Annotated in this window: 92 protein-coding genes, 2 tRNA genes, 1 rRNA gene and 3 pseudogenes (1 of these 98 running past the window's edge); 47 read left to right on the top strand and 51 right to left on the bottom strand. The window is 50.3% G+C overall.

Translation table 11 applies throughout. The features are described 5' to 3' along the window. The 8 genes from A6301_RS05285 to A6301_RS05320 all read left to right on the top strand — a co-directional run. Positions 1 to 1,136, top strand: partial view of a DUF726 domain-containing protein gene (locus A6301_RS05285; protein ID WP_205540098.1) — the 3' portion only. The gene continues 322 nt to the left of window position 1, outside the view; 1,136 of the gene's 1,458 nt are visible here — the last part of the coding sequence; its start codon lies off the left edge, out of view; its stop codon occupies positions 1,134 to 1,136. A 196-nt stretch (positions 1,137 to 1,332) separates the two neighbouring features. Then, positions 1,333 to 1,953, top strand: a complete 621-nt coding sequence (locus tag A6301_RS05290; RefSeq protein ID WP_234257275.1) for a LuxR C-terminal-related transcriptional regulator — start codon at positions 1,333 to 1,335, stop codon at positions 1,951 to 1,953. A gap of 122 nt (positions 1,954 to 2,075) precedes the next feature. Next, complete coding sequence (locus A6301_RS05295; RefSeq protein WP_205540100.1) at positions 2,076 to 3,035, top strand: ATP-binding protein; 960 nt, start codon at positions 2,076 to 2,078, stop codon at positions 3,033 to 3,035. An 18-nt stretch (positions 3,036 to 3,053) separates the two neighbouring features. Then, on the top strand, positions 3,054 to 4,325 hold the full coding sequence (locus A6301_RS05300; RefSeq protein ID WP_234257276.1) for a hypothetical protein: 1,272 nt from the start codon (positions 3,054 to 3,056) through the stop codon (positions 4,323 to 4,325). After that, on the top strand, positions 4,322 to 6,070 hold the full coding sequence (locus tag A6301_RS05305) for a hypothetical protein (RefSeq protein WP_234257277.1): 1,749 nt from the start codon (positions 4,322 to 4,324) through the stop codon (positions 6,068 to 6,070). Before A6301_RS05300 ends, A6301_RS05305 begins: the two co-directional genes overlap by 4 nt. Positions 6,071 to 6,081: 11 nt before the next feature. After that, positions 6,082 to 6,726 (top strand): OmpA family protein, encoded by a 645-nt coding sequence (locus A6301_RS05310; protein ID WP_107169132.1) that lies wholly within the window; start codon positions 6,082 to 6,084, stop codon positions 6,724 to 6,726. Between the two features lie 83 nt (positions 6,727 to 6,809). Beyond that, positions 6,810 to 7,568, top strand: coding sequence for a PD-(D/E)XK nuclease family protein (locus A6301_RS05315; protein ID WP_205540103.1), 759 nt, complete (start codon positions 6,810 to 6,812; stop codon positions 7,566 to 7,568). A gap of 14 nt (positions 7,569 to 7,582) precedes the next feature. After that, positions 7,583 to 8,224 (top strand): hypothetical protein, encoded by a 642-nt coding sequence (locus A6301_RS05320; protein WP_234257278.1) that lies wholly within the window; start codon positions 7,583 to 7,585, stop codon positions 8,222 to 8,224. 201 nt (positions 8,225 to 8,425) lie between these two features. Here A6301_RS05320 and A6301_RS05325 read toward each other — a convergent pair whose 3' ends face one another. From A6301_RS05325 to A6301_RS05340, 4 genes are read right to left on the bottom strand one after another with little or no spacing between them, the layout of a single operon-like run. Beyond that, positions 8,426 to 10,156, bottom strand: coding sequence for a LeoA/HP0731 family dynamin-like GTPase (locus A6301_RS05325; protein ID WP_107169129.1), 1,731 nt, complete (start codon positions 10,154 to 10,156; stop codon positions 8,426 to 8,428). Beyond that, the gene (locus A6301_RS05330; RefSeq protein ID WP_234257279.1) at positions 10,128 to 11,843 is read right to left on the bottom strand and encodes a DUF1269 domain-containing protein; all 1,716 of its coding nucleotides are present in this window, start codon (positions 11,841 to 11,843) and stop codon (positions 10,128 to 10,130) included. Before A6301_RS05330 ends, A6301_RS05325 begins: the two co-directional genes overlap by 29 nt. Positions 11,844 to 11,845: 2 nt before the next feature. Next, positions 11,846 to 12,508 (bottom strand): ATP-binding protein, encoded by a 663-nt coding sequence (locus A6301_RS05335; RefSeq protein WP_233671789.1) that lies wholly within the window; start codon positions 12,506 to 12,508, stop codon positions 11,846 to 11,848. 11 nt (positions 12,509 to 12,519) lie between these two features. Continuing rightward, positions 12,520 to 13,431: a YafY family protein gene (locus A6301_RS05340; protein ID WP_205540105.1), complete on the bottom strand. Its 912-nt coding sequence runs from the start codon at positions 13,429 to 13,431 to the stop codon at positions 12,520 to 12,522. Positions 13,432 to 14,139: 708 nt separating this feature from the next. On the opposite strand from A6301_RS05340, the gene A6301_RS05345 reads away from it, so the two are divergent. Continuing rightward, on the top strand, positions 14,140 to 15,459 hold the full coding sequence (locus A6301_RS05345; RefSeq protein ID WP_234257280.1) for a site-specific integrase: 1,320 nt from the start codon (positions 14,140 to 14,142) through the stop codon (positions 15,457 to 15,459). Between the two features lie 72 nt (positions 15,460 to 15,531). Here A6301_RS05345 and A6301_RS05350 read toward each other — a convergent pair whose 3' ends face one another. The 12 genes and pseudogenes from A6301_RS05350 to A6301_RS05405 form a co-directional block, all read right to left on the bottom strand. After that, positions 15,532 to 16,581, bottom strand: coding sequence for a macro domain-containing protein (locus A6301_RS05350; RefSeq protein ID WP_234257281.1), 1,050 nt, complete (start codon positions 16,579 to 16,581; stop codon positions 15,532 to 15,534). Positions 16,582 to 16,594: 13 nt separating this feature from the next. Then, the gene (locus tag A6301_RS05355) at positions 16,595 to 17,242 is read right to left on the bottom strand and encodes a DUF4433 domain-containing protein (RefSeq protein ID WP_233979879.1); all 648 of its coding nucleotides are present in this window, start codon (positions 17,240 to 17,242) and stop codon (positions 16,595 to 16,597) included. A gap of 104 nt (positions 17,243 to 17,346) precedes the next feature. After that, positions 17,347 to 18,180: a DUF4942 domain-containing protein gene (locus A6301_RS05360; protein ID WP_233979891.1), complete on the bottom strand. Its 834-nt coding sequence runs from the start codon at positions 18,178 to 18,180 to the stop codon at positions 17,347 to 17,349. 117 nt (positions 18,181 to 18,297) lie between these two features. Further along, the gene (locus tag A6301_RS05365) at positions 18,298 to 18,618 is read right to left on the bottom strand and encodes a TA system toxin CbtA family protein (RefSeq protein ID WP_233979878.1); all 321 of its coding nucleotides are present in this window, start codon (positions 18,616 to 18,618) and stop codon (positions 18,298 to 18,300) included. A 68-nt stretch (positions 18,619 to 18,686) separates the two neighbouring features. Further along, positions 18,687 to 19,022, bottom strand: a pseudogene (locus tag A6301_RS05370) (type IV toxin-antitoxin system YeeU family antitoxin). Between the two features lie 39 nt (positions 19,023 to 19,061). Further along, positions 19,062 to 19,535 carry a DNA repair protein RadC gene (gene radC / locus A6301_RS05375; protein ID WP_233979876.1) on the bottom strand — a complete coding sequence of 158 codons (474 nt, stop codon included), beginning with the start codon at positions 19,533 to 19,535 and terminating at the stop codon, positions 19,062 to 19,064. Between the two features lie 87 nt (positions 19,536 to 19,622). Beyond that, a complete protein-coding gene (locus A6301_RS05380; protein WP_039494636.1) occupies positions 19,623 to 19,856 on the bottom strand; it encodes a membrane protein in 234 nt (77 codons plus the stop codon). 16 nt (positions 19,857 to 19,872) lie between these two features. Beyond that, a complete protein-coding gene (locus A6301_RS05385; protein ID WP_233979874.1) occupies positions 19,873 to 20,346 on the bottom strand; it encodes a hypothetical protein in 474 nt (157 codons plus the stop codon). A 35-nt stretch (positions 20,347 to 20,381) separates the two neighbouring features. Beyond that, positions 20,382 to 20,954 (bottom strand): hypothetical protein, encoded by a 573-nt coding sequence (locus A6301_RS05390; RefSeq protein ID WP_233948122.1) that lies wholly within the window; start codon positions 20,952 to 20,954, stop codon positions 20,382 to 20,384. A gap of 178 nt (positions 20,955 to 21,132) precedes the next feature. Continuing rightward, positions 21,133 to 21,831, bottom strand: a complete 699-nt coding sequence (locus A6301_RS05395) for a DeoR family transcriptional regulator (protein WP_233979873.1) — start codon at positions 21,829 to 21,831, stop codon at positions 21,133 to 21,135. Between the two features lie 225 nt (positions 21,832 to 22,056). Continuing rightward, positions 22,057 to 22,878: a DUF932 domain-containing protein gene (locus A6301_RS05400; RefSeq protein ID WP_234257282.1), complete on the bottom strand. Its 822-nt coding sequence runs from the start codon at positions 22,876 to 22,878 to the stop codon at positions 22,057 to 22,059. 85 nt (positions 22,879 to 22,963) lie between these two features. Next, complete coding sequence (locus A6301_RS05405) at positions 22,964 to 23,827, bottom strand: GTPase family protein (protein WP_234257283.1); 864 nt, start codon at positions 23,825 to 23,827, stop codon at positions 22,964 to 22,966. Positions 23,828 to 24,294: 467 nt separating this feature from the next. Between A6301_RS05405 and A6301_RS05410 the strand changes: the two genes are divergently transcribed. The 6 genes from A6301_RS05410 to A6301_RS05435 all read left to right on the top strand — a co-directional run bounded on the left by A6301_RS05410 (position 24,295) and on the right by A6301_RS05435 (position 37,117). Beyond that, positions 24,295 to 25,200, top strand: coding sequence for a YafY family protein (locus A6301_RS05410; RefSeq protein WP_234257284.1), 906 nt, complete (start codon positions 24,295 to 24,297; stop codon positions 25,198 to 25,200). Further along, positions 25,200 to 28,478: a helicase-related protein gene (locus A6301_RS05415; RefSeq protein ID WP_234257285.1), complete on the top strand. Its 3,279-nt coding sequence runs from the start codon at positions 25,200 to 25,202 to the stop codon at positions 28,476 to 28,478. Before A6301_RS05410 ends, A6301_RS05415 begins: the two co-directional genes overlap by 1 nt. Then, the gene (locus tag A6301_RS05420; protein ID WP_234257286.1) at positions 28,475 to 29,176 is read left to right on the top strand and encodes a DUF4391 domain-containing protein; all 702 of its coding nucleotides are present in this window, start codon (positions 28,475 to 28,477) and stop codon (positions 29,174 to 29,176) included. Before A6301_RS05415 ends, A6301_RS05420 begins: the two co-directional genes overlap by 4 nt. Continuing rightward, positions 29,173 to 31,878: an ATP-binding domain-containing protein gene (locus tag A6301_RS05425; RefSeq protein ID WP_234257287.1), complete on the top strand. Its 2,706-nt coding sequence runs from the start codon at positions 29,173 to 29,175 to the stop codon at positions 31,876 to 31,878. Before A6301_RS05420 ends, A6301_RS05425 begins: the two co-directional genes overlap by 4 nt. 75 nt (positions 31,879 to 31,953) lie before the next feature. Next, on the top strand, positions 31,954 to 34,035 hold the full coding sequence (locus A6301_RS05430) for a site-specific DNA-methyltransferase (RefSeq protein ID WP_234257288.1): 2,082 nt from the start codon (positions 31,954 to 31,956) through the stop codon (positions 34,033 to 34,035). Positions 34,036 to 34,045: 10 nt separating this feature from the next. After that, the gene (locus A6301_RS05435) at positions 34,046 to 37,117 is read left to right on the top strand and encodes a type III restriction-modification system endonuclease (protein ID WP_234257289.1); all 3,072 of its coding nucleotides are present in this window, start codon (positions 34,046 to 34,048) and stop codon (positions 37,115 to 37,117) included. Positions 37,118 to 37,869: 752 nt separating this feature from the next. Here A6301_RS05435 and A6301_RS05440 read toward each other — a convergent pair. The 5 genes from A6301_RS05440 to A6301_RS05460 all read right to left on the bottom strand — a co-directional run bounded on the left by A6301_RS05440 (position 37,870) and on the right by A6301_RS05460 (position 42,106). Continuing rightward, positions 37,870 to 38,493 (bottom strand): inovirus Gp2 family protein, encoded by a 624-nt coding sequence (locus A6301_RS05440; protein WP_234257290.1) that lies wholly within the window; start codon positions 38,491 to 38,493, stop codon positions 37,870 to 37,872. A 228-nt stretch (positions 38,494 to 38,721) separates the two neighbouring features. Further along, positions 38,722 to 40,134: a YfjI family protein gene (locus tag A6301_RS05445; protein ID WP_234257291.1), complete on the bottom strand. Its 1,413-nt coding sequence runs from the start codon at positions 40,132 to 40,134 to the stop codon at positions 38,722 to 38,724. A gap of 103 nt (positions 40,135 to 40,237) precedes the next feature. After that, entirely contained in the window at positions 40,238 to 40,474 is a 237-nt protein-coding gene (locus A6301_RS05450; RefSeq protein WP_103808587.1) for an AlpA family transcriptional regulator, read from the bottom strand. Between the two features lie 121 nt (positions 40,475 to 40,595). Next, on the bottom strand, positions 40,596 to 41,630 hold the full coding sequence (locus tag A6301_RS05455) for a hypothetical protein (RefSeq protein WP_234257292.1): 1,035 nt from the start codon (positions 41,628 to 41,630) through the stop codon (positions 40,596 to 40,598). Positions 41,631 to 42,030: 400 nt separating this feature from the next. Continuing rightward, a tRNA-Thr gene (locus A6301_RS05460) sits at positions 42,031 to 42,106 on the bottom strand. 606 nt (positions 42,107 to 42,712) lie between these two features. Here A6301_RS05460 and A6301_RS05465 point away from each other — a divergent pair. Continuing rightward, the gene (locus tag A6301_RS05465) at positions 42,713 to 44,779 is read left to right on the top strand and encodes a multicopper oxidase family protein (protein ID WP_234257293.1); all 2,067 of its coding nucleotides are present in this window, start codon (positions 42,713 to 42,715) and stop codon (positions 44,777 to 44,779) included. 119 nt (positions 44,780 to 44,898) lie between these two features. Here A6301_RS05465 and proA read toward each other — a convergent pair whose 3' ends face one another. From proA to A6301_RS05485, 4 genes and pseudogenes are all read right to left on the bottom strand, one after another. Then, entirely contained in the window at positions 44,899 to 46,152 is a 1,254-nt protein-coding gene (gene proA / locus A6301_RS05470) for a glutamate-5-semialdehyde dehydrogenase (protein ID WP_234257294.1), read from the bottom strand. Positions 46,153 to 46,162: 10 nt separating this feature from the next. After that, positions 46,163 to 47,266, bottom strand: a complete 1,104-nt coding sequence (gene proB / locus A6301_RS05475; RefSeq protein ID WP_234257295.1) for a glutamate 5-kinase — start codon at positions 47,264 to 47,266, stop codon at positions 46,163 to 46,165. A 123-nt stretch (positions 47,267 to 47,389) separates the two neighbouring features. After that, positions 47,390 to 47,764 (bottom strand): sigma factor-binding protein Crl, encoded by a 375-nt coding sequence (gene crl, locus A6301_RS05480; protein WP_234257296.1) that lies wholly within the window; start codon positions 47,762 to 47,764, stop codon positions 47,390 to 47,392. Positions 47,765 to 48,060: 296 nt separating this feature from the next. Continuing rightward, positions 48,061 to 48,391, bottom strand: a pseudogene (locus A6301_RS05485) (IS630 family transposase); the annotation flags it as partial. 187 nt (positions 48,392 to 48,578) lie between these two features. On the opposite strand from A6301_RS05485, the gene A6301_RS05490 reads away from it, so the two are divergent. Both A6301_RS05490 and A6301_RS05495 read left to right on the top strand, forming a co-directional pair. After that, complete coding sequence (locus A6301_RS05490; RefSeq protein ID WP_234257297.1) at positions 48,579 to 49,112, top strand: hypothetical protein; 534 nt, start codon at positions 48,579 to 48,581, stop codon at positions 49,110 to 49,112. After that, a complete protein-coding gene (locus A6301_RS05495) occupies positions 49,078 to 49,776 on the top strand; it encodes a transglycosylase domain-containing protein (RefSeq protein ID WP_234257298.1) in 699 nt (232 codons plus the stop codon). Before A6301_RS05490 ends, A6301_RS05495 begins: the two co-directional genes overlap by 35 nt. Positions 49,777 to 49,996: 220 nt before the next feature. On the opposite strand, the pseudogene A6301_RS05500 reads toward A6301_RS05495, so the two are convergent. Next, a pseudogene (locus A6301_RS05500) lies at positions 49,997 to 50,151 on the bottom strand (IS3 family transposase); the annotation flags it as partial. A 214-nt stretch (positions 50,152 to 50,365) separates the two neighbouring features. On the opposite strand from A6301_RS05500, the gene A6301_RS05505 reads away from it, so the two are divergent. Continuing rightward, positions 50,366 to 50,707 carry a 5-carboxymethyl-2-hydroxymuconate Delta-isomerase gene (locus A6301_RS05505; RefSeq protein ID WP_234257299.1) on the top strand — a complete coding sequence of 114 codons (342 nt, stop codon included), beginning with the start codon at positions 50,366 to 50,368 and terminating at the stop codon, positions 50,705 to 50,707. 80 nt (positions 50,708 to 50,787) lie between these two features. On the opposite strand, the gene frsA is transcribed toward A6301_RS05505, so the two are convergent. Together frsA and gpt are read right to left on the bottom strand one after the other, a co-directional pair. After that, a complete protein-coding gene (frsA, locus tag A6301_RS05510) occupies positions 50,788 to 52,035 on the bottom strand; it encodes an esterase FrsA (protein WP_234257300.1) in 1,248 nt (415 codons plus the stop codon). Between the two features lie 209 nt (positions 52,036 to 52,244). Then, positions 52,245 to 52,703 (bottom strand): xanthine phosphoribosyltransferase, encoded by a 459-nt coding sequence (gene gpt, locus A6301_RS05515; RefSeq protein ID WP_005975741.1) that lies wholly within the window; start codon positions 52,701 to 52,703, stop codon positions 52,245 to 52,247. Positions 52,704 to 53,144: 441 nt separating this feature from the next. On the opposite strand from gpt, the gene pepD reads away from it, so the two are divergent. Continuing rightward, positions 53,145 to 54,605, top strand: coding sequence for a beta-Ala-His dipeptidase (gene pepD / locus A6301_RS05520; RefSeq protein WP_107170989.1), 1,461 nt, complete (start codon positions 53,145 to 53,147; stop codon positions 54,603 to 54,605). 63 nt (positions 54,606 to 54,668) lie between these two features. Here the strand turns inward: pepD and dinB are convergent, their stop codons facing one another. After that, positions 54,669 to 55,727 (bottom strand): DNA polymerase IV, encoded by a 1,059-nt coding sequence (dinB, locus tag A6301_RS05525; protein ID WP_234257301.1) that lies wholly within the window; start codon positions 55,725 to 55,727, stop codon positions 54,669 to 54,671. 73 nt (positions 55,728 to 55,800) lie between these two features. Beyond that, positions 55,801 to 56,601, bottom strand: coding sequence for a helix-turn-helix transcriptional regulator (locus A6301_RS05530; protein ID WP_205540108.1), 801 nt, complete (start codon positions 56,599 to 56,601; stop codon positions 55,801 to 55,803). Between the two features lie 214 nt (positions 56,602 to 56,815). Here A6301_RS05530 and A6301_RS05535 point away from each other — a divergent pair, with 214 nt between their 5' ends. Both A6301_RS05535 and dpaA read left to right on the top strand, forming a co-directional pair. Next, entirely contained in the window at positions 56,816 to 57,586 is a 771-nt protein-coding gene (locus A6301_RS05535) for a class I SAM-dependent methyltransferase (protein WP_234257302.1), read from the top strand. Positions 57,587 to 57,846: 260 nt separating this feature from the next. Continuing rightward, positions 57,847 to 58,581, top strand: a complete 735-nt coding sequence (gene dpaA / locus A6301_RS05540) for a peptidoglycan meso-diaminopimelic acid protein amidase (protein ID WP_005975731.1) — start codon at positions 57,847 to 57,849, stop codon at positions 58,579 to 58,581. Here dpaA and A6301_RS05545 read toward each other — a convergent pair. Further along, on the bottom strand, positions 58,552 to 59,319 hold the full coding sequence (locus A6301_RS05545; RefSeq protein WP_107170994.1) for a class II glutamine amidotransferase: 768 nt from the start codon (positions 59,317 to 59,319) through the stop codon (positions 58,552 to 58,554). The two genes, dpaA and A6301_RS05545, sit on opposite strands and share 30 nt — an antisense overlap. 50 nt (positions 59,320 to 59,369) lie before the next feature. Further along, entirely contained in the window at positions 59,370 to 59,951 is a 582-nt protein-coding gene (gene lpcA, locus A6301_RS05550) for a D-sedoheptulose 7-phosphate isomerase (protein WP_005975726.1), read from the bottom strand. Between the two features lie 348 nt (positions 59,952 to 60,299). Here lpcA and fadE point away from each other — a divergent pair, with 348 nt between their 5' ends. Beyond that, a complete protein-coding gene (gene fadE / locus A6301_RS05555) occupies positions 60,300 to 62,747 on the top strand; it encodes an acyl-CoA dehydrogenase FadE (RefSeq protein ID WP_234257303.1) in 2,448 nt (815 codons plus the stop codon). Positions 62,748 to 63,064: 317 nt separating this feature from the next. Next, positions 63,065 to 63,415: an HNH nuclease YajD gene (gene yajD, locus A6301_RS05560; RefSeq protein ID WP_010282592.1), complete on the top strand. Its 351-nt coding sequence runs from the start codon at positions 63,065 to 63,067 to the stop codon at positions 63,413 to 63,415. A gap of 73 nt (positions 63,416 to 63,488) precedes the next feature. Here the strand turns inward: yajD and mtnK are convergent, their stop codons facing one another. Beyond that, on the bottom strand, positions 63,489 to 64,691 hold the full coding sequence (mtnK, locus tag A6301_RS05565) for an S-methyl-5-thioribose kinase (RefSeq protein ID WP_234257304.1): 1,203 nt from the start codon (positions 64,689 to 64,691) through the stop codon (positions 63,489 to 63,491). 186 nt (positions 64,692 to 64,877) lie between these two features. On the opposite strand from mtnK, the gene mtnA reads away from it, so the two are divergent. Further along, positions 64,878 to 65,906 carry an S-methyl-5-thioribose-1-phosphate isomerase gene (gene mtnA / locus A6301_RS05570; RefSeq protein WP_215483405.1) on the top strand — a complete coding sequence of 343 codons (1,029 nt, stop codon included), beginning with the start codon at positions 64,878 to 64,880 and terminating at the stop codon, positions 65,904 to 65,906. A gap of 530 nt (positions 65,907 to 66,436) precedes the next feature. Further along, entirely contained in the window at positions 66,437 to 66,892 is a 456-nt protein-coding gene (locus A6301_RS05575) for a ribonuclease domain-containing protein (protein ID WP_215483403.1), read from the top strand. Between the two features lie 297 nt (positions 66,893 to 67,189). On the opposite strand, the gene A6301_RS05580 is transcribed toward A6301_RS05575, so the two are convergent. The 3 genes from A6301_RS05580 to A6301_RS05590 are packed head-to-tail and all read right to left on the bottom strand — an operon-like array spanning position 67,190 to position 69,035. Continuing rightward, complete coding sequence (locus tag A6301_RS05580; protein WP_234257305.1) at positions 67,190 to 67,735, bottom strand: acireductone dioxygenase; 546 nt, start codon at positions 67,733 to 67,735, stop codon at positions 67,190 to 67,192. After that, complete coding sequence (gene mtnC / locus A6301_RS05585) at positions 67,732 to 68,421, bottom strand: acireductone synthase (protein ID WP_234257306.1); 690 nt, start codon at positions 68,419 to 68,421, stop codon at positions 67,732 to 67,734. Before mtnC ends, A6301_RS05580 begins: the two co-directional genes overlap by 4 nt. Beyond that, positions 68,418 to 69,035 carry a methylthioribulose 1-phosphate dehydratase gene (locus A6301_RS05590; protein ID WP_014916420.1) on the bottom strand — a complete coding sequence of 206 codons (618 nt, stop codon included), beginning with the start codon at positions 69,033 to 69,035 and terminating at the stop codon, positions 68,418 to 68,420. The genes mtnC and A6301_RS05590 overlap by 4 nt, the downstream gene beginning before the upstream one ends. A gap of 188 nt (positions 69,036 to 69,223) precedes the next feature. Here A6301_RS05590 and A6301_RS05595 point away from each other — a divergent pair, with 188 nt between their 5' ends. Together A6301_RS05595 and A6301_RS05600 are read left to right on the top strand one after the other, a co-directional pair. After that, entirely contained in the window at positions 69,224 to 70,381 is a 1,158-nt protein-coding gene (locus A6301_RS05595) for a pyridoxal phosphate-dependent aminotransferase (protein WP_234257307.1), read from the top strand. Then, positions 70,369 to 71,136 (top strand): amidohydrolase, encoded by a 768-nt coding sequence (locus A6301_RS05600; RefSeq protein WP_234257308.1) that lies wholly within the window; start codon positions 70,369 to 70,371, stop codon positions 71,134 to 71,136. Before A6301_RS05595 ends, A6301_RS05600 begins: the two co-directional genes overlap by 13 nt. A gap of 15 nt (positions 71,137 to 71,151) precedes the next feature. Here A6301_RS05600 and hpxK read toward each other — a convergent pair whose 3' ends face one another. The 7 genes from hpxK to A6301_RS05635 all read right to left on the bottom strand — a co-directional run bounded on the left by hpxK (position 71,152) and on the right by A6301_RS05635 (position 77,988). Then, a complete protein-coding gene (hpxK, locus tag A6301_RS05605) occupies positions 71,152 to 72,414 on the bottom strand; it encodes an allantoate amidohydrolase (protein WP_234257309.1) in 1,263 nt (420 codons plus the stop codon). Next, positions 72,411 to 73,655, bottom strand: coding sequence for an alanine--glyoxylate aminotransferase family protein (locus tag A6301_RS05610; protein WP_107171004.1), 1,245 nt, complete (start codon positions 73,653 to 73,655; stop codon positions 72,411 to 72,413). The genes hpxK and A6301_RS05610 overlap by 4 nt, the downstream gene beginning before the upstream one ends. Before the next feature lie 49 nt (positions 73,656 to 73,704). Next, positions 73,705 to 74,448, bottom strand: coding sequence for an amino acid ABC transporter ATP-binding protein (locus A6301_RS05615; protein WP_107171005.1), 744 nt, complete (start codon positions 74,446 to 74,448; stop codon positions 73,705 to 73,707). Next, the gene (locus tag A6301_RS05620; protein WP_011094998.1) at positions 74,429 to 75,082 is read right to left on the bottom strand and encodes an amino acid ABC transporter permease; all 654 of its coding nucleotides are present in this window, start codon (positions 75,080 to 75,082) and stop codon (positions 74,429 to 74,431) included. Before A6301_RS05620 ends, A6301_RS05615 begins: the two co-directional genes overlap by 20 nt. Next, complete coding sequence (locus tag A6301_RS05625; RefSeq protein ID WP_107171006.1) at positions 75,079 to 75,747, bottom strand: amino acid ABC transporter permease; 669 nt, start codon at positions 75,745 to 75,747, stop codon at positions 75,079 to 75,081. The genes A6301_RS05620 and A6301_RS05625 overlap by 4 nt, the downstream gene beginning before the upstream one ends. Before the next feature lie 12 nt (positions 75,748 to 75,759). After that, positions 75,760 to 76,545 (bottom strand): transporter substrate-binding domain-containing protein, encoded by a 786-nt coding sequence (locus A6301_RS05630; protein WP_107171036.1) that lies wholly within the window; start codon positions 76,543 to 76,545, stop codon positions 75,760 to 75,762. Positions 76,546 to 77,148: 603 nt separating this feature from the next. Continuing rightward, on the bottom strand, positions 77,149 to 77,988 hold the full coding sequence (locus A6301_RS05635) for a MurR/RpiR family transcriptional regulator (RefSeq protein ID WP_234257310.1): 840 nt from the start codon (positions 77,986 to 77,988) through the stop codon (positions 77,149 to 77,151). Between the two features lie 196 nt (positions 77,989 to 78,184). On the opposite strand from A6301_RS05635, the gene A6301_RS05640 reads away from it, so the two are divergent. The 4 genes from A6301_RS05640 to hpxZ are packed head-to-tail and all read left to right on the top strand — an operon-like array spanning position 78,185 to position 81,780. Then, a complete protein-coding gene (locus A6301_RS05640) occupies positions 78,185 to 79,771 on the top strand; it encodes a gamma-glutamyltransferase family protein (protein ID WP_107171008.1) in 1,587 nt (528 codons plus the stop codon). A gap of 25 nt (positions 79,772 to 79,796) precedes the next feature. Then, on the top strand, positions 79,797 to 79,988 hold the full coding sequence (gene hpxX / locus A6301_RS05645) for an oxalurate catabolism protein HpxX (RefSeq protein WP_116166865.1): 192 nt from the start codon (positions 79,797 to 79,799) through the stop codon (positions 79,986 to 79,988). After that, entirely contained in the window at positions 79,985 to 81,382 is a 1,398-nt protein-coding gene (locus A6301_RS05650; RefSeq protein WP_234257311.1) for an AtzE family amidohydrolase, read from the top strand. The genes hpxX and A6301_RS05650 overlap by 4 nt, the downstream gene beginning before the upstream one ends. Positions 81,383 to 81,393: 11 nt before the next feature. Further along, the gene (hpxZ, locus tag A6301_RS05655) at positions 81,394 to 81,780 is read left to right on the top strand and encodes an oxalurate catabolism protein HpxZ (protein ID WP_234257312.1); all 387 of its coding nucleotides are present in this window, start codon (positions 81,394 to 81,396) and stop codon (positions 81,778 to 81,780) included. 38 nt (positions 81,781 to 81,818) lie between these two features. Here hpxZ and A6301_RS22395 read toward each other — a convergent pair whose 3' ends face one another. Beyond that, positions 81,819 to 81,941, bottom strand: coding sequence for a hypothetical protein (locus tag A6301_RS22395; protein ID WP_255764387.1), 123 nt, complete (start codon positions 81,939 to 81,941; stop codon positions 81,819 to 81,821). Further along, positions 81,928 to 82,512, bottom strand: a complete 585-nt coding sequence (locus A6301_RS05660; protein WP_234257313.1) for a hypothetical protein — start codon at positions 82,510 to 82,512, stop codon at positions 81,928 to 81,930. The genes A6301_RS22395 and A6301_RS05660 overlap by 14 nt, the downstream gene beginning before the upstream one ends. A gap of 656 nt (positions 82,513 to 83,168) precedes the next feature. On the opposite strand from A6301_RS05660, the gene proV reads away from it, so the two are divergent. The 3 genes from proV (at position 83,169) to proX (ending at position 86,903) form a co-directional block, all read left to right on the top strand. Continuing rightward, positions 83,169 to 84,371, top strand: a complete 1,203-nt coding sequence (gene proV, locus A6301_RS05665; RefSeq protein ID WP_107171013.1) for a glycine betaine/L-proline ABC transporter ATP-binding protein ProV — start codon at positions 83,169 to 83,171, stop codon at positions 84,369 to 84,371. Continuing rightward, positions 84,364 to 85,647: a glycine betaine/L-proline ABC transporter permease ProW gene (gene proW / locus A6301_RS05670; protein ID WP_234257314.1), complete on the top strand. Its 1,284-nt coding sequence runs from the start codon at positions 84,364 to 84,366 to the stop codon at positions 85,645 to 85,647. The genes proV and proW overlap by 8 nt, the downstream gene beginning before the upstream one ends. Positions 85,648 to 85,898: 251 nt before the next feature. Beyond that, positions 85,899 to 86,903, top strand: coding sequence for a glycine betaine/L-proline ABC transporter substrate-binding protein ProX (gene proX / locus A6301_RS05675; protein WP_234257318.1), 1,005 nt, complete (start codon positions 85,899 to 85,901; stop codon positions 86,901 to 86,903). 59 nt (positions 86,904 to 86,962) lie between these two features. Here the strand turns inward: proX and A6301_RS05680 are convergent, their stop codons facing one another. After that, entirely contained in the window at positions 86,963 to 88,123 is a 1,161-nt protein-coding gene (locus tag A6301_RS05680) for a lactonase family protein (RefSeq protein ID WP_107171016.1), read from the bottom strand. A gap of 160 nt (positions 88,124 to 88,283) precedes the next feature. Between A6301_RS05680 and A6301_RS05685 the strand changes: the two genes are divergently transcribed. The 7 genes from A6301_RS05685 (at position 88,284) to A6301_RS05715 (ending at position 95,836) form a co-directional block, all read left to right on the top strand. Next, complete coding sequence (locus A6301_RS05685; protein WP_215483389.1) at positions 88,284 to 89,504, top strand: MFS transporter; 1,221 nt, start codon at positions 88,284 to 88,286, stop codon at positions 89,502 to 89,504. A 185-nt stretch (positions 89,505 to 89,689) separates the two neighbouring features. Next, positions 89,690 to 90,421 (top strand): AzlC family ABC transporter permease, encoded by a 732-nt coding sequence (locus tag A6301_RS05690; protein WP_107171023.1) that lies wholly within the window; start codon positions 89,690 to 89,692, stop codon positions 90,419 to 90,421. Next, entirely contained in the window at positions 90,418 to 90,747 is a 330-nt protein-coding gene (gene ygaH / locus A6301_RS05695) for an L-valine transporter subunit YgaH (RefSeq protein ID WP_107171024.1), read from the top strand. Before A6301_RS05690 ends, ygaH begins: the two co-directional genes overlap by 4 nt. A gap of 189 nt (positions 90,748 to 90,936) precedes the next feature. Beyond that, complete coding sequence (gene mprA / locus A6301_RS05700; RefSeq protein WP_107171025.1) at positions 90,937 to 91,452, top strand: transcriptional repressor MprA; 516 nt, start codon at positions 90,937 to 90,939, stop codon at positions 91,450 to 91,452. Between the two features lie 266 nt (positions 91,453 to 91,718). Continuing rightward, positions 91,719 to 92,894 carry a multidrug efflux MFS transporter periplasmic adaptor subunit EmrA gene (gene emrA / locus A6301_RS05705; protein ID WP_205540134.1) on the top strand — a complete coding sequence of 392 codons (1,176 nt, stop codon included), beginning with the start codon at positions 91,719 to 91,721 and terminating at the stop codon, positions 92,892 to 92,894. A 17-nt stretch (positions 92,895 to 92,911) separates the two neighbouring features. Beyond that, complete coding sequence (gene emrB / locus A6301_RS05710; protein ID WP_107171027.1) at positions 92,912 to 94,447, top strand: multidrug efflux MFS transporter permease subunit EmrB; 1,536 nt, start codon at positions 92,912 to 92,914, stop codon at positions 94,445 to 94,447. Between the two features lie 204 nt (positions 94,448 to 94,651). After that, positions 94,652 to 95,836 carry a NupC/NupG family nucleoside CNT transporter gene (locus tag A6301_RS05715; protein ID WP_107171028.1) on the top strand — a complete coding sequence of 395 codons (1,185 nt, stop codon included), beginning with the start codon at positions 94,652 to 94,654 and terminating at the stop codon, positions 95,834 to 95,836. A gap of 183 nt (positions 95,837 to 96,019) precedes the next feature. On the opposite strand, the gene A6301_RS05720 is transcribed toward A6301_RS05715, so the two are convergent. Then, positions 96,020 to 96,469: a DUF3574 domain-containing protein gene (locus A6301_RS05720; RefSeq protein WP_215483388.1), complete on the bottom strand. Its 450-nt coding sequence runs from the start codon at positions 96,467 to 96,469 to the stop codon at positions 96,020 to 96,022. A 69-nt stretch (positions 96,470 to 96,538) separates the two neighbouring features. Next, on the bottom strand, positions 96,539 to 97,690 hold the full coding sequence (locus tag A6301_RS05725) for a tRNA/rRNA methyltransferase (RefSeq protein ID WP_107171030.1): 1,152 nt from the start codon (positions 97,688 to 97,690) through the stop codon (positions 96,539 to 96,541). Between the two features lie 249 nt (positions 97,691 to 97,939). Here A6301_RS05725 and trxC point away from each other — a divergent pair, with 249 nt between their 5' ends. The 5 genes from trxC (at position 97,940) to A6301_RS05750 (ending at position 103,966) form a co-directional block, all read left to right on the top strand. After that, positions 97,940 to 98,359: a thioredoxin TrxC gene (gene trxC, locus A6301_RS05730; protein WP_107171031.1), complete on the top strand. Its 420-nt coding sequence runs from the start codon at positions 97,940 to 97,942 to the stop codon at positions 98,357 to 98,359. Positions 98,360 to 98,613: 254 nt separating this feature from the next. Next, positions 98,614 to 99,348 carry a tRNA-uridine aminocarboxypropyltransferase gene (locus A6301_RS05735; RefSeq protein ID WP_107171032.1) on the top strand — a complete coding sequence of 245 codons (735 nt, stop codon included), beginning with the start codon at positions 98,614 to 98,616 and terminating at the stop codon, positions 99,346 to 99,348. A 32-nt stretch (positions 99,349 to 99,380) separates the two neighbouring features. Continuing rightward, the gene (locus A6301_RS05740; RefSeq protein WP_234257315.1) at positions 99,381 to 102,029 is read left to right on the top strand and encodes a bifunctional acetate--CoA ligase family protein/GNAT family N-acetyltransferase; all 2,649 of its coding nucleotides are present in this window, start codon (positions 99,381 to 99,383) and stop codon (positions 102,027 to 102,029) included. Between the two features lie 198 nt (positions 102,030 to 102,227). After that, a complete protein-coding gene (pssA, locus tag A6301_RS05745; RefSeq protein ID WP_205543194.1) occupies positions 102,228 to 103,583 on the top strand; it encodes a CDP-diacylglycerol--serine O-phosphatidyltransferase in 1,356 nt (451 codons plus the stop codon). A 59-nt stretch (positions 103,584 to 103,642) separates the two neighbouring features. Then, the gene (locus A6301_RS05750) at positions 103,643 to 103,966 is read left to right on the top strand and encodes a YfiM family lipoprotein (RefSeq protein ID WP_107171038.1); all 324 of its coding nucleotides are present in this window, start codon (positions 103,643 to 103,645) and stop codon (positions 103,964 to 103,966) included. Here the strand turns inward: A6301_RS05750 and A6301_RS05755 are convergent. The 3 genes from A6301_RS05755 to A6301_RS05765 all read right to left on the bottom strand — a co-directional run bounded on the left by A6301_RS05755 (position 103,963) and on the right by A6301_RS05765 (position 105,772). After that, positions 103,963 to 105,243, bottom strand: coding sequence for an MFS transporter (locus A6301_RS05755; RefSeq protein WP_234257316.1), 1,281 nt, complete (start codon positions 105,241 to 105,243; stop codon positions 103,963 to 103,965). The genes A6301_RS05750 and A6301_RS05755 overlap by 4 nt on opposite strands. A gap of 300 nt (positions 105,244 to 105,543) precedes the next feature. Continuing rightward, positions 105,544 to 105,659, bottom strand: a 5S ribosomal RNA gene (rrf, locus tag A6301_RS05760). A gap of 37 nt (positions 105,660 to 105,696) precedes the next feature. Continuing rightward, positions 105,697 to 105,772, bottom strand: a tRNA-Thr gene (locus tag A6301_RS05765). Positions 105,773 to 105,785: the final 13 nt, after the last annotated feature.

The raw sequence follows: 105,785 nt of genomic DNA on the forward strand, positions 1-105,785 counted from the left end.
AGTTTCTTTCAAAACTAAAGGTATTTATAAAAAAAGAAAAAACAACCTATAAAGAATTGAATTTTTATGGGCACTCGCTAGGTGCCAGAATGATCATTGAGACATTTCTTCAGCTCCCCAATGAATTTAAATCCCTCAATGTAAATAATGTTGTATTTATGGGAGGGGCACGTCCGCTTGAGACGAAAGAGTGTAAGGTAATATTGAATATTATATCCGGCTCTATTTTTAATATCCACTCTGACGGAGATAGAATATTACAGTTTATCAAACCTGACCTAGAAAAATGTATTGGCCGCCATCCTATTAAAGCACCCACCGATAGTATTGAGAGAGTAAAAAACCATGCCTTTCACTGGCTTGGCCACATGGACTATTGGGATAATCTGAATGGTATTATCAATTACTTGAATTTGGATCAGGCGAGTACGCACAGTCTCATTCCTTTGGGCCCACAGGGAAGTCAAGTTGTGAACCCTTTTGCTGTGCAGGATGTTGGATTGTACTTACCTCTGTGCCACGCAAATGGGCAGGAAAAAAAGATACTTGCAGAGCTCTTGTGCCAGAGGAAAAGCGTTTCAATACAAAAAAATGAAACCAATGCTGTAGCATTAACAAACGAGCTCCAACTGATGGGGGGAGATTCAGTTGCTAACAAAGCCAGGGGACATGGCGTTTGCTATCGAGAAATACTGGATGATGCTGCTGAAAAATTGGGCATTCCTCAACGTGAGAACCTTGGGTTCATTTCCTTAGAGGAAGCCATCTATGCAAAAATTGTATCTATTATTCGGGAAAAACTTGAAACGTCTTCTGAGAAAGAAAAAATAGATTATCTTAAGATTTTAGCTAAAACAGGAGAAATTCCTCAGGGTGCATTACATTATTCCGCTCTTTCGTTAAGTGCGCTATTGTCAATAGGCTCACTTATTGCGGGTCGCATCGCAGCGGGCTCTATTCCTATTGTTGGGCAATTTGTAGGGGCCGTGTCTTTATTAGGTTCTGGTGTGACATATTTTAGTGGCCCTGCATTTTCTGTAACCATCCCGTCCATCATGATAATTCATCAAATTCGGAAACGGGTTTCACAAGAAGTCGGTGAGGGTTTTTTGTTTAATGATGAGTCGAGAAAGTAGTAGTCATTAATTATTACGTCATCTAATGTGTCAACCCCCTTTTTCTGTTCATATGGCGACATAGATTGTCGCCACACTCTGTAAAATCATTACCAGACAAACCCAAAAGATGTAATGGTAAGGCCATCTTTTAGAGATAGTTTATCTGCGCATATTTTCTTAAAAACTCCAGACCATTATTTGTAAAGGTTGCGTTATGAATGTTGATATCTTTAGTCGCTGTGCGTTCACTCGTGGTGCATTTGAATGCCTTGGGAATCAGCTAAATACGAATGTTCACATTGCAGTTTTTGATGTTGGTTTATATATAAGTGATTATCAAGAATATTTTCATGAGGGAAAATACGCTCTTATTATCGTCTTAAATGCACGAAAGCACCCCCCTATTTCTGTATCGAGAAAAATTATTTTACTCTCCAAATCAACACCACTAAAGAAAATAATAAGAACAATTCGTTCATATTTATTGAAACGATGTGAATTTAGTCAAGTAGCATTAAATTCTCGCGAACGTTTATATTATAAATATTGGCTAGAGGGAAAAACTACGGCGGCAATCGCAATTACAATGAGCGAAAGCATTAAAACAGTAAGTAATATAAAACAAAGTATCTATCGAAAGTATGATACCAGCGACCTTTATACTTTTATGCTAATAATGAAAATCTCACAAATTAACAGCAATGTTGATTGTCACCATTACAAACTGTCTGATGGCATAGAAATAAAAAACCCTCCCCTAAAAAGGAGAAAAAACGCACAATTCAACAGTAGCGTAAACGCGACAATGCATGTCGATTTTTACTCAAGTGCTTAAGATTTTAGCCGATAACTCCTAAGTCAAATTGTTAGTAATAATTAGCCTGGAAATTTCAATACTAAATATTTAGCAGGCTAACTTTATTAAGTACTTCCTTTCTTTCCATGGATGAAAGACTCATGACAGCACAAAGTAACGCTCCCGCGCCCCCCAGAGCCCCCTTCTCCTCGCACGAGCGTGGAGAAGGTAATAAAGCAGGCTCAGGAATTGGGTTAATACAAAACCCGCGATTCACCCTCGATAAAGACGTCATCTTATCGCAATCCACACGTACTGCATTGGATGAATGTCTGGCTCGCCTCCGCTTTCATCAAACTATCTATCAGCAGTGGAATTTTTCCTGTGTCGATCCGATGGGAAGAACCGCCATTCTTAATTTTTATGGTCCTCCAGGAACGGGAAAAACCCTGTGCGCTGAAGCACTGGCAGGGCAACTTCGCATGCCTTTTATTGCACTAGGTATTGCTGAGCTGGAAAGTAAGTTTATGGGGGAAACGGCTAAGAATATTCAGGCATCGTTTGCCAAAGCAAAGGAAACTGGCGCGTTACTCTTTTTTGATGAAGCCGACACGCTACTTGGCAAACGACTCTCTTCCGTCACACAGGGTGTCGACAATGAGGTAAACGCGATGCGTTCCACCTTACTGATTGAGTTGGAACGCTTTGAAGGGATTGTCGTTTTTGCCACCAATTTTGCCCGAAATTATGATGAAGCCTTTCGCAGTCGCATCGGTTATCACGTTGAATTTACCTTGCCTGATCTGCCAGCGCGTCAGCAGCTCTGGAACAAATTTTTGGTTGCGGAAATCCCCTTATCTCAGACGAGAGAAACATTGGTAGAAGCTGCCAGCGAGCTTTCCGAAGGGCTTGCCGGTCGTGAAATTCGTACTTGTCTGCGCCTTGCTCTGCCTAAAGTGTTGCTGGAAGCCGAACAGGAGAGAATCACGCCGCAACTCAGTATCAATCACTTGCGCAGTGCCATCGAACAAGTTTTGGCTTCTCATCAGGTGATTGCCACGCATTCAGGACGTACAGTGAGTGAAGTCAGCACGGCAAAAAAATTATTAGGTATTCAATAAAAACAATAGGATATAAGTATGAGATGGCTTTCAAGTTGTGTGAGCTGGGTCAGTAATACAGTCAGCTCTGTGGCAAGCACGGTTGGGCGAGTGTGGGATGGGGTTAAAGAAACAGCAGCAAAAACCATTTCCTGGATGGCTGAAAAAGCGGAGACCTTTGTAGGAAATGTAAAAAGTGTCTGGGAAAAGGTAAAACCGTTTATCAGTAATGTGATCCGCCCTATCGTGCAAAACGCAGCAAAACTGGCTGCAAAGGTGTTACCACAATTCCCATGGATTGGCGGTGCATTGCAAGCTCTTGATAAAGCGCTTGGACTGTTAGTTGAATGGGACAAAAGTGAGTTGGCTAAACGCATTAGTAAAGCCATTGAATGGGCAATAAAAAAAGCCAAACAGCTTAAAGATTTGTTCCTCACTCAGGAAGAAATGAATGAAGCTCGTGAGCATGAAGAAGCGCTACGTGAAGCCCGCAGCCAAATGCGTGGTGAAGCAGCCAGTGCCGTTGATCTCGCTAGCCTGATAACCCTCTATGCTCAACTCTCTACAAAAATTAAGGATGTGTTAGAAAACATCCAGATTAATGATTTCGAGCATTACCTCCGGCTACGCGCATCGCAGAAGCTACTGAAAGATACGGAACAACATCTGACGCGAGCACAAGATATTAATGCGATAACCGATGACGATCTGTTCCTGATTGAAACCGGTAACGAATTGCTGAATCCCAATCCCCAGCTAAGCGATGAAGCAACACAGCGCCTTGATCGCGTGGTGATGACGCGTTTCGGTAAGAAACTCATTCCTTTTGTCTTTGAAGAAATGATCATGGCCTGGGGCTATAACCTGCAAGACATGGAAAATGAGTGGAAATCGTTAAATGACGATCTCTCCAAAGAGCAGGTATTACTGCGCCGTTTACAGATCGGTCAGCGCCTCAACGATCTTCAAGAAGAAGAGGTAGGGATGCTTAGTGAGCTTGAAGCTCGCTTACCTGAGCAACAAGCCAAGATGGAAGCAAAACGTAAACATACCAATGAAATGCGCAACTATGTTTTTGCCGCAGAAGGCTTTTTGCAAATGTTAGAAAAAGAACCAGAAGCATTTGAAGGTCAGGAGTATTTGATGGAAGACAGTAGTGCCGTCGGTATGGTGATCATTGAATGTGCGCAGTTTGGTAAACGTTGGGAAGAACTTGATAGTGAGCAACAAAGTTTGATTATCGATTTTGCCAATATTTTTGAAAAAGCCAGCCGTGAACGTGCCAGTAAGTTAGTTGAGGTGGCAGCATGACATTTCATGAATTTTTCGCTTTTCTCCTGCCAGAGTTCGACATCATTCAATTGCTTTTTGGCGGAGTGATGTTGTCTCTGGTTCTTTTAACTATCGTGCAGCTTTCACGCCAGGCTAACGTCCAGTTTTGGGAAAATAAATGGCAGGGTAACGTCTCCTCAGAATCTACAGATGCATTGGATGTTGAACATGGTTCAGTGAATGAGATCAGTGAAGTTGTCGCCAGCCCAGCCGAAAAAATGGCTGATATTATGCCTGGGATTTTGCTAATTCTAGGGCTGCTGGGAACATTCCTTGGTCTCGGCATTGCGCTGAATAAGGCATCGAACATATTGATCGATGCAAATTCCGCAGGGATGGATAGCGCCATGTCCAACCTAATGGGAATGATGGAAGGACTAGGGACAAAGTTCAAAACATCGACGTGGGGGATCAGCGCATTTTTGATATTAAAGACTTGGGTTGCCGTCAAAGGTTATGACGAGAAACGCCTACGCTGGTGTACACAGAAGATGAAAACAGCGTTTGAACTATCTCGGCAGAATAAACGTATCGAACATGAACAAGCTCAGCAACGACTGCTTAATACATTACAAGAAGGATTGGATTGCTCTCGGCGTGAAGGGGAAGCAACACGCCAATCGCTACAAACGCTGCACTCTGGGCTAGAGCCTTTATTAAAGATTCTCGTAGATCAAGGCCATGAAGCATCGTTACACGATAAGAGCCGTGAAAATCACCTGGCAAAACTCAGCGATGTGTTGCAGGCCACACAGCAACAGTTAATCACAAGCAGTCAGACTCAAGCGGAGCTAAATCAGCAGCAACTGGCTGAACTAGCGACGACGCGCGAATCGTTACAACGCTTTATTGATGCCAATAGCGATAACCTTACCGCCATACAGCAATCAGCAGAGAAAATGGCTCATGCTGCGCAGGAAATGGGCGATTCAGCCGGAGACCTACAGGGTGCAATTGGTGATTTCCGTTCAGGTATTACCGATATGTTAGGAACGGTGAAAAACGATTTGGGTTCTACCATTAATCAAATGGGTGAAAGCTTTAGTCAGAATATGGATTCAATATCCACCAGTATGGCAAATGCTACGGATGGTATTTCCCATGCAGTTTCCGATCTTTCACAAAACGTTGGCACCACAATGAGCGAAGTGCGCGTTTCTATCGATCAATCGATGAAAACGCAACGCGACGCCCAGCGTGAGTTCATGATCACCAGTGAAACATTGAACGAAAAAGTGATTGCCATGACGAAGCTGGTTGATGATCTGCGTGAGCAAATTGTTAATGGGCTTACTGCGGTATCCAGCAGCAATCGGCAGGTAGCAAGCCTGAATAACCGTTATGCAGGGATGACCGAGTCTGGCGAGAAAAACGTACTCGCAATCGAAGCACTGGTAAGCCAACTGCAAGCGATGCAGAAACATAGTCCTTTGCAGCCAAGTATGGACACCATCAATGCGAGTATCATTAAACTGGTACACAATATTGAATTATTACGTGATGAGACGCTGAGCAGCGCGGATGCCTCCACGGCTCTCTCTTCGCTGGATAACCGGCTGATCGATGCCCTCAAAGAGCTGAGCGTTATTCGTGAAACCCTCTCTTCACCTGAACGAGACCGCTTAACTCAGCAAATTGAACAAAGCCTGAAACCGCTGGCCGCTACGTTACAAAGCCTTGATCAAACGCTGGTGACATTAAATACGGTCAACGACGCCGCCTAAGGGAATAACTCATGAAAGATAAACCGAATGAGTGGGTCTCCATCTCAGACCTGATGTCGGGTGTGATGGCGGTAGTGATGTTGCTGCTAGTGATGTCGGTACTACAGAAAACCTGGTCAGATATCAAGCATAAGCAAGAAATGGAACAAGGGGCCAACGCACAGCGTGCGAAAGTCGGTGAGATGCTGGGCAATATCAAAGCGTCACTTAACGGTACTGCAAATGAAGGGCTGGTGGCACTGGATGTGAACTCACAAAAAATCACCTTGCGTGACGGTGTATTTAATCGAGGGAGTGCATGCATCGCAGCGCAGGCCAATCAGGCTTTTGCCACGATCGAAACACAGGTGGTGCAGTTTCTCAACGAGTTCAGCACCGGACAGGTATTTATTGAAGGGTATACCGATAACTTACCGGTCACACGTCCGGTGACGAACTTTGAGAGCTTTTGCACAGTGTATGACGACAACTTCACGTTGTCGGCGGCTCGTGCGAGGGAAGCGCGTAAGTTTATCGTGGGCGATCTTGCCCCAGCCATTGCGCGTCGGGTGATTGTCGCTGGATACGGCGATTCTCAGCCGATCCCTGGGGTCCCGCCAGAAGATGCACGTCAGCGTCGTATAGAAGTGCGTTTCGTATTACCAGAAAAATCATAATTCATGGCTTGATAGATAAGTCAGTGGGGATGGCTATCTGGTAAGTGGCGAATTTCACTTTTAAGAAATATAAGGTTGTTTGTATGGAAATAATAAATACCACATTGGTTGATTGGCTACCCGCCTTTTTTAAGCAATGGCCGAAAGGTATTGTGAATACAGGGAAAACGCCGGAAAACAAGATCAATATCGATCCAGACCAGTTAAAACACTTTTTCAGTAACCTGGCAGAACCGCTTAAGGCGGTACAGCATCGTTCACTCTCTTTTGACCCTTGGAATATAGCAGGGCTTAAACGAAACGAGGTTCGTAATTCTGCCGTACTCGCGTGGTTACTTAACCCAGAGGGAACACATGGTTTTGGTGCGCTACCATTAAATGCGTTGTTGAAATCGATACGAACATCAGAAAATACTATTTTTCCTTCAACGTTTGAACGTTATTGCTGGGTGGATGTTGAAACCATCCCCAACGGAGATAGTAGCAATCGTGTTGATATTGAAATAGATGCTGGCAATTTCTTTTTACTGATTGAGGTAAAAATCGATGCTTACGAGCAGGATCAACAAATAGCACGTTATTGCCAGGATGCGGAGAAACGGGCGGGTGGGCGTCCTTGGGGTGTTGTTTTCTTAACACCACATGGTGATAAACCTCTCAGTGGTGACACTGAGACCAATCATTATATCTCTTGCCTTTCCTGGCGAAATTTTGCCACAAAATTAGAATCTTCAATGCAGGAACATTACCGAAACACGTTTATCGCTAAAAATATGTCACCAACGAAGCAGATGGCCGCTCATGCTGCATTTTGTTTTCTTGAACATATGCGCCAATTTTAATCAAGGATAAAAATATGACTCAATATAGTGATATCGAGCGTCAAGCGGGCGCAATGATTCTATCTCAGTTAAAAATGTTTAATGAAGCCGTTGTCGTATTTGAAAACCAAATTGATGGTGCTTTCTGGAAAGGCTTTGACCAATGTGTCGATCGATTTTTAAAGGATAATAACTGGAAGGGTGAAGCTGAATATGGGCAAAAAGAGTATTGTTGGCTAGCACCCAAGAGTTGGGAACAAATAACAGATGTACCGAAATATTTTTTTGAAACCCATAATACAACGGTTTCGGAAGTTGATTACTATTTGGCAGTAATTACCGGAGTCGGTACAGAACAAGCCAGTTTTGGTTTTCGCTTTAAGATTAATATAGAGTTGTTTGGTGGGAAACGGAAATTCACTGAGTTTGTGAAGAATATTAATCCCCTTCATCGCGAGCAACTTCGCTCTTTAGGCTTTGATGATCTGGCAAACGGTGAATTCTTTTTCCCAGTATTATTAAATGCAAACCAGCTTGCCGAATGTTGGCAAGAATATGGTTATTTCCCTGCGGATCATGAAATTTTTTCCCCGCTTAATAATGCGATGGAGAAACTTATGGACGCGGTTCCTTTTTTTGATGAGATATTTTCTTCATCATTTAAAAATAATGAATGAAAAGTGACGGTAATCCAGCAATAGTGGATGCCCCTTAAGTATGAGATAGCCTTATGAAAAGCGGGCTACACAACCGTGTTGGCAGAAGGGGAGCATATGTATACCCGTCGAGATAAATACTAACATCACGATAAATATGCTGGTAATGCCACCACCCGCGATACCGTCACATCTCCACGTGACAGTATCGCGGCCCACAAATTAGGTTGGCTGTTGATCTGGAACTGGCAGGCTTAACTGTGCAAGCTGCCCCTGAAGTAAACCGAGCTTTTGCTGGCTTTGCCGGATGGCGTTGCTTTTCTCCGTCAGATCGGAAATGACCTTTTCCATGTTCTGAATCTGCGGCGCGAAGAAAGCGAACATTTTCTCGTCCGAGCTCAAGATGTCATAGATATCTTTAAACGGATCTTTGATCATTTTACCAAGCGATTCTTTCGCCTCGCTGATTTCCCGCTCATGCTCATGCGCTTTATACGCATCCCAGAGATCGGAACCGATAGTAAATACGGCACCCGCAGGGCCAGCCCATTTAGCAATGCCTCCAGCCAGTTTGGTTGCCTGCCAAGGCTTAAACGTATAGACATAACCGGTTAATTGCCCAATGGTGTCACGCGCGGCAAAAATGGTAGTTTTGATCGTCGCTGGACTAATTTTAGACACACCTTTAAAGGCTCCGCCGAGGGATTTAAACGCACCTTCACCGAGGTTGCTTAAGAAACTTTCACTGGAGTTCAGTTGGCGGGTAATGTCGTCCGACAGACGCTGCGTCACCGCGGTAGACTGGTTAAAAAAGCGATCTACCGCTATCTTAATACGCAGGTGGAGCTTATAGCCTACGCCCTCTTCGGTATACCCTAGTTCGTCATCCATAAAGGGGCGAATATCCTCCAGTTCCAGCGGACGCAACTGGCTCATTAGCTGGTTTTCCATCAACCTTAATTCTTCATACAGTTCACCTGCCAGGCGCTTAACCTCTGTACGGCTCTGGGTGATATCGTTTCTGAAGCGTAACGCATCTTCGTCATTTTTCTCGACGAACGTATTCAGTTCGTTGAGCTGCTGTCTAGCCTGCGTTACGCGCTGGTTAACAATATCTTTCACCACATCCATGCCGGTTTTCGCCAGTAGCACCCCGGGGACATTGGTTTTCAGAATATCTGCGGCTGTATTTTTGAGATCGTTAATACGTGAACGGCTCTCATAATGCTCTGGTTTGTTAAACCAAAAAGGCAGACCGCGGCCATTCGGGTTAGAGGCAATACAGACGATATTGAGTTGATCGAGTTCCGCTGCGTTCAGGTTAGCGGCACGCTGCAATTTTCCTTTGAGATTTTCTTTTTTTATCGCCGCCTGCTCGTCAAACAGTGCCTGATCGGTCAAATCGGTGACTTCATCCATTTTGTTGATGATGAAGACGGTTGACGAAAGCTTGTTAAGATCGCGCAGTATCCATTTAGCAACGCTGCTGTGGCTCTCTTTCAACGGATTGGTAGCGTCAACAACATAAAAAATAAGATGCGCTTCGGAAATATAACGTTTAGTGAGATCTTCATACATCACCTGTTTACCGTCGATTTCACGCTCTTTGTCGCCAAATAGTCCCGGCGTATCCACTATTTCACACTGGCCAGGCAGCCCTTCCGGTTTGTAAATACTAAGCCGATCGGAAGACTCGTCCATTGAGATGTTCATATCTTCCATGATCTTACCGAGCCAGGCAGCGATAACGCTGGTTTTTCCATCGGAAAATGCCCCCAGCAGGGCGATGCGCAGAACGTCAGATTCAACGGAAGCAATAGCAGACGAGATTTTTTGCAGATCGTCGCCGACGTCCATCTCCATCTCACCAAGAGTTTCCAGCATGCCGCGCAGTTTTAGCAGCGAGCCAATTGCAGCCTGCTTCTCAATACTGAACTGTTTGAATTGTTCCATAAGGCATCTTCTCCAGTTGATTTTTTAGTTTTGTGATTCGCGTGATTTGCTCTTCGAAAATCGAAATTGGCCGCTGCAATGCCGTGTGCATCTCGTTCACTTTCTGTAGCAGGCTGCCCTGAAGCTCTTTTTCAATAGCCTCAACCAACTTGCTGGCTTCATCATCGACGCCATGTAATGCCTTATCCCTCGCACTTTCCAGCCTGTCGCGAACTTTTCCCTGAGCTTTGCGAATTTTTGAAGACTTACTGGTAAAAAATCCGACAACAGTCATGACCACGCCAACCAGCGCCCCTGCGATAGCACCGATGGCCGTACCAATGACGGGAAATGCGCTGCCGATCGTACCGCCAGTTAACGCATAACTGCCAATTTTAAAGGCCATTGAGCCGAAATCACCTAACCCAAGGTCATAGCCCAGTTCAATATCGCTGCCAAAATCGAACCCACCATGACGATCAAAACTGACGCGTTGCTGAAACTCGACATGCTTAATATCTTCCAGCAGACGAGTAACCGCCTGAAGCATCTGCTCCTGCAACGCCTTAACCCCCTCCTCGGTATCCTCCAGCATCAGTTGTTCGACGTGGGTACGTCGCGTTTTAAATTCCTGATTAATACGCCGGGAGATCGCATCGCTATCACCAAAATCGTCTTCAACAATATCGTCGCTTTTATCCATCAACTCATTAAAAAAGGTGTTCCAACGGTTACGACGATTGTTCACAATTCGGCGCTCAAACGTGGCAATCGCGTTTCTGAACGCTACATGGCATTTTTCAAATTCCGGTTCTGTATTTTTCAGGAACGCTCGATGGCTGGCGAGTTGTTCCACGAGAACCTGCAAATACTGGCCAAGCGACTCACGCACTTTACCTTTGTTGCTCTCGACAATATCTTCTCGAAAGGTGGCAACCTTACCTCTAATAACGTGCGCAACCGCGTTCACCTGGCTGAAATCCAACATCTCTTGACGGCTGGGGAAATGCTTAAAATAGCGCTTCTGCTGTGCAGCGAGATTATGATCCCGAGAGGGATGAATGGTGGTACTCAGCGTAACGTCATCATAAGCCAGCGCGGAGAAAGCCATCAGCCCCTGGACACAATTTCCGGGCAGCAGCACGTCCGGCCCCAACACTGGCGCAAGCACGCCAAGGGTTTGTTGCAACGCTTCTCCAGCTCCGCCCTGTTGCGTGAGATCCTGTCGATCCTCCTCAAACTCATAGGCATCGGCAAAACCGCGTACGTTTACAAGCGGATAAACCTGCGTGCCGTATTCAAGGTAGGACTTTATCTTTTCGGCGGTGGCCGTTTCCGGCTTTTTGTTGGTCCCATTGACGTAAACCACCATGTGCGCTTCAGCAATGGCTTCTTTTACTTGATGCACATAGCGCGATTCATTCCCCTCAATGCCCGGCACGTCTACCAGTTGAAAGGTTTTATCGTCAATATGTAAGGTATAACGAGTATTCCCTTTGGTAAAATCTGCCTCGCCAGTACCAATAATTAACCCATCTACTCGATTTGCCGTGTTTTTTAATTTCTCGGCCTTAATGACCGACTGAATAAGGCGCGACAGGTTTTTTTCCAGTACACCTTGAATATTGAGCGATGATTTCCTTTCCATTTGCCTGGAGGTGGCAGCATTTTCAGCAATATCATCCTGAAGGTACAATGCATCGCTCATTCTCATTGCCCCGCCAGCATGTTAACCAATATCACCGCGCCAGAACCGATAGCAAGGCCAGCAATCGCAGTCATAAGCAGCGTTAAACGAGCTTTTGCACTGGTTTGTCTCTGCAAAATGTTCAAGCGCGATTGGCTCTCATTTTGTTCAAGTTGCAGACGCGCTTTACTCTCCTCGCCTTCTATTTTCAGACGCAGGGTACTTTCATTGTCGATTATTTGCGTTAGACGCATTACGGAGAAACTGATATCGGTGATTTTACTCACTACATCGGAATAAACCTCCCCTAAATTAGAACGCAACTGCTCTAAGGTTTCACGTAGTTCCTGCTCGGCTTTATCCAGGTCGTTGTGGTTTTTTTGCAGTAACTGTCGGCGGGATTCTTCATCAAATAAAATACGAAGGGACTCGATAATCGTGCTTTTACCTGCATTGGTTTCGCCAAAGAACGCAAGGGTGAACTTATCCCACTCGGCATGTTTTTCTAAATAAGATAGTTTCTGATTGAAATTCTCCTGCAAAATTTGCAGTTTCTCAGTCATTGCGTTCATGTGCTGTTTACCGTCTTCATTCTCAACATTAAGCTTGGCAATATCGGCCAGCGTTTGCTGAATATTTCGTGAAACATCGGTATAGAGGCGGTTAAAGTCTTCTGCAGTATTCATTTTTTCTCTCATTAGCGTAAAACAGTGGTCGGTTCACTTTCAGCATGAGTTGCCGCACGCGCACAGAAGTCAGTACTGAACGCCTCCTTCAGCGAAATCGGGGACAATATGCGAATATCGGGTAACCAGTAGCGTAGCCAGCGAAATAGTGTGTGCTTATCGCTAATCTCGGTGATAAGCGTCAGACTTCCGTCCGGGTGAATTTGCACGACGCGCTGCTCAGGGAAAAGTGGGCGTCGGGTGACATACGTGGCTGCATGAGCGGAAACCCACAACGTGGCTTCAAGACGCTTGCCAAAGCGAATGCCGATGGTTTCATTGAGTTCCTGTATCACTGCAGGGTTCGTACAAAAAGATTTATCCGTCACAGTTGGTCGTTCAATGCGAGCCAGCTCGAACGCTTTCAGGAGCCCCTCATCTACTGCGGCTAGGTACCATAGCCCATAGTGGTTAATCAGGCGGTAGGGTTGAATGACACGGGATTTACCGCGATAGTCGCAGGTTATTGTGTGGCAGGCGGTAATGGCTTTATCAAGCGTATTCATTAGTTCGCCAAACTGGCGATTATCCCGGCCTCCTGCCCCGTGAATAGTGATATTTTCGCCTTTTTTCATTTGGTTACGTAGCGATCGCCCATCGTTATGAGGAAAGAGGTGGGCAACGCCAGCAAAGCTGGCAAACTCGGCGAGGTGGCCAGTATGCAATGCGGGAAGCAAATGTCCGCTGAGTTTGTAGCGCCCGACTGAGACTTCCTCCAAAAGATGCGACAACCTGGCTAAATCACGGTACGCCGTGCGCTCCGTTACACCAAATTTCTCACAGAGCCATGATCTATCGATCACCTTTCCCTGATATAAAGCACCAAACGTTTCACACAGACGTTCGATAAGTAGCTCGTATTTTTTGCTCGTGTTGTCTTTCATTATTTGTCCAAGAAAAAGCCGTCTCAAAAGACATTAACAAGCGTCACAGGGGGTTATTTTTCCACTGCTCAATTTTTTCAAATTTATTGCCAGTAATAGTTAACGGCTAAAAAATCGGAAACTAAAATCTTAACGCCTACAAATTCCGACGTCTGACCAGAAATATAATATCACTCACTGACAGCTTGTGTCAGATAGGGAAAATTATACCGCCACAGGAAAAATAATTGATCTGATGACGACAAGCCAACGTGCACTGCAAGCACATACTAGAGTTTATCTTTTGGCTTGGCAGTCTCGACCTGTCTGGCATTGAGCTTCATCTGGGGGTATCTCCTTTAGACCGAACAGCGAATACCCCCATTGATACCCCCAACTCAGTGTAGATTTCTGTGAACGTGAGTAGACGAGCAGAGACAATAAGGGCCATGAAACCGCGTATTATAAGGGTTTAAAGGATGTTTGAGTAGACTTAGGGAGACGTTAAAATAGGTAGGATGGTGCCGATAATAGGAGTCGAACCTACGACCTTCGCATTACGAACTCAATAGACTGATGTTTCCCTCTGTTTTCCCTGTTTAAATATTGATATTTTATTTTTTAAAATCAAATAATTAATCAATATTTAGGTTTCCACTCGTTCGCTGTCGTTTCCCCTGATATCATGCTAAGTGTGTACCCGAGAGTGTACCCCAGAAAGGACCTATTATGGCAATCATCATCACTCAGGATCGACAGTTAGCATCCCTTTCAGTCACTGAAGAAGAAAAAGAAAATGTTGTCTCAGTCAAATCAAAAGCGGGCGGAGGCCTCTACATTCGTGTTCGTCATGGCAGCGAAAGTAAAAGCTGGATCTATCGTTACAGGATCGCTCAAAAGCAAATCAAGCTGACATTGGGTAGCTACCCAGCTATGGGTCTGGCTCAGGCTCGCCAAGCCCATGCTGAAGCCGCTGAGTTAGTAAAAAAAGGCATTGATCCCCGTTACGCCAGAAAAAATGAGAAGCAGCAAAACGAGAAAATGCCTATATTCGCTGACTTGTGGCAAAACTGGTTGGCATTCAGAGCAGAGAGCAAACCCATCAGTACTCGTACCATTACCGACTATGAAGGCACCTATCGCCGCCATCTTGAAAAAGCGTTGGGTAATATGCGTGTTAACGATCTTTCACGTTCTGTCATTTTCGAGCATCTCAGTCGCGTGAGAAAGGACAGTGTAGAAGGGGTTCGCAAAGGGCTAATCATCCTGAATCTGACCCTTGATCATGCCACGTTGCAAGGACTAATTGAGCACAACCCCGCTCGTTTGCTCAAACCGGCCATGTTTGGTGCATCAATGGGTAAACCGCGTGAGCGTTGGTTACCGCAAGATGAACTCCATATGCTTTGGAAAGCGCTGAATGAAGCCTCTGTTGGCGGAGGTTCCGTTGCTGCGGGTGGTCGCGGGATAGCATCCAGCGTGGTGATGTCATTATCAGTGGCGAATGCACTTCGTCTGATTATATTCACCGGTGTTCGTCGGTCAGAAGCAGCAGAAATGCGCTGGGATCAAATCAACGGTGATCGTTGGACTATTCCAGCTACAAAAAATGGCAAAAGTCATATTGTCACACTACATCCCCGCGCCCTATCCCTCATTCAAGAACAGCGCGTGATCGCTGAAGGGGCTTATGTTTTCGGCTCCACCAGCAAGCCCGGATTTCCTATCACCGGTGATGCATTGACGCGTGCTCTGGAGCGAGTGAGATCTAAATATCTCGCGGAACTTGCGCCCTTCTCTCCCCATGACTTACGTCGCAGCGTTGCCACGGGCTGTGCGGAATATCTGGATGCACCAGAGCGCCTGATCGAACTTCTGCTGAATCACGTTCCTAAAGATCGATTAATCCGTACTTATCAAGTTGGGCAACAAGCGGACAAACTGAAAAAGCTATTTCTACGCTGGGGTGATTTTATTCAACAGGAAATCATTAACATACCCGCATCAATGCCAGATAATGTCGTTAAAGTTCAGTTCGGTGGTAAGTAAAAAAATAAGGACGCACGGCTCTTAGTTCCTTGAACAGCAAGAGCCATGCGAGTATTTAAGCAAAGACTAAATCTAAGCAACGGTAGAGGTTAACCACCCCTTGCGATGCAACGTATCTACCGCTAAGGATATCTGACGCGGTGTAAACTGCCGCTTTCTCTCATTCCAGGCATAGATAAAATCAGTAACGTCTTCAGGGGACGTCAATGATTCATATTGCATTGTCCAGTGAACCGTTGAAAGTAGTTCCAGACCAAAAGGCGACTCAAAACCTTCCACCAAATCCGAGACTTTCTGAAAGCGGCGGTAAGTCTCTTCCTGCTGTTCAAGAAACGTTTTTGCCTCTTCTGCCACGCCGGGAACCAGCGAGAGCTGCTTATCAGGCATATCACCGCCATCTGAATACCCAGAGATCATATGCCCTTCAATCGCGTTAAGCACATGCCGAAGGTTTTCCGCATAAGGCCCATAATGTGCTTTCTGGTATTTAAGGCGTAACGGTTCTCCAGATTCCTGCATGAAATACATCAGCTTATGTAATTCGAGCAAAGAGATGAACGGATCTAACAATCCATTAAGATAACGCTGCATCAGTTCAACCAATGCAGCCCGCCCTGCCGTCATCTTTGGCACTTCTGTTTTATGAACCATACGTTCCGATGACGGTGCGCCGCTGGGATCGTAAATCGCAATCTGTACGGATTCAAGCGGTTGAACCGCTGACTCAATCAAGGGCTTAACATCTTGCCAGTCCAGACCGCCTAAGCCACTCCCCAATGGAGGGATGGCAATAGAGCGAATATCATGTTGTCGGATCACTGCGACCAGATCGTCCAACCCGGCAATGATATCTTCAAGGCGACTTTTTCCTTTCCAGTGACGTTTGGTCGGAAAGTTAATGATATAACGCGGGTTGGTTAACTGCCCGGTCTCAAAGACGAACATTTTGCCAGGCACCACTTGTTCTGCTTTGCAAGAGGCCGCATAGGCTTTGAAGTTATCCGGGTAGGCATTTTTAAATTGCAATGCAATGCCCCGCCCCATTACGCCGACGCAATTCACGGTATTGATGATGGCCTCAGTCTCTGCCTGGAGGATGTCACCCTGTCTGTATTCAATCATTATGAAATCCTCATCAGTAGTACCATTCTCGTTTCACCTCAACAGGGGGACGGTGCCCGCCAAGCGGGATCATGTTAGCAACCTGCTGATAAATCAAAGGTGAATGAACACCGATGCGCTCAATTAAATGCCAGGGGAAACAGCGCTCAATTAAAAATTCAGCCTGTTTCGCCTCTTTAGTTCCATTGCCACCGCTCCACTGATTACTTTGTATCGCGTCCCAATTCAACTCTCCAAGTTGGGATTGTTGACAACGATCTTCGAAGTAAAGTGAACCGGCATTAGATAACGTAAACGCCCAGCGTTGACGATGTTGCTCCGCCCATGCCATGGTTGTATAGAGGTCAGCTTCAAGATGCAAAATAGGCTCTTGACCACCACGGTATGCCAACTCTGGATGATTGGACCTGTATATCAGGTATAGCATGACAGAGCGGGGACAAAAATAAAAAGGCACACATTGTCCCACATACAGATTGGGATGGTTTGTGAGCGTCAACTCATGGAGCCGACGCTGTTTAATGCTACTCATACCTATCATTGTACCGGCACCATGACGAACCGAGATTTGCTCGTCAGACAACAACCCTTCGGCAATGATCGAACGAAGTCGATCAATGTGAAGGATGTGGTAAATCTTGGGACGTTCAGGGATCGGCATACAAACCAGCTCCTTTTAGCAATCCAATGCTAATCTGCCGCAATAATAACAAATTTTGGGGGAGGAAATAGGCATGAATACCACGCTTACCAGAAAGGCAGTGACTACCTTGCCGCCAACATCCCTGGATAATGTTTGGCAATAATATCGTTCATCTGATCGATCAGGTCAGGGCGTTTAAAGGTGAGATGCCCGGTGCCTTTCTGAAAGTAACGCACACTAAAATAGTCATCTTCATATTCCTGCTGATGGGGATTATCGCGGATATGGTCCATCAACCGGATGGTAACATCGCCTCGATTGTCGGGGATCGATTTACCATCCAGCAGGTACAGCATTCTTTCCAAATCAGCTAGTTGATCGCGTCGCCAGCCCCAGTTCAGACCAAAACCCCAACGGTTGTAGGTCACCAGATTGCTGATGATGATTTTCTTGCCGAAGTAACAAGGGTGATTGGTTTTGTAATCCCACGATAGCCCTTTAAACACATTGATCACCCCGCGCTCGAATACCTCCCTCTTGCTCTGGTGAAGTTGCTCAAATGTACTGAGGATATTGGCTTCGCTGATTGCCGGTAGCTCACCCTCATCCAGATTCTTGTGCCACTGGCTGCGGGCTTCAGCGTCCATCAGCGACAGCATGCCGGATTTCAGCATCAGATCACGCCAGATATTGCGATCCAACGTGCGTGTGATGGCGGGCATCGCCTTGTCAGGCGTTTCTGTTAGCCAGCAATCGTAACGGTGCCCTTGTTTTAATGCCCAGTCCTCAGCGGTGCCGCCGCCGATAGTCGCCGTGAGTGTTGAAATCGCCTGTAACTGTTTGAGGTGTTGTTCTATCTGTTGCAGCGCGGTATCACGTCCGGTGACGATGCGTTCGATATCGGTCGAGCAAATCAGTTCGGTGTGTTCGGTTAACACCTCAGGTTCAGTTTGCATCATTTATAGTCCATAGATAAAAGCAAATGCGCCAGCCGGTAAGGGCTGGCGCATTATGCATTGGGGAGAAAGATAAACAGGTTTGGTGCGATGTGACTGGAAAGCAGCTCGCAATCTTTATGCTTTGAGCAAGCCGGTAGCACGTCTGGCGCGAAGGATATCGACAGTAGTGAGAAACGGTGATTGCTCCTGCCAGTTAAAACCGTTGCGATCGATACGTACCAGTTCGTAACGCTCTACCAGGAAATTCACGGCATTGACCAACGTGACGCCAGCATCGATATGCGCTTGAATCACGTTTTCCTCGCAGAACGGTGTGTCATTGAGCGTGAGTCCGTAGTGCTTTTCCAGCAGATAGGTCAGCAGTTGCTGCCAGACGGCTATGGGTAACGGGCAGGATTGTTCCTCCCGAGGCGGGATTGCAGGTGATGTTTGCATGGGAATACACTCTACAGGTTAAGTCGATAAAATCAGGGAAATGTTCAGGATAGAGAAAGGATCGTTGTTTATTCTGTTGCCGCAGAAGGGGGATAAATAACAATATATACGTAGCCAACGCTGCCCAGTGTATCGGCTTCACAGGTCCATTCGTTGCAATGCAACGTGACACAACCCTGCTGGCGAGGATTTAGCTCACCCGTTCTCATTTTTTATTCCAACTGTTTAATCAACTCAGGGAAACAGCTTTCCAAACTACGGGCTTCTGTTTTGCTGAACGCACCGACAACGCTGGCCCGGTCTGCCAGATAATGCAGACGGTTACCTTCCTGCACCAGTCTGGCTCCGAATCGCGGCGTAACGGAACATTTTAATCCCCATTCCGGGGTATCCGATGATTGCATAATGGTTTCCTTATAAAAACGCGGTGGTCAATGCGGTCATCACAGCCAGCCGCGTTCAGCGAACGACACTACCTCAGCGCCGCCGACAACCAGATGATCGAGGACTCTGACGTCGAGTTGTGACAGTGAGTCCTTCAGCTTGTCGGTGATATGGCGGTCAGCCTGACTCGGCTCGGCACAGCCGGAAGGATGATTGTGTGCCAGTATCACGGCGGCGGCGTTATGACGTAGTGAAGCTTTGAGGATTTCACGCGGATGCACTTCGGTGCTGTTGATGCCACCCAGCGCGATAATTTCCTTTTCTATCAGGCGATGCTGGTTATCCAGATACAGCACCATAAAGACCTCGCGCTCCAGGCTACTGAGCTCTAGCATTAACCAGCTTTTGGTGTCCTCCGAGGTTTTGAACTGCCGCGCATTTTTACGCACGCGCTTTTCCAACAGGCACAACGCCATCTGAATGATGCGCTGTTCTCGACTTGGCATTGGTGGGGAAGATAAAAGGGATGACATGATATTGATTCCTTAATAAATAAAACGCCCCCGCTGCGTGAGCAACAGGGGCGGGAATGGACTAACGTTGAGTAGTTAACGCTATCACTAGCGTCGGGAAAACCAGCGCAGTACTTTGGCGAATACGGTTACACCGATAAACAGTCCTATCGGGATACCCAGAAACGGTGTCAGCACCACGCTGGCAACGCCTGCGGTTCCGCTGCCGGTGAGCAATCCTGCAACGGTGGCGATAACCAGACCAATTAGGCTGTCCGAAATGCCGGTTTTACTTAACACAATGACAACCACGACAATAACGATGATGGCAATAATGGGCATGGGTTACCTCTCCCGATTATTCCCGGTGTGTTGTGACGCACGACGCGATATCAGCCAGCACCTTCTGTACGTTTTTCTGCCTGGGCTCCCAAGTTCCTACATGTCGGTCATTAAGATAAACGTCAAACTGCGTTGCGCTGCCAATCGCCTCAATAAACGCGAACCAGGCATTATCGGCATTGCGCCATCCTAACGAGGACGGAATACCGTACTGCTGGTCATCAATAACGACGACGATAGACACCTCGGTGGAAAAATGGGAATCGACACCCTGACCACCTACGGGGGACACCGCCACGCTGTGTTGCAGCGTGTTGTCTTCGTCAGGGTTGCCGGTGCAGTTAACGGTAAAGACACTGCCTGCGGTATTGGCTATCCGATATTCGGTGACACCCTGACCAGAATCGGCACTCCACAGGTTCGGTACGGCCTGTGCGGATAACGGCAACAACAGTGCGCCAGCGAGCAGAAGTGAATGAATGTGTTTCATGCGGGTTCCTCTGTGTGAATGGACACGTCTCAGGGTCAGTAGCCGTAACGGCGGTGGTGCTCTTTGTTGAAGCCGTCTGCCAGCCATTTACCCAGTTTCTGCTCCTGCTCACGTTTCTGTGCCTTAATTTCCGCCATCTTTTTCTGGTCGATGCACTTTTCTGGAATGCTCAGCAATAACGTCGGCTGCTCGGGCTTGCCGTCGGCAAAATTGGCGTTGAAATAGACCTTTGTGTCGGTAATTTCATAGGTACAGTTGCTGGTTTTGTTACCACGATAGACCACCTCCAGGTCACCTGATGTTTTTGACCGCGTACTCATATTTACCCGAGAAAGGGTTTTGGCCTTTTTATTCGCCAGAAACAGTGGCCCGTATCCATCTCTGACAAAAAACTGCTCAGTCCAGGGATAGTTAAAAATCGTTCTGCCTTTATAGGTCATGCGGATTAACTGGTCATCACTCAGCCCATCAGGGTTGGTCCAGCCAAGCCTTTTGAAGGTAAGCCAGGTGACCTGAGCAGGAAGCTCGGTTTCTGCCTGAGCGGAGAAGGTTGCCAGTAGCCCGATTATCAGCCATCCCCGTTTGCCCGGAAGGTAGGTAAACATCATCGTATCCTTTATGTTGAAGTCATTATGAAAATCGTCCAGGCAGAACGGTGTCTGCCTGTGACGTCTGGTGTGGCTCTTTACTGAACTGTCCGGTAACGGCCTCTGCGTGCCGCTACGGGTACTGTCCTTTTTTATCCGTCTTTCTGGTTTTCTCTGGTGTTGGCATCGCGTCCCTGACTTATGTGGCCGGAGACGTGCCGAAGGTGGTGAGTACATCGTGAATAAAGCGAAAGTGCGGCAATGCCGTGATGAAGCCGGATTGTGTGGTCAGGTGGCAGATATCATCGCGGCGCTGGAATGACTCGGTGGAAACCGTCACGCCGTGAATCTCGTGCAGCGGCAGGACCAGAAGATGTCCCAGCGATTCGGCCACCAGATACCATTCGCCATACAGGCAGATAAGCCGGTAAGGAGATAACCCGTCATAACGCTGACCGTCAGCCAGAATCGTGACGCGTAGCTGCTCGCCAATCGCTCTGGTCAGACGGTAAAAATGCCCCGGCAGCGTCGGTGTACCACGCAAGGGCGGATGCCAGACCAGACAGGGCGCGTCCTCACCGCTGTCCAGCAGAGTATTAACCAGCCGGTTATCCAGGCCGGGAAACACGTTTCCCATCCCGGTCTGCCGGACAAACATCAACACATCCTGCCCATGCCGTGCCGGGTTGTGGTGCTCCGGCAAACGGCAAAGACCGTTGCGGTATTCCAGGTCGAGATACATCAGCCGTTCACGGAAATCTCGCCGTAAGGTACGAGTAGAGACGCCGAACTCTGCCGCCAGTTTTCTGACGCTCAGTGTTTCGCCCGCCAGTAATCGGCTGATTATCAATGACAGCCTGACGGCCAGCCGGTCATATCGGCGGTCAGCCTGTGTCATGGTGCAGCCTCCTGAGGCAGTTAACGGAATGAAAGTCCTGTGATTACTTTAAAGAGGGGCGTGGTCAGGGTATGGACACTATGAAAAATATTTTTATTTTCAGTAAGAAAGCCGATGGGATGCGGCCTGAGAGGCGATTGAGGTAAACAGGCTATGGGGGCAAACGCTAACGGTCGGACATACCCTGTCCATGTGGTTACAGTGTGATAACACTTGGCACATCACTCACTGGCATGTCGCCAGCATGGTTTCCGCCATCACCCACAGCGCACGGTTGAGCTTGATATCGCCATCAATCCCTTTGACGGCACGTGTCCGGGCCTGCCTGCCCTGCACGGAGCGACCGGTCAACCCGCCTTTTATCAGGTTCTCCTGTACCCGTTGATAGGTGGTCCACAGGTCGTTGGATTCATCCTGCCAGCGGCGTGGAGCCAGTATCTGAGCCGCTGTGACCGGCTGGTGGTCTTCGCCAAAGCGGTAGCTCAGTGCCGCCTTTGCCAGCGCCACCTGAGCAGGTGGCGGCAACAACAGTGACTGCATGGCATCCCGCTTCTCATCGATACGCTCAAAGGTATCCAGCACCTCATAAGCCCCTTCAATCACCCGCTCAACCACATCACCTTTATGTGGCACCCGAATCTCACCTAACGATTCACCACAAATCAGGCCGTTCTGGCACACACTGCGAAACAGCCCCGGCAGCATCTGATACGAACTTGAGCCATCATGACTGTTCAGCAAGATAATCTCTGGCACCTGCTGGCCGGTGATTTGTCCTTCACGACGCAGGCGTAACATGTGTTTGGTGTGCTCGCGTTTGCCAATATCCCTGACGCGGGTCTGGCAGGCAAAGAAGGGCTGGAACCCTTCACGTTGCAGACTATCCAGCAGGGTAATGGTCGGGATACAGGTGTAGCGTTCACTGCGCGACGCATGCTTGTCCTCACTAAACACGCTGGGGACCACGCGGAACAGTTCATCGCGAGTTAACGGTCGGTCACGACGGATAACATTGGCAGCACCAAAGCGGGAAGCTAAACGAATCATAGGAATTTCCTCAGAAAAAGAATAAACAAAAACCCTGCCGCAAAAGCGACAGGGCCAAGGGAACAACGGATAAGGAGCTAAGTATTCAGAAGAAGAAATTCCAGACGGCACTTGCGACCGATACCACGGTGTCACGTACAGCCTGAATAATTGTCCGAACTGGGCTCGGTATCAGCGGCATGGAACTTACTGTATCCAGTACCGAACCGACCATTTCACCAAAATCGTCACAGGCTTTTTTATTAACGGCATCGGTACGAAGCTGCGCACTGAGCTGTACCACCACCAGGCTGCTCGCCTCGCGCGGCAGGCAACGAATCATCCGCTCAGCCATCACCCGCAGCCCCCAATGCAAACGAGCTGATACGGCACACACTGGATGCACTGGCTGAAACAGCTCATCTAACAGGCAGATTTTGCGGCTGATATTCAGCTTCTGCTCCGTGGACAGTGTATTGCCGCCGCATGTGGGCTCAGCTTTATCTGACTGGCTAATAACAAATAGCACCTTATGCCGATAATCCTCACCTATCACCTGACGGTAAAAATGTTCATCCACGGCCAAAGCCCGGTCATCAGCCTTAATTAGCCATAGCACCAGGTCGAGACGGGGAATCTCCTGACGGTACAGCGTAGCATATTCCGCATCACGGCTTCCGCTTTCTCCAACACCAGGCAGATCCACAATTGTCATAAAGCGATCACCAACTTGCAGGCGAAAGCGCAAAGGTTCACGGGTGCAGGCCGCGACATCGCTGACTGGCGATACTTCGCCGACAAACAAAGCGTTGCAAAGGCTACTCTTTCCCGCCCCGGTTTTACCCATAATGCCGATCACTGGCTCGTAGTCGGTTAACTGGTTTATTTGCTGCAGAATCCGCTCTGATGCCCACTGTGGCAGACCAGAAAGCGATTGGTGGAACGACTTCAAACCTTCAGAATTGTTCATTAGCTACTCCTCTGAAAAATTATACAAAAACGGCAGAATCGTAAGATTCTGCCGTTAATCGGGTATGTTCAGAAGAATGATATATATCTGAAAATAATTTGAATTAAGGTAAGTGACGAGCCACTGCCCGCCTGTGATCCCGGTCCCTGAGTCGTTAGGTTGTTCTGGTATCCCTCATCCCCAGACCAGAACAGAACAGAACAGAACAGAACAGAACAGAACAGAACAGTGGATAAGAGCAAATTACCTGAGGGGGCGATAGAGCATTGGGCAGCAAGGTTTCATAGTTGGATGGCATCAATCTAACGGTATAGAAACATCAGCGAATACGATGGCCGTCTACGTTTGAGACATCATTTCTTGCTGTTACATAAGCATTAATGCAAGATTATCATCAAATTGATGACAATCAGAGCGCTTTATGGATTACCGTATTCATTTTTCATTTTCCTATATAGTGATGATTCATGCCTAGCTCCCCTTCTAAGCGGCTTGAGGACTTGAGTGTGGCCCTGCGAGAGCGGCTGGCCTACATCGATTTTCGGCTCTACTTCTTCGGTGAGATCGGTCGCCCAGATCTGATTGAGCGCTTCGGTGTGGCTCCAGCAGGGGCGACGCGCGATTTGGCTTTGTACCGGGAAATCGTGCCGCATAACATCACCTTCGATGGTAGCAACAAGATCTATCGCATCGGGCAGGCGTTTTCCCCGTTGTTCAAACACGCATCGCAGCGTGTTCTGTCGGCGCTGGCTCTCGGCTTTGGCGATGGCGTGAACGGCTCAATGCAGGCGCTGCTACCATGTGAATCCCCCGCAGCCCTGTGCATCCCCAAGATGGATGTGTTAGCAGCGATTTGCCGAGCCATCCACGCCAAGCGACCTGTCGCCATACGTTACCACTCGATGAGCGGCGGTGAGTCCGAGCGGGTAATTGTGCCCTTTGCCTTGGTTGATACCGGCCTGCGCTGGCACGTCCGGGCCTTTGATCGCAAGAGTAGAGAGTTTCGGGATTTCGTCGTCACCCGCATCGAAGCACCAACATTGCTCGACGAGGAGCCACAGGCCAACGAACGACAGGATAACGACATCCAGTGGACGCGCATCGTTGAGCTGGATTTAGTGCCGCATCCTAGCATTGAGCGGCCCGATATTATCAAGATGGACTACGGGATGACAGATGGTTCGATCAGAATGCACGTTCGCGCTGCGGTGGTGGGCTATATGTTGCAGCGCTGGCGGGTAGACTGCTCACCCGATCATTGCCTTCGTGGACCGGAGTACCGGTTATGGCTCAAAGATCATCTCGCAATTTACGGCGTAAAAAATGCCTTACTGGCACCAAGCTATAGCGCCACTAAGAAGGCTGACTATTAATGGAACTGATCGACAATATCAACCGCCTGCTCGGAGACGACCTAAAGCAGACGCTCAAACCTGGTGCTCGCCTGAAGATCGCCGCCTCCTGCTTTTCGATGTACGCGTTCGAAGCGCTCAAAGCAGAGCTGGAAAAAATCGACGAGCTGCAATTCATCTTTACCTCGCCGACGTTTACCGCTAACGAGGTTACCGACAAGATTCGCAAGGAACGCAGAGAATTCCACATACCGAAGGCTGACCGCGAATGGAGCTTGTACGGGAGTGAGTTCGAAATTCAGCTGCGTAACAAACTGACCCAGCGCGCAATTGCAAAAGAGTGCGCGGACTGGATGCGGCGCAAGGCAACATTCAAGTCCAATCGCAGCAAGGCACCGATGCAGCAGTTTACTTGCATTCAGGCTGCTGCCGCAGATACAGCTTACATGCCACTGCACGGCTTTACCGCCGTCGATCTCGGCTACCAGCAGGGCAACGCTGTCTCCAACTTCGTCAACAAGATGGACGAGCCGACATTTACGGCGACCTACCTCAGTCTGTTTAACCAGATCTGGCAGGACCCCGAGAAGCTGGAGGATGTAACGGCGCAGATCTGCGACCACATTGCGTCCGTCTACCAGGAAAACTCGCCCGAGAGCATCTACTTCCTGATGCTCTACAATATCTTCAATGAGTTTCTGGACGACATCAACGAGGATGTCCTGCCGAATGACCGCACTGGCTATCAAGACACGCTCATCTGGAACAAACTCTTCAATTACCAGAAAGATGCTGCCACCGGGATCATCAACAAACTTGAGAGCTATAGCGGCTGCATCCTGGCCGACAGCGTGGGCTTGGGCAAAACTTTCACCGCGCTGGCCGTCGTAAAGTATTACGAACTGCGCAATAAGTCAGTTCTGGTGTTATGCCCCAAGAAACTTGCTGACAACTGGCTGAACTATAACCGCAACCTCAAGACCAACATATTTGCTCGCGACCGGTTCAACTACGACGTGCTTTGCCATACTGACCTCAGCCGTACGAGCGGCGAGTCGTTTGGTATACCGTTGAATCGCATCAACTGGGGTAATTACGACCTCGTCGTCATCGACGAGTCGCACAACTTCCGCAACAATGACGCCTATAAGGACAAGGAAACCCGCTACCAGAAGCTGATGAACAAGGTCATCAAGGAGGGCGTGAAAACCAAGGTATTGATGCTTTCGGCCACCCCGGTGAACAACCGCTTCAATGACCTGCGCAACCAACTAGCACTGGCCTACGAAGGCGATTCTGAAAATCTCAGCAAGAAGCTGCGTACCGGCAAGACGGTAGAGGAGATTTTCCGTGGTGCGCAGGCCAGCTTTAATGCATGGGCAAAGCTTCCATCGGAAGAGCGCACAGCGCGGGCCATCCTGGATTCGTTGGACTTCGACTTCTTCGAATTGCTCGACAGCGTCACCATCGCACGTTCGCGCAAGCATATTCAGACCTTCTACGACACTAAGGAAATCGGCCAATTCCCCGAGCGGCGTAAGCCTTTGTCTTTCCACAGTCCGCTCACACAGCGAAAGGATGTGATGAGCTTCAACGAGATCTTCGAACAGTTGTCATTGCTCAAGCTCGCCGTTTACGCCCCGATCAGCTACATCCTGCCCAGTCGGCTCAAGAAGTACGAGGAGATGTATGACACCCAGGTCGCAGGCAAAGGCAAGCTTAAGCAAGTCGACCGCGAAAAGAGCCTGCAGGCATTGATGACCACCAACCTGCTCAAACGCCTGGAAAGCTCAATTGAGTCCTTCCGCTTGACGCTCCAGTCCCTGCGCGCAAACCACATGAATACTCTGGGTAAGATCAGCACTTTCAATCAGTCTGGCGACCTCAGTGGCATTGATAGCAGAATAAATGACCTGACCGACCAGTTAGAGAACCTCGACGCGGACGACGACCTGCAAAACAATGGCGACAGCGAGATCGGTGGCAAGGTCAAAATCAGCCTCGCCGATATGGACCTGCCTTCTTGGGAGCACGAGTTGAAGGTCGATCTGAAAATCATTGATGCCTTGCTGACGTCGATGAACAAGATCACGGCTGCCGATGATGCCAAACTGCAGCATCTCAAGACACTGGTTCTGGAGAAGATCGCAGCACCGCTGAATCCCGGCAACAAGAAGGTGCTAATCTTCACCGCCTTCGCCGACACAGCTGACTATCTGTATGCCAATTTGGCTCCGGAATTGCTGGCTACACAGACCTTGCACAGTGCAAAAGTCACCGGCAAAGGGGCACCGAAGAGCACGCTCAAGAAGAGCTATGACTTCCAGGAACTGCTCACCCTCTTCTCGCCGCGCTCGAAGGAGAAAGCCATCGTGCTGCCAAATGAGGAGGCAGAGATAGATGTGTTGATCGGCACCGATTGTATCTCTGAAGGCCAGAACCTGCAGGACTGCGACTACCTCATCAACTACGATATCCACTGGAACCCCGTGCGCATCATCCAGCGCTTCGGCCGTGTGGATCGCATCGGCTCACCCAACAGCAGCATCCAACTGGTTAACTACTGGCCAGACATCTCTCTCGACGAATACATCAACCTGAAGGAACGGGTTGAGAGCCGAATGATGATTGCCGATGTTACAGCCACCGGTGACGACAATGTGCTGAGCGCCCAAGCCAACGATGTATCTTATCGCAAAGAGCAATTGCGACGTTTGCAAGAGGAAGTGATTGAGCTGGAAGACCTGAAAATCGGAGTGTCGATTACTGATCTCGGGCTCAATGACTTCCGAATGGACTTGCTCAACTATGTGAAGGCCAATGGCGAATTGAGCAACGTGCCAAGTGGGATGCACGCCGTAGTGCCTGCCAAGCCGGAGATGGGCCTACGCCCGGGTGTGATCTTCACGCTACGCAACCGGAATCCAAACGTCAACGTCAGTCAGCACAACCGCCTGCACCCTTATTACCTCGTCTACATTAATCGCGAGGGGGAAGTCATTCACGATCACACCGAAGTCAAACGTTTGCTGGATCTGGTTCGCACCTGCTGTAAGGGACAAGCCCAGCCTATTACAGATGCCTGTCTCCTGTTCAATAAGGAAACGGCCGATGGCCGCAAGATGCAGATGTATTCGGACCTGCTTGGCAAGGCCATCCGCTCAATGATCGAGGTGAAGGAAGAGAAAGATCTGGACAGCCTCTTCTGCAGCGGAAAGACCACCGCGTTGGTCAATACTATCGTCGGACTGGACGACTTCGAACTGATTACCTTCCTCGTGATTCAGGAGGCCGGATGAGTCAGTCTGCGCGATTTGAGTCGAATACCGCCTTCATTAACTATCCGAAGCAGGCTGTCTTTGGTCGTACCCTGCCAAAGAATAAGATCTACGAACACAGCGGCGCTAATACAAGGCTGAAGGACTTGTTCGTCGAGCAGGTGGAGCAAATCGTCTGGCAATACAAGTTGGCCCCAGAAACGATCAACCTGCCCGCCAGGCCGGGAGTACCAGAGCTTCAGATTTTCTCAATTCAGCTCAAGACATCGGGGCTGAATCTGGACGTTTTGCGTTGCATCGATGGCGCGGTGCAGTTTCCCGTCATCTTCGAGCTGAGCTTTGATGAGCGAACAAAGGTGATCGCTGCATACAAACGCCCCAATGAGTCAGACGCCAGTCGTTGGGTCTTGAGTGACTACTTTGCCACAGCCTGGTTGTCGAGTGACTATGAGCGCGCCGCCATGCCCTTAGCACTCGACCTGGGCAGCTTGTATGAGCAGGTGCTTCACCGTCTGATCCCCACGCCTGCGCGCCCACAAGAAACTCTCGCTGACTTGGTTTCACGCGTGGAACTGGTTGCAGCCAAGGAGCGTGAGGTTGAGAAAGCTGCCAGCAGACTTGCCAAAGAAAAACAATTCAACCGCAAAGTAGAGCTCAACGCGCACTTGCGGCGGCTCAAAAATGAACTTGAAGAATTGACTGGGAGAGAGAGTGCATGACGCAAAGCCTGAATGAAGAGTCAAGGAAACACATTGAGCAATTCGCTGATGAAGCGTTGGCGCAACTCGAAAGCATCGCTGAAACTGCCAAGGGTAAACTGTACGATGGGCGGACACTTGGTTCCGATGCGCTGGCAAACATCAACACAATGACGTCCAGTTCAGCCATACAAAGGCTGGATAAGATCGGTCAGGAGAACCGTGAAAGCTATCAGGTACTAGTGGCGGAGCCTGCCATCGCTCGTGTTGTGGTGGTCGATGAAGAGGGTGAAGAGAAAACCTACTACATCTGCCGCACGACGCCGGTATCGGGCTTCCCCAATTTGGCCAGCTACCGCGCACCGGTTGGACGCTTGGCCTCGTTGGCAATAGGCACAGAGTTCACGCTTCCCAATGGAACCGTCGTTGAGGTTCTTGAGCGAGCCCAGCTTCGGCCCAATGCGCTTGCCGGTGGGTGGGATTCACGCGACACCGTAGTTGAAGCCGAGCACTTTGGGCCGTTCACTATCGAGTCGCTGCGTGCGCTGCTGACTGAGGTTGCGGGAGAAGAAGTCACCGAAGACATTCTTGGCCAATTGCTGGCCGAGGAGTCAGTCAAGGCCAACATCATCGACGGTGTTCGCCGCAGCGTCATCACCAAGATGGGACTGCGTGATCAGCCTATCCTCGATCAATATCAAGATGAGATTTTCCGTCGCCCTATCGACAATCGTCTTTTGATCCTGGGCCCGCCAGGTACAGGCAAGACGACCACCCTGATCCGCCGCCTCGGCCAAAAACTCGACACCGCCTACCTGGATGAAGGTGAACAACGTCTGGTTGAAACAATCGCTTCAGCCCAAGGCATCGCGCACGCCAACAGCTGGCTGATGTTTACGCCCACGGAATTGCTCAAGCAGTACCTCAAGGAGGCTTTTGCGCGTGAAGGTGTTCCCGCCTCGGATCAGCGCATCAGAACGTGGCAAGACTATCGACGCGAGCTGGCCCGAAACGCATTCGGCGTCCTCAGAACGGCTTCAGGTGGAGGTACCTTCGTCCTGAAAGACGTACTGACCAACCTGACCAATGCCGCACTAGAGCTCCCCATTCAATGGTTTGAAGATTTCGATGCATGGCAGCGCAAGGCCTACGTGCAGGAGCTGCGTGAAGCCGCAGCCCAGCTCCACGATGCCAAAGCTCCCGAAGCCCTAAGTCTTGGTGCACGACTGCAAGACATCTTGTCGCGGGCGGCCGATGGTGCACTGGTGGCGATGTTTGGCTCGCTGGCGGTAGAGATTGTCAAGGTGCAGACACTCGTCAGTAGCCTGAAGGAAGGCTCGGACGCCAAGATCAAAGGTGCACTCAACCTGCAGCTCAACCGCAACCGAGCTTTTCTGGATGAGTTGGCCAGCGTGATCGACAGCCTGCAACAAGCGCAAGCGACTGAAACGGACGACCAGGATGACCCAGATGCCGATGAAGACGAAGACTCCACGGTACCATCTCGCACACGCTATGTCGCCGCACTTAATGCCTACATGCAAGCGGTACGTGCCCAAGCTCGGGCGGCAGCATCCAAACGCACAGTCAGCAAAGCCTCTCGCAACGGCAAGATCATCGAGTGGTTGGGGGATCGTGGCTTGACAGAAGCGGATCGCGTTGAGGTGGGAGCCAGCCTTCTGGTGCAGGCCGGTGCACGCCGCTTCGTTAATCCGGTGAAGCGCTACCTCGACGGCATCCCGAAGCGCTATCGAGCATTCAGGCGCGAACGCCAACCGGCAAACATCTGGTATCGCCACGAAGACTTTGAGGCGCGCGACATCCATCCCTTGGAGTTGGACATCGTACTGCTCGCGATCTTGCGCGCCGCAGGCGACTTGCTCAGTCGGCCCAACGTTCAGCGCGACATTAATAGCCCCGCCTGGTCATCGCTCCAGCCCATCCTCGGGCATTACTGCAACCAGGTCTTGGTGGATGAAGCCACAGACTTCTCACCCATCCAGCTCGCGAGCATGGCGGCGCTGGCGCATCCACGACTGCGCTCATTCTTTGCCTGTGGTGACTTTAATCAGCGCTTGACCACCTGGGGTGCACGCACTGTCGACGACTTGAAGTGGGTCTTTGAGGATTTCGACATCAAGGAGATCACGGTCTCCTACCGACAGAGCAAGCAACTGAACGATCTGGCACGCGACATGATCCACGTCGTCGGTGGTACTGAGCAAAACACCAGCTTGCCTGCGCATATGGACAGCATGGGCGTTGCGCCAGCCTTGTTGGAGCACGCGACCAACGCAGAAACCATTGTCGGTTGGCTGGCAGATCGCATTCGCGAGATTGAGCGCTTTGTCGGTCAGTTCCCATCCACCGCCATTTTTGTGAACACCGAGGACGATGTCGCTCCGGTGGCCGACGCGTTGAACGCCACTCTGGCCGATCACAACATCCAAGTCATCGCCTGCCGAGAGGGCCAGGCAGTGGGGCAGGAAAGCAACGTGCGCGTGTTCGACATCCAGCACATCAAAGGCCTTGAGTTCGAGGCGGTATTCTTTGTCAGCATTGACCAGCTCGCCACGCTGCATCCGGCGCTGTTCGACAAATACTTGTACGTCGGCACCACTCGCGCGGCCACCTACCTGGGCGTGACCTGCCAGGGCAGCTTGCCATCCGCCATCGAAAGTCTACGCCCGCACTTTTGCCAGGACTGGCAACAAGGCGACTGATCATACCAATACGAATTTGAATTGTGAGCCGCTATGTATTTTCAATAAAAAGCATAGCGACCAGAGGAAAAGAACATGGAAAAGCTAAAAATGCATTCACCCAATCTCACACAGGACAACATCGCTCGCATTCGCGATCTGTTTCCTGGCTGCGTCACCGAAGCCAAGGGCGAGGACGGCAGCGTGAAGCTGGCGGTAGATTTTGACCAATTGCGGCAGGAACTAGCCGATTCGATTGTCGAGGGGCCACAAGAACGCTACCACCTGAGCTGGCCTGGCAAGAGTGAGGCATTGCTGACGGCCAATGCGCCGATTGCCAAGACACTGCGCCCGGTGCGTGAGGAAAGTGTGGACTTCGATACGACGAAGAACCTGTTCATTGAGGGAGACAACCTTGATGCACTGAAGTTGCTGCAGGAAAGCTATCTCGGCAAAGTCAAGTTGATCTACATCGACCCCCCCTATAACACAGGTTCCGATCTTATCTATGAAGATGACTTTTCCGAATCGGCAGAGGGATATTTCCGAAAGTCCTTGCAGATCGATGAGTCTGGGAATCGCATGATTGTAAATGCCGAGTCGAGTGGAAAATTTCACTCAAAATGGTTGTCGATGTTGTATCCGCGGTTGCGTCTGGCGCGCAATCTTCTTGCTGACGACGGAGCAATTTGTATTTCCATCAGCGATATCGAACTGAAGAACACGTTGGCGCTATGCAACGAAGTCTTTGGCGAGCAGAATTATGTCAATACCATCAGTGTCATGGCCAAGGTGTCCGCAGGAGCCTCTGGAGGGGGAGAGGATAAGCGGCTAAAGAAAAATATCGAGTATATAATCATATACGCCAAGTCACTAGGTTCCTTCAATCCGCTGTCGCATCTATATACAGAACGGCCGTTGACCGATGTCATTAAGGAAATGCGTGACGCTGGTGAAAGCTGGAAGTATACGAGCATTCTTCTTGGGGCTGGTGAACGGACATTCTTTGGCGAAGTGAAGGATGGCGACGGCAATGCCATCAAGATTTACAAGCGAAAGGGTGTTGAGCGGACGACGATCAGTAAGGTGTGCAAGAACGAAGGTCTTACCGAAGCGGAGGCGTATCAGAAATACTTCAAGCAGATTTTCTCGGATACCAATGCCCAGACTAGCATCCGCACCCGTGTGATCGATGCAGTGGGGAGCCTCGACGATAGTGAGCTCCTTGAAGTTGAATATGTTCCACGCTCTGGACGAGACAAGGGGGTAAAGGTAACACACGCATATATTAGCCCATCCGTGCGCAGGGTCATCTGGCTTCATGACGTGGCTGACGCCAGCGGTGACAAGATCATCAAGAAAGAGAAACTCGGCACATTTTGGGATAATTTTGACTACAACAATGTGGGCAAGGAAGGAGGGATTCCTTTTCCGGATGGCAAGAAGCCGGTACATTTACTTCGCACTTGCATTGATCTCTATAACGGGCGAGAGGGAATCTTCATGGACTTCTTCTCCGGCTCCGGTTCGCTGGCCCATGCAGTGATGCTCGCTAATGCGAGGGACACGGGAAAACGCCGCTTCATAGCGGTGCAAGTCAACGAGCTGATCGACGTGAAAAACAAGAAGTATGAGTCCGTCATCGAGTTCTGCCGGAGTGAAGGTATTCCGCTTTCTATCGCCGAGATTTCCAAGGAACGAATTCGGCGTTCTGGGGTTATGGCTCAGCAGGAATTCGGTGCGCTAGCTAGCGGCGACAGACCGGACGTTGGCTTTCGAGTCTTTAAAATTGATGCGTCCAACATGGCGGACGTCTACTACACCCCTGACGCGCTCGACAAAGCCAAGTTCGATCTGTTCGTCGACAACATCAAACCTGACCGCGCGCCTGAGGATCTGCTGTTCCAGGTAATGCTGGACTGGGGGGTCGATCTGGCTCTACCTATCTCCAAGCAGTCCATTCAAGGCAAGGACGTGTTCTTTGTCGATGGCAATGTGCTGGCCGCCTGCTTCGACGCCAGCGGCAGCATCGACGAAGCCTTCGTGAAGGAACTGGCTAAGCAGCAGCCGCTACGCGTGGTATTCCGCGACGCGGGCTACAAGAACAGCGCGGTCAAAATCAACGTCGAGCAGATTTTCAAGCTCGTATCGGCCGCCACCGAAGTGAAATGCATCTGAGGGGAATGTGATGAAACTTAAATTCAAGCATCAGCCCTATCAGGCTGCCGCCGTGCAGGCGGTCGTAGATATTTTTCAGGGGCAGCCACCAGCTTCTGATGCGGCCATGAGCTATCGCCTTGATCCTGGTAATACTAAAAACGGCATGGGAGATCTGTTTGCGGTAGATACCGGTTTTAAAAATGCTGAGCTAACCCTCGGTGAGGTTGCCTTGCTTGATAACATCCAACAGGCGCAGCGCCAGCAAAACCTGCCGTTGTCGGAGAGCTTGGTTAAGAACAAGGTCGCCAGGCTAAATCTTGATATCGAGATGGAAACGGGGACTGGCAAGACCTATTGCTACATCAAGACGATCTTCGAACTGAACAAACAGTACGGCTGGAGCAAGTTCGTCATAGTGGTACCGAGCATTGCAATCCGCGAGGGCGTGGCCAAGTCGTTCGATATCACGGCCGAGCACTTTCAGGAGATCTACCACAAGAAGGCGCGCTTCTTTATTTACAACTCTAAGCAGTTGCACCATCTGGAGAGCTTCTCCTCCGATGCCGGTATCAATGTCATGGTGATCAACGTACAAGCGTTTAACGCCACCGGCAAAGATAACCGCCGCATCTATGAAACGCTCGATGATTTTCAGTCACGTCGCCCGATCGATGTGATCAGCGCAAACCGCCCCATCTTGATCCTCGATGAGCCGCAACGGATGGAGGGGGGCAAGACGCTGGATTCCCTGGCGAATTTCAACCCGTTGATGGTATTGCGTTATTCCGCTACCCACAAGACAGCACACAACAAGATCCACCGCCTGGATGCGCTCGATGCCTACAACCAGAAGCTGGTGAAGAAGATTGAGGTGCGCGGGATCTCGGTGAAGGGACTAGCGGGAACCAACGCCTATCTCTATTTACAAGCCATCGAAATCTCAAACAAAAAACCGCCAGTCGCGGTTGTGGAGTTTGAACAGAAACTCAGTGGAGGAAACATCAAGCGCGTCACTCGCAAACTGGGCAAGGGTGACAATCTGTTTGTACTATCGAATGAGCTGGATCAATACCGCGATGGGTTTGTGGTATCGGACATCAATGCCAATACGGACACCTTCAGCTTTACCAATGGTGTAGAACTGACGGTGGGTGATGCGACTGGTGATGTTTCCGAGATAGCGCTGCGCCGCATTCAGATCCGTGAGACGATCAAGGCGCACTTTGATAAGGAGATGGAACTCTTCGATAAAGGGGTGAAGGTTCTCTCGTTGTTCTTCATCGACGAAGTAGCCAGGTACCGGGACTACTCTGCTGCCGATGAAAAAGGCGAGTACGCGAAAATGTTTGAAGAGGAGTACGCCAAGCATCTTCAAGAAGCCTTTGATAATGGGTTTATGGAGGGGGATGCGCCTTATGCTAAATATCTACGCCGCATTGCGGCCGATAAGACGCACAGCGGCTACTTTTCCATCGACAAAAAGAGCAAGCGCCTCACCGATCCCAAGGTCGCTGCGCGCGGTGAAAATGCGGGCTTGTCGGATGATGTAGATGCCTATGATCTGATCCTCAAAGACAAGGAACGGTTATTATCACTAGCTGAGCCGGTGCGTTTTATCTTCTCACACTCGGCCTTGCGTGAGGGCTGGGATAACCCGAACGTGTTTGTTATCTGCACGCTCAAGCATAGTGATAACACCATTTCACGCCGCCAAGAGGTCGGGCGCGGCCTGCGTTTGTCCGTTAATCAAAATGGTGATCGCATGGATCACCCGTCCATTGTTCATGACATTAACGTACTGACAGTCGTGGCCAGCGAAAGTTACAAGGACTTCGTGGCCGCCTTGCAGAAGGACATTAGCGAGTCCTTGTCAGCTCGTCCGCGTGTGGCGGACAAGGCCTACTTCACGGGCAAGATGCTGAACACGAAGGAAGGCCCGATTACGGTATCGGACGACCAGGCCACGGACATCGAGTTTTATCTGATCCAGAACGGCTACGTCGATAAGAAACGCAATATCACGGAGAAGTACCATCAAGCTAAGAAAGACAGCACGCTGGAGGCATTGCCGGATGAACTGCAGCCCTATGCAGAGCAGATATTTCAGCTGATTGATAGCGTATTCAGCGAAAGCCAACTCATGCAGATAGACGATGGTCGCAAGCCCAAAAGACTGCAGACCAACGCCAACTTTGAAAAGCAGGAGTTCAAGGCGCTGTGGGGGCGAATCAATCGCAAAGCTACCTACAGCGTACTGTTTGATGATGTTGAGCTAGTGAACAATGCGATCAAGGCGCTCAATGATAAGAATGCTGGGTTACGAGTAACGCCGTTACAATACACCATTCACCGTGGCGAGCAGGCTGATACGGCAACTTACGATGACCTCAAAAAGGGTAACGCCTTCGAGCTGAAAGCTACCGAAACAGAATCGCACACCGCCTCCATCCACTCCGCTGTGCAGTACGACTTGATTGGTAAGTTATCAGAGGGGACTTTGCTTACAAGACGAACCGTTGCCGAAATTCTAAAAGGTCTCAATGCTGACGTCTTCGCGCAATTCAAGAGCAACCCGGAAAGTTTCATTGCCGAAGCCATTCGCTTGGTCAACGAACAAAAGGCCAATGTCATCATCGAGCATCTGGCCTATGACACGCTAGAAGACAAGTTTGATTTGGACATCTTTACCACGGGACAGAGCAAACAGGATCTTAGTAAGGCTGGGAATAAACTGCAAAATCACATCTATGACTATGTGCTTACCGACTCCGCGGTTGAGCGCAAGTTCGTAGAAGAGCTGGATACCAGCAAGGATGTGGTGGTATATGCCAAGTTGCCACGTGGTTTTCTGATCCCAACCCCTGTCGGCGATTACAACCCCGACTGGGCCATTTCCTTCAAAGAAGGCTCGGTCAAGCATGTGTATTTCGTTGCTGAGACCAAGGGCTCGATGTCGTCAATGGATTTACGGCCTATTGAAGCCACCAAGATTAGATGTGCCCGTAAGTTCTTTGATGAGATCAACAGTAAGTTTGCCCCAGAAAACGTGAAGTATGACGTAGTGGATAGCTTCGGTAAGCTGATGGAAGTAGTGAAGTAAGACACTAAAGATTGGCCATGTGGTGGTGAGATTATCGCGTACACAAATTACCACCTATGCACATGGCCACATCTGAGCTTTCATCCGGCATCTATTGTTTGCGTTTGTAATACGGCGTTAGTTCTCATCTGAGAACGGCCGAGTAATGCTTTGAGGTAAGCTACTTTAGCTACGATTAGCTTATCTGAGCGCGCGAAGCAGGTCACCCGCCAGATAGAGCACCATATGTAGTCGAACTGATACTGAAACAGGCTGAAATTGTTTCGAATAACTAAACGGTTTGAAGTCAATAATGAAAGGAAATGGTGAATTTCCCTTTTCTAGCTAAATAACTTCTCGCATTAATGTTCCACTTATCATTGCTCGGAGCAAGAGCTGGCGGGATGTTATCTCTCACAAGTGTAGAGCTATTATGAGAAACCATTTAGTTATGCCATCAATATTCAGCAATCTTATCGTAAGCAACTTCAGGAGTTAGGATTCTTGGACCAGGGAAAAGGTAACTATTTCCTACCTGTCACGATTGAACCTCATTTACTTACTGAATATTAAAATGAGTATGATAAATTTCCTTTGGAATATGAATTATTTTCTTCACCTCAAGAAACGATTGAAACAATATTGCACCGTTGGTGACAGATGCTATTTCTCTTCTGAGGGGAAAACCTCCACAGATGAATTAGTCGGCTAAATCGCCATCTACTTTAGCTTGGCCTTTCTCGCATAAGAAAGGCCAATACTGTAAAAATAAATTATCTTAGACTACAACCAAAACTACGTTCGCCTTCACCAAAAATTTTACTTTTAACTTTTGTGAGATAATCAATCCGGTTCAGTAAGTCACCGGGATAAATGTCGTTAAGAATATCATCACGATGCAGGACATATTTACCCTTAGAAGGGTACTGCACCAGATGCTGTCCCTCTTCGGGAGTCAGACCTAATGCGCTGCACCATGCCGAGGTAATCATGGTTCTTAACGTATCTTCATCCAGATTGAAATCCCCCAAGTGATAGTAAGCATCCTTATTAAGAAACAGGAATACGTGAAAATGACGTTTACCATTCTGGGTAAATTCCCGTACCCATGCATAGCGGAGCGTATTCGGGTGTACCCGTTTGTCTTCTTTACGTTTGCGCTGTTCATCTGCTGCCAGTTTGGCTTTTAGGGAATTAGTAAATCTTGATATAGCACCTGAATCAGTATTAGCGAAACAGGAAATGGTATCACCATTGTCCAGAATAACTGGGTCATGAAGATCCACCCGTAAAACCAATGTTCTAGGGTGTTCTTTAACGGCGTTATTAATAACGCCGATGATCTTACTTTTGTATGATGTAACATGGCCTCCATATTCGCTATGGTAGATATTCATAATGATTTTTTCCTCAATGGATAGCAGTCATCACATTACTGGAAATGGCCTATTAGTGTGATAGATACCCATACACTCTTAGTGAGACAATATATAATAACTATCCGACAGTTGATTTCATAAAAAGAATAGCCACAGCCTGTGATGACTGACTTAAATTTACTCTATAATTAGTTTAAATAATTACTACTTAACAAAGAGATTATTCTTTAGTTAGCCATGATCTATCTATAACCTAAGATTATCAATAGGCTTTATAAAAAGGGTTTTCCCCCTTTTCTCTGTGTCTATTCTGTTTTGCGAGTAAAGCGTGCTCAGTAGTTCATTCACTTTACTTCGATTCCTGAACCGGTTCGGACCATATTGCAGGATGGTTGTTTTCCTGATATATGGCACCACACATCTATGGCAATAGTCTTTTATCCACCAGTAAAGCTCATCGGCATCTGAACCCAGTAGAGTCAGCTCCTGAGGTTTAGAAAACAATCTCACATATTCATCTACGAACCATAAATTTATCTTCACAGCTGCGTTTGTTGCCGCAAGAGAAATATTATCTTTATCACCATTAAAATAGTGTATTAGTGCAGCAATTCTCGCCGTATTTTCTGCCACTTTGGATGCGTAATCCTTAAAATCAGATAAGTTACCAAACCAACCCATGTCGGATTCAACATCATTATAAAATTTAATCCATCGTTGCTCTGCGTCGGGAGTAAAATGCAGGCAGATTCTTTCATTTTCGACATTTCTATCGATACTATCGTGAACGATCTCCAGCAATCGATTATGGAATATCGGAAGGTGTTCACTTGAGCTAACCGGACTAGTAATTTTCCTGGAGCCCTGTGTTGAATCTGGCTGGCAAATTAGGCAGCGAGCGAAAAATCCGATGCCTTTCGCTGTATCACCTTTACGCTCCAGATATCCCTTAAAAACATCCGGTTGCACCATCAAAGATAAAGTCAATCTGGCATCTTTAATCAACCGCTCTGGTGAGATTTTTCTTTCCACTGAGAACGTTGAGCCATCCCACATTTTGTTAATGAATGGTAGTTCATTCAGCGTGTAACCATTAAATATAGTGCCAGCCTCATCAGACATGATACCAACTGCTCGCCAGTCTCCACAGAGATAGTCTTTAATCGCCGCTGGAGTGGCATCATTGAACATTAGCTTATACCTGGTTGGCCCAGCAGGATGAGTCGCCAATAGATCTTTTAGCCGTTCATTCGTTGCGGAGGAATCTTTGTTAAGGCGAACATCAGATTTCAGTTTTGATATCAAAGCTTTTTTTTCTGCATTAAAAACGACTTCATCATTTCGCCAAGTCTCAAACTCCTGCGTATATTTTACAAACAGTTTCTCTTCCAATTGGTACAGTGGCTTCATCAGTAATTTATCCACTGTACTTTTTCGTTCCCCTGATTCTGCCAGCGTCAGTAGAAAAAGAGATGCCGGACCACGTAAATCGCGAGGTCTACACACATCAATCCTGTTCTGACATGCAAGGGAAATAGCCCCAAGAACAGATGCAGCAATCAAAGACAGCGGTGCCTGTGTATGTTGCCCAACTTCATAAATTGTATTTCTAATGACTGATGGAAATACATTCACAGGGAAAGGATGTTCATCGAACATAAAGCACCTCATAATCAGTTTAACGTTGAAAATGCTCCACCTTAGTAGCTATTCCGCTATTTTTAGCAGAAATAGCAAGATGAGCACCCAGTAATAAAATTTATTAACGCTCATTGATCCAACAAAGAAGGTCACTTAATAACCAAGCGCAGGATTTCAACCCTATCGACTTACGCTGTGGGAAAAGACCAACTCTCTCCAGCTTCCAAGCCGTGGAGCGAGACACTGATGTGATATGCTGACGCTCTCTTTCACGAACCAATCGATCACAAGGCTCGCCGTAGTCCTGCAAGATTTTTGATCGCTGTATGGGGGTCGGTGGGGTAAATAATGTATTCATTTTGCCTCCTTCGTTTTGGTTGAAGAAGGATGAATCAAGACAAGAAGAAAAAAAAGAAGGAGACCTCTTGCTAAGAGCTTATTAAGCTCTTAGCAAGAGGTGAGCAAATAACAGTCACAGCTTAATGATTCAACCAAACAGACACCTCTTTCGGAGTAAATTCTATGTCGAAATGGTAAGGGGCTGAATTAGCAATTAATGTTAGATGACTAGCTATTACATTATTACTCCCTGTGATTTTTTTCTCTTTTAAGTACGTACTTAACAATACGCTAATTATTTCATTATTCCTTGATGAGTCTCTAAAGGGTTTACTTCTCTCTTTTGGTCGTTTTTCAGACCACTCTTTTACAGTTGTTTGATTGATTGAAATTCCGTTGCTTTTAAAAAGAACCGTAAGTTTATAATAAACAACAACTCCATTGCGGCTAAAAATCTCATTAATCAACATGTAAATAACATATCTACTATTAGGTGGAAAATAAACCTCATCCTTAATTATTTTTTCTTTTTTAATAAAACCTATTGAGTCAATATTATTAACATTTTCACCACCTAATTTCTTATGACTATCAATGATAGAGCTTACAATATCACTTTCTAAAAACATGTTGCCCACACCAATTTTCACTGGGGTATCAAAAATCAAATAACTATATTTATCATTTTTAAAAGCAGAGACAAATACAGCTCCAGCTTTATTTTTTAACTCATCAAAGTTCTTACTGTCTGACAACAAATAATAACCCCGACCAAAATGTGTAGTTTTGGTCGGCTTTAAATACCAATATCCGTAAGCCCTTCCCTCATACATAATCTCATCATATCCTTTAAAGAAAGGACCAGTCCAATCCACCTTATATTCCGACCTAAAATGATCATCTAATGGCTGTTCAGGGATAAATGAAAGCTGTTTTTGAAGTGGACTATTTATACCCTGAAATATATCAGTTTTACAATTTAAATGAAATTTAGCATCATGAAATATGAAATCTTTGCTTTTCCTCTCATAATCCAGAGCATGTCTCATTGTACATAACTCACCATCGAAATGAGTAAAGATGCAAAATTTCCCCATCATCCATTCACTAATAATAAATTCGATATCTATATCATACTGACTAATAATTTCTGATATAGAGCAGACCTTTTTCATCAAAATCCCCAATGCGTGATTATCAATTATTTAAATTTATAGGTATTACAATGAGTTGTAAATATAAAAGTTTAATTCTCACACGACAATATCTTAAACATCAATATATCGGATAACCACATCGGCGAAACAACAGTCTAACAACAACTACACGCAACTCCATCAGACTTATGTAAGACCCACAAGCCCCCTACCGGCATGAAGGATAGATCGCCCCACAAAATGACAGATCCAGACGCGTTAGACGCTACACAGCAAGCATCGCAAAATGAGATGGAGGGAATTTCGTAAAAACACCACAGAGATGATCTATACATTGTAACTTGTGTACCCGAGAGTGTACCCAAGAGCAAAAAATGAAGATATTAGAGAGAGAGAATTCTGTAAATCATTGATTTTATGGTGCCGATAATAGGAGTCGAACCTACGACCTTCGCATTACGAATGCGCTGCTCTACCAACTGAGCTATATCGGCGTTGAGAATCGTCGCGACGAGAGCCTGACGTGAACTACGGGATGACAAACTAGTGAAATCAGCATCTCAAGTCAAGTGGCTGACGCTCGCCTGCTGGTTTTATCGTCGCTTGATGAAAAATAAAGACTTTTTAATAAGTAACCAAACTAATAACAGCCAATGATATAACTTTCAGGCTTAACACATTAGGATTGCGTTACACAAGATGAGCTATCGGTCACGTAGGGTCACGTCGTTTTCAGGTCCTCAAGCCCATACCTTGAGGACGATTGGGTATATCGAATAGAATAATTAGGTAGAATATAAATAGAAATAAAAAATTAACATTGATAAATAATAACCACTATTTATTACTCATCACATTACGTCCTCAATTTAAAATTCATTTTGCGTTATGTTTACTATTTTAGTGCCTTTAACTTTAATTAGTCATTAGGACATAAATACTAAGGCAATAGGAAACATTATCGATAAAAAAAACCATCGAACACTCTACTCATCTTTGGAGGTAAAAAACGAATTAACCAATGATAGAAAAATAACCCATTTAAATAAATAATAGCAAGTTAATCAATTCAAATTAAAGTATTTAGGCATGGAGAATATATGGTGCATAAAAAATTACTTCTCAGCGCGACGGCTTTACTATTCAGCATTTATTTCCCCCACGTCGAAGCTCAAGATGGAAACAATAAGCAGCAAGAGAATGCATTCATGAACCCTCCTGTACTGGCTGAGTCTTCAACAATGCCGTCAGGAACGCTTTACCAAAGGAAAACCAACGAACCAGCTCAATCTCATGTTGGCCGAGAGCGGGCTTTAGATTTGAAAGTGCAATATACCGAAGGACTCATTCGTAACCCAGCACAAGGTCATCCAGATAAAGTACGCTTACGTAGTTATAGTGGCACCAATGTCGACCCTTACCACCCTTTTATAGCCCCAACCATTGAAGCCACGCCGGGTGATACCATCAGAATAAGGCTCGATAATCAACTTCCCGCTGAGCCTGAATGTGCCCAAAAAACGAAAGATATTAATATCCCGCACTGCTTTAACCATACCAATCTACATGGCCACGGGCTTTGGATCAGCCCAACGGGAAATAGCGATAATGTTTTGTTATCGATTAACCCAGGTATGAAATTCGAGTATGAATATAATATCCCCAGCGATCACCCAGCCGGAACATTTTGGTACCATCCACACAACCATGGTTCAACGGCAATTCAGGTTGGCAGCGGTATGGCCGGTGCGCTTGTGATTCGAGGGGATCGTATGCCCACCGAGGCCTCAAACGGCGATATCGATACGTTGCTTAAGACTGAGGACGGCAAGCCCTTCCCTGAACGCCTCTTAGTCTTTGAACAAATTCCCTATGCCTGTCTCAAAGAGGGCAAGCTGAAGAAAAAATCAGATGATTCAATTGATTGGTCATGTGCCCCTGGAGAAGTTGGTGAGGTAGTGTCTTACGAACAATTCAAACCAGGCTCATGGGATGACTCAGGACGTTTTACTACTGTCAACGGCCGGGTAAGGCCTGTTTTTGCCAATGCTAAGGCGGGTCAGATTGAACGCTGGCGCTTGGTGCATGCCGGGGTGCGTGAGACGATAAAAGTAGAATTTCGCAAGCTCGATACCCGTGATTTTTTCTCTCGGGAGAAAACGCTTGATGCAGAAAATCAGGATCGATTTGTACGAGAACTCTGCACAGGCTCACCGGTTCCTTATGCTGTCATCGCCGCTGACGGGTTGACGATGCCTCAAGCACAGGTACAAACCAATATCACACTGCAACCCGGATATCGTCATGATCTACTGGTCAATTTCCCCGAAGACGGCCTCTATTGTATTGTCAATCCACCAGTAAAAGCCGCGGATAACGTCTCGCGCGAAGACAAAGTACGATCGGTTTTGGGTTTTGTCAGAGTTAAAGGCGGGCAGTCGATAGCAGACCCTATCGCATCAACCACTCAGCAATTAATCACGCAAGCACAAAAAACCTATCAGCCGGCCAAACTGGCTAAAGAAATCATCAGTAGTTTGGAAGATGGGCTCAAACTGACCAAATTCATTCCCCATCCGCCTATCACAGATAAAGAAGTCAGCCATGTTCCGCCGCAGGAGTTGGTGTTTTACATTGATGTCACGAAAAAGCCCCCAACGTTTGAGGTGGGTAACTCATTTTCTGTGGTAAAAAATAGCGATGGTTCCTACAGTCCTAAGGGCGCTGCCCCCTATTCCCCGACCCAGATAGATCGCCCATTAGTGCTAGGAACCGCTCAAGAGTGGCAATTACAATCCTATTTTGTCAGCCATCCTTTCCATATCCATGTTAATCCCTTCGAAATTATTCAGGTCCTCGATCCGGATGGTAATGACGTAAGCTTGCCGGGCGCAAAGGAATCGGATGGCAGTATCTCGCAATATGCCGGTCTGAAAGGTGTGTGGAAGGACACTCTATGGATAAAAAGCAATATAGATGGAGCCTTGGAATCCACTGATGCGCCAAAAGGCACGTACAAAATATCTATTCGTACACGCTATGAACGCTATATCGGCGAGTTTGTACTGCACTGCCATATCCTGGATCATGAAGATCAAGGCATGATGCAAAATGTCGTGATTGGGCTTTCTGATGGTGGAGGTGGGATGGCACAAGGTCACCATTAATAGGCAACCTTAGCGTTTTTAATAAATAAATTACTGTAAACAAGGGGCTCACAGCTTGTCTTCCTGACTCACCGCGAGCTCCCTTCGACTAGCTCAACCTCATGGCTGAAAAATCAACTTTACACACGAATCAAATCGTCGCCATAGCCAATCCATTTATAGGTGGTTAGCGCTTCCAATCCCATTGGGCCACGAGCGTGCAGCTTCTGGGTACTGACCGCCACTTCCGCACCCAAACCAAACTGGCCACCGTCGGTGAAGCGTGTACTGGCATTGACGTACACTGCCGAGGAATCCACCTCACGCACGAAGCGTTCTGCGTTGCTTAAAGAGCGAGTCAGAATGGCATCGGAATGCTGCGTGCCATGCTCACGAATATGCGCAACCGCTGCATCCAGATCGTCCACGAGTGTGACATTCAGGTCGTTAGAGAGCCATTCGTCATTGTAGTTGGCCTCTTCCACTGCGACGACGTTGGCAGGGCCACCAGCCAGATAAGGCATTGCTGTAGGGCTGGCGTGTAACGCGACACCCGACGCCGCCATTTTTTTGCTCAGTTCCGGCAGGAAACGGTCGGCAATGTTCCGATTGACCAACAGCGTTTCCAGGCTGTTACAGGCGCTAGGTCGCTGCACTTTCGCACTTTCAATAACCGTCAGTGCCTTGTCGAAATCTATGCTGTCATCAGCATAGATATGACACACTCCAATACCCCCAGTGATCACCGGAATCGTCGATTGTTCACGACACAGCTTATGCAAGCCAGCACCACCACGTGGAATCAGCATATCCACGTAGCGATCCAATTTCAGCAACTGATTAACCAATTCTCGATCCGGGCTTTCAATCGCCTGCACCGCAGCGGCAGGCAGGCCGCACTGCGACAGCGCCTGCTGAATCACTTTTACCGTCGCTGCATTAGTGCGGTACGTCTCTTTGCCACCGCGCAGAATCACCGCGTTACCGGTTTTCAGGCACAGGGAAGCCACATCAATAGTGACATTCGGGCGCGCTTCATAAATCACACCGACTACGCCCAACGGCACGCGGCGACGCTCCAGCTTAAGCCCGTTATCCAGCATACTGCCGTCAATTACCTGCCCTACCGGATCGGTCAGACGGCATACCTGACGCACATCGCTGGCAATCGCACTCAACCTTTCCTGCGTTAAGAGCAGACGATCCAGTAACGCCTCGCTCATACCATTTTGGCGCGCATCGGCTAAATCCAGTGCGTTAGCTGCCAGAATCGCCGCGCTCTCAGCTTCCAGCAAATCCGCAATCGTCAGCAGCGCACGATCTTTCTGCGCTGTGCTCAAGACCGCCAACTGATAAGAGGCCGCTTTTGCCGCTTTACCCATTTGTTCAAGCATCGCGAACTCCTTAATTGATAATCATGTCGTCGCGGTGGATAGCTACCGGACCATATTCATAGCCAAGAATCTCGGCAATCTGTTGAGAATGATGCCCGGCAATCATACGCAGCGCATCGCTGTTATAGCGCGTCACGGCATGCGCTACATCGCGGCCCGCCAGACTGCGAACGCGGATCACTTCACCACGAGAGAAATTGCCTTCCACCGTGCGAATACCTTTAGGCAGCAGCGAACTACCGCGTTCAAGGATCGCCGAGAGCGCGCCGTCGTCGACGGTAATTTCTCCCGCTGGGGGCGCACCGAAAATCCAATGTTTACGACTTTCCAGCGGCGCATCAAGTGCATGAAAACGCGTTCCAACCGAAATATCGGCAATCACATCACCGATCACGCCCGGCTTGCTGCCTGCGGCTATCACCACATCGATACCGGCACGGCAGGCCACATCGGCAGCCTGCAATTTGGTCGACATCCCGCCCGTTCCGAGACCAGACACGCTATCCCCTGCGATGCTGCGCAGTGCATCGTTGATACCGGTCACTTCACGGATCAGCTCAGCATCAGGATTATTACGCGGATCGGCAGTAAACAGCCCGGCCTGATCGGTCAGCAGCAGCAGCTTATCCGCATCGGCCAGAATCGCCGCCAGCGCAGACAGATTGTCGTTGTCACCGACTTTGATCTCAGCGGTAGCAACCGCGTCATTTTCATTAATCACCGGAACAATACTGTTATCCAGCAGCGCCCGCATGGTATCGCGCGCATTGAGGAAACGTTCACGATCTTCCATATCGGCACGTGTCAGCAGCATTTGCCCAACGTGAATGCCGTAAATGGAAAACAGCTGTTCCCACAGTTGAATCAGGCGGCTTTGCCCCACGGCGGCCAGCAGTTGTTTAGTCGCGATGGTGGCCGGGAGTTCGGGGTAACCCAAATGTTCGCGTCCGGCGGCAATCGCCCCCGAAGTAACAATAACAATTCGATGCCCTGCCGCATGTTGCTGCGCACACTGGCGCACCAGTTCAACGATATGGGCACGATTAAGACGACGCGAACCGCCGGTTAGCACGCTGGTGCCCAGTTTCACAACCAAAGTCTGGCTGCCGCTCATAATTTCTCTGCCGTTAGATGTCAAAAAATAAGAATAAGAAAAACGTTGTAGCAGGACAGACGCGTTATGCCAACAGGCACAACGCGAAAACCTGTGAATAAATCGGGGAACGTCAAGGAAGCATCACGGTCGTGCGGTAAGCGTACAGGCGGGTTCCAGCGAGTGCAGCAGTTTCTCCAGTCGGACATGAAAAGCCTGTTTGGCATTTTCCACCTGTTCCATCACAGCGTTGTCCTTAATTTTTTCCTCACGCCAGTTGCCGTGTTTATCAAACAGACCGTAGTGATACTTATAGGCAAAGGCTTGGCCGGTATCCTCCAGGTTTAGCCACCAGCCCCAGAACTCACGCGCTTCCGGTACAGGTTTGATGTTGACGCAAACCGCCAGACAATCAAAGAAGAACGCGCTATCCTCGCACTGCGCTTCACGTATATAAGGCCCCAACGCCGTAAAATTTTTCATGAGTCGGCTTTTGGAATGTCCACTCGGTAACATCATCTGCGATCTCCTTTGGTTGAACTTTCTTTTTAGCAGAGAATGGCAATTTATCAACCACCTGAGATCAGGTTACCGTTCGGTGTTAGACTTTTCTGCCTCTGCGCCAGCATGCTTCCATACTTCTGGTTTACGCTACACGGAAAGGTATGAAAGCCCTGTCTCAGCGTGTGGTGTAGGTAATGCCAACAGCGCGGATATCATTACGCTTATGCCTTCGGATTTGCGCCATATTGCAGTAACACCTTAAGACGTAATTGACACTCGGTTATCTCATTGATTTTTATCGTCAGTAGTTATGTACTCCAGAATGAGCACTGATAGTCAAGATCACTGGGAGAATGTTTTACAAGTTCACATAACAGCCTGTACAGATGCTCAAATGACCAACAACGGGAACGTCCTTACGGTAAAGATTTCAGGCTTGCAACAAGAATGTAATGTAAATTAGTTACTTCAACGTCCCACAGATGAACAGGCACAGTAGAGTGTTCTGGCGACATAGCTGGCGCGGCCATACCAGCGCAGCACGAGTGGTCAGTCTGCAGGCATAATTCTTATCGTGCGTTTTATGAATTTTTTCTGCATCAGACGTCGTTCTATTCGTAGAATCGGTGCTATGATCGGCATCACTCAGTCTGATTGGTGATGTTTGGCGATTGATCAGATCGTACAATTCGGACTGAGTTCACTTTAAGAAACCCACTCTTTTTTCGTTATTTATTACTGAAAAAACCATATATTGTTAACTGATTTATCTTTGTTATTTACTTTATAAAAAAAGACATTTTTTATAATTAAGAAATAGGAATTCATCATGATTGAATCACTGAAGTGCTTTGCTTCTTCTTCAACTAACCTCGGAAGTTTTGTTGCTGGCCTTTCAGTTTTTATCATTAGCAGCCTTATAGTATTTTTGGTTAAAGATGTATTTAAAAAACCACCATCATTTTCTGGTGTTTTTTATCTTAAAACAACCACAATAAATTCAACTGTGGGAGATTACAAAGAGCTGTCTTCTTTTTTTGTACTCACGTTAATTAATGAATCAGTGACAAAAGCAATAGGGAAGATAGAAAAAACCCATGATATAGATAAAAATAACGTTCGCAGAAAATACATAGGTAGAGATAGGAATGTTGGTGACGTTTTATTAACAATAGAAAGATATTATTTTATATTCAATAAAATGAACATACATATTTCTTTAAAAGGTGACCCGAATGGAGCTCAAAGACCATCATCATTAGTTGTTACTTTGAATAGAGCTAAACTTAAAACTGATGGTGTTTTTTTAACAACAGCAGCAGATGCTAATGGAACGGCCGCATTCCAAAATAAAGGCTTTTAATAAAAAAATGAAAATGTTGTTAACAATACTTACAATCCCTCATTTCATTGCCTGTATAGTCTTATATTTCAATAATAATATCATTAGGGATTTAGCCAAATGCGTTGATTACATAAATAATGAGAAGAAATATTTTTCAACGATAGATGATTACTATTATTATATTCTAGTCGCAGCTGAAGATCATCGGAGTTCCATTCACTATGGTCTAGATCCAATAGCCATCATCAGATGTGTGTATCTAAAATTAACTAAAAAAATAACCCAAGGGGGGAGCACAATAGAACAACAATTAGTTAGAACCCTAACAGGAAGGTATGAGCGGACCTTTCGGCGAAAGATAAGAGAGCAGGTTATTTCTATTTTGCTAAACATTAAGATAAAAAACAAGAAAGAGGTAGGGAAAGCCTATTTACACTGTGCGTATTTTGGTTATAGTAAAATTGGTTTTTTCAGTTTATCAAATATTGATAAAGAAGATGCAAGTGAATTAATAGCAAGATTGAAATACCCCACTAAAAAAAACGAAAACCCGAAAGAAAGTAATAAAATAATCAAAAGGAAAAAACACATTGATAATATATTAAAAAAATCACACATACTAAAAAAACACCTAATGGTAGTAAAACTAGCGAAGGTACTTTTGTCAAAGGTTAAATTATGATGCGACATTGCATGTTTTTCATCAGTCTAAGATTTTATTTTTTAACAAGATGGGATCTTATAAGTTCCAGTATATTATTACAATATATTTTCATCAAAATAGAGCAACTCACCAATCTGAGTTTTCCATCGTATAAATAGATATATCTAATACTGCCACATTTTTCCAGCACATGTGTATCTCCGAAGATTTTGTAAATGTAAGCATACCCGTTTTCGTTTCACACATTTTTTGAGATTTCCAGATTTTCAGCCATCAGTAGATATTCTTCCGGTGTCAGGTTATTCAGTGATTCACGGGACGTTCGCTTTTATATTTGTGCAGAAAAGATTCTGTCATTTACCTAACGTCATTCAGTATTCCGAACAACAGATATCATGCAGACTTTGCTGCTTGGCGAAACCCTATTCCCCACATCATTGCATTCCTCAACGATCGCCCAAACGGGTAAAATTATGGTTCAACCCTTAATACAGTATGACAATTCACGTTTATCCCCTTTTCCACCAGCGCTTACCTGAAAAGGAGTTGCCGAGCGGCACCGGATACTCAATACTCTGCTATCTTCGTTTTCGTTAATTGATAAGTGATGCCCATGCCTCATTGTATCGCCGAACATTCGTCAGACATTGATGTAAATGCCCTGCTGCCTGCGATCTATCACGGCGCGCTCGAATCCGGTTTGTTTGAAAGTGACGGCAGTGACATCAAAGTCAGATCCATTGCTTACGAGCAATATACGACAGGTGGCGAACGAGCCAGCTTCATTCACGTAGCGATCAAGGTGCTTTCTGGGCGGACGGGAGAGCAGAAAAGTAAACTTTCCGATCGGGTTCTTCATAAGATCGAAGCGCTTGGGTTGAAAAATTTATCGGTTACCATTGAAGTAATTGATATGGAAAGGCTTTGTTATGCCAAAAAGATCCTGTGATCGACGGTCGTCATCTGGCAGGAGCGACGGTCTGTGTGGCGAAGATTCGCCTGTACAGACCGTGCATTACGACTGATTGACTACACTTTATCCTGCAACCATCTGCTAATTTGCCGTAATGCACGATCGAAATTCTGGTACACCGGCGAGAAATTAACGGGCAGTAGTTTCCCTTGCGCAGACGAGTTCACAATCAGGCTGGCTTCCTCTTTTGGGCATAGCAGATCGTTATCCCAGTAGCCTGCCAGCATCGGCGTCGGGCAGCGGCGTCCTAACAGTCCCTGTGTTTTCAGCGAATAGCGCCCCAGCTCAGTTTTCAGCGACGCATCCGTCGAATACGGCATACCCAGCCGACTCGCCAGTACATCCATAAACATATCCGGCACTTGCTGCTGACGAGTAGGATCGCTTAACAGATGATGCACCACCGGGCCGAGACAGGCTACGCCGCGTAGTCGCTGTGATTCCAGATAAGCCAGCCGAACGGCAATATTGGCACCAAAGCGGAAGCCAAATGCAGCAACACGGGTGTGATCGATCCACGGGACATCCGGCAGCGCGCGTAAAACCTGCTGATGCAGAAAACTGGCATCCTGAGTCAACTTCCAGCGGGAAGAAAATCCAACGGAGGGAACATCAATCGTCAACATCGCCATGCCCGCTGGCGCAAGATAGTCCTGAAACAGGCGATGATAATCACTCTGCAACATTTCCAGACTGCCGCACATAAGGACGGTAGGGAAAGGAGCCTTACCCTGCGATGGCATATGCAAAAAGCCAGTCAGCGTGCCGCCGCCCGTAATCGGGAAAGTCAGTTCCCGGAGTTCATAAGGCAGGTATTTTGCGGCTTCTTCATAAGCGCGATTTGCCAGCGTTTGCGCCTGTTCCGCCAGCTCATCGCCTTTAATATGCGGATAGGCGGCAATGCTGTAGAGATTGGCAGCATTCAGCCAGAACTGCCCGGTTTGTGCGTCAATCCCACTCTCGATTGCCCGCTGCTGCCAGTCTGCGCCCTGCTTCGCCCATTCATAAATCCAGTTACCGCCTCGGTAACCGATCACCGTGTCGAGCAACTGCTCGTTGCTTCTGTCAGCCTTACTGGCAGCAATACGTGACAGCACGTCTTCGATTTCCCACGGATCGACACCACGCCAAATCCACATCAGCCGGTTAATCATCCGATACCAGCTGCGGGTTTTTTCCCCTTCCAGCGTAGAATGCAGCCCCTGCACGTCCTGACTATTCCGCGTGCGTCTGACTAACGTCGAGGTTTCTGGATGTTTGAAAGAGGGTTTGAATAGCGTTTCAGACAGGTTAGCTTGCGCCACAGCAGCCTCCATTAATGTAAACCGCTGTTAGCGGACATCAGACGACGTCTTCGTCATCCGCTAAAGTGTAACGAACTCAGGCCACGGAAGACAAATGCCAACGGCAGAAACACACGATCGGATCAAGCCTTGCACCGATCTCGATAGCGTAGAAACAACAATGCCCGGCTAAACCGGGCATTGATGGGAATCGATATTCGTTCTGGCGATTAACGGCCAGACAAAGGCGGAACAAACACCACGCCCATATCCCACGGCTGTTCAATCCAGGTATCCTGCGGAATATCAATCACATAGTCATCGACCAGCGGTTGACCAGCAGGTTTGGCGAAAATGGTCACAAAGTGCGCTTTCGGGTACATATCACGAATCGCCTTTGCGGTACCGCCAGTATCAACCAGATCGTCAACCACGATAAATCCTTCGCCATCTCCCTCGGCACGCTTGATCACTTTCATTTCGCGCTGGTTGTCATGGTCATAACTGGAGATGCAAACCGTATCAACGTGACGAATGCCAAGCTCACGCGCCAGCAGCGCGCCAGGAACCAAACCACCGCGACTGACGGCAATGATGCCTTTCCATTGATCGGCTGGCAGTAAACGCTGTGCCAGTTTGCGGGCATGAATTTGCAACATATCCCAAGTTACGACGTACTTTTCGCTCATAAAATATATCCCAGCCGAATAAAAACCGGCTTAAGTTGAGTCTGAGGGGGGAAAAAGGTTGCGCGAGATTATAGATAGCCAACAACATAAAAACCAGTTTTTCTCAACGTGAGAACTGAGTTTTTCCTGATAACCTGCGCCCTGCCAAGCCTACAGATTCATATTGCAGCAGGAAAAATAAGCGGGGACGACGGCAATTTCCCCTGCTTTGATGGAAAATGATATTCTGTTGCGACACGCCATGTTACGTGGCTAACCACGATTAACTTTTAACCGACAACCCTTATATACTCTAAATAATTCGAGTTTCAGGAAGGCGGCAAGCGAAGGAATCCCGATGAGCTTACTCGGGTAAGTGATTCGGGTGACTGAACGCAGCCAACGCACATGCAACTTGAAGTATGACGAGTATAGGCGGGTGCTAAAAAGGAGACTGCAATAGTGTCTGAATTGTCTCAACTTTCCCCCCAGCCGCTGTGGGATATTTTCGCTAAAATCTGTTCTATCCCGCATCCTTCTTATCATGAAGAAGCATTGGCCGCGCACATTCTGGAATGGGCTAAAGAGAAAGGCATCTATACCGAGCGCGATCAGGTCGGCAACATTCTGCTGCGCAAAGCGGCAACCGCAGGCATGGAAAATCGCAAACCTGTCGTGTTGCAGGCACATCTGGACATGGTGCCGCAGAAAAACAACGACACCGTACACGATTTCACTACCGATCCGATCCAGCCTTACGTTGACGGTGAATGGCTGAAAGCGCGCGGCACCACGCTGGGCGCGGATAACGGTATCGGTATGGCTTCTGCGCTGGCAGTGCTGGCCGATCCGAACGTCGAGCACGGCCCACTAGAAGTGCTGCTGACCATGACGGAAGAAGCCGGTATGGATGGTGCGTTTGGTCTGCAACCTAACTGGCTTCAGGGTGAAATCCTGATCAATACCGACTCAGAAGAAGAAGGCGAGATCTACATGGGTTGCGCGGGCGGTATTGATTTCATTACCCGCCTTCCGCTGGAGCGCGAACTGCCACCTGCCGGTTACCACACGCTGAAGCTGACGATTAAAGGATTGAAAGGCGGCCATTCCGGTTGCGACATCCATCTGGGACTGGGAAACGCCAACAAGCTGCTGGCACGTTTCCTGTTCGAGCAAGCGAAGGCACTGGATATCCGCATTCTCGATCTGAACGGCGGTACGCTGCGTAACGCGATTCCGCGTGAAGCTTTCGCCACGCTGTCACTGCCTGCTGCTAACGTCGAACAGTTGAAAGCGCTGAGCCAGGACTATCTGGCCGTGCTGAAAAATGAACTGTCCGCCGTTGAGAAAAACGTAACCGTTCTGGTGGAAGCCAGCGACAGCAATGAGCATCCGCTGACGCAAGACAGCCGCGATCGCCTGCTGGCACTGCTCAACGCCACGCCAAACGGCGTGATCCGCATGAGCGACGAAGTCAAAGGCGTGGTGGAAACGTCGCTGAACCTCGGTGTTGTTACGATGGAAGACGACCACGCGGAAATTATCTGCCTGATTCGTTCACTGATCGACAGCGGCAAAGATGCCGTAGTGGGTACGCTGACGGCGTTGGGCGAATTGGCTGGCGCAAAAACGTCGCCAAAAGGTGGCTATCCAGGCTGGCAGCCGGATGCGCATTCACCGGTCATGGCGCTGGTTCGCGAAACCTATCAGAAGCTGTTCAACAAGACGCCGAACATCATGGTGATCCACGCAGGTCTGGAATGTGGTCTGTTCAAGAAACCGTATCCGGACATGGATATGGTTTCCATTGGGCCAACCATCACCGGACCGCACTCGCCGGATGAACAAGTTCACATCGGCAGCGTGGATCTGTACTGGAAATTGCTGACAGAATTGCTGAAAGCGATTCCGCCACGCGCCTAATCGTATTGCTGTAAAAACAAGGCGACGGATATCCGTCGCCTTTTTATTCCCAGCCAGCTCCTGCTATCCCCAATCAAATACCAACTGTCGCTCAATTTGTGGGTCGAGCAGCGTCACATGTAGCCCTACCAGACGAACACCTCGGGATTTACGCCGTTCCTGCCAGGTTTGTTGCGCCAGCTTCAACAGATCCTGTTTATTCAACATCGGCCACACATGTTCCTGTGTCGTTTGCTGAAAATCATCAAACTTGAGTTTGACGCCCTGACGCGCAATATGCAGATCGGGCTTTACCCGTTTCAAACGGACTTCCAATTCCTGATAAAGCTGTTCGATCAGGTTTTCACACTGTCCCCAGTCGTGGATATCCTGCGCCAGCGTCTTTTCCACCCCGACCGACTTCCTCAGCCGATCGGGTGAAATCTGCCGCTCATCGATCCCTTGACATCGTTCCCACAGCACGCGGCCAAATTTGCCAAACTCTTTGAGCAGATCTGCCAGCGCATACCCTCGAACATCTGCACAGGTATGCAGGCCTCGCTCTTCCAGCCGTTTCCCTGTCACTTTTCCGACGCCAGGAATCTTTTCCAACGGCAGCGTAAGCAGGAAATCATCAACCTGCTCCGGTGTAATCACATATTGTCCATTCGGCTTATTTAACTCAGACGCGACCTTCGCTAGAAACTTGATCGGTGCAATGCCCGCCGAAGCAGTGAGATTCAGTTCATTCACGATCGTTAGACGAATTTCTTCGGCAATGCGCGTCGCCGAACCGTTGCAGTGCGGGCTGTCAGTAACGTCCAGATAAGCTTCATCCAGAGAAAGCGGTTCGATCAGTGAAGTGTAGCGGGCGAAGATCTCTCTGATTTGACGCGAAGTAGACTTATACACCTCCATGCGCCCCGGTAACAACGTGAGTTGCGGACACAGGCGCAAGGCAGTTGCTGTCGCCATCGCACTGCGGACGCCGTAGCGTCTGGCAGGATAGTTAGCGGTACTAATCACACCACGTCGATCGGCGCTTCCACCAATCGCCAGAGGAATATCGCGCAGGCGCGGGTTATCACGCATCTCAATTGCTGCGTAGAAGCAGTCCATATCAACATGAATGATTTTGCGCATACTGGCCTCCGACAATACTGTACAAATATACAGATCAAAGCCAGTATAGACAAGCGACACGATGCTTACATGGTTACTGCACGATAAGCATAACCAGCTTAACTTCACCATGTCCGGCAGGATGGAAAGTCTGTTGATGATAGGCCACATCGCCAAGTAAAGGATGATGAAAACGTCGCTCGCCGCCTTCACGGGCGGTAACTGCCTGCTGCGACCACCAGAGGTTGAACTCGCGGCTTTCTTCACACAGCGCCATCACGATTTGCCGAACGGACTCGGTAGGCGCGTAATGACTTGATTCTGCACGAAACTCAGCCACAACACGCTTGGCTCGTTCCGGCCAGTCCACCACCAGCGATCGTGCCAATGGATTAAGAAACATGAAGCGCAGCAAATTTGGCTCTGGATCGCTTTCCAGCCATCCGGCAAACAGCTGTTCCGACGGCGCATTCCACGCCAGCATATTCCAGCAGCCATCCAGAAGATATGCCGGGCAAGCGATATGACGCAGGCTGGCAGTAACCTGTTCATCCAACGATGTGGCCCGATTCTGCTTCTGGGGGTCCTTCACACCAGCAAGGCTAAAAAGGTAGTCACGTTCGGCGGGTTCCAGTTTTAACGCCTGCGATAAACGAGTCAACGCGGATGCCGAAGCAGACACATCACGCCCCTGTTCAATCCAGGTATACCAGGTGGTGCTGATTCGGGCGATTTGCGCCAATTCTTCGCGACGTAATCCACTGGTGCGCCGCCGCCCAGAGGCAGGCAGCCCGACCATTTCCGGCGTAGTTCGCTCACGCAACGCCCGTAAGAAAGCCCCCAGCGCTTTTGGGCCGCTCAGAGAATTGGCAGACATAAACGTATTTGCAGACATCAGTCAGGCATCCTTTTCATCCCGCTCGTATAGGCAGATTACGGTGACAACAGCATCAATAAAAACTGTGCTAATCAAACAGGGAGTATTTTATACCCGTATAAATGCTCATATTGTACCCGTATTTTTCTCTCATTATAGTGTTCTCAGACCAAGGTCTTCTTTATTGGCAGGCGCGCCGCCGTTTAACCATTCAGAGAAAGCGAGAGCAATAATGAAAGAACAACAGAATCATAATCATCGCGTAGAACACCAATTCGGCTCACAGGCGCAGAACTACCTGACCAGCACGGTGCATGCGCAGGGCAAAGATTTAATTCAACTGGCCGCCTTATTAGCCCCTTTCCCACAAGCGCAGGTGATCGATATCGGCTGCGGGGCAGGACATGCCAGCTTCGCCGCCGCACAGGCCGTCGCAGAGGTTGTCGCCTATGACCTGTCATCTCAAATGTTGGATGTGGTAAGTCAGGCCGCTGTGCAAAAAGGGCTGAAGAATATCCGTGTTCAACAAGGCGTAGCCGAATCTTTACCGTTCGATAATGGCAGCGCAGACATCATCATCAGCCGCTATTCGGCCCATCACTGGCATGATGTCGGGCAGGCGCTGCGGGAAATGCGACGCGTCCTGAAGCCAGGCGGTCGCGTGATCATGATGGACGTCGTTTCGCCCGGTCATCCGTTGTTGGACATCTATTTGCAGACGGTAGAGAAGCTGCGCGACACCTCACACGTGCGTAATTACGCGCCAGGAGAATGGCTGAGTCTGTTTACAGAAGCAGGGTTTATCGTACGTAACGTCACCAGCGACAGGTTGACGCTGGAATTCAGCAGTTGGATCGCCCGTATGCGCACGCCAGAACATTTCGCTATCGCCATCCGTGAACTGCAAAAAACGCTGGCGGACGAGGTAGTGCAACATTTTGAGGTACAGGCCGACGGTTCCTTTGTCACCGACATTATGATGATAGAAGCTACCTGCGCCTGACGCGTTCTCTCCCGCAATGAACGACGTCAAATTGAGCGGCCCGCATCCTTTCGGGCCGTTTTTTGTAAATGTTATTTCCTGGCGCTTTTCAACGCTTGATTAATATGAAACCAATGATAATGTGATTTCGTTTTCATCGTTATCTATTCAACGACGAAGAAATATATACCGATAACGGCTGTCCCAGCGCTTTCGCTAAAACACCAGTAGCGCGACGCGGATGCCGCGTGTAGCAGGCAATTTTATTATCAGGAACCATAATGCAAAAAATCGCGCTGTCGTTTGCGATGTTGTTTTTTTTGCCTTCTCTTGTTGTTACCAGCGCCGCCAGCGAGACTTCGCCGCCGTTAGCGCCGATAGCAAAAGAATTAAAACAGCAATTATTAGGCTCTCCGATCTATATTCAGATCTTTAAAGAAGAGCGAATATTCGAACTTTATGCAAAAGTCGGCAACGAATATCGTTTATTGGAACAATATCCCATTTGTAAATATTCGGGCGGATTAGGGCCAAAACGCGTTGAAGGCGATTTAAAAAGCCCAGAGGGTTTCTATCAGGTCGACTTACGCCAGCTCAAGCCTGACAGCCACTATTACCGCGCGATCAATATCGGTTTCCCTAACGACTATGATAAATCACAGGGATATTCTGGCCGCTATTTAATGATCCACGGCGAATGCGTGTCGGTTGGCTGCTATGCCATGACCAACACCTATATGGATGAGATTTATCGCTATGCCGAAGCGGCGCTACGCAACGGGCAGGCGAAAATTGATATCGCGATCTACCCGTTCCGCATGACGGAACAGAACATGCAGCGCCACCGTAATTCCACCTACGCCAGCTTCTGGAAACAGCTTCAGCCGGGGTACGCTTATTTTAATCAGCACAATCAGCCACCGGCCATCACGGTTTTTAACGGACAATACGTCGTTAATCCACCGCTGATGACCAGCCAGCCGACCTTAAAGTATGCGCTCGCCGAAACAAAATAGAACGAATTCACCTGGCATGATCTGATGCCAGGTTTCGTTGCCCGTAAGCGGCTGCGTCGCCAGCACGGTAACAACATCATTGGGTGTTGTCTGCTGTTGGAAATCAATCTCTACATCCTGATCCAACAACGTCGCTTTACCAAACGGCGCACGGCGGGTAATCCAGTAGAGTTTGGTCGAGCAATACCCCATCACAAAGCGCCCGTCCGACAACAGCATGTTAAACACGCCTTTCTCCCGCAGGACATCCGCTTGTTTAGCGATATAGCGGAACACCGCAGGCCAGTTACCCGGCGTGCGCGGATAGCGCTCGGACAGCTGGGACAGCAGCCAGCAGAAAGCAAATTCGCTGTCCGTCTGCCCAACTGGGCGAAACATCCCCGTTTTCAGAGTGTTATAACCTTTCAACTGCCCGTTGTGGGCATACGTCCAGTTCCGTCCCCAAAGTTCGCGGGTAAAAGGGTGGGTATTTTCCAGCGCAACCGCGCCGCGATTCGCCTGCCGAATGTGTGAAATTACCGCACACGATTTTATCGGGTAATCCTGCACCAGCCGGGCAATCGGCGAGTTATAGCTTGGCAGCGGATCTTTGAACGTACGACAACCGTTCCCTTCATAAAAGGTGATTCCCCAGCCATCCCGGTGCGGCCCGGTGTTCCCACCGCGTTGTATCAGCCCGGTAAAGCTAAAGCAGATATCCGTCGGTACATTCGCGCTCATCCCCAGCAGTTCACACATCTGACTTCCTACCCTTCCCTTCCTGCCCTTTTAGAGCGTATTAATGCGGCTTACTGATCCGCCATCTCTTTTTCGATCAATTGAATCAGGATGTGAATCGCTTTGATATGGATTTCCTGAATACGGTCGGCATAGCCAAAGTGCGGAACACGAATTTCCACATCGGCCGATCCCGCCATTTTACCGCCGTCTTTCCCGGTCAGCGTAATGACCTTCATGCCTTTCGCTTTTGCCGCCGCAATCGCTTTAATAATATTGCCAGAATTACCGGAAGTGGAAATACCCAGCAGCACATCGCCTTCACGCCCCAGTGATTCAACGTAGCGGGAGAAGACAAAATCGTAGCCAAAATCGTTGCTGACACAGGATAAGTGGCTTGGATCGGAAATCGCAATGGCCGGATAGCCCGGACGGTTCTCGCGATAGCGCCCCGTCAGCTCTTCGGCAAAGTGCATAGCATCACAATGCGAGCCACCGTTACCGCAGGAAATCACTTTACCACCCGCTTTAAACGCGTTAGCCAGCAGTACCGCAGCGTTTTGAATCGACTGAATGTTTGCATCATCACTCAAGAAATTATTCAGTGTTTCTGCTGCTTCTTTCAGTTCACTACGGATTAAATCCTGATACATGGAATCCTCTCATTTTGTCCGGTGACAGTATCATCTTCTGCCATGCAGTGTAGCGGATCGTACCAACAGCGAGAAGCGCGTAATCGCGGGATCGAGAGGAACGCTGATGCCCGTCAGAAAACTCGCGACAGCCGCTTGGTTTGTGAAGTGAGTTGTAATTATGATGTAAACAAATTGATAAAAATAATCAGATAAACTACAACGAATATAAGCAACAGGTCAGACCTCTTATGACATTGGCCTATTACGCCTTATTTCACTGATGAAATCGTTCTCGCTTTCCACCGTCGTAAACACGTGGCTAAGGGGGAAAAATCCTTAATTCGATCACTATGCTGGAGACACGTTATGGTTGCTGTCAGTATCCTCCTCCTACTGATTATCATCGGCGCGATGTTTTACCATCGACTCAGTCTGCTGCTCAGCAGCGCCATCCTACTGGCCTACTTCGCGGCCATGTCCGCCATGTTGCTGTGGCCCGTCTGGCTGATGATTCCGCTCGTGATTCTGCTGATTCCGATTACGGTTCCTTCCCTGCGTCAAAAGCTGGTTTCCGCTTCCGCCCTACGCATGTTCCAGAAGGTCATGCCGCCAATGTCGAACACGGAAAAAGAAGCGATCGATGCCGGGACAACCTGGTGGGAAGGCGATCTGTTTCGCGGTGCGCCGGACTGGAAAAAACTGCATAACTACCCGCGTCCGCAACTGACCGCTGAAGAACAAGCATTTATCGACGGGCCAGTTGAAGAAGCCTGTCGGATGGCAAACGACTTTGAAATCACCCATGAACGTGCGGATATTCCACCGGAACTGTGGGCATTTTTAAAAGAACATCGTTTCTTCGCCATGATCATTAAAAAGCAATATGGCGGTCTGGAATTCTCCGCTTATGCACAAGCGCAGGTGCTGCAAAAACTGGCGGGCGTCTCCAGTATTGTGGCGATCACCGTCGGCGTTCCCAACTCACTCGGCCCCGGTGAACTGCTGCAACACTACGGGACAGAAGCGCAAAAAGATCACTACCTGCCACGTCTGGCACGCGGTCAGGAAGTTCCCTGTTTTGCACTGACCAGCCCGGAAGCCGGTTCTGATGCAGGTTCAATCCCCGATACGGGTATTGTTTGCTATGGCAACTGGCACGGGGAACAGGTCGTGGGCATGCGTCTGACCTGGAATAAACGCTATATCACACTCGCCCCCGTCGCTACCGTACTCGGGCTGGCCTTTAAGCTGTACGATCCCGATCACCTGCTAGGCGATGAGGATGACGTAGGCATTACCTGTGCGTTAATTCCGACGGATACCGACGGCGTTAAAATCGGCCGCCGCCATTTCCCGCTGAACGTGCCGTTCCAAAACGGCCCAACGCAGGGTGAGAACATCTTTGTTCCACTGGATTACATCATCGGTGGGGCGAAGATGGCGGGTCAGGGCTGGCGTATGCTGATGGAATGCCTGTCAGTCGGGCGCGGCATTACGCTGCCGTCTAATTCCACCGGCGGGCTGAAATCGATTGCCCTCGGTATTGGTGCTTACGCGCACATCCGCCGCCAGTTCAAAATCTCTATCGGTAAGATGGAAGGCATCGAAGAGCCGCTGGCACGCATCGCGGGAAATGCTTATGTGATGGACGCCGCCGCAACACTGATTACCAGCGGCATTATGCAGGGTGAAAAACCGGCGGTGCTCTCTGCTATCGTCAAATATCACTGTACCCACCGCGGCCAGCGCAGCGTGCTGGATGCGATGGATATTGCTGGGGGCAAAGGTATCTGTCTTGGCCCGTCCAACTTCCTGGCACGCAGCTATCAGGGTGCACCGATAGCCATCACCGTGGAAGGAGCCAATATCCTGACGCGTAGCATGATTATCTTCGGGCAAGGCGCCATTCGCTGTCATCCTTATGTACTGGAAGAGATGGCAGCCGCGCAGGCCAACGATGTGTCACGTTTTGACCGTGCGCTGGTTGGGCACATTGGTCACGTCGGCAGTAACAAAGTGCGCAGCTTCTGGCTTGGCCTGACCAACGGCCTTCTAAGCCGTGCGCCAGTGAACGACAAAACGCGTCATTACTATCAGCAGCTCAACCGACTCAGTGCGAATTTGGCGCTGCTGGCGGATGTGTCGATGGCCGTGCTGGGCGGTAGTCTGAAACGTCGCGAGCGCATCTCGGCGCGTCTGGGGGATATTCTCAGCCAGCTCTACCTGGCTTCCGCTACGCTGAAACGCTATGAGGATGAAGGACGCCAGAAAGCGGATCTCCCGCTGGTGCACTGGGGCGTGCAGGACAGTCTACATCAGGCTGAGCAGGCGCTGGACGATCTGCTGCGTAACTTCCCAAACCGCGTCGTGGCAGGTCTGTTGACTTTCATCATCTTCCCGCTGGGACGGCGTTGCGCTGCGCCGTCCGACCAGCTCGATCATGAGGTCGCCAAGATTTTGCAAACGCCGTCAGAAACACGTAGTCGCCTGGGGCGTGGGCAATATCTGGTTGCCAGCGAACATAACCCTGTCGGGCTGATGGAAGAAGCGTTGTTGGATATCATCGCCGCCGAGCCAATTTACCAACGTCTGTCGAAAGCCAGCGATAAACCGCTGTCATTCATACGATTGGATCAGTTGGCAGAGCAAGCGCTGGTGGAAGGTCAGATTACCGCGGAAGAGGCGAATATTCTGACCAAAGCCGAAGCCAGCCGCTTGCGCTCTATCAACGTGGACGACTTTGCGTTCGATGCACTGGCCGCCAATAAGCCCGCGCCCATACCGCAACCGGAAAGAAAAACCGAAGCAGCATAACAGCCTTATTTGCGAAATAGGAACGGTGATAATGGAATAGAAGAGTAAAGCGTCCGCGCCAGGGACAAAAACGTCAGGAACGTTTTTGAACGTCGCTTGCAACGGCCCTGAAAGGGGGAATCTCAGGGATGAGATTCCTATCTGCGCGGCTCGAGCTTACAGGGATGTACTCGCAGCGTCTTTACGATCTATCCATTATCACCGCTCAACAAGCTTTGTCAGTAAACCCAGCTCGGTTATACCGGCCTGTTCTTTCCTTTAAAGGCACATCAGTTGTAAAATCCACATCATCTTTCCTTCTGAATGAAACCCGACACATGGCTTACATCCCCAAGAACTACGCCAGACTTGAAAGCGGCTACCGCGAAAAAGCGCTCAAGCTTTTCCCGTGGGTATGTGGTCGTTGTTCACGCGAATTCGTCTATTCCAACTTGCGTGAATTAACCGTTCACCACATCGATCACGATCACAGTAATAACCCGGAAGACGGCAGTAACTGGGAAATGCTGTGTCTCTACTGCCACGACCACGAGCATTCGAAATATACCGATGCAGATATGTACGGCTCGACCGTCGTTGCAGGTGAAGATGCGCAGAAGGATGTTGGTGTTGCCACGCATAACCCTTTCGCGAATTTGCAGGCCATGATGAATAAAGGGAAGAAATAGAAGTAACAAATCATCGAATTGCCGCTCCCATCCGGTTCATTGACGGGAGCGGATCTTGAAATTGTGTGGCTAATTAAGCACCGCTCTGCCGTACACGCGCCAGTAGCGCATCCACATCAGCAATATGCGGAGCGGCCAGCACCAACGTCCTGCCCAGCGAAATCGCATGACGCTGACATGCCAGACGCGCTTCCGTCTCCTGAATGCTGTCCAAATCGGCGACATGTGCCAATCCTATCGTGCGGCGAATCAATTCAGTTCCACAGTAACCGATAGCATCCCGCCAAACCTGCTGCAAAAACAACGCGGCATAGCCCGACTCCGCCAGTGACGGATCGCGACTGTCATCTTCGCTTAATGCCAAGAAACGGGCGGAAAAGGTCTGCCACAGCGTACGAATATCTTCAAGACGCCGTTCACGCCCTGCCGCCGCCTCACGCGGAGCCAACAGCCCCGGCAGGCCGCAATAATTCAGCAGCAAGTTGCCGACAGCGGTGCCGACGTCAAACCCCATCGGTCCGTAGAAACCGAATTCAGCATCAATCGCCTTCAGGCGCCCTTCTGCCACAAAGATCGACCCGCTGTGAATGTCACCATGCAACAGCGCCTCGGCTTTGCTCAGAAAGCGGTGCTTCAGCCCAGCGACCGCCAGCTTCAGCGCTTTATCGTCACGCAATGCCTGCACATCCTGCGTCAACGCCGCATCAAACTGGTTTCTTTCGTGGTCGATATAAGGGTCGGTAAAAAACAGGTCTTCGGTAATCTGACACAGTTCAGGGTTGGTAAACTGGCTTACCGCCGCTTTCTTCTCATGCGGGTGCTGATAGAAATCAGAAGTATGGAATAACGTTTGTGCCAGATATTCCCCTAGCTGCGCTGCGGCCTGAGGATAATCCTCACCGTTCACCAGCTCGCTGCGCCAGATGCGATGATCGGAAAGATCTTCCTGCACCATCACCGCCAGTTCGGGATCGTGGTACAGCACGGCCACGGTATGCTGAGGACAAAAACGGGCGTGCGTCAGCAAGGTCTCAGCTTCAATACGGGCGCGATCGAGCGTCAGCGGCCAGGATTCCCCGACGCAACGCACATAGGGCAGCGCCTGTTTAACAATCACCCGACTGACGCCCGTTTCATCTTTAATTTTAAACACCAGATTCAGATTGCCATCGCCGATCTCTTCTGCGGCTACCAGCGTTTGCGGCTGACTGACACCGCCGTACTGACGGGCATATGCAACAGCGTTATCCGCCGTAAAAGTGCGGTAAAGTGACATTCCAACTCCTCGCTATTCTGAAATCAAACTTATTCTGGAATCAAAACCATTCTGAAATTAAAACTATTCTTAAATTAAAATGTTTCTGGAATTTAAAATACGGACATAAAAACGTTCGGACGTCTATACATCTATTAGGCATCTTGGCAGAATACGAATATCGATGCAACATGGATTTAACGACCTATGCAGACACTTAACACAACGAGCCTGAAAATCGTTGATAACCAATTGTGGATACTTGACCAGCAGGCGCTACCGCAAGAGAAACGCTGGAGCCCTTGCCCGGATGTCGCATCACTGGTTGAGCATATCCAGACGCTACGAGTACGCGGCGCGCCACTCATCGGCCTGTCAGCCAGCCTGCTGCTCGCGCTGCTGGCAGAGAAAGGATTATCACAGGCTGAACTGGCACTGGCGCTGGAGACGCTGCGGGCATCGCGTCCTACCGCCGTCAACCTGATGAACAATTTGGATCGCATGAAACTGGCGCTGGCACAGCCACAGTTTGTCGCAGCGCTGGTGCAGGAAGCCCTACGCTTAGTAGAGGAAGATCGTGCGCTGTGTGAACGCATCGCCGATCATGGCGCGGCGTTAGTGAAGCCAAATAGCCGCTTGCTAACCCACTGCAATACCGGCGGGCTGGCAACCGCAGGCATCGGCACCGCCATCGGCGTACTGCTGCGTGCACACCAGCAGGGGAAGGTCACGCAGGTGTGGGTCGATGAGACCCGCCCGCTATTACAGGGCGGACGCCTCACAGCCTGGGAGCTAGGCGAGCTGGGTATTCCCTATCATCTGATTTGTGATTCGATGGCCGCCAGCCTGATGGCACAGGGTCAGGTCGATGCAATTTGGGTCGGTGCCGACCGTATCGCGGCCAACGGCGATGTCGCCAATAAGATCGGCACCTACAGTCTGGCAGTGCTCGCGCACTATCACCAGATTCCGTTTTACGTCGCGGCACCGCACACCACGCACGATCCGGCATGCCTAGATGGTCGGGCAATTCCTATCGAACAACGCGCCGCAGCAGAGGTTACCGGAGTTTCCGGCAGCTTCGGCCATTGCCAGTGGGCACCGCAGAACGCTGCCGTCTACAACCCGGCGTTTGATGTCACCCCTGCCGCACTAATCAGCGGCTGGGTACTCGACACTGGCATAATCACCCCACAGGACGTTAAAGAAGGGATATTTCAGAACACACTGAAATAGAAAAATACATTTCAGTCATGTGGCTCTCCTCGGCGTAACTATTCTGTGGGTGAAACAAAGGTCTGTGAGTGAAACAAAGGCCGAGGAGATAATGGGCGTCTGAATGAGCCGCACGGACGCGGCGCAACCAATTCTCCAATATTACCCGGTCTCCACTACTCATTCTGACTTTTAACGTCCAGGTTATCGGCCCCATATAAAATAAATAAGCTAAAACACACGATGGCAGTCACGGTAGTAAAACCAGTCATACCTTTAGGATACCGCTCCTGAGAGGCGATCAAAATTTTCATTATGTATCAGATTAAAACCATTAAAGGCATTCCTTTCTTATTATTATGCTTATGATTATATGAATGTTTTATAAATTTACATGAGTCATCGGTTACCCCCTATTAATACAGAATATGAATATATAACAGAAACAACAATATAAATAAATCATTGCTATTTAGCTTTATTATTCATCAAAAATGACTATTGTTAATTGAGAAACTTTCTCACTCCATAGCCAACAGAGGAATTAACTCATGCCAATTTTTAAACGTTCAGTCTTGATTAACACTGTAGATTCCAAGCCGACAACCATGAACGCTAAACGTGTAACATGGGGACTATGCCTTATTGCTGCAAGTGCTTTGCTTTCGTCCAATACATACGCAGCGAAAATTCCCGATTGCGGTAAAAATGCGCCGAGCAAGACTCTGCCTACTCCACAAAATAGTGAATATGACGCTTACCGGAACGCGAAGATTAGTGCGGTAGATAAGAATGCAAATAATAAAATATTTAATAATAATGAAAAAATTCTTCCCGCGGCTGGAAAAAACGAAGTTTACTATGAATATTATTTAGGTTATGACGGTACTGGCGGGGCAGGTTCGCATCGTGCAGTACTGCTTGTGAGTATTCCAACAGGGAAACACAAAGTGTTGCAAAGTTATTATACGCAGGATCACTATAAAACGTTCTGCTCACTTCCATAATTAAGAAAACGGTAGATAAAATCACTTCCACATTACATTCTTAGCACCTAATTTCATATTTAAAAAAGCTAATAATTAATTATAAAAAAACATCACTTGCAATCCTTTAGGTTGAAAGAGGAATAGTAAAGCAAGTACTCATCGATGGTATTTATAATTAGAGTAATTACGAAAATAAATTAGATGGTGAGTTAAATATCGATGTAATCGTTTGATGACAGGGAATTCCCTGTCATCAAACTCAACTCATCATACTTCGATTCGCGTGTGCGCTGGCAGGAGCCAAATACCCGTGTATTAACGCTCCAATTTCGGATAGGCATCCGCGATCTTATCGCCGGTAAAATGGGCGATCCAGCCTTCTGGATTATCGAACAGACGGATAGCGGTGAAATGCGGTTCCGGCCCCATATCAAACCAGTGCGCCGTGCCAGCCGGTACAGATAGCAGATCGTTCTTCTCACACAAAATCTGATAAATCTTGCCGTTCAGATGCAGACAGAACAGCCCCGCGCCCTCGACAAAAAAGCGCACTTCATCTTCATGGTGAACATGCTCGGATAAAAACTTGGTGCGTAGCTCCGCGCGCTGCGGATTGTCCGAACGCATGCTGATAACATCCCAGCTCTGATAACCTTTTTCTGCCACCAGCTTATCGATTTCATGCTGATAGGCAGACAGCACTTCCTCAGACGACGGCGCGTCGCTCAGTTTCTGGCTGGCTTCCCAGCGCTCAAAACGTACGCCGATGTCGTTCAGCTGTTTCTGAATCGCCTCGGCATCCTGACTTTGCCAAATCGGCTGGCTTGCATCGCTGTCGCTAAAAATGGTTAATCCACTCATTGGGCGTACTCCGGTAAGTCGATCTGGTCAAAACATGCCACCTGACGGTGACGGCTTACGCTATCCGCATCATCGCGAATAAGCTGGCAGGTATGCCAGCCGGCTTCCTGCGCGGCATCCAGCTCCTGACGAATGTCCGACAGGAACAACAGTTGCTCAGCAGGCAGTCCGATGGCTTGCGCAATGGTGCGATAAGAATTCGTCTCTCGCTTCGCGCCGACGCGAGTATCGAAATAGTCGCTAAACAGCACTCGCAGGTCACCCGCGTTGCTGTAACCGAACAATAGTTGCTGCGCTTCCACCGAGCCTGACGAGTACACATACAGACGAAGACCTTGCTGCTGCCACGCAGCGAGCTGCTCTGCCACTTCAGGGTACAGGTGCCCCTGAAAATCGCCATTACGATAACCCGCGCGCCAGATAATGCCTTGTAGTTGCTTCAGCGCGGTGGATTTACGATCTTCATCCATAAACTGGTGCAACGCGGCAATCAGCACGTCGCTATCCGCATCGGGTTGACCCAGTTCCTGACGCAAGGCGTTCAGTGCCTGTGCGATCTCAGGATCGCTACCGTGTTGCCGCACCGTGTCGGCCAGCCGCTCGCGGGCATAAGGAAACAGCACACGATGGACAAAACGGATGTCGCTGGTAGTCCCTTCAATATCCGTCACAATCGCATTAATCATGCTTTCGCCTCCAACAGTCGGCGCTGCAACTCACACTGAAACAGGAACTCTAATCCTTCAAGGTGGCGACGCGCTTCTTTCACCGTCGCCCCCCAACAGTAAAGGCCGTGGCCGCGCACCAGAAAGCCGTAGCGGAGCGGCGTGTGGCTGGCGTACTCGGTTACCCGCTGCGCCAGCGCCGGAATATCCTGATCGTTATCGAAAATCGGGATCGCCACACGATCCAAATGGGTAGTTTGCCCCGCCAGCGATTTTTGCATTTCGTAGCCGTGCAGCACCAGTTCCGCGCCCTTCTCTACCCGAGACAGTACCGTGGCATTCACCGAGTGCGTGTGCAGCACCGCGCCGATAGTCGGCTCGCGGCGGTAGAGCAGCGTGTGTAGCCCGGTTTCTGCCGACGGCGTACGGCCGCTCGGCACATGGTTTGTGGCAATCTCCACCAGAAGGAAATCCTCTGCCTGAAGGCTGCCTTTATCTTTACCCGATTCGGTAATCAGGCACTGCGCGTCATCAAGGCGTACGGACATATTGCCGCCCGTCGCCGGACACCAGCCTTTTTCGCCGATCCAGTGGCAGGCTGCAAGCAGCGCCGTCAATTGTTGATTTTCAGTCATGAGGCTTCCCGTTTTTGGTTCATTTTTCTCGCTACTTTTCTGGATGCTTTTTGGCGATTTAGATGCTTTTGTTATGGCTTAGTACATAAAAGCATTTAGCCGTTTAAACGTCCAAGCGTCTTGATTGCCAAATACTAACAGCATGTTATATTACCAAGCAATACAGGCTTGCAGGAGTCCTATCCGTTATGAGCGCCGCTCTGATCCCCGACAGTAAACTGCCTTCGCTGGGCACCACCATTTTTACCCAGATGAGTGCGCTGGCCCAACAGTATCAGGCCATCAATCTATCACAAGGTTTCCCTGATTTTGACGGCCCGGATTATTTACAACAGCGGCTGGCGTATCACGTCAGTCAGGGCGCAAACCAATACGCACCGATGACGGGCGTCGCGCCGCTGCGTCAGGCCATTGCCGAAAAAACGGAAGAACTGTACGGCTGGCGGCCGGATGCCGACAGCGAAGTGACCGTCACCGCAGGGGCAACCGAAGCGCTATTTGCCGCCATTGCCGCGCTAGTGCGCCCCGGCGACGAAGTGATTTGTTTCGATCCTAGCTATGACAGCTACGCGCCTGCCGTTACGCTGGCAGGAGGCGTGCTCAAGCGCATCGCCTTGCAGCCGCCTGCGTTTCGCGTCGACTGGTCGCACTTTGCCAATTTGCTGAGCGATCGTACCCGGCTGGTCATTCTGAATACGCCGCATAATCCGTCTGCCACCGTCTGGCAGAAGGCGGATTTCGAGCAACTGTGGCAGGCGATTGCCGCACGTAACATCTTCGTGTTGAGTGATGAAGTCTACGAGCATATCTGCTTTGATAGTGAAGGACACGCCAGCGTGCTGGCACATCCGTCGCTGCGTCAACGCGCGATTGCCGTTTCCTCGTTTGGCAAAACCTTCCACATGACCGGCTGGAAAGTCGGTTACTGCGTTGCGCCAGCGGTGCTGAGTGCTGAAGTCCGTAAGGTGCACCAGTATCTGACGTTCTCCGTGAATACGCCCGCCCAGTTTGCCATTGCCGATATGCTGCGTGAACAGCCGCAACACTGGCGTGAACTGCCCGATTTTTACCGTGCACGCCGCGATCGCTTTATCAAAGCGCTGGCAGGGAGTCGTTTCGAGATTCTGCCCTGTGAAGGCACCTATTTCTTGCTGGCGGACTATCGGGCGATTTCCGATCTGGACGATGTCAGCTTCTGCCGCTGGCTGACCGAACACGTTGGCGTCGCCGCCATTCCGCTCTCCGTCTTTTGCGCCGATCCGTTCCCACACACGTTGATTCGACTATGCTTTGCTAAACAGGAAGCAACGTTGGATGCCGCTGCGGAGCGTTTATGTCGACTTTAAAGATTTCATTACTGCAACAGCCGCTGGTCTGGCGCGATGGGGAAGCCAATCTGTGCCACTTCGATACCTTGTTGGCTGAGATAAACGGACGCGATCTGATTGTCCTGCCGGAGATGTTCACCACCGGCTTTGCGATGGAAGCCGCCAAAGGCAGCCTGGAACAATCAGCCGTCGAGGCGTGGCTGCATCAATGGGCGAAAAAGACCAATGCGCTAATCGGCGGCAGCGTCGCGGTAAATACGCCAAAAGGCGCGGTGAACCGCTTCCTGTTAGTCGATCCACACGGCGAGGTGTATCACTACGATAAACGCCACCTGTTCCGCATGGCGGATGAGCACCACCACTATCAGGCTGGAACGGAGCGAATGACTCTTGAGTGGCGCGGCTGGCGCATCTGCCCGATGATCTGCTATGACCTGCGTTTCCCGGTATGGTCGCGCAATCGACAGGATTACGATCTGGCGCTATATGTCGCCAACTGGCCAGCACCACGAGCAGCACACTGGCAAACGCTGCTGGCCGCACGCGCCATTGAGAATCAGGCCTACGTGGCAGGCTGCAACCGCGTCGGCACCGACGGCAACGGCCACAGCTACCGCGGCGATAGCCTGATTATTAATGCTCAAGGGGAAATTCTGGCCTCTGCCGCTCCCAACCAGCCCGCCCGACTGGACGCCGAGCTATCGCTGGAAGCGCTGCAAAGCTACCGGGAATCCTTCCCCGCCTGGCGCGACGCCGATCGGTTTACGCTCTAGTGGCTGTAGCTGTCGTTACTGTGCAGAGGCGTGATGGAACACCATCTGATAAAACGCCCGTAGCGCCAGCGCTACATCTGCCGCGATAACAGATTCGTCGGGATGATGGCTGATGCCACCGCGACAGCGGACAAACAGCATCGCTACCGGCCAGCGTTCGGCAATGGCGATGGCATCGTGCCCTGCGCCGCTCGGCAATAGCAACGTTTTCCCCTGCACCTGCATCACCGCCTCGTTTAATGCCGACTGCAACGCGGGATCGCAGCGGGTTGCCGCAATACGATAATACTCTTCGGCGCTGAACTGGCAGCGGCGCTGGTGCGCGATAGCCTGTGCCAGCGTCAGGAGTTTTTGTAGCAATGCATCCAGCGGCGCATCCTCCGGTCCGCGAATATCCAGCGTCATCTTTACTTCACCGGGGATCACGTTCGCCGCCCCCGGTAAACACTGCAACGACCCAAACGTAGCGACCAGATGAGGATCGCTTTCCCGCGTCATCCGTTCTGCCTGCGCCATCCAGTCAGCGGCCGCTGCCAGCGCATCCTGCCGCTGCGTCATCGGCACCGTGCCCGCATGCCCCGCCAGACCGAGAAACGTGCAGTTGAGCCGCCGCGCCCCGTTGATTGCCGTAACCACGCCCAGTGCCAAATCCTGCTGCTCCAGACACGGCCCCTGCTCGATGTGCAATTCCAGATAGGCGACGATGTCACTGACCGGACGTGCTGCGTGCGCCACCTCAAGCGGATCGAGCCCCGCAATAGTCAACGCCTGCGCCACACTGGTGCCCTCGGCATCCTCGCATGCCAGCCAGTTTTCCGGCCAGGTACCTGTCAAACCTCGGCTTCCCAGCAGGGTAATGCCAAAACGAGTACCTTCTTCATCACCGAAGCCGACGATCTCCAGCGCCACGGGCAATCGGATTCCCTGCTGATGAAACGTACGTACCACTTCAATCGCCGTTAATACGCCCAGCATGCCGTCGTAGCGTCCGGCATTCCGCACCGTGTCCAGATGCGAACCCAGCAGCAGCGCCGGTGCATCCGGCGTTAGCCCGTCATAGCGACCGCAAATATTGCCCACGCTATCCTGCCAGACGTTCATCCCCGCTTCGCGCATCCACTCCCCCACCAGCCTATTGGCGCGCAGGTGTTCTAGCGACAGATAGACGCGGGTCAGTTGGCCGGGCGTTTCGCTAATTTCAGCCAGCGAATCGCAGCGCGACATAATCTGTTCAGCGGCAGTCTGTGCAGCAGCGAGCGACAGTAAAGGTTCACTCATGCACGATCCTCATTTACCGCGTAGCTGTTCCAGGCAGCCTGCAAGGCCTCACCTTGCACTGTCTTGAATCCAAGACGATTCAGTACCGCCTCCAACGCCGTTAATGTTTGCATCACGCAGTCTTTACGTGCGTTGTAACCCATGGTGCCGATGCGCCAGATTTTACCCTGAAGCGGACCGAACGAGGTGCCGATCTCAATCGCGAAATCTTCCAACAGCAGCTTACGCACCTGCTCGCCGTGAATACCGTCAGGAATCACCACGCCCAGTACGTTATTCATTTTGTGGTTGAGATCGCCAAAGGTTTCCAGTCCCATTCCCTGAATTCCCGCCACCAGCGCATTACCGTGCAGCGCATGGCGAGTAATACTGCGATCCAACCCTTCTTCGAGGATCACCCGCGCGCACTCGCGGGCGGCGAACAACATGCTCGTCGCTTCAGTGTGGTGGTTCAGGCGCTCCGGCCCCCAGTAATCCATCACCATTCCAAGATCGAAATAGTTGGAATAGATCATCTCATCGTCGCCGTCCTGATGTGCGTCGGTTCTGATCCCCTGTTCGACGCATTTACGGCGACGGATCACCGCTTCCATCTGCGGGCTTAGCGTGATCGGTGAACTGCCAGACGGCCCGCCCAGACATTTCTGTAATCCGGCGGAAACGGCATCCAAACCCCATTTATCGGTTTCCAGCGGATTACCGCCGAAAGACGCCGTGGCATCGGTGTAGAACAGCACGCCGTGGCGGCGGCAAATCTCACCCAGTTCCTCCAGCGGTTGCAGCATGGTCGTGGACGTGTCGCCCTGCACCGTCAGCAACAGACGCGGACGCACCGTTTTGATCGCCTCTTCGATCTGGTCAGGTGAGAACACCTCCCCCCACGGCACGTCGATAGTATGAACCTCGGCACGACAGCGGCGGGCAATCTCACACAGCAAATGACCAAAACGACCAAACACCGGTACCAGCACCTTATCGCCAGGGCGGATCGCCGACAGTAGGATCGCTTCGATACCCGCACGCGAGGTGCCGTCCACCAGCATCGTCCAGCGGTTTTCCGTGCGGAAAAGCTGACGATAGAGCGCCATAACCTGATTCATATAATGGGTCATCGCGGGGTCATATTGACCAACCAACTGGCTGGCCATGGCCCGTAATACGCGCGGATCGGCATTGATCGGCCCCGGTCCCATCAGTAAACGATGAGGGGGATTAATTTGCGCGTACAGTTCGCTGCTCATGGTTATTGCTCCAGACTTTGATTTCGACTTACACACTCGGAAAGCGTCATTACGCTTCCGATAATCCTCGGACCGAGGCGATAAACTGTTTCAGTTCGCGGGTCTGCGGGTTAGCGAACAGCGTTTTGCTGTCACCCTGCTCCCAGACCGTCCCCTGATGCATAAACACCACGCGGTCACCTACTTCACGGGCAAAATTCATTTCATGCGTCACCAGAATCAACGTCATACCTTCTGCGGCAAGCTGTTCCAGCACCTTCAACACTTCACCGACGAGTTCAGGATCGAGTGCCGACGTAATTTCGTCACACAGCAGGACTTTTGGGTTCATCGCTAATGCACGGGCAATGGCGACTCGCTGCTGCTGACCGCCCGACAGATTGGCGGGATAATAATGAAGGCGTTCGCCCAAACCGACCTTGTTGAGCATCTGTTCGCCCAACGCCTGACACTCCGCCGCACTTTTACCCAGCACGCGGCGCGGTGCCAACATCACGTTTTCCAGCGCCGTCATGTGCGGAAACAGATTGAAATTCTGGAACACCATCCCGACCGAGCGGCTGATTTCCCGCGCCTGCGAATCCCTGTCGGTGACGGTCATCCCGCCCAGCTTGATGCTGCCGTCCTGATACCCTTCCAGACCGTTCATACAGCGCAGTAATGTGCTCTTACCCGAGCCGCTGCGCCCGATGATCGAAATGACTTCGCCCATTTCAATATCCAGATCCACCCCTTTCAGGACATGGTTCTGGCCGTAATATTTTTGAACCTGATTAATGGTGATGAGCGGCATTGAATTTCTTCTCCAGATAGCGGCTGTAGTAAGAGAGCGGATAGCACATCAGGAAATAGCCCAGCGCCACCAATCCGAACACTTTAAACGGCTGATAGGTCACGTTATTCAACATGGTTCCCGCTTTGGTCAGTTCGATAAATCCGATGATCGACGCCAGCGCAGTGCCTTTGATCACCTGCACAGAGAACCCAACGGTAGGCGCGATGGCGATACGCATCGCCTGCGGTGCAATCACCCGATAGAGCGTCTGACCGAAATCCAGTCCGAGACAGCGTGAAGCTTCCCACTGCCCTTTCGGCAAGGCTTCCACGCTGCCGCACCAGATATCCACCAGAAAGGCGCTGGTAAACAGCGTCAGCGCGAGTGCCGCCGCCGTCCACGGACTGACATCAATACCGAACAGCGCCAGACCGAAGAACGCCAGAAACAGCTGCATCAACAGCGGTGTACCCTGAAAGAGCTCGGAATACAGATGGACAAAGCGCGTCGCCCATTTGCGTTTGGTCAACCGTAGTAGCATGAGCGGAAACGTCACCAGCGCCCCGCCGATGAAGGCCGTCAGCGACAACAGCAGCGTCCAACGCGCCGCCAGCAACAGGTTGCGCACAATATCCCAGTCGGTAAATGTCATGATTGCTGACTCCCTAAGAAACGCCGGCCCGCCAGCAGTAAGAGTTGCCGCATCAGAACAGACAGCACGAGGTAACACAGCGTGGTCGCCAGATACACTTCAAAGCTCAGGAACGTACGGGACTGAATCAGGTTAGCGGCGAAGGTCAGTTCCTCGTAGGAAACCTGCGACACCACCGACGATCCCAGCATGACGATGATGCACTGGCTGACCAGCGCTGGATAAATCCGCTGGAGCGCGGGCGGCAAAATCACGCGCAGAAAAGTCTGCACTCGCGTCAGCCCCAGTACGCGAGCGGCTTCCCACTGGCCTTTCGGCGTAACCTGAATCCCCGCACGGATAATCTCCGTGCTGTATGCGCCAAGATTAATCAACATCGCTAACAGCGCAGCCTCCCCGGCCGTCAGCTTCCAACCCAGACTCGGCAAACCGAAGACGATAAAGAACAGTTGAACCACAAACGGCGTATTGCGGATCAGCTCGACGTAGAGCCCCCATAGCCGACTCAGCAGTGTGGGCTTGCCGCTACGCAAGGCCGCACCACAGATACCGATGGCGATGCCGCCAAGGGTTGCCATTACTGTCAGCTCAATGGTGACCCACAGCCCCGCCAGCAGCTCAGGCCAGAACGGCAACAGTGCGGAAAAATTAAGCTGATAGGTCATGGCGCGCTCCCGTTACGCTTTGATGCTGGCTGGCAGTGGTGCTTTCAGCCATTTTTCCGATAGGCTATTAAGCGTATCGTCTTTCAGCGCCTGTTCGATCAACGCATCGACTTTCGCTTTCAGCGCAGGCTCATCTTTCTTCAGCCCGATGTAGCACGGCGAATCTTTCAGCATAAACTTCGCGACAGGGGCTTTCGTTGGGTTCTGCTCGGTGATAGCGGCGACAACCAAATTGCCCGTGGCAACAAACTCCACTTGCCCTGACAGATACGCCGACAGCGTGGTGTTGTTATCCTCGTAGCGCTTAATCTGTGCGGCCTTCGGTGCCGTTTCCGTCAGAACCATATCTTCCACCGCACCACGCGTGACGCCAATGCTCTTCCCTTCCAGCGCTTCTGACGAGGCTAACGCGCTGTCTTTCGGTCCAAATACGCCCAGAAAGAACGGCGCATAAGCGCGACTAAAATCGATCACTTTTTCACGCTCGGCGTTTTTGCCCAAGCTGGAGATCACCAGATCGACCTTGTTGGTTTGCAGATACGGCACGCGGTTGGCGCTGGTTACCGGAACGAGTTGCAACTTTAGTTTCATCTCTTTCGCCAGATAACGGGCGATATCGATATCGTAACCCTGCGGTTGCAGATCGGTGCCTACCGATCCAAACGGTGGGAAATCCTGCGGCACCGCGACGCGCAGCACACCGCGTTTCTCGATATCCTGCAACTGATCGGCCATCGCGTTACCGGCCTGAACCAGTAACATTGCCGCGCCCATCACCGCCAGTAACCCTTTTTTGATGCCCAGTTTATTGATCAACATCGTCTCTGCCCCCGGTTAGTGTAATTGAAACGAAAGGTTCTTTAAAAACAAATACTGAAACTATCGTTACAAATACTAAGCAAGGAGCATGCCAGATTACGCGGGTACCCTTGACGATGAGGAACAACGTAGAAGGTCAGGGAATTGTGCTGAAATATGGCATAGCTGTAGATATGGAATATTGGTGAACAGTTTCGGGCGTGATACTCAGGAGTTAACCTTGTGGTTTTATGCCTTATTCGCGTAAAAAATTGCGCAGAGGTGAGCATGACCGCCGGATGAGCGGCATGGACGCCGCGAAAGTCAGCGCCGCGTCGGGAGCGCGTCGCTGGCGGTCCGTGTTGCGGGCATGAACACCGAAGGTACCGCGAAGCGGCGCAATTCCGCGAAAAAAGCCTGGGTTCATAGGGCAAGCGGCGTTTGAGCTGCCCTATGTCGGGCGTGGCGCTATGTCACAAAAATAATCCAGTGCTATCACGCCCGAAACAATCCGCGTGACTACATGACAGATAAGCGCATTAGGAATCTAAACACTCACTTTAACGCATTATTTTGGTGCAATAGCACCATCCCAACGCACCATTAGCGTTGCTCAAGCTCATCCAGTTCACCATAAAGATCCGCGATCTGGTGGATGCGCTGGCGTCCATCTCGCAGCATTTCATGCAATAACGCGTTGCTGATCACATTCACTAAACTCATCGCGGATGAATAACTATCAAATGCCGAGACGCTGTCCAGCGGGACGCACAACGACCAGCTTGCCAGTGATATCAGCGCACTGGTCTGCGGTTCACACAGCAGCAGCACGGGCACGCCGCGTTTTTGCAGTTGTACCAGCAACGGCTGAATCAGGCGTGGACGGCGGCGAAAGGCCACCACAATCACGACATCCTGCGCCGTGAGATCGACCAGCTCTTCGGATAGCGTCTGCCCCGGCTGCGCCAATAGCGTGACCTGTTGGCGAATCTGAAGCAGCTGTTGGCGCAGATGAAGCGCGACCGGATAGCTGTTGCGTAGCCCAATCAGGCACAGGCGTTGCGCCTGCATCAACGCCTGAATCACCGCGCCAAACTGTACGGGGTCAATCTGGTTTATCCACTGCGTCAGGTTCGCCATTTCCTGTTTGTAATGCCGTGCCAGCAGCGTATTCCCCTGCACCGCATCACGGTTATCCGCCAGCGGCATGCCACTCTGGCGCAACGTTCTCAGTTCATCGCGCATATCACGGTAACTGGGGTAGCCCAGCCGTTTGAACAAGCGGCTGACGGTCGCTTTGGAGGTGCCACTCAGCCGCGCCAGCTCGGCGCTGTTATAGCTGATCAGATCGTCAAAGTGATCGAAGATGAAATCTGCGACGCGCTGTTCCTGCGGTGAAAGCTCGCTATAGCGATCCCGTAATCGTTCATCTATCTGCATCATCGTCTCTCGTCCATTGCACATGCTGTAACGTTTGTTTCATTGCGCAGAACATAGCACAGGATTGTCAGGATGATATAGCCACGCCTTCCGGCACACATATGGACTTCCCATCGCACCGAAAAACTGGAACGCCGTTTGCTTATAGCTAGGGTTAATAGAGCAACTCACACTACCCTACATAAAAAGGAATATCGAAATGATGCAAAGTAATACCGCCCCGCTGGGCATGGCGGTGGCACCTCATCATTTAGCCAGCGCCAGCGCATTGGCCGTTCTGCGTGAAGGCGGGAATGCTATTGAAGCCATGGTCGCGGCGGCGGCAACCATTGCCGTGGCCTACCCACATATGAACGGGATCGGCGGTGACGGCTTCTGGCTGATTGTGCCACCGCGCGGTGAACCCGTTGCCATTGATGCCAGCGGCGCTGCGGGGTCGTTGGCATGCCGTGAACGCTATCGGGGTGAAAGCCGCATCCCGCATCGCGGCCCGAAAGCGGCGCTGACGGTCGCGGGCACCGTCGGTGGCTGGCAGGAAGCGTTAGCATTCTCTCAAGAACTAGGAGGAGAACCGTTGCCGCTCGCTCGCTTACTGTCTGACGCGATTCGCTATGCGGCCGACGGAATTCCCGTCACACAATCGCAGGAAGATGCGCTCACTCAGCGCTATCACGAACTGAGCGATTTTCCAGCCTTTAGCCAACTCTTTATGCCGCAGGGGAATATCCCGCGTGCAGGCAGCCGTTTCACGCAGTCCGATTTAGCCGATACCTTAACGACGCTGAGCATTGAAGGGCTGGACAGTTTTTATCGCGGCTCCGTCGCCGCCCGTCTCGCAGCACAGATGACGCTGCTCGGGATGCCGTTGACGGCTGACGATCTGGCGAACTACCGCGCCAAGCGAACAACGCCGCTGGTGTTGAAACACAGTAAAGGCGATATCTACAACCTCGCGCCGCCAACGCAGGGTCTGGTATCCCTCGCGATACTCGGCCTGACCGATCATTTAGAAATGGAAGATCTGAGCGATAGCCAGACGATCCACCGTATTGTCGAATCGACCAAGCTGGCATTTGGCCTGCGTGACCGCTTCATTACCGACCCCAAGCTGATGACGCAAAATGTTCAGGCGCTGCTGGAAAATGATGCGCTTGGAGCACTGGCGCGACAGGTCGATACGCGAAAAGCCGCATCGTGGGGAGAAGGCAAAGGCCCCGGCGATACCGTCTGGATGGGCGTATGCGACAGCAGCGGTCTGTGCGTCTCTTTCATTCAAAGCATTTACCATGAATTCGGCAGCGGTGTTGTACTACCGGGAACCGGCGTGCTCTGGCAAAACCGCGGTGCCTCGTTCAGTCTCGATCCTGCACACCTATTAGCGTTGGAGCCGGGCAAACAGCCTTTTCATACCCTAAACCCCGCCGCTGCACGTCTGTCCGACGGACGCACGATGGTCTACGGATCGATGGGCGGAGACGGACAACCGCAGACACAGGCGGCCATCTTTATCCGCCACGTCCAGCAAGGGCTGCCGCTGCAACAGGCGATTACCGCTCCACGCTGGCTACTGGGCCGCACCTGGGGACAGTCCTCCGACACGCTGAAGATCGAAGACCGCTTTAAACCCGCCACCGTGGATGCACTGCGTCAATTAGGCCATGACGTCGAGCTGTTGAGCAGCTTTAGCGAAACCGTCGGTCACGCGGGTGCCATTGTGCGTCACACCAACGGCATGCTGGAAGGCGCTTTCGATCCACGCAGCAACGGCAGTGCGGCAGGCTTCTAGCCCTACTTAACTCGGAGAAAACAGAATGACGATGATCGAACACGATGCGCTGGCAGCCTATCTGCAACAGATGGAAACGCTACTGGCGCTGCAACTTAGTCAGGAGCGGCGTCAGGAACTGTTAGTGCAATTCAGCCGCATCCATGCGATGGCACAGCCGTTGATGGCATTCCCGCTCGATGAACATCAGGAGATTGCTGGGGTGTATACGTTATGAGTTTATACGCCAAACGCACGTCCTCACCATTATCCATCCGGCAGATTCAGCAAGGCTTGCTGGCGGGAACGTTCTCCGCCAAAGAGCTTGCACAGCAGGCACTAGACGCGATTGGGCAGAACAACCCCACGATTAATGCCTATACCCATGTCACCAGCGAACGCATGTTGGCGGAAGCAGAGCGTATCGACGCATACCGCCAACGCGGAGAAGCCTTACCCGCGTTGGCCGGTGTGCCTTATGCCGTCAAGAACCTGTTTGATGTCAGCGGTGAAACCACGCTGGCGGGAGCCGAACTTCTCAGCCAACGCCCCGCCGCTGCGCAGGATGCCTTTGCCATCCGTCAGCTTGCCAGTCAAGGCGCACTGCTATCCGGCATGTTGAATATGGATGCCTATGCCTACGGCTTTACCACCGAAAACAGCCATTACGGCCCCACACGTAATCCGCTCGACACGCAGCGTATTGCCGGCGGGTCGTCTGGCGGATCGGCGGCAGCCGTCGCCGCAGGACTGGTTAACTTTACACTGGGCAGCGACACGAATGGCTCTATCCGCGTGCCGTCGTCGCTCTGCGGCATTTTCGGGCTGAAGCCGACATTTGGCCGTTTATCACGCCATGGTAGCCACCCGTTTGTCGCCAGCCTCGACCACATCGGCCCATTCGCACGTAGCGCAGACGATCTGGCATTAGTATTCGATGCCTTACAAGGTCGCGACGAACACGATCGTTTTCAGGCCAAGAGGGAAACGCAGCATACCGCCGCACAGTTGGAAGCAGGCAGCGACGGACTGCGCTATGCGGTGCTTGATGGTTACTTTTCCACATGGAGTAGCGAGGAGGCAAAAACCGCCGTCAGTCAGATCGCACAAGCGCTGGGCGCACAGAGCAGCCTGACACTCACCGATGCCGCACTGGCGCGCAGCGCTGCCTTTATTCTGTCGGCCAGCGAAGGCGGGAACCAGTATTTGCCTGACTTACGTACTCAACCTGAACGCTTCGAGCCACTATCACGCGAGCGGTTGCTGGCTGGCGCGATGATCCCCGCTGCCTGGTATGTACAGGCACAGCGCTTCCGTAACTATTTTCGTCACCAGACGCTGGCGCTGTTTGAACACACCGATCTGCTGATCGCCCCCGCAACCCCCTGCTCTGCCACGCTGATTGGTCAGGAAACCATGCGCATTAATGATACCGACCTGCCCGTACGCGCCAATATGGGCATGCTGACACAGCCAATCTCCTTCGTCGGACTACCGGTCGTGACGGTACCCGTGGCAACCGCCAGCGGCCTGCCGATAGGTATTCAGATTATTGCCGCGCCGTGGCGCGAGGATCTTTGTTTGCGGACGGCGTGGGCGCTTGAGCAGCAGGGCATAACTTATACCTTATGAGGAAAGAAAATATGTTGCCTGACGATATTAACCAGCCGGATGTGCTGGCCGATGTGACCGCCGCGTTCTATCGCTACGAAACGGCCTTAACCGGTAACGACATTGCGGTGCTGGATGCGCTGTTCTGGCACGATGAAAAACCGGTGCGCTACGGTGCGGGAGAAAATCTATATGGGATCGAGGAAATCCGTGCCTTTCGCCTCGCTCGCCCCTCTTCCGGTCTGGACAGAACCCTGCGTAATACGGTCATCACCACCTACGGCCATGATATGGCTGTCGCCAGTACCGAATTCACCCGCGCAGGCAGCACGAAGGTTGGCCGCCAAATGCAAACCTGGGTAAAAATGCCCGAAGGCTGGCGCATTGTCGCTGCCCACGTCAGCCTGATGAGCGAATGACAATAAAAGACACAAACGATCCGCATGTAGCGTTTGTGTCAGTTGTCAGCCATCGATTTATCTGCTTGTTTCGGTGCGTCTGAAGCCAAATAATATTTGCCATCAATAAGCACATATTCACCTGAAGCCAGCTTACGCTCGATCACCTCACGCGCCGCCATTTGCAGCTTTTTCCCCAAGGCGAAAAATGCCTGTTCCTGAAGACTTAACGTCGTAATATCGTGTGAGGATGACATAGCTTCTCCTATCTGAACCAAGTCGATTAAATGACTGCATACCTGGGATACGAATGTTAAATCTGCTTTTCCCTGCTAACCCCAGTAAACCATCATATAAATCCGTGAGATCAATTTTCCTTTTCCCCGAAAGGTCGGGGGCGGCGCACCAATAGTAAGCACCCGATTGGGAAACATTGTAGTGGTCAAAAATTGCTCTGGCAACCGACGTAATCACCTTTAGAATTTGCCCAGAATTGAGCTCAACATGCCGATAAGCTTCCAAATGCCCTTGATTCTCAACTTTATCAAAAGCAACCGTCCAAAGACCCGACTGGGGCATTTGAAAACCAGGTATGTTATGTTTCTCATCAATCCCTTTATTAAGCAATTCGTCCGCTGACTGGAGTTTCTGGAAACCAATGGCATAGACCATGCCACCAACGATAAACTGGCGTATAAGCAGCTCGCCATTCCCTGTATAGTCTTCGAAATCATGGTATTCCCAAGTGACCACGTTTAGCTTTTCCTTAGCAAAAATCAGATGGGCAGATAACCAAAATACCTTTCTTGTGACAATGTCCTTATTTCTCTTTCTGGTTTTGCTTCGCAATTTTTAAAAACACCCGAAATGCTCACTTACCTATGGTGTTATCCTCTAAACATGACAGATATATTATTCAGAACACTCTCATTTATTGGTGAGAATTAACACGATCATTTAACCCATTATATCTTTGCTATACTGTATAAAATACCGACAGATGACATAAGTAAAAAATGTACTTCCGCCGGTCTATTTTGGTGTCTATAAGCCAAAAATCGCGATTTATTTACCCTATTTTTCGATTAGTGAAATTCTCTATAAATCGCCGTTTATCCATAATCAGAAAAGGTTATATCACCCGTTAATTCAGAACGTAAAAACCAACAGCTAACACACTGTTATAAAAAGAATTACACCGTAAAACGAAAATCATAAAGATCACATAAATCATGAAAATAAGACAACAATAATAACGTTGATGATATCGACTATATTGGCCAAACGAGAAACATCCATGGGGCAATAAAGGGTTGTCTCAGAATCTGAGTATGGTAGGGTAGATTATGTTTAATCATTATCAGGGCTAGGTTATAGAATTATAAACGACACAGGAAAACAATAATTTCATGGCAATTAAACTTGAAGTAAAGAATCTTTATAAGATATTTGGCGAGCACCCAGACAGAGCATTTAAACTGATTGATAAAGGCCTGAGCAAAGATCAGGTATTTGAAAAAACAGGGCTTACTGTCGGGGTAAAAGATGCCAGTCTGGCCATTGAAGAAGGCGAGATATTTGTCATCATGGGATTATCCGGCTCCGGTAAATCCACCATGGTACGCCTTCTCAATCGTCTGATCGAACCCACTCGGGGTCAGGTACTGATCGACGGTGAAGATATCTCCAGAATATCTGATACCGCGCTGCGCGACGTGCGCCGCAAAAAGATCAGTATGGTGTTTCAATCCTTTGCGCTGATGCCGCATCTGAATATTCTTAACAATACCGCGTTTGGTATGGAACTGGCTGGCGTACCGAAAGCAGAGCGTGAGCAAAAAGCGCTGGATGCCTTGCAGCAGGTCGGGCTTGAAGCCTACGCGGCGTCTTACCCGGATGAACTATCCGGCGGGATGCGGCAGCGTGTCGGTCTGGCGCGTGCGTTAGCGAATGACCCCGATATCCTGTTGATGGATGAAGCATTCTCCGCGCTCGACCCGCTGATCCGTACTGAAATGCAGGATGAATTAGTTAAACTCCAGTCCCGTCATCAACGCACTATCGTCTTTATCTCGCACGATCTGGATGAAGCGATGCGCATCGGTGACCGGATTGCCATCATGCATGGCGGTGAAGTGATTCAGGTCGGTACGCCCGATGAGATCCTGAATAATCCAGCCAATGACTATGTGCGCACCTTTTTCCGCGGTGTCGATATCAGCCACGTGTTTAGCGCCAAAGATATCGCCCGTCGTCGCCCAGTCACCTTAATCCGTAAAACTCCCGGCGTGGGACCGCGTTCCGCGCTGAAAATCCTTCAGGACGAAGACCGTGATTACGGCTACGTACTGGAAGGGGGAAAACGCTTCATTGGCGTCGTGTCTATTGATTCACTGAAGCAGGCGCTGAAAGAACAGCAGCCGCTGGAACAGGCGTTACTGCCTGAACCTGCTCCCGTGCCCGCAGATATGTCACTCAACGAGCTGATTTCTCAGGTCGCACAGGCTCCCTGTGCCGTCCCTGTCGTCGGCGAAAACCATGAGTACATTGGCATCATTTCCAAAGGAATGTTGCTACAGGCGCTGGATAAGGAAGGAGTGACCAATGAGTAAATCAACCTCAAATCCGTGGGATACCACCACGGCACAACATCAGCCTGCCGAGCAAAACGCAACGCCTGAGCAGGGTAATAACACCGCGCAAAACGATCCGTGGGCAACCAGCTCGCAGAACGCGCCAGCCGATCACGGTGCTGATAGTGCTACGTCAGCACAGCACGGTTCGACGCCTGACAGCACATCGCAAAGCGATCCCTGGTCTACCGGCGCACCTGCTCAAGATGCACCGACTAACGGCAGCGACGCCTGGAGCAGCGCTCCAGCTCCCGATGGTTCAACCGATGCCGCTCATCAGGCTGCACAATCCGGCAGTGACTGGTTAAACAGCGCGGCTCCTGCGACACCCGAGCATTTCAACCTGCTCGATCCGTTTAAGGACACGCTGATCCCGCTGGACAGTTGGGTCACCCACGGCATCGACTGGGTTGTGCTGCACTTCAGACCGATCTTCCAGGGCATTCGCGTGCCGGTCGATTTTATTCTGGGCGGCTTCCAGCAATTTCTACTGGGGATGCCTGCGCCGATTGCCATTCTGGTGTTTTCACTGATTGCCTGGCAGATGTCCAGCCTCGGCATGGGCGTGGCAACCCTACTATCTCTGATTGCGATTGGCGCGATTGGTGCCTGGTCGCAGGCCATGATCACGCTGGCATTGGTACTGACCGCGCTGTTCTTCTGCGTACTCATCGGGCTCCCCATGGGGATCTGGCTGGCACGTAGCGAACGAGCCGCGAAGTTTATCCGACCGCTGCTCGATGCCATGCAAACCACGCCAGCGTTCGTCTATCTGGTGCCTATCGTCATGCTGTTCGGTATCGGTAACGTGCCGGGCGTCGTGGTGACGATAATCTTTGCCCTGCCGCCGATTATTCGCTTAACGATTCTGGGTATTCGCCAGGTGCCAGCAGACTTGATTGAAGCCGCAGAGTCATTCGGTGCCAGCCCGCGCCAGATGCTGTTTAAGGTTCAACTGCCGCTGGCCATGCCAACCATCATGGCCGGTGTTAACCAGACGCTGATGCTGGCGCTGTCGATGGTGGTTATCGCCTCGATGATCGCTGTCGGAGGTCTGGGTCAGATGGTACTGCGCGGTATTGGCCGTCTGGATATGGGTCTTGCTGCCGTCGGCGGCGTCGGGATTGTTATTCTGGCCATTATTCTTGACCGTCTTACCCAGTCTCTGGGGCGCGATCGCCGCAGCAAGGGCAACAAAAACTGGTACGCCAGCGGCCCAATTGGCCTGCTGACCCGTCCTTTCATCAAGCAGTAACGTTCGTCACGCTTGTCTGGCATACGTCAGGCAAGCGGCGACATTCACTATTCGTTTTATCAGCACTATTCATTTTATTAGCAACGCAAAAATATACCCTAAATAATTCGAGTTTCAGGACAAAACGTTAGCGTTTTGAACAATGCAAAGCGTTGGCCCGTAAGGGCGAGGCACACGCCAGTGTGCCGAGTATCGTAGCCAACGCACATGCAACTTGAAGTATGACGGGTATAAAAACAGAGGGAATCATGATGCGTAACACCAAACTTTGGGCCGCCGCCCTGACTACCGCACTGTTGAGTACACACGTTTACGCCGCCGACACCGCCCAACCCGGTAAAGGTATCTCCGTTATTCCAGTGCAAAGCACCATCTCCGAGGAAACGTTCCAGACGCTGTTGGTCAGCCGCGCGTTGGAAAAGCTCGGCTATGACGTGCAACCTCCGCGTGAAGTGGACTACAACGTCGCTTACACCTCGATCGCCTCTGGCGATGCGACGTTTATTGCAGTGAACTGGGACCCGCTGCACGCCGATCAATATAAAGCCGCCGGTGGAGACGAAAAATTTTACCGTCAGGGTGAATATGTCTCCGGCGCTGCACAGGGTTATCTGATCGATAAGAAAACAGCTGAGAAATACAAAATTACCAATATTGCGCAGCTAAAAGATCCGAAAATCGCCAAGCTGTTTGATACCAATGGTGACGGCAAAGCCGATCTGACGGGCTGTACGCCGGGCTGGGGATGTGAAGCCGCTATCAATCATCATCTTCCCGCCTATGGCTTAACCAACACGGTAGAGCATAATCAGGGTAACTATGCGGCGATGATTGCCGATACCATCACCCGTTATAAAGAAGGCAAGCCGATTCTTTACTACACCTGGACGCCGTATTGGGTGAGTGATGTGTTGGTGCCGGGACGTGACGTGGTGTGGTTGCAGGTGCCTTTTTCTTCTCAACCGGGTGAAATGAAGGATGTCAGCACCAAGCTGCCAAACGGTGCCGACTATGGCTTCCCGGTTAATACCATGAAGATTGCCGCGAACAAAGCATGGACCGAGAAAAACCCCGCAGCCGCGAAGCTATTCGCCATCATGAAGCTGCCGATCGCCGATGTGAATGCGCAGAATCTGCGTATGCATGAAGGTCAGGGTTCACAGAAAGATATCGAACGTCATGTTGATGGCTGGATTAAAGCTCACCAACAGCTGTTTGACGGCTGGGTGAAAACCGCTGCCGATGCCGCGAAATAATCACCAGTAGACGAGCGCCCCTTTCACAAAAAGGGGCGTTTTTTATTGATGAGCGGCAATTACGGCAGTTTAACGATTTCGACCCAATTCGCGCCTTTTCCAGTCGGATAGCGCCCTACTCGCACTAAATCCCCGTTATCCTGATTGATACGATACACTGACAGCGACGTCGATTTTTCACCGCTGGCAATAAGGAATTGCCCGCTTGGATCGATCTGAATACCGCGCGGCTGCGTTTCCGTCGGGTAGCGTGTAATGTATTTCAACTGACCCGTTTTCGGCTCAACCCGCAACAGCGTAATCGTGCTTTTGGTACGTTCCGATATGTACAGAAATTTTCCATTTGGCGTCAAACGCAAATCGGCGCTCCATATCTGCGGCCGACCATCGGCGTTATTTTTATCCGGCGCACTCGTTCCCGCTCTCATCCCAGCCTCAGCAGGAATGGTGTCGGTGTAATCCAACAGCGTAAGCTGCCCTGTCTTTTCATCCAGCGCCAAACGCGCGACTTTACCGGACAATTCGCTGCTCACGTAAAGCGTTTTATTATCGGGCGATAACACCAGATGACGTGGCCCATTTCCTTCGGGCAGTTTAATTTCTGCTGGCTCATTCGGCGTCAACGTTCCCGTTTTCGCATCAAACCGGAACTGCACAATTTGATCGCTGCCTAGATTGCTGGCAAAGACGAACCTATTTTTGCGATCGGCAATAATGCTGTGCGCTTTCTCCCCCGTTGACACCACCGTGACCGCACTCGCGTTCACCTTGCCCTCGTTATCGATACCATTAACCGCGATTTTATTGCCGCCGTAAGACGCACTGAACAACCATTTCCCCGTGAGATCCGTCGAAATGTAAGCCATGCTGTCCGGTAATTCTGCTTTGCCTAACGGGCTCAGCACACCACTCTTGGCGTTGATGTTATAGCTGACCGCCGAGTAAGGAATACCGCGCGTAGCAGCATAGAGGTGCGATTTATCTGGGCTAACGGCCAGCGGCATCACTTTCGCACCAGCGGCAGATTTCCCGATGGCGGTCAATTCGCCGCTTTGCATATTGAGCGTGTAGGCATCGATTGCGCCGTCACCAGCAGCAGAGACATAAACCGCCGTCACCGCCTGCGCGCTCATTGACCACAGCGCCGCTGCTGGCAGAAGTGCACATCCCATTAGCACCGCAATACTTTTTTTCTTAAACACCTGATAATGCTTAAACATACTGTCCCCTGTCGAAAGTGGTATGACGCTGGCGATAAGCTAAATCAATCTCATTAAAAACAAAACAAACTTAGTCAGCACAAAGATATGCTGGCATCTCATTAGGCTCTGCCGGATACTATCGTTTCTGTTCTTAACATTATATTAACGTTCCGAAACTATGCCTCTTCAGCAACACTCTGTATCTTCTCAGCCGCAATCGGGGCTCAGCCTGTCTTTGACCCTGATTATGTCTATCGCGACTGGCCTTGCTGTCGCCAGTAACTATTATGCCCAACCGCTGCTGGAGACGATTGCCAGAGTCTTTGCGCTTTCCGTTAATCAGGCGGGATTCATTGTCACCGCCGCGCAGTTGGGTTATGCCGTTGGCCTGCTGTTTTTGGTGCCATTAGGGGATATGTTTGAACGCCGAACGCTGATTGTCGGCATGACGCTACTCGCCGCAGGCGGGATGCTGATCACCGCTTCTGCGCCCACGCTCTGGATAATGATTGCTGGCACGGCGTTAACCGGCCTGTTCTCCGTTGTCGCGCAGTTGCTGGTTCCTCTTGCTGCCACGCTGGCAACGCCGGAAACACGCGGTAAAGTCGTTGGCACGATCATGAGTGGCCTGCTACTGGGGATTCTGCTAGCGCGTACCGTCGCGGGGGCGCTGGCTTCACTCGGTGACTGGCGTACCGTTTACTGGGTTGCCAGCACGCTGATGGTCATCATGGCGCTGATTCTGTGGCGGGCCTTGCCGCGTATTTCTCAACAAAATACGCTGAACTACCCGCAGTTACTGGTCTCCATATTCAGCCTGTTCTCTGCAAATCCGCTGCTGCGCACGCGTGCGATCCTTGGCTGCCTGTCCTTTGCCAACTTCAGCATCCTGTGGACGTCGATGGCATTCCTGCTGGCTTCACCGCCATATAGCTATTCCGAAGGTGTTATCGGCCTGTTCGGGCTGGTCGGTGCGGCAGGCGCCTTAGCAGCATCACGCGCAGGTCGTCTGGTCGATCAGGGCAAAGCCAAGCCGACCACCAGCATTGGAATCATCCTGCTTTTGCTCTCGTGGGGCTTTATTGCGCTCGGTATTCATTCCGTGGCGGCGCTGCTCATTGGTATCATCGTGCTGGATCTGGCAGTTCAGGGCGTGCACGTGACCAACCAGAGCGTGATCTACCGGATGATGCCCGAAGCACGTAACCGGCTGACGGCAGGCTATATGACCAGCTATTTCATCGGCGGCGCACTGGGATCGATCCTCTCAGCTTCGGCTTACCAGCAGTGGGGCTGGCTCGGCGTTTGTGCCGCTGGCAGTACTATTAGCCTGTTGAACCTGCTGGTGTGGTGGCGCAGTCATCATCACGAAACGCAGGAAGCGATGGCGGCACTGTAGCCGCACTTAATTCGCCACATTCCCGGTCGAAACCCTCTCATTTAAGCCAGTTTCCTCCGGGAAAGTTACGCCCGAGACTATTACACTAAAAATCATCACATCCGCTCCGCAATAGCGTGAAATTCTGGTAACGCTTTGCTAGTGTTACCGGTTAATTTCCTTTAAGTGCAAAAATTATCAGGCCAGTGAATACATTAACCACCGCGATATCGAAAAAACCGGCGTCTTTTAGCGAAGGCGTATTTGATAGTCTGCCAATTGTTATCGGCTACATGCCTGTAGCATTCGCGTTTGGCATGAATGCTGTCAAATTAGGGTTTACTCCGTTGGAAGGCATTTTCCTTTCGTGCATCATTTACGCTGGCGCCAGCCAGTTCGTCATCACCGCATTGCTCAGCGCAGGTATGTCCATCTGGGTAGCCGCGTTGACCGTCATGGCGATGGATGTTCGCCATGTGCTATATGGGCCCGCACTACGGCATCGCATTACACAGCGGCTGCCGACCCGGAAAACCGCACTGTGGGCTTTCGGCTTGACGGACGAAGTGTTTGCGGCTGCAGCCACTCGATTGGCGAAAGATAACCGACGTTGGTCAGAAGAGTGGATGATGGGCGTATCGCTTTTAGCCTGGCTCTCCTGGGTGCTCGGCACGGTGATCGGTGCCGTGTTTGGTAACGGCCCATTGGATAACTACCCTGCCGTCGAAGCCGCGCTGTCCTTCATGCTTCCCGCACTTTTCCTGAGTTTTTTGCTCGCCTCCTTTAAACGGAAACAGAGTCTGGTTGTAGCCTGCGCGCTAGGCGGCGCACTGCTTGGACTGCTGCTCTCCTCCATCCCGGCCGCAATACTGCTCGGTATCCTCAGCGGCTGTCTGGCGTCGCTGGTTAATACCGCTACACCGCAGGTGAACACATGAGTACAGAAGTCATTCTTATCGGGCTGATTGTGGGGTTAGTGAACTATCTCTTTCGTTATTTACCTCTGAGACTCAGCGCCTCACGCGCTTCCGGTTCGCTGCAACGCGGCAAAAAGGCTTTGTTGCTTGATAGCATCGGCATTGCTTCGATCTGTGCGCTGCTGATCGTTTCCAGCGTGCCGGATATTCTCGCGCATCACGAAAAGCTACTGCCAACATTGACGGGTTTTATTACGCTGACAGCCTGTTTTTATAAAACCCGTAGTATCGTTTTATCGACGCTACTGGGGGCGCTGTGCTACGGCATTGCTTTTAAACTGCTCTGAACACGCAGCGAAAATTATCAAATAAGATTTTGATTTAAATAAAGTAAGTGGCAAATAATCCTTAGCCTCGACTATTCTCCGCTTACTTTCTGTCACATAAATAAGCACAATTTCCCACCCGAATGCCGTTTACCCATTTAGTAACATTAGTTACTATGCATACCGTGATTAATGAGGTTTATATAAAAAATGGACAGTTCATTCACTCCTATAGAACAAATGCTCGATCTGCGTGCTTCACGCAAACCCGGTTTCCCACGTCAGGAAGTTTTATTACTGCGTCTATTCATGCATGTTCAAGGGAAAATCCTGGAACACAGAAACAGAATGCTGAAAGATCAAGGTATTAATGAAACCCTTTTTATGGCATTGCTGACGCTGGAATCCCAAGAATCTTACAGTATTCAGCCGTCCGAACTCAGTGCTGCGCTGGGGTCGTCACGCACGAATGCGACACGCATCGCTGACGATCTGGAAAAAAGAGGCTGGATAGAGCGACGCGAAAGCAATAGCGACAGGCGCTGCCTGCACCTCCATCTAACAGAAGAAGGCAAAGCCTTTCTTGGCCAACTGATTCCGCCACAGCATGACAGTCTCCATGTGCTTTGTTCAGCACTTGAATCCGGCGAGCAAAAGCAGCTTGAAACGCTGATGAGAAAGCTTCTGGTTCGGCTGGATGAAATGGACGATTTCGGCAACGTATAGCAGAAAAACAACAACAAAAATCATAACCAGCACCTTTTTCTTTCACCCGGAACGACCCGATGCCTAGGTATCGGGCAGGTGAATTTTGCTGCAAAAAATACACATGATCTTTCCGCAGCAGCAGCGTGCGACTTAGCGCAACAGCAATCTCACGCTTCGGTGGGGCCTCCCTCGGGCTGCGCAGCAATATGAATTCGCGACTATCGCCAGACGACGCTGTCTGGCGCAATGGCCGATACAAAGAAAATAAGAAGAGAGAGAACAGCATGAGTGAAAGTGTGGAAAATCAGGTGCCGCAGACGCCTCAAAGAAACAAGAAACAGCAGCGCAAGCGTGTGTTATCGCTGCTGACATTTATTTTCGTCGTGCTGGGCTGTGCCTGGCTGGTTTACTGGTTCCTGGTGCTCAGGCATCACCAAAGCACTGACGACGCCTACGTCGCAGGCAACCAGATTCAGATCATGGCGCAGGTTACGGGTAGCGTCACTCATGTGAACGTCGACAACACGGATTTTGTGAAGCAGGGACAGGTGTTAGTGGAGCTAGACCCCACCGATGCACAGCAAGCATTCGAGCGCGCAAAAACCGCATTGGCTAATAGCGTACGCCAAACGCATCAGCTAATTATCAACAGCAAACAATATCAGGCCAACATTGAACTGCGTCAGACTGAACTGAACAAAGCACAAAGCGACTTAAGCCGCCGTGAAGCACTGGGCAGCGCAAATGCTATCGGGCGTGAAGAAGTACAGCATGCTCGCGATGCCGTCGCAACCGCCAAAGCCGCGCTGGAAGTTGCCAGGCAACAATATCAAGCAAATCAGGCAATGATTCTGGATACGCCGCTTGAGAAGCAACCCGCTATACAGCAAGCTTCTGTAGAAATGCGCGATGCCTGGCTGGCGCTACAGCGCACCAAAATCGTCAGTCCGATTGACGGCTACATCTCACGCCGCAGCGTGCAGATTGGTGCCCGGATTTCCTCGGCCTCAGCATTGATGGCTGTGGTGCCCGCCAATCATCTGTGGATCGATGCTAACTTCAAAGAGACACAGTTAGCCAACATGCGCATCGGCCAACCCGCTACCGTGATCGCGGATATCTACGGTGACGATGTCGTGTATCAGGGAAAAGTGGTCGGCCTCGATATGGGGACCGGTAGCGCGTTTTCTCTGCTGCCAGCCCAGAACGCGACCGGAAACTGGATTAAAGTCGTCCAGCGCCTACCTGTGCGTATTGAGATCGATCCGAAGCAGGTCGCCGAGCATCCGTTACGTATCGGCCTGTCTGCTTTAGTGAATGTCGATACCGCCAATACCGAAGGCAGCGCGTTAGCAGAAACGTCACGCACCACACCAGCCTACCAAAGTGATGCGCTGACGTTGGATCTCACCCCCGTTAACCAAGACATTAGCGCCATTATTCAGGCGAATGCCGGTTAATCGACCAGGAGAGAAACGTGCAGAGAAAACCGCTTAAAGGCGCGAGTCTGGCCTGGATGACCGTTGCGCTGTCGCTGGCAACGTTCATGCAGGTACTGGACTCCACCATCGCCAACGTCGCTATTCCGACCATCGCCGGTAATCTGGGTGCGTCCAATTCACAGGGAACGTGGGTTATCACCTCGTTCGGGGTCGCTAACGCCATCTCTATTCCTATCACTGGCTGGCTAGCCAAGCGGTTCGGTGAAGTCCGCCTTTTTCTATGGTCAACCGCGCTCTTCGCCCTGACCTCCTGGCTGTGTGGTGTGTCCACCAGCCTGGAAATGCTGATTTTCGCCCGTGTATTACAGGGGATCGTTGCCGGGCCGCTGATCCCGCTGTCACAGAGTTTATTGTTAAGCAATTATCCCCCCGCGAAACGCAGCATCGCGCTGGCGCTGTGGTCAATGACCGTAGTCGTTGCGCCGATCTGTGGCCCCATTCTGGGCGGCTGGATTAGCGATAACTATCACTGGGGCTGGATATTCTTCATTAACGTCCCACTCGGTATCGCGGTGGTGTTTATCGCGCTGCAAACGCTGCGCGGGCGGGAAACCAAAACCGAGATCAGGCCTATCGATACCATCGGGCTGGCGTTGTTAGTTGTCGGCATCGGTAGCCTCCAGATGATGCTCGACCGCGGCAAAGAGCTGGACTGGTTTAACTCGACGGAAATCATCACCCTCACCGTGGTGGCGGTGATTGCGATCGCGTTCCTCATCGTCTGGGAACTGACAGACGACCACCCGGTGGTGGATTTGTCGCTGTTTAAATCGCGTAACTTCACCATTGGCTGTCTATGTATCAGCCTCGCCTATATGTTTTACTTCGGGGCGATCGTACTCTTGCCGCAGCTATTGCAGGAAGTGTATGGCTATACCGCCACCTGGGCTGGACTGGCATCCGCGCCCGTTGGGCTGATGCCAGTAGTGCTGTCGCCGATCATCGGTCGATTCGCACCGCGTCTGGATATGCGCAAACTGGTGACGTTCAGCTTTATTATGTACGCCGTCTGCTTCTACTGGCGTGCATATACCTTCGAGCCGGGCATGGATTTCGGCGCGTCAGCCTGGCCGCAGTTCGTGCAGGGGTTTGCCGTCGCCTGCTTCTTCATGCCGCTGACGACCATCACGCTGTCTGGCCTTCCGCCTGAACGTTTGGCTGCCGCATCAAGTCTGTCGAACTTTGCCCGAACGCTGGCAGGCTCGATCGGAACCTCACTGACCACCACGCTCTGGACGCAGCGGGAATCACTGCACCACGCGCACCTGACGGAATCGATCACACCGTATAATCCGATAGCGCAGGAAACGTACCAACAGCTTCAGGCAATGGGGATGAGCCAAACGCAGGCCTCGGCTTACATCGCAGAGCAGATTACGGCGCAGGGGCTGATTATCTCTGCCAACGAGATCTTCTGGGCTGCTGCGGGCGTATTTCTGGTGCTGCTGGTGCTGGTCTGGTTCGCTAAACCGCCTTTTACCACCGGTGGCGGAGGCGGTGGCGCGCACTAACCTATCAGAATCCCCCTCCCCTTTCGGCCAGTCATTGGCCGAAAGGGAACTCTCTTGCCACATCCTACCTTTCCCTGATTAATCGACTGTTTCCCCAATTGTTATAGCGCGATAGCGAATAAGGATTTACAGATTCGGGATAAACATATTTTCACATTCCGATTACAATGCGCCTCTTTTATTCGGGGATTGAGTGGTTCTTCTATGTCACAGGTTTTACATTTCATTTTGGCAACGACCGCCATTTTTTTACTGGCCTTACTCGTCAGTCACGACAGAAAACGCATCCGACTGCGTTTTATTGTGCAACTGCTGGTGATTGAAATTTTACTGGCCTATTTCCTTTTGCATTCCAGCATCGGGCTTAACGCGATTAGCTCCTTTGCCGGTTTGTTTGAAAAGCTATTATCTTTCGCCAACCAGGGGACCGATTTTGTGTTTGGCGGGATGAACGCACAGGGACTTTCCTTTATTTTCCTCAACGTACTCTGTCCTATCGTCTTTATTTCCGCGCTGATTGGAATTTTGCAGCACTGGCGCATTTTACCGCTAATCATCAAAGGCATCGGCACACTGCTGTCCAAAGTTAACGGAATGGGGAAACTGGAGTCATTTAACGCCGTGAGTACGTTGATGCTTGGGCAATCGGAGAACTTTATCGTCTATAAAGGCATCATCGCTGATATGTCACCACGGCGGATGTACACGATGGCCGCGACAGCGATGTCAACGGTTTCCATGTCAATCATCAGCGCCTACATGACTATGTTGGACGCTAAGTATGTCGTTGCAGCCCTGATTCTGAATATGTTCAGTACCTTTATTATTCTGTCGATCGTCAACCCTTACCAGCCTGACGACGAACCGGAACTGAAGCTGGAAAAGCTGCATGAAGACCAGAGCTTCTTTGAAATGCTGGGGGAATATATTCTTGCTGGTTTTAAAGTCGCGATGATTATTATGGCGATGTTAATCGGTTTTGTGGCCTTGATTGCCGCCGTTAATGCGCTGTTCAGCACCGTCTTCGGCATTAGTTTCCAGGCTATCATGGGCTATGTTTTTTCACCGCTGGCTTGGCTGATCGGCATTCCGTCTTCCGATATTCTGAATGCGGGCAGTATTATGGCAACCAAACTGGTGGCCAATGAATTCGTTGCCATGATTGAACTGAAGAAAATCGCGGCAGAGATGTCGCCACGCGGTCTGGGAATTCTGTCTGTCTTCCTGATTTCCTTCGCCAACTTTGCGTCAATCGGCATTATTGCAGGGGCCATCAAAGGGCTGAATGAAGCACAGGGCAACGTGGTATCGCGCTTCGGTCTGAAGCTGGTTTACGGTTCTACGCTGGTGAGCTTACTGTCTGCGGCAGTAGCGGGACTGGTGCTGTAGTCCTTTATCATAAATAGATAGGTTAAAAACCATCATACTAATGACAGAGTCACATATTAGGGGAAACACGGGGATGAGGTTCCCGCAGGGACGCCTCACCTCGTGGTAGCCCCGAGTATCTCGATCTCATCGCGATGGTTTTTGACAATATCATCAGCCCCTGAAAAGGGGCTGATGAAAAAATCAGAACGCGACGCAGACGGGTGCATCAATCCGCATGACGGATTCCTGCGCGAAACGTGATTTGTAGGTGGTACGCAGCGCTTCAATATCACGCTCTTTATCAGCGCCGTGAATCAACATCAGCGCCTTGCTGTTCTCTCTGGCAACCAGTCCATTGTTCCCCAACCATTGTCCTTTGGCATCAAACACCGTTAGCCCTTCTTTAAAGCGTGGCGTCACCTCACCGTCCAGGAATGCTTTCCACTCGGCATCAGAAATCACCGGGCCAGCAGGACGATTCAAACCAAAATACAGCGTAGTTTGTACCTGTTTGTCGCCAATCTGGCATACATCAGCGCTTGCTGCTGCGGCAACAGCAGTGGATGAACGTGGCAACGAACTGCAACCACTTGCCAGCAATGCACCCAACAGTAACGATATCGCGACAACTTTCTGCTTTTTCTGCTTCATCGATCGTTCTCTCATCAGTGGTGATGCCTTCTCAGAGGGGGATTGCCCTCTGAGAATCGGCACGTGATATCAGGCTTGGTTCTGCCGCCACCACTCGGACAGCAAAATGCCCGTTGCGACTGAAATGTTCAGGCTTTCAACCTTACCAGTACCGCCGATAGAGACTTTCACGTCCCCTTGTTGCCAAGCGCTATCCGACAGGCCATCACCTTCCTGACCCAGCACGATCACGGTTTTCGCCGGAAGCGTCGCTTTCGACAGTGCGGTCCCTTTATGGCTCGAGGTGGTCACGATGGTGTAGCCTGCGTGACGGAATTCAGCGAGTACAGACAGGAAATCGTCAGCGTTGATCGCTTTAACGTGTTCCGCACCGCCTTCTGCCGTGCGTACCGCCGCACCGGATTCCAGCAGTGCAGCATCCTGAACCAGCACGCCTTTCACACCGAAATGCGCGCAGCTACGCATAATACCGCCGAGGTTGTGCGGGTTACCCACATCTTCCAGCGCCAGCACACAGTCACTCTCGCCAACCGTTTTCAGATACTCTCGCACATCCAGTCCCTGACGCTTTTTAATCAGGAAACAGACGCCACCGTGGTGCTCAGTACCGGAAGCCTTAATCAGCTCTTCCTCTTCCACAACGTGATAAGCCTTGCGGTTTGCCGCCATCCAGCGCAGTGCATCGCGGAAACGCGGCGTCACTTCTTGCAGGAACCAGGCACGAACGATCACTTCAGAGCGGTTTTTAAACAGCGCCTGACAGGCATTTTCACCGTAGACACGCGTTTCTTCCTGACGCTGGCGACGCAGTTGCTCAGGATCGATCTGGCTCTTGCCAGTAATACCGCCATGATCCGGCGTATCGCTATCGCTTGGCGCACGAGACACGGTTTTCCACGGTGATTCATAACCCCCCGTATCTTCACCGCGCGGGCGACGAGGACGATCGCCGCTGCGTTCGTTACGATCTTTATTGCCCCATGGCGTTTTAGCACTGCTATCACCGTCGCGGGACGGGTTTTCCCGGGCATAACGCGGGTTAACATCACGCGGATGCTTCGGCTTTTCACGCTGATCGCGAGAGCCACCACCATCACGCCGATCGCCACGGCGATCTTTGTCAGCAGGGCGCTTGTTTTTATTCTCTTTCTCGCCCTCATCATCACTGCGGACGTACATCACACGGACTTTGCCGCTTTTACTATTGAATGAATCGCTCATTGTTCTCTCCACCTACGCGCTGGGCGCGAAGATTACCTTATGTACACCCGCTTAGCCACACGCTTGTGGTAAAAGAGCGCTAACAGTCAGAAGCTATTGTAGCTATTGGGCAAACCACGTTGTTGCCATAATGTCTCCCCACCATAATTTATTCACTCTTAAGCAACATGCCGTTGACGTTCCAATGCCGTATTACGCGCATTTTATCAGCGACATCTTTATTTTAGCCCTTTTATCTGAGGCACTGTTATGAATACGGTATGTGGATCTTGCCAAACAACCAATCGCCTGCCTGAAGCGCGTATTGATGACCATGCAAAATGTGGCCGTTGCGGAGAAACCTTATTCAGCGGTGACGTCATCAATGCGACAGAAACAACGCTCGATAAGCTGTTACAGGACGATCTTCCCGTTGTGGTCGATTTCTGGGCACCCTGGTGCAGCCCTTGCGTTAACTTTGCCCCTGTGTTTGAAAACGTCGCACAGGAGCGGAGCGGGAAAATCCGCTTTATTAAGGTCAATACTGAAGCCGAACCATCACTCAGCGCACGTTTCCGTATCCGCAGTATCCCTACACTCATGATCTTCAAACAGGGTCAGATGGTCGACATTCTCAACGGCGCGCTGCCGAAAGCGCAGTTTGAGGAGTGGTTGGATGAATCACTGTAGAATTACCGTATACCCTAAATAATTCGAGTTTCAGGAAGGCGGCAAGCGAGGGAATCCCGATGAGCTTACTTGAGTAAGTGATTCGGGTGACTGAGTGAAGCCAACGCACATGCAACTTGAAGTATGACGGGTATTATTGCCTCGCCTCTTTTGGTCAACCCGTCTGTCGATTAGAATGTCGTCTTTCTGAACCTGCTTCCCAATAATTAAAATGGAGCGGGTTCGTTGCAGAATCCCATGGCGTCATCTATTTCATGCTCAACCGCCCTTTCGTGAACAACAATGCCGTACTCCGCCTGCGTCAGCAACGTCTTGAGCAGTCAACCAAACCGTTTCGCGCCCGTGGCTGCCGCGTAGTTCGTTGTCAGCAGTGCTTATTACCCGAAACTAACTGCCTGTGCCACACGGTTCAGGCACAGCAATCCCGCAGCCGTGTGTGTCTGGTGATGTTTGATACCGAGCCATTAAAACCAAGCAATACCGGACGTCTCATCGCCGATATTCTGCCCGATACGCAGGCGTTTCGCTGGTCACGCACCGATCCCGATCCCGAGTTGCTGGCAACGCTGCAAGACCCAGATGTTCAGCCCTATCTGGTCTTCCTTGCCGATGCGGCGGAAGAAGGACGTCAGGTACTTCAACAACTTCCCGCAACAGAAAAGCCGGCCCTATTTGTCTTGCTCGACGGCACCTGGCCGGAAGCACGTAAAATGTTCCGCAAAAGCCCTTACCTGGATAACCTGCCAATTCTGTCGCTGAATGTAGAGGCACTTTCCCGCTATCAACTGCGTGAGGCCAGCAGCGCCGGGCAGCACTGTACCGCCGAGATCGCCATTGCCCTGCTCGCACAGGCGGGGGATCTTGTCGCGGCTGACGCGCTATCACAGCATTTTGATCGTTTCCGACAGCATTACCTGGCGGGGAAATCGCACCACCGTTTGCGGGAAAGTTTACCCATCGTCACAGCACAAGCGGCAGAAAGCGTTTAGTATCAAAGGGGATTGATGTGAAGGAGTGACGCATGAGCCAGCGCGGATTGGAAGCACTGTTACGCCCTAAGTCTATCGCCGTTCTCGGCGCATCAGAAAAACCGGGAAGAGCCGGTTTTCTGATGATGAAAAATCTGCTGGACGGCCATTTCAGCGGCCCCGTACTACCTGTTACGCCAAAATATCGTGCCGTTTGTGGCGTGCTGGCCTACCCCACTGTCGCCAGCCTGCCCATGACGCCTGACCTTGCTGTAATTTGTACCAACGCCAGCCGCAATCTGACGCTGTTGGAAGCGCTGGGGCAAAAAGGCTGTAAAACCGTCATCATCCTCTCCGCACCGCCGACCCAGTTCAGCGAGTTAAAGGCCTGCGCCGTGCGCTACCACATGCGCTTGCTTGGTCCTAACAGTCTCGGGCTACTCGCCCCCTGGCAAGGCCTGAACGCCAGTTTCTCTCCCGTTCCCATCATGAAAGGCAAGCTGGCATTTATTTCGCAGTCGGCCGCCGTTTCCAATACGATACTGGACTGGGCGCAGCAGCGCGGTATTGGTTTTTCCTATTTTATCGCGTTGGGCGACAGCCTGGATATCGATGTCGATGACCTGTTAGATTTTCTAGCACGCGATGGCAAAACCAGTGCGATCTTGTTGCATCTGGAACACATCAGCGATGCGCGTCGCTTTCTTTCCGCTTCCCGCAGCGCCTCCCGAAATAAACCTATACTGGTGATAAAAAGTGGTCGTAGCCAGCAGGCGCAGCAGTTGTTGAATGACCAGCGCCACGGCCTGGATGCCGCCTATGACGCCGCCATTCAACGCGCAGGCTTACTGCGGGTACGGGATACGCATGAGCTTTTTTCCGCGGTGGAAACCTTAAGCCACCTGCGGCCGCTGCGCGGTGAACGCTTGATGCTGGTGAGCAACGGTGCGTCGCCCGCCGCACAGGCGCTGGATCAGCTCCTCAGCCGACAAGGCAAGCTGGCACAGCTCAGCGAGGCGACCCAACAAGCACTACAGGAAGCGCTACCGCCAACCGTCACTATTGGCAATCCACTCGATCTGCGTGATGACGCGACCGCAGCCCGCTATCAGGCAGCAGTTTCGGTATTACTGGACAGCGATGAAGTCGATGCACTCTTGATCATTCACGCCCCCAGCGCCGCCGCACCCAGTACCGATAGCGCTGCGCAATTGATTACGCTCTTCCAACAACATCCGCGTGGGAAAAGAATTACGCTGCTGACCAACTGGTGCGGTGAATTCTCCTCGCAGGAAGCACGACGCTTGTTTAACGACGCAGGCATTCCGACCTATCGTACGCCGGAAGGCGCAGTTACGGCATTTATGCATATCGTCGAATATCGGCGTAATCAGAAACAGCTAAAGGAAACCCCAGCACTGCCGCTGAATTTAGGCATCAACGCCAGTCAGGCACATGCGCTGATTCATCAGGCGCTGTCAGACGGCGTGACTCAACTCGATACGCATGAAGTCCAGCCGATCCTACAAGCTTATGGTTTGGATACGTTACCCACCTGGATTGCTGGCGACAGTGCCGAAGCCGTTCATATCGCCGAGCAAATTGGCTATCCGGTCGCGATTAAGCTGAGATCGCCAGATATTCCACATAAATCGGAAGTTCAGGGGGTCATGCTCTACCTGCGAACTGCCAGAGAAGTCCAACAGGCGGCAGAGGCGATTCTTGACCGGGTGAAGCGCACTTATCCGCAGGCGCGCATTTACGGCCTGTTGGTGCAGAGCATGGCAAATCGTGCTGGTGCGCAAGAACTTAGGATTGCCGTTGAACAAGATCCCGTTTTCGGCCCATTGATTATGCTGGGAGAAGGTGGCGTTGAGTGGCGAGAAAAGCAGGCTGCCGTCGCACTGCCCCCACTGAATATGACGCTGGCTCGCTATTTGGTCTTGCAGGCAGTGAAAGGCGGCAAGATTCGGGAATACAGCGCGTTGCGCCCGCTCGATATTCCCGCGCTCAGCCGCTTGCTGGTTCAGGTTTCCAATCTGATTCTCGACTGCCCTGAAATTTCCCGGCTAGATATTCATCCTCTGCTCGCGTCAGGAGATACCTTTACGCTACTGGATGTCACACTGCATCTGACGCCGTTCAGTGGCGATCCGCAGTCGAGGCTGGCAATCCGCCCTTATCCCCATGAGCTAGAAGAAACGGTCGTCCTTAAAAATAGTGATGTTTGCCTGTTCCGGCCAATTTTGCCGGAAGATGAACCGCTGCTCAGCGCGTTCATTGCCAGAGTGACGAAGGAAGATCTGTATTACCGTTATTTCAGCGAAATTAATGAATTTACTCACGAAGACTTAGCCAATATGACACAAATTGACTACGATCGTGAGATGGCATTCGTTGCTGTGCGCCAGATCGGAGAAGAGACTGAGATTATAGGCGTAACGCGCGCGATTTCCGATCCAGATAATACGGATGCGGAATTTGCCGTGCTGGTACGATCCGATCTAAAAGGACTCGGCCTTGGCAGACGACTATTGGAAAAGCTGATTGATTACGCTCAAGCACATGGCCTCTCACGCTTGACGGGCATTACCATGCCGCATAATCAAGGTATGATTCAGCTTTCCAAAAAACTCGGTTTTCACATCGACGTACAATTAGAAGAAGGCATTGTGACGCTGGAATTACCGTTGAAGGAGTGAGCGGAAGACGTAACATGGCTCTTACAATGGGAATGGGATATCGGCCAACGGTAAAACAGACTCACTACAGCCGAAAAGTAATGGTATTATCGCCTATTCGGCTACTCCTTAACTTTTGATAATGACCAGAAGGTCATATACCCTGGCACAGCTCGAAGTATGATGGGTATAAACTGATGAGAGAAGAAACGCACTGTGATGCTGTCAAATTTTAAACGCAATAAATACCAACAGCACCTTGCACAACTGCCCAGAATTCCTCAGAACGCAGATGATGTTCAGACATTGCATTCGCCTGAGCTTTTCCGCACGACATTGATTAACGCCATTTTAAGCGCCAAGAAACGCATCTATATCGTGGCGTTGTATCTTGAGCGTGATGATGGCGGCATGGGAATTCTATCCGCAATTTATGAAGCCAAACGGCAGTGCCCAGAGCTGGATGTTCGCGTTCTGGTAGACTGGCATCGTGCTCAGCGTGGCAGAATCGGCGCGGCAGCAGAAAATACCAATGCCGATTGGTATTGTGATATGGCGAAAAAACATCCAGATACGCATTTCCCTATCTACGGTATTCCGGTCAACACACGTGAAGCGTTGGGCGTGCTGCACCTGAAAGGGTTCATTATCGATGACACTGTCATCTACAGCGGAGCCAGCCTGAATGATGTTTACCTGCATCAACATCAGAAATACCGTTATGACCGCTATCAGCTAATTCATAACCCAGCATTGGCTGAGACGATGGTGCAATATATCCAGACAATGCTGTCGGCTCCGGCAGTACAACGGTTAGATCATACCGATCGTCCGAAGAGTCTGGAGATCAAAAATGATATCAAACAATTCCGTCAGGCGTTACGTACCGCCAATTATATCGCCCCTGAACACAGCGCAAATGCGAACGAATTAACCGTCACGCCACTGGTCGGGTTAGGTAAGCAAAGCCCGTTGAATAAGACCATACATCACCTGATGTATTGCGCTAATGAACATTTGGTCATCTGTACCCCGTATTTCAACCTACCCGCTCTGCTGGTCAGAAATATCATCCGACTATTGCGGGACGGCAAAAAAGTAGAAATTATTATCGGCGATAAAACCGCTAACGATTTCTATATTCCAGAAGACCAGCCCTTCAAAATCATCGGCGCATTGCCGTATCTCTACGAGATCAACCTTCGCCGTTTCCTGAGTCGTCTGGAGCGCTATATTGAGAATCAGCAGCTTGTTGTGCGGCTATGGAAAGACGGTGATAACAGCTTCCACCTGAAAGGCATGTGGGTGGATGATAAGTGGCAGTTGCTGACGGGAAACAACCTTAACCCACGCGCGTGGCGCTTGGATCTGGAAAACGCCATACTGATTCACGATCCTCAGCAAGTACTGTTGCAGCAACGTCTGGATGAGCTGGACACGATAAGAACGCACACCCAGGTTGTAAAAAGCTATATGGAACTGGAAAGCATCGCGCAATATCCAGTGAAAGTCCGTAAGCTTATACGACGTCTGCGCCGTATTCGTATCGACCGGCTCATTAGTCGTATTCTCTAAAACTCGCGCTATACTTTAAAAAACCTCGGCTTCCGGGGTTTTTTATTATGGGGAAAGCTATGCGCGTACTGTGTATTGCCGCAATACTTTGCTGCTCGGGATGTAGCCATATCGCGCAAGATCGTTGGACAGGGCAGGATAAAGCCCAACACTTTCTCGCCTCAGCCGCCATCAGCGCAGCCGGGTATGAATATGGTACTCATCAGCGCTGGAGTGCAGATCGTAGCGGAGGATTCGGCATTATGGTGGCAATCAGCGTAGGCATGGCAAAAGAGCTTTATGATAGTCGGGAAGGCGGGACAGGATGGAGCTGGCAAGATCTTGTTTGGGATATAGCCGGTGCAACCACCGGCTATGCATTATGGCAATTATCTGAACACTAAAGCTTCATCCCTTTGCCTTTACGATGTAGCGTTAATGACACAATAAACGCAACCGCCCCCATCGCTGAGACATACCAAAAGAAAGCCGTTTCCATACCAAATGATTTCAGCGAAAGTGCAACATATTCAGCAGACCCACCAAACAGTGCATTAGCCACTGCATAAGATAAACCTACGCCTAACGCACGGACTTCTGGCGGAAACATTTCTGCTTTTAAAATGCCGCTGATAGACGTGTAGAAACTGACAATAATCAGTGAGAGCATCACCAGAGAGAAAGCAAGAACAGGGCTCGTCACACTCTGTAAAACCGTCAGAATGGGAACCGTCAGCAGTGCAGCAAGTCCACCGAAGCAGAGCATTGAACTACGGCGCCCCATTTTATCCGACATCGCACCAAAGAACGGTTGCAGCAGCATAAAGATAAACAGAGCAAGCGTCATTAGCCCGCTGGCGGTTTTCGCATGCATCCCTGCGGTATTCACCAGATACTTTTGCATATAAGTGGTGAACGTATAAAAAGCTAAAGAACCACCGGCCGTAAACCCCAGAACAGTAATAAAGGCGCGGCGATGTTTCCACAATCCAGCAAGAGAGCCGGCATCTTTGTGTTCGCGAGTTGATTTATCAGATGTTTCATTGAGAGAGCGGCGTAAATAAAGTGCAACAATTGCCAAAATAGCGCCGAGAGCAAAAGGAATACGCCATCCCCACGCCCGTAAGTCTTCATCGCTCAGAACCTGCTGCAATATGACCACCACTAACAGCGCCAACAATTGACCGCCAATCAGCGTGACATATTGGAAAGAAGCATAGAACCCCTTTCTTCCCTCAACCGCGACTTCACTCATATACGTTGCGCTGGTACCGTATTCGCCACCAACAGAAAGTCCCTGAAATAAACGGGCTAATAACAGTAAAAACGGTGCCCAGGTACCAATACTTTCATATCCCGGTAGGCAGGCAATAACCAGAGATCCAAAGCACATCATGCAAACCGAAATTAGCATTGAATTTTTACGACCATGCTTGTCAGCAATGTAACCGAAAAGCCAACCGCCTATCGGTCTCATTAAAAAGCCTGCTGCAAAAACCCCTGCGGTTTGTAGTAGTTGAGTCGTGGTGTTTCCCGAAGGGAAAAAGATATGGGCAAAATAGATTGAGCAAAAAGAATAAACATAAAAATCAAACCACTCAACCAAATTACCCGATGAAGCGCCAACTATAGCTCGGATGCGCTGGCGCGTATCTTTTGCATTTTCTGTTAGTTCAGTCATCTTATTTTATTCTCCTATTTTTCCGGGCATAAAACGATGCCCGCTATAGTAAAACAGTACTTAAACCCTGAGGCAAAAAGTTCCTGATTGTAATAATTTATTAATGTAGCGACGTAACTCTGCGGCTTTATTATATTTAGCGGGGATATAGATAAACGAATCGTTAATAAACAATACGTTAATTATTAATTTGACAGCAAAGAAGATAAATAGAGGTTTTATTTAGGTAAAAAGAAGGATCTAATATATTGAAATAGAAAAAAGGCCATCCTTAATAGGATGGCCTTCTTCTTAATTGAAACCTGGCAGTTCCCTACTCTCACATGGGGAAGCCCCACACTACCATCGGCGCTACGGCGTTTCACTTCTGAGTTCGGCATGGGGTCAGGTGGGACCACCGCGCTATCGCCGCCAGGTAAATTCTTTTTTAAGCCGAACATTAACCCAAATAACTGGTGCTGATACCCAGAGTCGAACTGGGGACCTCACCCTTACCAAGGGTGCGCTCTACCAACTGAGCCATATCAGCGCACCTGTATAAA

The organism is Pectobacterium sp. IFB5596 (assembly GCF_021432585.1).
In the GTDB taxonomy this organism is placed as follows: Bacteria; Pseudomonadota; Gammaproteobacteria; order Enterobacterales; family Enterobacteriaceae; genus Pectobacterium; species Pectobacterium punjabense.

What these genes read in the sequence shown, in the direction of transcription:
- A6301_RS05290 (WP_234257275.1), top strand. Translation starts at nt 1,333, where the DNA reads ATGAATGTTGATATCTTTAGTCGCTGTGCGTTCACTCGTGGTGCATTT.
- A6301_RS05295 (WP_205540100.1), top strand. Translation starts at nt 2,076, where the DNA reads ATGACAGCACAAAGTAACGCTCCCGCGCCCCCCAGAGCCCCCTTCTCC.
- A6301_RS05300 (WP_234257276.1), top strand. Translation starts at nt 3,054, where the DNA reads ATGAGATGGCTTTCAAGTTGTGTGAGCTGGGTCAGTAATACAGTCAGC.
- A6301_RS05305 (WP_234257277.1), top strand. Translation starts at nt 4,322, where the DNA reads ATGACATTTCATGAATTTTTCGCTTTTCTCCTGCCAGAGTTCGACATC.
- A6301_RS05310 (WP_107169132.1), top strand. Translation starts at nt 6,082, where the DNA reads ATGAAAGATAAACCGAATGAGTGGGTCTCCATCTCAGACCTGATGTCG.
- A6301_RS05315 (WP_205540103.1), top strand. Translation starts at nt 6,810, where the DNA reads ATGGAAATAATAAATACCACATTGGTTGATTGGCTACCCGCCTTTTTT.
- A6301_RS05320 (WP_234257278.1), top strand. Translation starts at nt 7,583, where the DNA reads ATGACTCAATATAGTGATATCGAGCGTCAAGCGGGCGCAATGATTCTA.
- A6301_RS05325 (WP_107169129.1), bottom strand. Translation starts at nt 10,156, where the DNA reads ATGGAACAATTCAAACAGTTCAGTATTGAGAAGCAGGCTGCAATTGGC.
- A6301_RS05330 (WP_234257279.1), bottom strand. Translation starts at nt 11,843, where the DNA reads ATGAGCGATGCATTGTACCTTCAGGATGATATTGCTGAAAATGCTGCC.
- A6301_RS05335 (WP_233671789.1), bottom strand. Translation starts at nt 12,508, where the DNA reads ATGAATACTGCAGAAGACTTTAACCGCCTCTATACCGATGTTTCACGA.
- A6301_RS05340 (WP_205540105.1), bottom strand. Translation starts at nt 13,431, where the DNA reads ATGAAAGACAACACGAGCAAAAAATACGAGCTACTTATCGAACGTCTG.
- A6301_RS05345 (WP_234257280.1), top strand. Translation starts at nt 14,140, where the DNA reads ATGGCAATCATCATCACTCAGGATCGACAGTTAGCATCCCTTTCAGTC.
- A6301_RS05350 (WP_234257281.1), bottom strand. Translation starts at nt 16,581, where the DNA reads ATGATTGAATACAGACAGGGTGACATCCTCCAGGCAGAGACTGAGGCC.
- A6301_RS05355 (WP_233979879.1), bottom strand. Translation starts at nt 17,242, where the DNA reads ATGCCGATCCCTGAACGTCCCAAGATTTACCACATCCTTCACATTGAT.
- A6301_RS05360 (WP_233979891.1), bottom strand. Translation starts at nt 18,180, where the DNA reads ATGCAAACTGAACCTGAGGTGTTAACCGAACACACCGAACTGATTTGC.
- A6301_RS05365 (WP_233979878.1), bottom strand. Translation starts at nt 18,618, where the DNA reads ATGCAAACATCACCTGCAATCCCGCCTCGGGAGGAACAATCCTGCCCG.
- radC (WP_233979876.1), bottom strand. Translation starts at nt 19,535, where the DNA reads ATGTCATCCCTTTTATCTTCCCCACCAATGCCAAGTCGAGAACAGCGC.
- A6301_RS05380 (WP_039494636.1), bottom strand. Translation starts at nt 19,856, where the DNA reads ATGCCCATTATTGCCATCATCGTTATTGTCGTGGTTGTCATTGTGTTA.
- A6301_RS05385 (WP_233979874.1), bottom strand. Translation starts at nt 20,346, where the DNA reads ATGAAACACATTCATTCACTTCTGCTCGCTGGCGCACTGTTGTTGCCG.
- A6301_RS05390 (WP_233948122.1), bottom strand. Translation starts at nt 20,954, where the DNA reads ATGATGTTTACCTACCTTCCGGGCAAACGGGGATGGCTGATAATCGGG.
- A6301_RS05395 (WP_233979873.1), bottom strand. Translation starts at nt 21,831, where the DNA reads ATGACACAGGCTGACCGCCGATATGACCGGCTGGCCGTCAGGCTGTCA.
- A6301_RS05400 (WP_234257282.1), bottom strand. Translation starts at nt 22,878, where the DNA reads ATGATTCGTTTAGCTTCCCGCTTTGGTGCTGCCAATGTTATCCGTCGT.
- A6301_RS05405 (WP_234257283.1), bottom strand. Translation starts at nt 23,827, where the DNA reads ATGAACAATTCTGAAGGTTTGAAGTCGTTCCACCAATCGCTTTCTGGT.
- A6301_RS05410 (WP_234257284.1), top strand. Translation starts at nt 24,295, where the DNA reads ATGCCTAGCTCCCCTTCTAAGCGGCTTGAGGACTTGAGTGTGGCCCTG.
- A6301_RS05415 (WP_234257285.1), top strand. Translation starts at nt 25,200, where the DNA reads ATGGAACTGATCGACAATATCAACCGCCTGCTCGGAGACGACCTAAAG.
- A6301_RS05420 (WP_234257286.1), top strand. Translation starts at nt 28,475, where the DNA reads ATGAGTCAGTCTGCGCGATTTGAGTCGAATACCGCCTTCATTAACTAT.
- A6301_RS05425 (WP_234257287.1), top strand. Translation starts at nt 29,173, where the DNA reads ATGACGCAAAGCCTGAATGAAGAGTCAAGGAAACACATTGAGCAATTC.
- A6301_RS05430 (WP_234257288.1), top strand. Translation starts at nt 31,954, where the DNA reads ATGGAAAAGCTAAAAATGCATTCACCCAATCTCACACAGGACAACATC.
- A6301_RS05435 (WP_234257289.1), top strand. Translation starts at nt 34,046, where the DNA reads ATGAAACTTAAATTCAAGCATCAGCCCTATCAGGCTGCCGCCGTGCAG.
- A6301_RS05440 (WP_234257290.1), bottom strand. Translation starts at nt 38,493, where the DNA reads ATGAATATCTACCATAGCGAATATGGAGGCCATGTTACATCATACAAA.
- A6301_RS05445 (WP_234257291.1), bottom strand. Translation starts at nt 40,134, where the DNA reads ATGTTCGATGAACATCCTTTCCCTGTGAATGTATTTCCATCAGTCATT.
- A6301_RS05450 (WP_103808587.1), bottom strand. Translation starts at nt 40,474, where the DNA reads ATGAATACATTATTTACCCCACCGACCCCCATACAGCGATCAAAAATC.
- A6301_RS05455 (WP_234257292.1), bottom strand. Translation starts at nt 41,630, where the DNA reads ATGAAAAAGGTCTGCTCTATATCAGAAATTATTAGTCAGTATGATATA.
- A6301_RS05465 (WP_234257293.1), top strand. Translation starts at nt 42,713, where the DNA reads ATGGTGCATAAAAAATTACTTCTCAGCGCGACGGCTTTACTATTCAGC.
- proA (WP_234257294.1), bottom strand. Translation starts at nt 46,152, where the DNA reads ATGCTTGAACAAATGGGTAAAGCGGCAAAAGCGGCCTCTTATCAGTTG.
- proB (WP_234257295.1), bottom strand. Translation starts at nt 47,266, where the DNA reads ATGAGCGGCAGCCAGACTTTGGTTGTGAAACTGGGCACCAGCGTGCTA.
- crl (WP_234257296.1), bottom strand. Translation starts at nt 47,764, where the DNA reads ATGATGTTACCGAGTGGACATTCCAAAAGCCGACTCATGAAAAATTTT.
- A6301_RS05490 (WP_234257297.1), top strand. Translation starts at nt 48,579, where the DNA reads ATGATTGAATCACTGAAGTGCTTTGCTTCTTCTTCAACTAACCTCGGA.
- A6301_RS05495 (WP_234257298.1), top strand. Translation starts at nt 49,078, where the DNA reads ATGGAACGGCCGCATTCCAAAATAAAGGCTTTTAATAAAAAAATGAAA.
- A6301_RS05505 (WP_234257299.1), top strand. Translation starts at nt 50,366, where the DNA reads ATGCCCATGCCTCATTGTATCGCCGAACATTCGTCAGACATTGATGTA.
- gpt (WP_005975741.1), bottom strand. Translation starts at nt 52,703, where the DNA reads ATGAGCGAAAAGTACGTCGTAACTTGGGATATGTTGCAAATTCATGCC.
- dinB (WP_234257301.1), bottom strand. Translation starts at nt 55,727, where the DNA reads ATGCGCAAAATCATTCATGTTGATATGGACTGCTTCTACGCAGCAATT.
- A6301_RS05530 (WP_205540108.1), bottom strand. Translation starts at nt 56,601, where the DNA reads ATGTCTGCAAATACGTTTATGTCTGCCAATTCTCTGAGCGGCCCAAAA.
- A6301_RS05535 (WP_234257302.1), top strand. Translation starts at nt 56,816, where the DNA reads ATGAAAGAACAACAGAATCATAATCATCGCGTAGAACACCAATTCGGC.
- dpaA (WP_005975731.1), top strand. Translation starts at nt 57,847, where the DNA reads ATGCAAAAAATCGCGCTGTCGTTTGCGATGTTGTTTTTTTTGCCTTCT.
- A6301_RS05545 (WP_107170994.1), bottom strand. Translation starts at nt 59,319, where the DNA reads ATGTGTGAACTGCTGGGGATGAGCGCGAATGTACCGACGGATATCTGC.
- lpcA (WP_005975726.1), bottom strand. Translation starts at nt 59,951, where the DNA reads ATGTATCAGGATTTAATCCGTAGTGAACTGAAAGAAGCAGCAGAAACA.
- fadE (WP_234257303.1), top strand. Translation starts at nt 60,300, where the DNA reads ATGGTTGCTGTCAGTATCCTCCTCCTACTGATTATCATCGGCGCGATG.
- yajD (WP_010282592.1), top strand. Translation starts at nt 63,065, where the DNA reads ATGGCTTACATCCCCAAGAACTACGCCAGACTTGAAAGCGGCTACCGC.
- mtnK (WP_234257304.1), bottom strand. Translation starts at nt 64,691, where the DNA reads ATGTCACTTTACCGCACTTTTACGGCGGATAACGCTGTTGCATATGCC.
- mtnA (WP_215483405.1), top strand. Translation starts at nt 64,878, where the DNA reads ATGCAGACACTTAACACAACGAGCCTGAAAATCGTTGATAACCAATTG.
- A6301_RS05575 (WP_215483403.1), top strand. Translation starts at nt 66,437, where the DNA reads ATGCCAATTTTTAAACGTTCAGTCTTGATTAACACTGTAGATTCCAAG.
- A6301_RS05580 (WP_234257305.1), bottom strand. Translation starts at nt 67,735, where the DNA reads ATGAGTGGATTAACCATTTTTAGCGACAGCGATGCAAGCCAGCCGATT.
- mtnC (WP_234257306.1), bottom strand. Translation starts at nt 68,421, where the DNA reads ATGATTAATGCGATTGTGACGGATATTGAAGGGACTACCAGCGACATC.
- A6301_RS05590 (WP_014916420.1), bottom strand. Translation starts at nt 69,035, where the DNA reads ATGACTGAAAATCAACAATTGACGGCGCTGCTTGCAGCCTGCCACTGG.
- A6301_RS05595 (WP_234257307.1), top strand. Translation starts at nt 69,224, where the DNA reads ATGAGCGCCGCTCTGATCCCCGACAGTAAACTGCCTTCGCTGGGCACC.
- A6301_RS05600 (WP_234257308.1), top strand. Translation starts at nt 70,369, where the DNA reads ATGTCGACTTTAAAGATTTCATTACTGCAACAGCCGCTGGTCTGGCGC.
- hpxK (WP_234257309.1), bottom strand. Translation starts at nt 72,414, where the DNA reads ATGAGTGAACCTTTACTGTCGCTCGCTGCTGCACAGACTGCCGCTGAA.
- A6301_RS05610 (WP_107171004.1), bottom strand. Translation starts at nt 73,655, where the DNA reads ATGAGCAGCGAACTGTACGCGCAAATTAATCCCCCTCATCGTTTACTG.
- A6301_RS05615 (WP_107171005.1), bottom strand. Translation starts at nt 74,448, where the DNA reads ATGCCGCTCATCACCATTAATCAGGTTCAAAAATATTACGGCCAGAAC.
- A6301_RS05620 (WP_011094998.1), bottom strand. Translation starts at nt 75,082, where the DNA reads ATGACATTTACCGACTGGGATATTGTGCGCAACCTGTTGCTGGCGGCG.
- A6301_RS05625 (WP_107171006.1), bottom strand. Translation starts at nt 75,747, where the DNA reads ATGACCTATCAGCTTAATTTTTCCGCACTGTTGCCGTTCTGGCCTGAG.
- A6301_RS05635 (WP_234257310.1), bottom strand. Translation starts at nt 77,988, where the DNA reads ATGATGCAGATAGATGAACGATTACGGGATCGCTATAGCGAGCTTTCA.
- A6301_RS05640 (WP_107171008.1), top strand. Translation starts at nt 78,185, where the DNA reads ATGATGCAAAGTAATACCGCCCCGCTGGGCATGGCGGTGGCACCTCAT.
- hpxX (WP_116166865.1), top strand. Translation starts at nt 79,797, where the DNA reads ATGACGATGATCGAACACGATGCGCTGGCAGCCTATCTGCAACAGATG.
- A6301_RS05650 (WP_234257311.1), top strand. Translation starts at nt 79,985, where the DNA reads ATGAGTTTATACGCCAAACGCACGTCCTCACCATTATCCATCCGGCAG.
- hpxZ (WP_234257312.1), top strand. Translation starts at nt 81,394, where the DNA reads ATGTTGCCTGACGATATTAACCAGCCGGATGTGCTGGCCGATGTGACC.
- A6301_RS22395 (WP_255764387.1), bottom strand. Translation starts at nt 81,941, where the DNA reads ATGGCGGCGCGTGAGGTGATCGAGCGTAAGCTGGCTTCAGGTGAATAT.
- proV (WP_107171013.1), top strand. Translation starts at nt 83,169, where the DNA reads ATGGCAATTAAACTTGAAGTAAAGAATCTTTATAAGATATTTGGCGAG.
- proW (WP_234257314.1), top strand. Translation starts at nt 84,364, where the DNA reads ATGAGTAAATCAACCTCAAATCCGTGGGATACCACCACGGCACAACAT.
- proX (WP_234257318.1), top strand. Translation starts at nt 85,899, where the DNA reads ATGCGTAACACCAAACTTTGGGCCGCCGCCCTGACTACCGCACTGTTG.
- A6301_RS05680 (WP_107171016.1), bottom strand. Translation starts at nt 88,123, where the DNA reads ATGTTTAAGCATTATCAGGTGTTTAAGAAAAAAAGTATTGCGGTGCTA.
- A6301_RS05685 (WP_215483389.1), top strand. Translation starts at nt 88,284, where the DNA reads ATGCCTCTTCAGCAACACTCTGTATCTTCTCAGCCGCAATCGGGGCTC.
- ygaH (WP_107171024.1), top strand. Translation starts at nt 90,418, where the DNA reads ATGAGTACAGAAGTCATTCTTATCGGGCTGATTGTGGGGTTAGTGAAC.
- mprA (WP_107171025.1), top strand. Translation starts at nt 90,937, where the DNA reads ATGGACAGTTCATTCACTCCTATAGAACAAATGCTCGATCTGCGTGCT.
- emrA (WP_205540134.1), top strand. Translation starts at nt 91,719, where the DNA reads ATGAGTGAAAGTGTGGAAAATCAGGTGCCGCAGACGCCTCAAAGAAAC.
- A6301_RS05715 (WP_107171028.1), top strand. Translation starts at nt 94,652, where the DNA reads ATGTCACAGGTTTTACATTTCATTTTGGCAACGACCGCCATTTTTTTA.
- A6301_RS05720 (WP_215483388.1), bottom strand. Translation starts at nt 96,469, where the DNA reads ATGAAGCAGAAAAAGCAGAAAGTTGTCGCGATATCGTTACTGTTGGGT.
- A6301_RS05725 (WP_107171030.1), bottom strand. Translation starts at nt 97,690, where the DNA reads ATGAGCGATTCATTCAATAGTAAAAGCGGCAAAGTCCGTGTGATGTAC.
- trxC (WP_107171031.1), top strand. Translation starts at nt 97,940, where the DNA reads ATGAATACGGTATGTGGATCTTGCCAAACAACCAATCGCCTGCCTGAA.
- A6301_RS05735 (WP_107171032.1), top strand. Translation starts at nt 98,614, where the DNA reads ATGCTCAACCGCCCTTTCGTGAACAACAATGCCGTACTCCGCCTGCGT.
- A6301_RS05740 (WP_234257315.1), top strand. Translation starts at nt 99,381, where the DNA reads ATGAGCCAGCGCGGATTGGAAGCACTGTTACGCCCTAAGTCTATCGCC.
- pssA (WP_205543194.1), top strand. Translation starts at nt 102,228, where the DNA reads ATGCTGTCAAATTTTAAACGCAATAAATACCAACAGCACCTTGCACAA.
- A6301_RS05750 (WP_107171038.1), top strand. Translation starts at nt 103,643, where the DNA reads ATGCGCGTACTGTGTATTGCCGCAATACTTTGCTGCTCGGGATGTAGC.
- A6301_RS05755 (WP_234257316.1), bottom strand. Translation starts at nt 105,243, where the DNA reads ATGACTGAACTAACAGAAAATGCAAAAGATACGCGCCAGCGCATCCGA.